Below are 115,343 nucleotides of genomic sequence, written 5' to 3' on the forward strand. Positions count from 1 at the left end.
TCTACATGTACCGCAGGAAGGTCAGGGCCCTGACCGGCGACGTCCACTGAGACCGGCGCCCGAGGGTCCGTGGGAGGGGCCGCCGTACCCGCGGGTGCGGCGGCCCTTCCTCGTCCCTCACGTGGAGGTGTCCTCCCGCGCCGAGGACAACCGCGCGGCCCGCGGCACCCCCGGATCCGTGTCCGGTGCGAACCACGGCAGGGCCGACGTCGTGGGCGAGGGGGACGGCGTACGGGGTTGTGCGTGGGCGGCGGTCGAGGGGCTCGGCCTGGGCACCCACGGCGGAAGTCCGGGCATCCGCCGCCCGCGTGCCCTTCGCCCGGGGGCCTCGCGCCCCGGCCGCACCCGGTCCACCACCGCCATGCCGATCCGGAACAGCGCGGCGGGTACGACGAGGCTGAGCATCAGCCAGAAGAGGGTGACGCCCCAGGGGCGGCCGACGCTCCACGGCTGTTCGGTGAGAACCCTGCCGCCGTACTCGAGGGAGACGGTGTAGTCGCCGTGGGCCCCGGCCGCGAGGTCGACGGGCAGGGTGATGCGGGCCTCGCGGCCCGGCTGGATCGTGCCGCGCCACCGCTGTTCCTCCCACTGCGGCGCGAACACCCCGTGGGAGGTGCCGACCTGGAAGAGGGGGTCCTTGACCGGGAAGGTGCCGACGTTGCCGACGGTGAGGACCAGCTCACGTGCGGGCGGCGCCCCGAACCAGGTCAACAGCCCGCTGGAGCCCGTCAGTCGGCTGTCCGTCAGGAGCGACAGCCGTCCGCCGGACGCCTCCCGCGGCAACGGCTCGACCGAGTGCCCGGCGACCTGGAAAGCCGCGTCCGCCGCCGCCTTCGGCCCCGTGATGGTGGAGACGTGCACGACGCACGGACACGGCACCGGCGGCTCGGCCACCGGCAACTCCCGGCGGAAGTCGCCCTTGTCGTCGGCGGTCACGGCCCGCCCGTCGCCGTTGGCACAGGTGTCGGTGCCGCCGGGCACACCCCGCGACGGCACGGACTGACCGCAGATCAGCACCATCAGGATCGCCTTCGGCCGCCAGCCGTCCCCGGTCACGGTGACCGAACCACCGTTCCCCGCCTGCGACTTGGACAGCTTCACGGTCGGCTTGTCCGCGGCCTGCGCGACCCCGCCGGCGAAGGGCGCCACGAGCACCACGACGAGGGCGAACACCACCGCGAGCACCCGCGCCGAGGCCCAGGTCGGGTACGAGTACAAGGTCGAAGTCGAGTGCGAGGTCGAGGTCGAGTGCGAGGTCGAGGTCGGGGTCGAGTGCGAGGTCGAGGTCGGGGTCGAGTGCGAGGTCGAGTACGACGCCGGGATCCGCCGCCTTCTGATCACGTTCGGCTCCCGTCAGCGACGTACCGCCTGGTTCCTGCGTGTCACCCAGAGCACCCCCGCCGTCCCCGCGAGCAGCACCGTGCCACCGAGCGTGCCGAGGGCGACCGCCGAGTCGAGGGGCCCGGTCTGCGGCAACTCGCCGCCCGAACCGCCCGTACCACCCGAACCGCCGGTGTCGGACCCGCCCCCCGACCCGCCCGAGGCGCTCCCGCCCGCGGCGGTGACGTCGAGAGTCAGCGACGGGCCGGGGTCGTTGCCCGGCGTGCAGGTGGTCACCGTGCCGAGGGCCTTGATGGTGAGCACACCCGCGGTGAAGTCGACCTTGCCGGTCTTCTTCGGGGTGTACGTACCGCTCAGGTCATTGATCTTGATCGGCGTGTTGGCCGGAAGCGCCTCCTGGTTCGCCGGCCCCGTCACCGTGAGCGTCCCGTTGTCGGCCCCGCCCAACTCGATCGTGGCGCTCGGCGTCATCGCGCCCTTGCCCAGTTCGACCGGGCTGGACGACACGCCCTTCTGCCACGACATCGTGATCTTGTAGCCGTCGCCGCTCTCGACACCCTTGATGTCGATCGGCGACACCGCGGACTTGTCCCCGATCGGCGTCTTGCAGTTGTACTCGACGTCCACGACCTCGGCATGGGCCACCGGGGCGGCCATCAGCACCGCCGAGCCGGCCAGGGCCACGAGGGACGCGAGCGCGGCGGTTCGTTTCTGGTACGTCCGGTACGACACCTCGGCACCCCACATTCTGACGGAACATCAGATCGGCCGCTCAAGCTACGCCGGGGCTCGTGGAGAAGGAAGACACACGTAAGTGTCGGATGTGTGTCGATGGCCCGGACCGGCCCGCCGGGCGTTCAGCGCGCCCGGGAAACCACAAGGGCCCGGGAAACCACGAGGGCGCGGGGAACCACGGAGGCGCGGGGGACCGCGCGATCGACCACGACGAACCCGCGGCCGCCGGCGCACGACGGCGCCATGGCACTCAGGCCGGTGCCCCCAACTCCGCCCACACGGTCTTCCCGGCCGCCCCGGGAGCCCGTACGACCCCCCAGTCCAGACACAGCCGCTGCACGATGAACATCCCGTGCCCACCCGGCCGCCCGGCCCGATGCGGTGTCCGCGGCGCCGGATTCCCCGCCCCCCGGTCGGACACCTCGATCCGCAGCACCTTGTTGTCGCACCCGATCCGCAACTCGGCCGGGCCCCCCGCATGGAGACACGCGTTGGTGACCAGCTCGGACACCACCAGCAGCACGTCCTCCGCCGCGGCCCGCTGATCCGCGGTCGCGGCCGGCAACCACCCCCACGCGTGCAGCGCCTGGCGGGTGAAGTCACGGGCGAGCGGCACCACCCCGCTCTCACCCTCGAAACTGAGCCGACGGGACTGACTGCCCGCGGCGGGGGCCGCGGGCGGGTCCCCGCCGGACACCCCGGAAGCGCCGCCGGCACCCGGTTCCGGGCCGCGGTCGCCCGGCGAGAAAGGCCGGGTGGTGCTCATCAGCGCTTCACCTCACCGATTCACCAGTGCACGATTCAGGACTCATCAAGGGTGCGGGACCGAGGCCCGCGGTACGTGCCGTTTTCTGCTGTCATCCGTTGCGCCATCCGTACTTCCGTCGCACTTCGTCGTACTGCACCGAGCCGTCGCCGGGCCGGCGCCGAACCTCTGGCGTACACGCCGCCGCCCGTCCACGCCCCGTCGCCGAGCCGCTTCCGGGCCGCCGCCGACTCGTCCGCCGACCCGTTCAGGATGTCTCCTGCCCGAGCGAACCGTCAGAACACCCATGTTTTCGGCACACAACCTGTGACGCGAATAACCCGCCGGCCGGGAGGTGACACCTGGGGGTCGGTACCGAGGGCGGGTGGCCGGTCGCGGACGCCGACCGGCCCGGCCGACGGCGTCCATGACGGAGGTCACGGCCGACCGACCGGAGCCCTAGTCGCCCAGGGCCGCATCAAGGGTGTCGTGGACGGTGAACACCGCGTCCGCCCCGGTGATCTCGAAGACCCGCGCCACCGCCGGGAGCATTCCCGCCAGATGGACACCGCCACCCCCCGACTCCGCCCTGAGCCGGGCGCCCAGCAGGACGTTGAGCCCGGTGGAGTCACAGAACTCCAGGCGCGAGCAGTCCACCACCAGGCGCGTGAATCCTTTGTCCAGGCAGCTCTCGAGTGGCTCACGCAACAGGTCGGCGGTGTGGTGATCGAGCTCACCCGCCGGGGTCACGACGGCACTGGGGCCCTCTTCCCGCACCTCGACCCGTAGCCGGCCCGACTGTGCGCTGCCGACCGTCCCACGGTCCATGCCGTCTCTCTCCCGACCGTCGTGACTGTTGACTCGCCCTCGAACACTACGCCTTCTCCACACTCCCCGACACCCGAACAATCGCCCGCAAAGGGACATTTCGCCACAGGAGGCACTTGCGACGACGTCGGGAAACCGGGTAGGGCTAGTAGTGACACCAATCGACACGGCCGGCTTTGGAGGCGCCGCACACCGCAGTGCACGTATTGGCATCGGCGGCCATATGCCGAGAACGATGGAGGACATCATGTCACCCCGGCTCGACGAATCGCATACCCAGAGGGCGACGTCGGCATCCGCCCCGGAAGAGACGCAGGCCGACCTCGCCCATGATCCGGGCGACGCGCTCGCCGACCTTCCGGAGATCCCCCCGTACGACGAGGTGGGGCCGGTGGACGCACGGGCCCTGTCCAAGACCCTCTTCGAGCGGCTGGAGTCCCTCGAGGAAGGCACGTACGAATACTCGTACGTTCGCAACACCCTGGTCGAACTCAACCTGGCTCTGGTGAAGTTCGCCGCCTCCCGGTTCCGCTCGCGCAGCGAACCGATGGAGGACATCATCCAGGTCGGCACGATCGGCCTGATCAAGGCCATCGACCGCTTCGAACTGAGCCGGGGCGTCGAGTTCCCCACCTTCGCGATGCCAACCATCGTCGGCGAGATCAAGCGTTTCTTCCGCGACACGAGCTGGTCCGTACGCGTGCCGCGCAGACTTCAGGAACTCCGGCTCGACCTGGCCAAGGCCGGCGACGAACTGGCCCAGAAGCTCGATCGCGCTCCGACGGTGGGAGAGTTGGCGGAGCGCCTCGGCCTCACGAAGGACGAGGTCGTCGAGGGCATGGCCGCGTCGAACGCGTACACCGCCTCGTCGCTGGACGCCCAGCCCGAGGAGGACGACTCCGAGGGCGCGCTGGCGGACCGGATCGGCTACGAGGACCACGGGCTCGAAGGCATCGAGTACGTCGAGTCCCTGAAGCCGCTGATCGCCGAACTGCCGCCGCGCGACCGGCAGATCCTTTCCCTGCGGTTCGTGGCCAACATGACGCAGTCCGAGATCGGGGACGAACTGGGCATCTCCCAGATGCACGTGTCCCGGCTGCTCTCCCGCACGCTGGTGCGGCTGCGCAAGGGGCTGACGCTGGAGGAGTGAGCGCGTGCCGACGCCGACGACATCGGCGCGGCGGCGTGGACGGAGACATGGGTCGGCCGGGTGCGGCAGGAGTTGCGACACTCCTGACGTACCCGGCCGAACTGTTTCCGGGTCACCCCACAACTCACCCCCTTACCGCAAGAAACCCCTTCCCCTCGGTTCACCTTCCGCCACTATGGTCACGCGCCAGACTGTTCGGTATGCCAGAAGCCGACTGGCGGACACGGGGGTGCGAGGAGGCACGAGGATGACTCGGGCTCGGGACGAGCGCCCCGGCGGCGACGACGGCCATGGGCACCAGCAGGACACCGGCACGCCGGGCGCACGCCCCGACGAGGTGTCCGAGCACCGGCACGCGAAGGCGTCCGACGCGCGGCTCACCGCGCTGTTACGCGCCGACTCGCCGACCGCGTACCAGGCCCTGCGCGAGCTGCGTGAGCGTCACCACCCGGCCGTCCTCGCCTATGCCCGGCTGTGCGCCGCGAGCGAGTCCTCGGCACGGGAGCTGGCGACACAGGCGTTCACGGTCGCCACCCGGGAGACGGCGCGCGGCATCGAGCCGACCGTCCCCTGGCGCCACCGGCTGCTCCTGCTGACCGCCCGGGTCGCCGCCGGCTGGGCCGGGGACGGAGGCGCGACCGGTCTCGACCCCGCCCTGCGCCTCGTGCTGGACACCACGGGCCCCGACGGCCCCGTCCCGCCCCTGCTCGCGGCGTTCGAACTCCTGCCGCCCCGCCCGCAGGGCCTCATCTGGTACGGCGTCGTGGAGCGCGAACCGGACGACCGTACGGCCGTACTCCTCGGCCTCACCCCCGACGACGTGACGTACAAGCGGGACTCCGCGTTCCTCGCCCTGCGCCAGGCCTGTCTCAGAGTGCGCCTCGCCGCCTCCGACGACCCCCGCTGCCAGGACTTCCGCCGGCTGATCGAGGAGTCCGTACGACCGGACACCCCCCGCCACAGCACGGATCTGCACACCCATATGGAGCATTGCGCGTACTGCTCCGGTGCGTACGAGGAGCTGTGCGCCCTGCGCGACAGCCCGCGCGCGACCCTCGCGGAGGGGCTGCTGCCCTGGGGCGGTACGGCGTATGCGCGGGGTGGGGTGGGGGCGCGGGACAGTGTGGGGGCGCGGGACGATGCGGGTGCGCGGGACGGAACCGGCGCGTGGGACGGCGGCCGTTCGGACGCCGGAGCGGAGGCCGCGGGGGGCTTCGGGGAACCGGAGACCGGGGCCGGGGCCGGGCCTTGGGCCGGGGCGGGGACGGGGCCTCGGGCCGGGGCCGGGACAGGGACAGGCTCCGGAGCAGGGGATTGGGCAGGGGCGGAGGCGGCGGCCGCGGCTGCCGCCGTGGCAGCGGCATGGGCGGCGTCCGGCTTCGGCTCCGACGCCGGCCCCGACGTCGGCCCCGCCTCCGGGAGCCCCTCCGGCTTCGGCGTCGGTTCCGACTCCGGGAGCTCCTCCGGCTTCGGCGTCGGTTCCGACTCCGGCGGCAGGGATCGTGCGGCGGACGGGGTGGGGGCGGAGCCCCGGGGCGGTGCGCTGGCCGGGGCGGAGGCGTGGGAAGGTCCCGCCGTCGAAGGCGGCACCGGTGCTCGGGCCGACGCGGCGGCGGGCACCGCGACGGCCGCCGGCCGTGCGGCGGGCGCGGCCGGGAGCAGGGCCGGTGCCGGGACAGCGGCCGGGGCCCACGACGGCGGGGCCGGGGCGTCAAGCCGGGCCGGCACCGGGGCCGTTGCCGAGGCCGGGGTGCCGGGGGCCGGGTGGTCGCCGTCCCGGCGGTTCGTGCTGACGTCGGTGGCCCTGGGGGTGGCGCTGGCGCCGCTGCTGGCGTTCCTGGTGTTCTCGGGCTCGGTCGGCTCGTCGTCCGACGGCGCGGCGGATTCCGTCGGTACGCCCGCGACGCCGCCGTCGCGCCCGGTGACCCCGACGGTCCCGCAGAGCCCGACGCCGTCCCCGACCCCTTCGGACACCGGGAGCCCCTCGAAGCCCCCGGCGAAGGAGAAGCCGACGCGGAGCCCGAGTCCGAGTCCGTCGAGGACGGGCCTCCCTACGCCGTCGCTGCCGTACGGGCCGCCGCTGAACGGCGCCTACGCCCAGGTGGTGAACATCGCCTCGGGCCTGTGCCTGGACATCCGGGGCGAGTTGGAGAAGGGCACCGACGTCGTCACCGCCACCTGCTCCGCGCGCGCCACCCAGCGCTGGCGCCTCGACTCCCACCGGAACGCCCTCCAGTCGTTCGCCGATCCCGACCTGTGCCTCGACAGCCGGGGGGCGACCGACGACGGCGTGGGCATCTGGGAGTGCGACTCGCTGGAGGGGGACAACGGCGAGAACCTGAGGTTCGAGGTCGACTCCCGGGGAGTGATCCGCCCGGCGATCGCGCCGGGGCACGCCGTGACCCCGGACGCGCTCGGCTCCGTCACCTTCGACGAGGTGTCGGGGCGCGACGGGCAGCGGTGGCGGGCGGGCGCCGGGCCCGTCCACGCCTGAGCCCCCGGGCCCGAGGGCTCGAGGGCTCGACGCCTTGCGGACACCCCGCCTGAGGCCCGGTCAGACGACGCGTACGCCCCTGCGCCATACGTCCGTGACCAGGGGGACTCCCGGCCGGTAGGCGAGGTGGACGTGGCTGGGCGCGTCCAGCAGCGCGAGGTCGGCGTACGCGCCCGGCGTGACGCGGCCGACGTCGTCGCGGCGGAGCGCCCGCGCGCCCCCCGCCGTGGCCGACCAGACCGCCTCGTCCGGCGTCATCCCCATGTCCCGCACCGCGAGCGCGACGCAGAAGGGGACGGACGAGGTGAAGGACGATCCCGGGTTGCAGTCCGTGGAGAGGGCCACGGTGACGCCCGCGTCGAGGAGGCGGCGGGCGTCCGGCCACTCGGCGCGGGTGGAGAACTCGGCGCCGGGGAGGAGCGTGGCGACCGTCCGGCTGTGGGCGAGGGCGTCCACGTCGGCGTCGGTGAGGTGGGTGCAGTGGTCCGCGCTCGCCGCGTCGAGTTCCACGGCGAGCTGGACGCCGGGGCCGTACGACAGCTGGTTGGCGTGGATGCGCGGGTGCAGGCCCCTGGCCCTGCCCGCCGTGAGGATCGCCCGGGCCTGGTCGCCGTCGAAGGCGCCCTTCTCGCAGAAGACGTCGATCCAACGGGCGTACGGGGCACAGGCGTCGAGCATCTCGCCGGTGACGAGCGCGACGTAGGCGGCGGGGTCCTCGGCGTGGTCGGGGGACACGATGTGGGCGCCGAGGTACGTCACCTCGTCCGTGTGCCGCGCGGCGATGCGCAGCGCCCGCGCCTCGTCCTCGACGGTCAGGCCGTAGCCGGACTTCGTCTCGAAGGTGGTGGTGCCCTGACGGAGGGCCTCACGGAGGTAGCGGGTGAGGTTGGCCTCCAGTTCCTCGTCGGTGGCGGCGCGGGTGGCGGCGACGGTCGTCCGGATGCCGCCCGCGCTGTAGGCCCGGCCGGACATGCGGGCGTTGAACTCGGCGGTCCGGTCGCCCGCGAAGACGAGGTGGGAGTGGGAGTCCACGAAGCCGGGGATCACCGCCCGCCCACCGGCGTCGACCCGATTGTCAGTGGCGGGTGCTTTGCTTTGATCACCGGTCCACGCGATGCGTTCACCGTCGATGACGACGGCCGCGCCCTGGATCAGTCCGAGGGGGGAACCGTCGCCGAGGGAGGGGTCGTTGGTGACCAGGGCAGCGATGTTGGTGATGAGCGTGCTCGCGGTGCTCGCTGAGTGGGCGGGGCTGACGTTCGTCGGGCTGCTCATGGCGTCCTTGGTGGCCTGGTCGGCGGTGGGGTCGGGTGCGGGGGCCGGCTCGGGGGCCGGTCGCGTGGGCGGGCGGCCGGGGGTCATCCGCGCAGTGCTTCGACGGCGTCCGCGAGAGCTCCCGGCACATCCGGTACGAGCGCGTGCGCCCCGTCCCGTACGACGTGCCGACCTCCCACGACCGTGTGCGACACGTCCGCTGCCGACGCGGCGAATACCGCCGTCTCCGCACCGAGCCGTGGAAGCGGCCCCGCTGTCCTGACGGAATCGAGCGCGATCGTCGTGAAGTCGGCGAGCGCGCCCGTCTCCAGGGCACCGGCGTCGTCCCAGCCGATCGCCGCGTGACCGTCGGCCGAGGCCGCCCGCAGGAGGGCCGCCGCCGTCCAGTGACCGCGTGTACGGGTGCGCAGCCGCTCGTTCAGTTCCATCGCGCGCGCCTCTTCGAGCAGGTCGACGACGGCGTGGCTGTCGGAGCCGAGGGAGAGCGGGGAGCCCGCCCGTTGCAGGGCGACGGCCGGTCCGATGCCGTCCGCGAGGTCCCGTTCGGTCGTGGGGCACATGCAGGTGCCGGTGCCGCTGTCGCCGATGAGGGCGATGTCCTCGTCGGTGAGGTGGGTGTTGTGGACGCCGGTGGTGCGGGGGCCCAGGACACCGTGGTCGGCGAGGAGTTGGGCGGGGGTGCGGCCGTGCGCCTCGTGGCAGGCGTCGTTCTCCGCCGTCTGCTCCGACAGGTGCACATGCAGCGGGGCCCGCCGCTCCTCGGCCCATCGCGCCACCGTCGCCAGCTGCCCGGCCGGCACGGCCCGTACGGAGTGCACGGCCGCCCCGATCCGCGCGTGATCCCGGTCCTTGAGAACTGAACAGCGTTCCGCCCAGGCCTCCGCGGTGCCGTCGGAGAAGCGGAGCTGATGGTGGTCGGGCGCCTTTCCGAAGCCGGCGGAGAGGTAGGCCGTGTCGAGGAGGGTGATCCGGATGCCCGCCTCGGCCGCGGCCTCGATGAGCGCCTCGCCCATGGCGTTCGGGTCGGCGTACGGGGTGCCGCCGGGGGCGTGGTGCACGTAGTGGAACTCGCCCACGGCCGTGATCCCGGCCAGCGCCATCTCCGCGTACACGGCCCGCGCGAGGGCGTGGTACGTGTCCGGGGTCAGCCGGTCCGCCACCCGGTACATGACCTCGCGCCAGGTCCAGAAGGTGCCCGAGCCGACCTGGACGGTTCCGCGCAGGGCGCGGTGGAAGGCGTGGCTGTGGGCGTTGGCGAGGCCGGGCAGGGTGAGCCCGCGCAGGACGACCGCGCCCGGGGGCGGGGTGGGCGTCTCGCCGCGCACGGCGGTGATGCGGCCGGCCCGGGGGGTGCCCTCTCCGGCCACGGTCAGGGTCACGCCGGGCTCGACATGGGTGCCGAGCCAGGCGTGTTCGAGCCAGTAGGTCGTCTCCGTCACCTGCGGGCCAGCCCTTCCAGTACGTCGGCGAGCGCGGTCACCCCGGCCAGGCAGTCGTCCTCGGCGGCGTGCTCGGCCGGGGAGTGCGAGACGCCTGTCGGGTTGCGCACGAACAGCATGGCGGTCGGGACGGTCCCGGAGAGGATCCCGGCGTCGTGTCCGGCGCCGGTCCCGAGCACCGGCACCTTGAGGTCGGCCGCGTCCCGGCCCAGGATGCGGGCGATCTCGTCCCGCAGCGCGTGCTCGAACTCGACGACGGGAGTGAAGGACTCCCGGACGACATCGAGCTCGATCCCGTGTTCCTGGGCGTAGTCCCGGGCGGCCTCTTCGATCGCGCCGACGACCGTGTCCAGGGTCTTCTGGTCCTCGGCGCGGGAGTCGAGCCAGCCGCGCACGAGGGAGGGAATGGCGTTGACCCCGTTCGGCTCGACGGAGATCTTGCCGAACGTGGCGACGGCACCGGCGAGCCGTGCCTCCCGGCGGGCCGCGAGAACGGTCTCCGCGTACGACAGCATGGGGTCCCGGCGGTCGACGAGCCGCGTCGTTCCGGCGTGGTTCGCCTCGCCCCGGAAGTCGAACCGCCAGCGTCCGTGCGGCCAGATGGCACTGGCGATCCCGACGGCGTCCCCGGACAGGTCCAGGGCCCGCCCCTGCTCGACGTGCAGCTCGACGAACGCCCCGATCCGCGCGAGCCGCTCCGGATCCGGCCCGATTGCCTCCGGGTCGTACCCGGCGGCCTCCATCGCCCGCGGCAGGGTGACCCCGTCCCCGTCGGTCAGCCGCCCCGCCTGCTCGACGGTGAGCCGCCCTGCGGCCAGCCGCGACCCCACACAGGCCAGGCCGAACCGCGCGCCCTCCTCGTCGCCGAAGTTGACGATCCCGAACGGCTTGTCGAACCGCGCACCCCGGGCCCGCAGTTCATCGAGCGCGGCGAAGGACGACACGACACCGAGGGGGCCGTCGAAAGCCCCGCCGTCGGGCACGGAGTCGAGATGCGACCCGGTGACGACGGCGTCACCCTGCTCCGGGTCCCCGAGCCAGGCCCACTGGTTGCCGTTCCGGTCGACCTCGTAGGCCAGCCCCCGGTCCCGGGCCCGCTCCTCGAACCAGGCCCGGCATTCGGCATCGGCGGCAGTCCACGCGAACCGCCGGTATCCGCCTGAGTCGGGGTGCCGGCCGATGGGCTCGAGCTCCCGCCACATCTCGTGGAAGGAGGCACCGCCTCCGTCGGTCGATCCAGGCTGTGGGCGGTCGTTCCGCGGGGCGATGGAGGTCCCCCCGCTCGGGCGAAGCCGAGAGTGGGGGAGGGTGGGCACGGCCGGACCCGCGGCCGGCGACGGGACCTCGGCCGCCACCGACGGGTCCTGGCCACGCTCCTCTTCGCTCCGGGTCACGCGTCGCCGCCCTCGCGCATCGGCACCCGTACGCCCCGGTCGTCGGCGACGGACTCCGCGATGTCGTAGCCCGCGTCGACGTGCCGGATCACACCCATCCCGGGGTCGTTGGTCAGTACACGCCGGAGCTTCTCCCCGCCGAGCTTCGTGCCGTCCGCCACGGTCACCTGACCGGCGTGGATCGACCGGCCCATGCCCACGCCACCACCGTGGTGCAGGGACACCCAGGACGCCCCGGACGCCACGTTGACCATCGCGTTCAGCAGCGGCCAGTCGGCGATGGCGTCGGAGCCGTCGAGCATGGCCTCGGTCTCGCGGTAGGGGGAGGCGACGGAGCCGGCGTCGAGGTGGTCGCGGCCGATCGCGAGCGGCGCGGCCAGCTCCCCGGAGGCGACCATGTCGTTGAACCGCTCACCGGCCCGGTCCCGCTCGCCGTAGCCGAGCCAGCAGATGCGCGCGGGCAGGCCCTGGAAGTGCACGCGCTCGCCGGCCATCCTGATCCAGCGGTGGAGGGACTCGTTCTCGGGGAAGAGGTCGAGGATCGCCCGGTCGGTCTTGGCGATGTCGGCGGGGTCGCCGGAGAGGGCCGCCCACCGGAAGGGGCCCTTGCCCTCGCAGAACAGCGGCCGGATGTAGGCGGGGACGAAGCCGGGAAAGGCGAACGCCCGCTCGTACCCGGCGAGTTGGGCCTCGCCGCGGATGGAGTTGCCGTAGTCGAAGACCTCGGCACCGGCGTCCAGGAAGCCGACCATGGCCTCGACGTGCCGGGCCATCGACTCACGTGCGCGGGTGGTGAACCCGGCCGGGTCCTTCGCCGCGTACGACGCCATGTCGTCGAGGTCCACGCCCACCGGGAGGTAGGCCAGCGGATCGTGGGCCGAGGTCTGGTCGGTGACGATGTCGATGGGGGCGCCCATGGCGAGGAGCTGGGGGACGAGGTCGGCGGCGTTGCCGAGGACGCCGATGGAGAGGGGGCGGCGGGCGTCCCGGGCCTCGACGGCCAGTTGGAGGGCGTGGTCGAGGGAGTCGGCCTTCACGTCGAGGTAGCGGTGCTCGATGCGGCGCTCGATGGCGCGGGGGTCGCAGTCGATGCAGATCGCGACGCCGTCGTTCATGGTCACGGCGAGGGGCTGGGCGCCGCCCATGCCGCCGAGGCCGGCGGTGAGGGTGATCGTCCCGGCGAGGGTGCCGTCGAACTTCTTGGCGGCGACGGCGGAGAAGGTCTCGTAGGTGCCCTGGAGGATGCCCTGGGTGCCGATGTAGATCCAGGAGCCGGCGGTCATCTGGCCGTACATGGTCAGCCCGAGCTGTTCCAGTCGGCGGAACTCCTCCCAGTTGGCCCAGTCGCCGACGAGGTTGGAGTTGGCGATGAGGACGCGGGGCGCCCACTCGTGGGTCTGCATGACGCCGACGGGACGGCCGGACTGGACGAGCATGGTCTCGTCCTGCTTGAGGGTCTTGAGGGTGCGGACCATGGCGTCGAAGGAGCGCCAGTCGCGGGCGGCCTTGCCCGTGCCGCCGTAGACGACGAGCTTGTCGGGGTGCTCGGCGACCTCGGGGTCGAGGTTGTTCTGCAGCATCCGCAGGGCGGCTTCCTGCTGCCAGCCCAGGGTGCTGAGTTCCGTACCGCGTGGCGCTCGAACGGGGCGGGGTCCTGACACGGTCTGCCTCCTCGCTATACAGCAACTATTCACATCCTGACTTGATGAATAGAGCTAGTCAATACAGCCGTAGGGCCAGCGACGGCCCGCCGCGGATGTTTGGCTGGACACACGGGCCGTACGGGCTCGGACGACGACACGACAGCGGGGGACCGGATGGGAGACGTGACGAACGGGACCGGTGGGGAGAGGCCCGCCGCCCGCCAGGAGGGGGCGGCCGGGGACCGCGCCCGCCTGCGGATCGGAGCGAGGGGGGAACACACGCACGGGCTGGACGAGGGGGACGCCGAGCGCACGCTGCGGCTGTTCGACACCGAGGGCGAGCGGGTCGCCCGGCGGGACGAGGCGGTGCGGGCGGCGGTGGAGCAGGGGCTGCTCGGTCCCGGCAACCCGGTCGTCGCGCTCCTCGACGTCACCGGGATCCGGGCCTCGGCGGCGGCACTGCGGAGGGCGTTCGACGCGGTGACGGCGCCCGGGACACCCGTGCTGCACGCGTTCGCGGTGAAGGCGACACCGCTCGTGCCCGTGCTGCGGCTGCTGCGCGAAGCGGGGATCGGCGCGGAGGTGGCGAGTGCCGGGGAGCTGGCCCTGGCGCGGGCGGCCGGGGTGCCGCCGAAGCGGACCGTGCTCGACTCCCCCGCCAAGACCCCGGCCGAGCTGCGCGAGGCGCTGGCGCTGGGTATCGCGGTCAACGCGGACAATCCGCAGGAGCTGGACCGTATCGACGCGCTCGTCCGCTCCGCCACCACCCGCTCCCCCCTCGGCATCCGGGTGAACCCACAGGTCGGCGGCGGCACGATCGACGCGCTGTCCACGGCGACGGCCACGTCGAAGTTCGGGGTGGCGCTGCGGGACGAGGGCGCCCGGGAGTGGGTCGTCCAGGCGTATCTGGACCGCCCCTGGCTGAGCCGGCTGCACGCGCACACCGGGTCGCAGGGGATGCCCCTGTCGCTGATGACACGGGGGATCACCGAGACGTACGAGCTGGCGGAGGAGATCAACCGGCGGATCGGGCGGCGGCAGATCGACACGATCGACATCGGCGGCGGACTGCCGGTGAACTTCGCGTCGGATGCGGCGACACCGACGTACGAGCAGTACGCGCGGCTGCTGGCGGAGGCGGTGCCGGGGCTGTTCGACGGGCGGTACGGCCTGGTGACGGAGTTCGGGAGGTCGCTGCTCGCGAAGCACGGGACGATCCTCGCCCGCGTGGAGTACACCAAGAGGGCGGGCGGCCGGGCCATCGCGGTCACCCACGCCGGGGTGCAGGTGGCGACCCGGACGGTGTACGCACCGGGGTCCTGGCCGCTGCGAGTCGCCGCGTACGACGCGAAGGGGTGTGTGAAGGAGGGGCCCGCGGTGGTGCAGGACGTGGCGGGGCCCGCCTGTTTCGCGGGGGACCTGCTGGCGGAGGGCCGTGCGCTGCCACTGTTCGAGCCGGGGGATCATGCGGCCGCGCTGGACACCGGCGCGTATTACTTCGCGCACCACTACGCGTACAACTCTCTGCCCCGGCCCGGGATCTACGGGTACGCCCCCGGGGAGGGGGAGATGCGGTTCGCGGTGGTGCGGCGGCCGCAGACCGTGGAGGAGATCGTGGCCGAGGCGGGGGGAGCCGAGAGGGCGGGCCTGCTGGGGCTTTGAGGCGCCCGGTAGCTCGGGGGGAACTGTCGCGTGGCGGATGTTCGCCCGGTAGCTCGCGGGGGGGGGTGTCGTGTGGCGGCTGCGGGTTGTCCGTGGCCGAGCGCGCAGTTCCCCGCGCCCCTGGCTTGCCCGGGGGCGCCCGGTAGGGGCAAGTGCCCCCATTCGTACGCCCCTCAAGCCCCCCAGAATGATTGACGCCCGGCGCCTCCTCCGCGCCCGGCATGCGGGGCGGCCGCATAGGCCCACCTCAGGGCACGGATGCGCCTCCCGGTCCCCAACAGCGGTGAAAACCAGGCAAGTCGACCCACCTTAGTCACCTGTCCGCATGTTCCGCTGGAAAATGCCAGATCCCTCACCCCTCGCGCACACGTTGCGTAGCGTCTGCGTCACTCAGCCGAACCGCAGGCAGGAGGGGAGCCACGGTGCCCGGAATCGACGAGTGTCTGGTGGAGGCCATGAGGCTGCCCGGTGCCCTGGGCGCCGCGGTGGTCGACTGGACCAGCGGACTGGCGCTGGGCACGGTCGGGGAAGCACCCGGCGGTGACCACGAGACGACGGCGGCGGAGGCGGCGGAACTGGCACGGCTCGCGGCGGAGCACCGGGCGTTCGCGCCGGAGGAGGGTTCCGACTGGTCCGGGGCGGATCTGCCGGTCGAGGACCTGATCGTCAGCAACCGGGACACGTACCACGTGCTGCGGTTCGTGCGGACGACGTTCGACAGCAGTGTGTTCCTGCATCTGTGGCTGGCCCGTTCGGACGGCAACCTCGCGCTGGCCCGGATCCGGCTCGGCGAGATGGCGGGACGGCTGGTGCTGGCATGAGCGTGATCACCACACCAGCACCCCCGTTGCCGGTGCGGGGCGAGCACTTCCGCCAGGCCGTCTCCCCGATGCTGAGCCGGCTCGCCGCCGAGCGGGCCACCGGTGTGCTGCTGCGCGAGAGCGGTTCGCTGTATCTGTCCGAGGGGGAGGTCGTGCACGCCGAGAGCCCCCGGTCCCCGGGCCTCGACGTGCTGCTCACCACCGGCGGCATGCTGGACACCGACGGCTGGCGGGAGGCGGTCGACACGGCCGGGGCCGGCCTGCGGGTCGGGCGGTTCCTCGTGGACAGCGGCCGGGTCGCCCGGGGCGCGCTGGAGCTGTGCCACGCGGGGGCGCTGTTCGACGCGGCGTACTTCGTCCTCGGTCCGAGCAGCGCGCCGGCCAGCTTCCGTTACGGGGCCGCGCACTGGCTGGGACCGATCCGCCCGGTGCCGGTGGCCGCCGTGGAGCGCGAGGCCCGGCGCCGCCGCGACCTCCTGCACCGCATCTGGCCCGACCCGGCGACGGACGACGCCCCGCTGATCAGGGCGGCCGGCCTCGACAGACCGCCGGTTCCGGCCCGCCAGGGAGCCGTGCTCGGCCAGGTGAACGGTTTCCGCACGGCCGCCGAGATCTCCCTGACCCTGGGGCGCCCCGCCTTCCACACCCTCGTGGACGTACGGCGGCTGGCGGCCGCGGGCCTCATCTCCTCCACCCGGCACAGCCCGGCAGGAACACCACCGATCCCGACCGGCCCGGACCACGCATCACCCGCCACCCACCAGGAACACGCCCCCGTCACCCATCCGGGCCACGCCCCGCCGCCCGGCCCGGGCCGCGACCCCGCCGCCGAACCGGGGGTGGTGGGCGGCGGGGCACCGACCCCCGTCCCACCTTGGCCGCTCACCACCACAGACCCCGACGTGGCTCTACTGCAAAGGCTCAGGGATGCGCTGGAGGCCCTTTGAGCGGCAGCGGGAGCGTCCCGCCGAGAGGAGACTGCTCATGGCCGCGGAGGCCGAAGTCCTCGACGAACTGCACCGGTTGAGGGCCCGTGTACCCCAGCTGACCGGCGCGCTCGCGGCCAGCGTGGACGGGCTGGTCCTCGCCCACGACACCCCCGGCGTGGAACCGGAGGGCCTCGCGGCCCTCACCGCGGCCGCGCTCGGCGTCGCCGTACGGATGACGGACGCCGCCGGCCGGGGCGAGCTCCGCGAACTGCTGCTGCGCGGCGACCACGGCTATGTGGCGACGTACGCGGCGGGCTCCTCCGCCGTGCTGACGCTGCTGGCCCAGGACCGGGTCAACGTGGGCCGGCTGCACCTGGAGGGCCGCCGCGCCGGCGGCCGGATCGGTGAGCTGATGGACGCCCTGCCCCGGCCGGACGACCCGGCCACGGCCCATGCCAAGGCGGTCGCCACCAACCCGGCCCGGTCGGTGGCGAGGACCGCGAGCACGGCCGCGGTCTCGCCCCAGACACCGGCCAAGGCCACGGTCAGGTCGACCATGCCCCGCCGGACTCCCCGCCCCGCCACCCCACGACCCACCCCCCGAACCACTCCCAACGCACCTACCACCACTGAGAGTTGAAAGGACACCGCACACCATGGCCAACACGGAGACCGCGTTGAAAGAGGCCCTCGCGTCCATCGAGGGCGCGACCGGCGCCGCCCTGGTCGACTACACCAGCGGCATGGCACTGGGCACGATCGGCGGCAGCAAGGGGTTCGACCTCACCGTCGCAGCCGCCGGGAACACCGACGTCGTCCGCGCAAAGCTGCGCACCATGGAACACCTCGGCCTCAAGGGCGAGATCGAGGACATCCTGATCACCCTGTCCGACGCGTACCACCTGATCCGCCTGCTCACCGGCCGCGGCGGCAACGGCCTCTTCCTGTACCTGGTCCTCGACGCCAAGCGGGCCAACCTGGCCATGGCCAGGCACCAGTTGAAGCGGATCGAGGCGGAGCTGGAGGTCTGACCCACCCGACACCGGAGCTCCGGCGGCGCACCCACCCGGGGAGCGCCGCCGAGCGCGTTCCCCGGCAGGAACCCGGGCCCGACCCCAGCACCGCACGCCCGTGCGAACACCGCCGCTGCTCCTCCGCTACCGTGTCCGCCCTGAACCGGGAGAAGAGGGTGGCTGTGGGAAGAGCGGTACGGGGGACGGTGCTGGCGCAGGTGGCGTTGCTGGCGCAGGTGGCGTTGCTGGCCGGGGTGCTGACGGGGTGCTCGGAGTCGGCGGAGGACGGCGACGCGAAGCCGTCCGCGAGCGCCGCCGAGTCGGCGACAGCTGACGCGAAGGACGCCGTGAAGAGCGGCGGCAGCGTCGGAGCGGCCGGTTCCGCCTGCGAACTGCCGGTCACCTTCGACACGGCCGAGAAGTGGCAGCCGGAGGCCATCGAGACGGAGGCCCCCGGCGGCGGGAGCGGTTCCGAGGAGGACGAGCTCGCGGCCGAGTTGGCCGAGGGGCTGCTGCACCAGGGCCCGTTCACCGCCGCGTGCGAGATCGACGCCAAGCCCGCCGGGAACATCGGCTTCATCCGTGTCTGGACCGGCGAGGCGGGTGCGAAGGTCGGGGAGGCGCAGGCGCTGCTCAAGGAGTTCGTGGCGGCCGAGGGAAACACCGGCAAGGCCGAGTACAGCGAGTTCTCCTCGGATTCCGGCGTCCTGGGCACCGAGGTCGCGTACCTCTACACCAGCGAGGCCCTGGAGGAGACCAAGAAGGAGCGGGCCTTCGTCACGGTCACCCCGGACGGGCCCGTCGTCGTCCATCTCGGCGGCCTCGACACCCGGGAACACGAGGACATGCTCCCGGCGTACGAGCTCGCCAAGCGGACCTTGAGCACCGCCTGAACGTCACCGGACCCCCACGCGCCCCAGGGTGCCCGGGGCGCGTCCCGCGAGCCGTGGCCCCGCCGTCGAACCTCTCGTGAAGCTCTGGGAATCGGTTGCGAACGCATCCATGGCCCGCGACCGGGCAGGTCTCCCCCGGACGGATCACCGTCGGACAACCGTCGGCTCACCGATCGGGGGGTTCTGATGTCCCATGCAGAAAGCACCGCCGGAGCGCCCGCGCCCGCCGAGGAGGGCGGCCTCAAACGGGTGCTCGGACCCAAGCTGCTGATCCTCTTCGTGATCGGCGACATCCTCGGCACGGGCATCTACGCGACGACGGGCAAGGTCGCCGGGAAGGTCGGCGGGGCCCTCTGGCTGCCCTTCGTGATCGGCTTCGTGGTGGCGGTCCTGACGGCGGCCTCGTACGTCGAACTGGTCGGCAAGTACCCGAAGGCGGCCGGGGCGGCCCTCTACACCCAGAAGGCGTTCAAGCTGCCCTTCCTGACGTTCATCGTCGCCTTCATGGTGATGTGCTCGGGCCTGTCGTCCGCGAGCGCCGCAGCGCGCGCCTTCAGCGGCGACTACCTGGACGAGCTGACGAACGGCGCCCTGCCGCCCACCCTCGTCGCCATCACCTTCATCGTCCTGCTGGCCGCCCTGAACCTGCGGGGCGTCTCCGAGTCCGTGAAGACGAACGTGGTACTGACGCTGGTCGAGCTGACCGGTCTGGTGATCGTCCTCGCGATCGGGGCCTGGGCGGTTCTCTCGGGCGACGGCGAGCCGTCGCGCCTGACCGAGTTCGAGTCGAGCGGCACGGGATACGCCCTGCTCACCAGCGTCCTCGGCGCCACGGCCCTCGGCTTCTTCGCCTTCGTCGGCTTCGAGGACTCGGTGAACATGGCGGAGGAGACGAAGAACCCGACCAGGACCTTCCCCCGGGCGATCTTCATCGGGGTGGCCGTCACGGGCACGATCTACGTCCTGGTGGCCCTGGCCTCGTCGCTCCTCGTCGACGCCGAGACCCTGGAGGGCTCCAGCGGCCCGCTCCTCGAAGTGGTGAAGGCCGGCGGCGTCGACTTCCCGCACAAGCTGTTCGCCCTGATCGCCCTCTTCGCGGTCACCAACTCGGCCCTGATCAACATCATGATGGCCTCCCGCCTCTGCTACGGCATGGCCAACGAACGCATCCTCCCGCGCGGTATGGCCCGCGTCCTGCCCCGGCGTCGCACCCCCGTCGTGGGCATCGTCTTCGTCACCCTCCTGGCGATCGGCCTCGTCTCCACCGGCGAGATCGAGGGCCTCGGCGACACCACCGCCTTCCTGCTCCTGTGTGTCTTCGCCGTCGTCAACATCGCGGTGCTCGTCCTGCGCCGCGACCGCGTCGACCACGCCCACTTCCGCACGCCGACGGCGCTCCCGGTCCTCGGCGCCCTGACGGCCCTGATCCTGGCCAGTCCGCTGGCCGACCGCCCGGCCGACGTCTACATCCGCGCGGGTGTGCTCCTGGCCATCGGCATCGGGTTGTGGGCGGTGAACAAGCTGGTCCTGCGGACGCGCGGCGAGTGACGCCCACCGCGACGCACCGTCCCGGGCCCACCGCGGCGAACCATCCCGGGCCCGGCGCGACGAACCGTCCCGGGCCGAGGCCGCCGAGCGGCGGGCGTAGGACCGCCGAGCGGCGGCCCTACCTCCGCCGACCGCCCCCGGGCGCCGCGTCGCCCGCGCCGATGCCGGTGACCCGGTATCCGGCCACCCTGCTGCCCGTCGGCCGGCCGCCCCGCCCGGACAGCCAGTCGACGCGGACCCAGAAGAGCTGCCCCGTGCCGAGTTCGCGGCGGCCGAGCCAGCCCGCCTTGAGGCGGAGCCCGGTACCGAGGCCGGCGAGGAGCATGCCGCCCGCCGCGGGGAGCGCGAAGGACGAGCCGAGCGCGGCCGCGAAGCCGAGCAGCAGCCACCAGCGGTGGCCCCGGCGCCAGTTGCGGAGGGTCACGGCCCGGTCCTGGAGGACGTCGTGCTTACCGGCGCGCACGGCTCCGCGCGCCGGTGCGAGATACCGGCCGCGCCGCGCCCACGCCACCGCGCCGGCCGCGACGATGAACAGTACGGCCCCGGCCAGCACCCCGATCCGCCGCCCGGTCAGCCCGGATGGCACTGCGCCGACCCCCGCCGCGACCACTCCCAGCCACCACAGCGGCGCCGCCCCGGCCCGCACCACGACGGCCACCCGAGCAAGCCCCTGCCCTCCGCGCGCCACGCTCCCGCCTCCCGTCAATCCCAAAATCCCAAGGCCGTACAACAGTCGCGGGCACGATAACCAGCGAACGTGAAACGTGCCTGAGAATCACGCGAACCCACTGCCGAACGGCGGGCTACTCCACGAACAGCCCCCGCGTCGCCGCCTTCGCGTCGAACTCCTCCAGCCGGGCCTGGGCCTCCGGCAGGTCGTCGCACATGGCCTCCAGGAGCACCCGGCCCAGCAGCATCGGGGCGCAGGCGGTGTCGAAGGCGAGCCCGGTGCCGACGGCGGCGGGCAGGAGCAGGTCGGAGACCTTGGCGACGGGCGCGAAGGCGGAGTCGGCGACCGTGACGACGAAGAGCCCCGCCTCCTTCGCGTAGGCCAGGGTCTCGACGACCTCGCGCGGATGCCGGGGCAGCGCGAAGCAGAGCAGGGCGGTCGCGCCGGCCCGTACGGCCGCGTCGATGCGGTCGTGGAGCATGCTGCCGCCCTCGTGCAGCAGCCGCACGTCGGGGTGGACCTTGGCGGCGAAGTAGGCGAAGCCGTACGCCTGGGAGGCCGCGGCCCGCAGTCCGAGCACCGGCAGCGGGCGGGACGCGGCCAGCAGCCGCCCGGCCCGCGCCACCGGCCCGGGGTCGGCGAGCACCTCGGCCAGATGCCGCAGATTCTCGATCTCGGCCTCGACGGCCTGCTGGTACTCGTTGTACGCGGTGGTGTCCGGGGCCGGCTCGGCGGGCGCGACGTCCCGCAGATGCCGGCGCAGCGCCGGGTAGCCGTCGAAGCCCAGCGCCACCGCGAAGCGTGTCACGGACGGCTGGCTGACCCCGGCCAGCTCCGCCAGCTCCACGCTCGACAGGAACGGCACGTCGGCGGCCCGCCGCACCATGCTGTGGGCGATGCGCCGCTGGGTGGGCGTCAGCCGGTGCCCCTCGAAGAGTGTCTGCAGCCGCGCGGCGGGACTGTCCGTCACACCCGTGCCCTTGTCCGCGCTCATGACGCGCTCCCCCTCCGCGGATCCTCCTGGACGTCCGTCCAGATCTCGGTGAACCGATCGAGCAGTACGGCCGCCGCGCCCACGTCCGCCGTCAGCGGCCGGTCGGCCGGGTCCGCGTCGAGCACGGTCTCGGCCAGCTCCAGCGCCCGCCCGACGGGCAGTTCCGGATCCGGCCGCAGATCCCGCTGGCGCAACGCCCGCACCGCGGCGACCAGTTCGCAGCCGACGACGAGCCGGTACGCGCCGCACGCCCGCAGCGTCTGCCGTGCGGCGAGCGAGGCGAAGCTGGCCTGTTCCTCGACGCCCCGGGAGAGTACAGCGTGGCCGAGCGACGCGGGGGCGGAGAAGGCCCGCAGGTCACCGAGGGCGGCCCCGGCGGCGTACTCCAGGATCATCACGCCCGACGAGGCGGCCTCGTGATCGGCGAGGAAGGGGCGCAGCCGGGTGTACGCGGGCTCGTTGAGCGAGGAGAGCCGGGACGTCGACAGCCGGGCCACCTGCGTCACGGCGAGTCTGAAGTGGTCCAGGGCGAGGGCGAGTTGGGCCTGGTAGAAGCCGCCGTGGTGGTAGGCCGCCATGTCCTCGGCACAGATCAGCGGGTTCTCCGCCGCCGCGTTGATCTCCACCTCCAGGACGCCCTCGAGCGCGTCCGCCGCGTCCAGCGCGGGCCCGTGGATCTGCGGCACGCACCGGAAGCCGTACGGGTCCTGGATCCGCCCCAGCGGCGGGGTCGGCCGGTCGGCGGCCCCGATCAACTCCCGCATGCGCCGGGCCACCTCGCGCGACCCCCGGTGGGCGCGCGCGACGTGCACGGGCGCCGCGTACGCCTCGTGCGAGCCGTCCACGGCGAGCAGCGACAGCGCGGCGACGACCTGCGTGGCGGCGATCAGCCCCCGCAACTCGTGGAGCGCGAGCGCGGCCTGTCCGAGCGTGAGCGCGTTGCTGCTGATCAGCGCGAGCGCGTCGTTGTTGTCGAGCGGTTGCGCCTCGGGGGCACCGGCACCGGACGCGCACCGCTCCCCGGGAACGCCCGTCCCGGACGCGAACCGCGCCCCGGCCTCCGCCTCGGCCGTCCGCACCGGCGCCCGCCACGGGTGCTCCCCCGCCAATGCCAGCCCCATCTGGGCCAGCGCCGCGATGTCGCCCGTCCCGACCGACCCGAACTCGTTGACCACGGGGTGGGCCCCGCTCTCCAGTGCCTCGCAGAGCGCCGTGACCACGGTCGGCCGGAGCCCGGCGCCGCCCGCGAGCAGCTGGTTGGCGCGTACGGCGAGCATGGCCCGCACCTGCCGGGCGGGCAGCTCCTCCCCGATGGCCCCCGCGTGGCTGCGCAGCAGCCGCAGACCGTGCTCGGTGGCGGCCTCGGTGGGCACGTCCTCGGTGCGGTTGGCACCGACGCCGGTGGAGCGGCCGTACACGCGTCCGGTCGCCGCGATCTGCCGGGCCGCGTCCCAGGACTCCTCGACCCGCCGCATGGCCGCGTCGTCGGGCACGGGCCGCACGGCCCCGTCGGCGAGCCGTACGACGTCGGCGACACCCAGCGCGCGCCCGTCCAGGACGAGGGACCCGGCCGGTGCCACCGCCACGGCGGCGGTGGGGGCGTCCGTCGCGCCCACGATCCGAGAGGACATCACCCGCAGCCTCCTCAGCCCCCAGCAGACACCACATATTCAGACACCGAGAACTCTGCATGAGGCTATGCAGGCCGAGCAAGGGATACGGGGCACGAGATACCGGGTGAGTACCGGGTGAGGCCGGACGCCGCAGAGGAAAGTGACGGGCGGGCGAAGTCACGAACGCTGAAGACGTAGGGCGAGCACCCCTTCAACCGGAAACGCCGCCCGCCAAAGGCAACGGCGCGCACCCGGCGGGACGCCATCGCCTCCCAAGTGGCGCCGCTTCCCGGGCCGAGAGCGCGGATTCGGTTCCCGTCATCCGCTGCACGATGAAAGCCCAGGCCGGCGACCTGGGGTTTGTTCGCTTTCCAGGCCCGCCAACGCCTCGGCGGCGCCGGAAGATCCCCGGCAGGACGATCCGGAGGTTCGGCTCGGGCCGGGGGTAGCCCGGGCGCCGGCGCCCTGCCCCGCGCGGACCCTCGCTCACATCTTGCCGACGGGAATCTGGATAGAGCTATCCGATTGAAGTAGTCTCAAGTGGACCGACCGACCCACTTATGGCGGGGAGTCGTCGTTCACCCATGCCCCCACCGCCCCCGCCTGAGCGCTCCGCGGCCCTTGCCGGCCAGGTCCACTGCGGAGCGGAGCACCGGAGCGGAGCGGAGCGCACCGAGCGGAAGTGACCTGGTCCCCCCATCACAGCCGGGCCCGGGGTCCGGCCTCAAGGAAGTCGAGTCATGGCGCACACGGCACACTCTCCCGACAGAACACCGGTCGGCCGCAGCCTGGCGGTACTGGGCCTGGCGTCGCTGTCCTACGCGCTGGCGCAGACATCCATCGCACCGGCCCTGCCCGACATCGCCACCTCACTCCGCAGCAGCACCCAGGGCGTGACCTGGGCGTTCACCGGCTTCCTGGTGTCGGCCGCGGTACTGACGCCGGTGATCGGCCGGTTGGGCGACATGTTCGGCAGGCGGCGAATGCTCGTGGTCGCGCTGACCCTGTTCGCCGTGGGCGGGGCCATGGCCGCGCCGGCCGACAGTCTGGGCCTCGTGGTCGCCGGGCGGGTGGTGATGGGCGCGGGCGGCGGCATCCTCCCGCTGTGCTTCGGCATCATCCGCGACATCGTGCCCGAGGAGCGACGAGCCGGCGCCCTGGGACTCGTGTCGGCCGTCGTGGGCGTCGGCGGGGGCATCGGGCTCCTGATGGGCGGCTTGCTGGTCGATCACGCCTCGTACCGCTGGATCTTCTGGACCGGTACCGTGCTGGCGCTGCTGTCGGCCGTCGCCGTGTACACGCTGCTCCCCCGGTCGGTGAACCACACCCCGGGCCGGGTCGACCTGCCGGGCACCGTACTGCTGGCCGTCGGCATCAGCGCCCCGCTGATCGCCATCAGCCGAGCCGACGAGTGGGGCTGGAGCAGCGGCCCGGCCCTCGGACTGATCGCCGCCGGCCCGGTCGTCCTGGTCCTGCTGGTACTGGTGGAGCGCCGCACGGCCGAGCCGCTGATCGACATGGGTGTCCTGGGGCGAGGGCCGGTGCTGATGACCAACCTGGCGAGCCTGCTGGTCGGCTTCGGGCAGTTCGGAGTGTTCCTGCTGGTGCCCCAGCTGATCCAGGCGCCGACGGCGACCGGATACGGCTTCGGGGGCGACGCGACCCTGGCCGGACTGGTCATGCTGCCCGGCTCCCTGACGATGCTGGCCGCCGGCCCGCTCTCCGGCCTCCTCAGCGCCCGCCTCGGCGGCAGAACCTCCCTCGCCCTGGGCAGCCTGATCACCGGCACCGGTCTGCTTCTGCTCGCCGCGCATCATGACTCCCAGCACGCCGTACTGGGATTCACCACGCTCGCCTTCACCGGCGTCGGCATGTCGTTCGTCGCCATGCCGAACCTCATCGTCGACGCGGTCGAGCCCACGAGGACCGGAGAGGCGACCGGCATCAACGTCCTGGTGCGTGCGGTCGGTGCCTCGCTCGGCACGCAGGTCATCGCCGGTGTCCTCGCCGGCGGTTCCGGTGCCACCGGCGCCCAGCCGACAGCCCACGCCTACACCCTGTCCTTCGGCATCGCCGCCGCCGGCGCGCTGATCGCCGCCGCCGTGGCCCTCGTCATACCGCGGCCCCGCAACGGCCACCGGACGCCGGGCCGGCAGAAGGAGACCGGCCCTCCGGGCCACACCGAGGACGCACCCTCGACACCCCGGCCCGCGCCGGGGAAGGACTCGCGGAGTCCTTCCCCGGCCGACTGAGCACGCCGCGCCGTGGAACCCCGGGCGGCAGCGCGCGCCGTGACCCCCTGGTGTGACCCTCTTCGGATATCCGGTCCTCTATCCGGTCCGCTATCCGGTCCGCTATCCGGTCCGCTATCCGGTCCTCGCCGTCCGGGCGGCTGCCTGCCCACCGACGCCGGGCGTGGCCCGGCAGGCCGGTTTCACGCTCGGACGCATTCCCGGGGTCCGGTCCCTCGCCCTTTCCCCGCACCCCCGACTCGGAGAACACCATGCCTGCACCCACCCCGGTCGACCTGACCGAACTCAGCACGTCTCTCGGCGGTTCCCGTCGACTGCGCGGCCATCTCGCCCGCCCGGAGGGCATCGGCCCCTGGCCCGGTGTCGTCGTCGTCCACGAGGCCCTGGGGGTGGACGACGTCATGCTGCGGCAGACCGAGCGCCTCGCGCGGGCCGGATACCTGGCGCTGATGCCGGATCTGTTCGCCGACGGCGGCGCGCGCCGCTGCCTGGTACCGACGATGCGCGCCGCGACGTCGGGTCGTGGCCGCGCCTGGGCAGACCTGGAAGCCGCCCGGCAGACACTGGCCGAACACCCCGACTGCACCGGACGGGTCGGTGTCATCGGCTTCTGTATGGGCGGCAGCTTCGCCCTGGTCGCCGCAGGACGTGGCGCCTTCGACGCGGCCTCCGTCAACTACGGTCTGCTGCCCGAGGACGCCGAGCGCGCCCTCGCCGAGTCCTGCCCGGTGGTGGCCAGTTACGGCGGCCGTGACCGCATGCTCAAGGGAGCAGCGGCCAGGTTGGAGTCCGTCCTGGAAGGGGCCGGCGTACCGCACGACGTGAAGGAGTACCCGGGCGCCGGGCACTCCTTCCTCAACGACGCCGAGAACGCCCCGCGCCTGCTGCGCCCCCTCACCCGGATCGCAGGGATCGGGCCCGAACCGGAATCCGCCGCCGACGCCTGGCGCCGGATCGAGGAGTTCTTCGCCGAGCACCTGGCCGGCTCGTGACCACCTCGCGCGGAGGGCTGCCCCGGAGGCCCACACACCCCGTGGCCTGCAAGCCCTCGGGCAGGACGCCCGAGGGTGCGGTCCAGGACCGGCGCGGACAGCCGCCACGGCAGCCTGCCTGGTGTCCGAGCGCCGACGAGGACTGCGGTCAGCCGCGAGCCCGAACGCCTTCGGCGTGATCTCCGCCGTACCGCATCGCTCTGCCACGCCACGCCAGACGCCGTGCCCTGCTGACGCGTACGCCGCCGCTGGCCTGCGACGCTCAGACGGCTGACGTCACCGGGCGGGGCGCAGCACGTAGTCGTTGGTCATCGTGTAATAGGGCGCGTCCAGGCCGCGGGCCTTGAAGTCGTTCGGGTCGTCATGCAGTTCGGTCCGGAACACGGAGCCCTCGGGTGTCGAGCGGGGTTCCAGGGTGTGATGGACATTCGGGTCGCCGGAGAAGTGGGACTGTGTCGTCAGCGTGTGGAACCCGGCGGCGGTGACGATCGTATGGATGTGCAGCGGGCGGACGTCGACCCGCTCCAGCTTCCGGGCGAACCGCTGCAGCGGCCCGTCCTGGGGCAGGCCGAGGGTCTCGATGCCGGGCATGACCGTCCGGTACTCGAAGCGTCCCTCGTCGTCCGTGAGGATCTTGCCGCGCAGGTTGAACGGGGGCAGGCTCTCATCGAGCTCCAGGACCAGCGGCAGGAGCATCTCCGGGGTCAGGCCCGAGTAGTCGCCGGCGTTGTTGGTCATCCAGAGGTCGAGTTCGGCACCCGGGACCGGCTCGCCGCTCGTGGAGCGCACCTGTCCCGAGACGAGGAGCACCTCGCCGGGCTCGTCGGGACGCATGGGCAGCTCGTAGGGGCGCTCCAGGACCGGCGCGCCTGGCACATAAGCCGGCCCGACGGGAACCCACGGCGTCGCACCGTCCCTCTCCGGATTCGCGTACGTGCCGCCCTCTTTGGACGCCATCACGCCATACGCGAAGAAGTGGAAGATCGCGAGCGACAACTCGTCGGCGTCGGCGAACTCCTTGATCAACGCGAGGGCCTGCTGGAACTCCTCCTCAGTCACTCCATGCTTGACGATCAGGTCCGCCACCGTCGACTGGAAGTCGTCGAAGACGACCCGGAGCCTGGCGTTCTCCCATGTGCTCATCGGAGTCCTTCCTTGTGGGGGGGGTGGACAGCGGCCCGCAACGCTCCGCCATCCATAAATGGGTAGGGCGTTTCACTTGATGCTACATCAAGTGGTTCGACCGTTCCAGATATGGATCCGGCTGGGGGAGGGGCCTGGCCCTACATCGCGGACGGCGAACTCACGGGGGCGTGGTGGGCCCACCGACAGGCTTGGAGCGCCGCGCCGTTGACGCGCCGACACGCTGACCCGTACCGGCGCGGCGGCAGTTACAGTTCGGCGCGGATCTGGGGGAGCACTTTCGTGCCGAGGAGTTCGATGGCGCGCAGGAAGTCGCGCTGCGGCATACCGCCGACGTCCATCTGCAGGATCTGGCGGGTGTGACCGAGCAGCCCGTGCAGGTGGAGGATGCGGTCGGCGATCTCGTCGGGGCTGCCGACGAACACCATGCCGTCGGAGCCGTAGTTCGCGGCGCGGTCAGCTCGGGATGGGGACGGGCGGCCCAGTTCGGCGCTGCCTTCGGCCATCATGCGGTGCTCGTGTTCCAGGTACGTGGACCAGGCCTGGGCGGCGGACTCTGCGACGAATCCGTGTACGGCGACCGCGATGTCGGCCCGCTCGGCGGGGTGGCCGGCCTGGGCCCAGGCGGCGCGGTAGGCGTGCCCGTAGTGCGCCCAGTGCTCGGGGGTGCCGCCGAGGATGCCGAGGAACATCGGCAGCCCCGACTCGACGGCGCGGTGCACCGAGTCCGGGCTGCCGCCGGTGCCCAGCCAGATCTTCAGCGGCCCCTCGGGGCGGGGGAAGGCGGTGACACCCTCCAACGGCCGTGTGCGGTGGGGGCCGTTCCAGGTGACGTTCTCGCCGGCGTTGACCGCCGTCAGCAGGGCGAGTTTGGAGGCGTACAGCATGTCGTAGTCGTGCTCGTCGTGGTCGAACAGCGGGAACGTGATCGTGGATGATCCGCGTCCGGCGACGGCTTCGACGCGTCCGGGGGCGAGGGACGCGGCGGTCGCGAGCTGCTGGAACACCCGGATCGGGTCGTCGGTCGACAGGACGGTGACCGTGGTGCCGAGCTTGATCCGGTGGGTGGAGGCCGCGGCGGCGTTGATCACGGAGGTGGGCGAGGACAGGGGCATCGCCCGCGTGTGGTGTTCGCCCACCCCGAAGAAGTCCAGTCCCACCTCGTCGGCGAGCTTGATGGCCTCCAGCACGTCGCGGATGGCCTGGGCGGTGGGGCCGCGGCTGCCGTCCGCGAGGCGTGGGGTGTTGCCGAAGGAGTAGACGCCGAGTTCGAAGGTCATGGCGGATCGGTCCTGGGTCAGTTGCTGATGGCGGGCATGGCCCGCCGATAGCGGGTGTCGGTGAGCTGGGAGACGAGGAACGCGGCGATGTCGGCGCGGCTCATGGCGGAGCCGACCTTGTCGTGGCCGAGGAAGCCGGAGCGGATGCGGCCCGTGGCGGGCTTGTCCGTCGGGTTGGTGATGCGGGCGATCGTGTAGTCGAGGCCGGAGGAGGTGACGGCCTCGGTCATGCCCTTCAGCTCGGCCAGCGCGTTGGGGAACATCAGCCCGGCCGTGACGGGCAGCACCTTGTGCTTCCAGTGCGGCTTGTCCTTCGGGTCGGCGAGCGAGGGTGTGGCCAGGCCGATGAAGCGGGTCACCTTCTGCGCCTGCATGATCTGCACGACGGTGCGGGTTCCGTCGGTCACCTGGGTGCCGGTGGTGGACCGCTTCAGGGACGGGCCGAGCGCGCTGATGACCGCGTCGGCGCCGCCGACGGCCTGCTCGACGGCGTCGCAGTCGGACAACTGCCCGGTGACGAGCGCGAGTTGGGAGTGGGTGAGGGTGAGTTTCGCGGGGGTGCGGACCAGGGCGGTGACCTGGTGGCCGTCGTCCAGGAGCCGCTGGACGACGAGGCGGCCGATGGCACCGGTCGCGCCGAGGACGGTGACACGCATCAGGGGGATCCTTCGCGGTGGGGGCCAGAAGCCGTAAGGGGCGGCGGGAAGTCAGGAGCTGTAGGGGGCGGCGGGGAGTCAGAAGGCGCAGGGGGCGGCGGGGAGTCAGAGGCTGCAGGGGGCGGCGGGAAGTCAGGAGCTGCAGGGGGCGGCGGGAGTCAGAAGGCGCAGGGGGCGGCGGGGAGTCAGAAGCTGCAGGGGGCGGCGGGAAGTCAGAAGCTGTAGGGGCCGAAGCGTCCCCAGGCCACCAGGGCGGCCAGGATCAACAGGGCGGCGTTGAAGGCGATCGCGCCGGGTTCCTTGCGGCGGGCGTGGGTGATCGCGGCCAGCACCATCACCACGACCAGGCCGGTCGCGGCCAGCGGGGTCAGTACGGGGGCTATGCCGGTGGCCGCGGGCAGGATCAGCCCGAGGGCGGCGGCGAACTCCACGATGCCGATGAGGCGGACGGTGCCCTGGGAGAGGTCGGCCGCCCAGGGCAGCTTCTCGGCCAGCTTGTCCTTGGGCTGGGTGGACTTCATGACGCCCGCCATGGCGAACATGGCGGCGAGCAGGGCCTGCACGATCCACAGGAAGACGTTCACGTACGGATTCCTTACGGGGAGGGGGACCGGGTGGGGACGGGGACCGGGCGGGGAGGGGGACCGGGCGGGAACGGGGACCGGGCGGGAACGGGGACCGGGCGGGAACGGGGACCGGGCGGGGAGGGAGCGGATGCCCTGGCCCAGGAGCGGGGTGGACCGGCCGGTCAGGCGTTGAAGACGGCCTCGGGGCGGTCGCGGTGTTCGTACAGGTCCCAGTACAGGGGGCAATCCGCTCGGGCGTGGCGGTCGGGAAGCCCTCCGGGCCGCCCCCGCCGATCCACACGTTGATCGCCACGTGCGCGGCGTGCACACCGCTGCCGGCCAGCTCCTTGTTCAGGTTGATGACCCAGTTGCGCAGAGCGGCCCCGGCGGCGTTGACGTTGCCGAGCATGGGAAGGGGATCCACCGAACCGCCGCCAGTCGTGAACAGCAGGGTGCCGGCGCCGGCCTCGCGCATCGTGGGCAGCACCGCGTGGGTCGCGGCGACGGCGCCGTAGAAGACGTACTCGATCTGCGGCTGCAGGTCATCCACCGTGGCCTCCGACGGGGCGGCCAGGGTGAGGCCGGGCACCGGGGAGTGCGGGGCCGGCGAGTACTCCAGTACGTCGATGCCGCCGAAGCGGGCCTTCACTGCGTCCAGGGCGGCGGTCAGGGAGGGCCTGTCCAGGACGTCGGCGGTGAACGCGGCGGCGGTGATGCCTTCCTGGCGCAGCTGGTCGACGAGTGTCCGGAGCTTGTCCTTGGTGCGGGCGATCAGGGCGACGTCGAAGCCGCGGCTGCCGAAGGTGCGGGCGATGGCCAGGCCCATACCGGGGCCGGCGCCGACGATGGCAAGGGTGGGCACGGTCGTTCCTCTTCCGTTGGGCGTGGGTCAGGAGCAGGAGATGGCGATCTCGCCCGGGGTGCCGGTGCCGAAGGCGGCCGGTACCCGCAGCGCGCCGGAGGCGACCTGCTCGGCCAGGGAGGCCAGGATCCGGGCGTCTGGGTCTGGGTCTGGGTCTGGGTCTGGGTCTGGGTCTGGGTCGGCCATGATGGTGTGGCCGGTGACGTCCTGGCCCTTGTCGTCGTCCTGAGGCAGGCCGGCGGAAGACCCCTCCATAAGTGGTACGACCTTCCCGGTTCATCCGTTGCCCAGCGTACAACAGAATCGGGCCGCCCGGCCCACTTAGATAGAATGGGTGAATGACCTCCGCACCGTCCGACCAGACCTCGGACCAGCAGCCCGACACGAGACTGCGCGCCGACGCCGAACGCAACCGCGACCTCATCCTGGCCGCCGCCCGCCGCCTCTACGCCACCGAAGGGCTGGGGGTCTCCATGGCCTCCGTCGCCCGCGAGGCCGGAGTCGGCAAAGCCACGCTCGGCCGGCGCTTCGCCACCCGGGAGGAGCTCATCAACGCGGTCTTCGCCGACCGCATGGACGCCTACGCCGACGCTGTCGCCGAGGCACTCGCCGACCCCGACCCCTGGCACGGCTTCACCGGCTACATCCACGCCGTCTGCGCCATGCAGGCCGCCGACCGCGGCTTCGCCGACGTCCTGACCATGACCTTCCCCACCGCAAAAGCGCTGGAGGCCCGCCGCTCCGAGTCGTACAACGGGTTCCTCGAACTCATCGCCCGCGCCCGCGGCACCGGACACCTCCGCGAGGACTTCGTCCCGGAAGACCTCGTCATCCTGCAAATGGCCAACGCCGGCGTCATCGCCGCCACGGGCGACGCCGCCCCCGACACCTGGCATCGTCTCGTCGGCCACATGATCCGCTCCTACGCCACCTCCGGGGCACCGATCCCCCCGCTGCCCGAAGCCCCGGCGCCCACCACCCTCTACCGCGCCATGGTCCGCCTCGCCCGAACGGGCCCGGGTGCCGCGGCCAACGCCATCGAACCCGACGCCCACTGACGCCGCCGGACCAGCCCTCGTGGACCGCGCCCACCACGACAGGCGCCGCCCCGCACCACGAGTGCGCCGACGCATCCCGGCTCTGGAACGGGACGGCGCCCAAGTCGGTGGACGCGGGACCGCGGTGTTGCTGCCGCCTGGCTGTGGACCGCGGCCTCTCGGGAGGATCGGGCAGAGGAGCCCGCAGACGTCGAGAACGCGGCACCGCTCGTCGACCCGGTGACAGACCACGCCGGGACTGATGGCGTTGACCCGGATGCGTCGCTCGCGCAGCTCGTTGGCCCAGGTACGGGCCATGGACTGCTGGGCGGCCTTCATGGCGGCGTAGGCCCCGAGACCGGGGCTGCCCCGCTCCCCCTCGATGGAGCTCACCAGGACGATCGATCCGCCCTCCGGCATCAACGGCAACGCCTTCTGAACGGTGAACGCCACGCCTCGCAGGTTGAGGGCGTAGGACGCGTCGAGCTCTTCGCCCGTGTAGCTGTCGATGGTGCCGAATGACGGTGCGCCCGCGTTGGCGACCACCACGTCCACCTGTCCGTCGCGCTCGGCGAGCGTGGCGTAGAGCCGGTCGAGATCGTCGTTGACGGTCACGTCGGCGCGGACCGCGACCGCGGCAGGACCCAGCCGGGCGACCGCGGCGTCGAGCTCGGGCTGCCGGCGGCCGACCAGGTAGACGGTGGCGCCCTCGGCGACGAAACGTTCGGCGGCGCCGAGTCCCAGGCCGGTGGCGCCCCCGGTGACGACCACCGTGCGCCCCTCGAATCGCTTCTTCGCGACCGGGCTCGTCTCACTCATGGTCGGGGACCAGGACGATCCGGCCGCGGAGCCCGCCCTCGGCGAGTGCCTGGTGGGCCTGCGCGATCTGCTCCAGCGGATAGGTTCTGGCCACCCGCAGGCTGATCAGGCCGGCGCCCGCGTAGGCCGCCAGTTTGGCCAGGCGCTCCGCGTCGGTGTGCCACGCCATGTTGGTCATGCGCACCTGGCGACGCGCCATGGGCGCGGAGTTGAGCAGCGACACGAACGCACCGCCGTGCCGCACGGCGTCCGCCGCCCCGGCGGCCAGGTTGGCCGCGTCGACCGCGCCGTCCACACCGCCGGGCACCAGTCGGCGCACCGTGGGCACCAGGTCGTCGTCGCGCGAGACGAAAAGCTGCGCTCCGGCCTCCAGGACGAGCTTCTCGTCGGCCGGTCCGGCCTGGGCGATCACGCGCAGGCCGCGCAGCCGCGCGAGTTCCACCGTGAAGAGTCCCACCCCGCCGGCGGCGCCCGACACCAGCAGCCACTGACCCGGCTCCAGGGCCAGCGCGTCCAGCGCCTGGTCGGCGGTGGTGGCGTTCAGCCCGACCGTGGCCAGGTGCACCAGGTCTGTTCCACTCGGCGCGGGGGCGAGTTCCCCGTCTTCCAGTACGACGTACTGGGCCTGCGTGCCCAACGGGCGGTCCAGTCGCTCCTGAGTACCAAGGACGGCGTCCCCGACGGCGAACCTGGTGACACCCTCGCCGAGCGCGGCGACCGTGCCGGCCACATCCGTGCCGAGGCCGAACTGCGCGCGCCGCGGTCGCGCCGTACTGGACGTTGAGCCCCATGCGCACCATGACGTCGGCGAAGTTGACCGTGGCGCCGGCCACCTTGACCAGGACCTCTCCGGGCCCCGGTTCGGGTGTCGCCACGTCGATGATCTCGATCGCCTCGGGGCCGCCGGCCTCTCGAACTACTGCTGCACGTATCTGTCCTGTCTTCCTCTCCACGCCTCCCCGATGGAAGTCGCAGGTCCGACGGTGGCCTGCCGGTGAGGTTCGAGGAAGGTCCGCTCCTACCTGGGTCCAGCAGGGCCAGGCAGGGCTGCCGTGACCGGCGTAGCGTCGATCGGGTGGAGACGACCATCGGTGGGTTCCTGCGCACCCGACGCGAGCGCATCACGCCCGAACAGGCGGGGCTGCCCCCCACTCTCACCCGGCGGCGGGTACCGGGGCTGCGACGCGAGGAGGTCGCCCTGCTCGCCGGCATCAGCCCCGACTACTACCAACGCCTGGAGCAGGGGCGTACCGCACACGTCTCCGACCAGGTACTCCATGCCGTCGCGCAGGCACTCTCCCTCTCCGACGTCGAGACCGAACACCTGCGCAACCTGGTTCGCTCCAGCCGAGCCGGCGCCGGGGCGAGAGCCACGCAACGGGTATCGGGAGCCGTACCCGACGAGCCGCTGGTGCGGCTGCTGGAAGCCATGGGGGACACGCCCGCCGTGCTCCTCGGCGCCCGCCTCGACATCGTGGCGGCCAACGCCGCGGCCGAGGCCGTGTTCGCGGTGAGCCGCATGCCCCAGCCCCGCAACGCGGCACGCGAGCTCTTCCTGCACCCCGAGGCCCGAGCCCGGTACTCGAACTGGGAGGCCATCGCCACCGAGACCGTGGCCCAGCTGCGCCTGCTCACCGGGCGCCGCCCCGACGACGCCAAGCTGGCCGCGCTGGTCGGTGAGCTTGCCATCCGCAGCGAGCCGTTTCGGCGGCTGTGGGCGACCGGTGACGTACGGGAGAAGCGGCTGGGCGTCGCCCGTATCGTGCACCCGCTCGTCGGCGCGCTCGAGTTCGACTACCACGTGCTGACCGTGCCCGCACGTCCCGACCGCTCACTGCTCACCTACCTGCCGCGGCCCGGCTCACCGACGGCCGAGGCCCTCGGGATGCTGCTGAGCTGGGTCGCCGAGGGACCCGACACGGCCGGTCAGGAGGTTCCCGCCGCAACACCGGAGTCCGACGGATCGGAGGCTGACGGGGAGGCGAGCTCGGCAACCGCCTCTGCGTCCTTGTAATAGACGTCGATGTGGTGGATGCGTCCGTCGTCGGCAAAGCGATAGAGCTCGACGTCACCGCTGATCGACCACTGCCCGGTCGTTCGCAACCGGGCGAGCGCAACGGCCGGGACGACCGGGCGGGCACCGCGGCCGGGGGAAGCCGGTGCGCGAACAGGGGGGCTAACCCCAGTGCCAGGCGGCCACCGGCTCCCTACCGTGAACAGCATGACCGGTATGGATGCCCGTGACGCACAGCTCGGGGACACGGAGCTGAAGAAGGAACTCGCCGCCACCCTGCACGCCCGCAGAGAGCTGGGCGAGGACTACGAGTCCGCGCTCGTCGACTCCTTCCTGGAGAAGGTCGACCAGCGCATCGACGGCGCGGTGGACCGGCGGGTCCGGCGTCAGGTCGCCGAGCAGCAGATGGTGGTGGCCCGGGGCAGCCGCTCCCCCGACAAGTCCACGGACACCTGGGGCGAACGCTACGGCTTCGGCGTCGTCTCCCTCGTCGTCGCCATCCCGCTCTCCGGCATCGGCGGAGGTGTGGCCGAGCTCCCCGGCCTGTTCGTGACCTGGGCGGGCATCGTGGGCGTGAACGTGGCGTGGGCCCTGCGGGGTTCACCGACCCTGGGGCGACGCCGGGGCAAGGGCGGGGACTCGGACTGGACAGAGTGACCCCGGCGAGGTTCCCGGAAGAAGCAGAGGAAATATGCGCGGGGACCGCCGCACCCCCGTGTGACGGGGGGCGGGACGACGGCGGTCCCCGCGAGGGACGCGGGCCGGGTCAGGACCGGGCTTACGCGTCCTTGGCGTCCATGGAGGTCCGGGAGCCGCTCCGGAGGTCCTTGGCGCCGTTTTGGTTGTCGGCCGGGGCGGGGAGCCGCTCCCGCCCTGCCGACACCCACTAATGTGCCGGACCCGTGTTAAGCGGGTGCTGCGCGGACGTGACGCGCTCGTACCACTTCTGCGAAGTCAAACCCCCGAGCCGGGCAAATCTTCGACGCGAAGGGCCCTTTGCGGCTCTTTTGTCACCGAAGCGGGCGCTTTACTGCCCGGCACCGCCCTTGGCGAGGAACGCGAGCAGGTCCTGCCGGCTGACGACACCCGTCGGCTTGCCCTCGACGAGCACGATCGCCGCGTCCGCCCTGCCGAGCACGGACATCAGGTCACCGACCGGCTCACCGGAGCCGACCTGCGGCAGCGGCGCCGACATGTGCTTCTCCAGCGGGTCGTCGAGCGAGGCGCGCTGGGTGAACAGGGCGTCCAGCAGCTCCCGTTCGACGACGGAGCCGACGACCTCGGCGGCCATGACGTCCGGGTGTCCGGCGCCCGGCTTCACGATCGGCATCTGCGAGACGCCGTACTCGCGGAGCACCTCGATCGCCTGACCGACCGTCTCGTCCGGGTGCATGTGGACGAGGGAGGGGATGGCGCCGTGCACCTTGTGGCTGAGGACGTCGCCGACGCGCGCGCTGGGCCCCTCGTCCTCCAGGAAGCCGTAGTCGGCCATCCACTCGTCGTTGAAGATCTTGCTGAGGTAGCCGCGCCCGCTGTCGGGCAGCAGTACGACGACCACGTCGTCCGGGCCGAGCCGCTCGGCGACCTTCAGCGCGGCGACCACGGCCATCCCGCAGGAGCCGCCGACCAGCAGGCCCTCCTCCTTGGCCAGCCGACGGGTCATCTGGAAGGAGTCCTTGTCGGACACGGCGACGATCTCGTCGGCGACGGTCCGGTCGTAGGCGGTCGGCCAGAAGTCCTCGCCGACGCCCTCGACGAGGTACGGCCGCCCGGAGCCGCCGGAGTACACGGACCCCTCGGGGTCGGCACCGATGACCTGGACGCGACCGTCACTGGCGTCCTTCAGGTAGCGGCCGGTGCCGGAGATGGTCCCGCCGGTCCCCACGCCGGCCACGAAGTGCGTGATCCGCCCGTCCGTCTGCTCCCACAGCTCAGGGCCGGTCGAGTGGTAGTGGGAGAGCGGGTTGTTGGGGTTGGAGTACTGGTCCGGCTTCCAGGCGCCGGGCGTCTCGCGGACCAGCCGGTCGGACACGTTGTAGTACGAGTCCGGGTGCTCGGGGTCGACGGCCGTCGGGCAGACGACGACCTCGGCCCCGTAGGCCCGAAGCACGTTGATCTTGTCGGTGCTCACCTTGTCGGGGCACACGAAGATGCACTTGTACCCCTTCTGCTGGGCCACGATGGCCAGCCCCACGCCCGTGTTTCCGCTGGTGGGCTCGACGATCGTGCCGCCGGGCAGCAGCTCGCCGCTCTTCTCCGCCGCCTCGATCATGCGCAGGGCGATGCGGTCCTTCACGGAGCCGCCGGGATTGAAGTATTCGACCTTGGCCAGGACGGTCGCCTGGATGCCCTCGGTCACGCTGTTGAGCCTCAGTAGCGGGGTGTTGCCGACGAGGCTGATCATCGAGTCGTGGAATCGCACCGTTGTCTCCGGAGCCGCAAAAAAAGGGATGTCGTGATGTTCCGCCAGCCTAAGCCCCGCCCTCACTCTTCCTCTCCCTGTTCACCTGCCGTCGGGATTGGCCGAGGGCCGGTACGGGGCAATGAGTGGGTGTACGGGTACGAGGAGGTGGCGGCGACGGATGTCGAGCATGTCTAGGGCGAGGGTGGCCCGGCGCATCGCGGCGGGTGCGGCGTACGGCGGTGGTGGCATCGGGCTGGTCGGTGCGGCTGCCATGGGTGTGCTGCTGGCCGAGGTACGGATGGCCAAGCGGGTCGTGGGCAACGGGCACAGCCCGCATCCGCCGAGCGCCGAGGGCCTGTACGGACGCGCGTACGGCAGCCGGTACGGCCGCCCGTACAGCTCGTACGGCAACGCGTACGACGCCCCCGACGATCCCCCGCTCCGGCTCGTCATGCTCGGCGACTCCACGGCCGCCGGTCAGGGTGTCACCCGGTCCCGGCAGACCCCGGGCGCCCTCATCGCCGCGGGGCTCGCGGCGGTGGCCGAGCGCCCGGTGCGGCTGCGCAACGTCGCGCTGCCGGGCGCCCAGTCGGACGACCTCGACCGGCAGGTGGCCCTGGTCCTGGAGGACCCGGCCCAGGTCCCCGACGTCTGCGTGATCATGATCGGCGCGAACGACGTGACCCACCGGATGCCTCCGACCCGCTCGGTCCGTCACCTCTCCGCGGCCGTGCGGCGGCTGCGGACCGCCGGGGCCGAGGTGGTGGTGGGCACCTGTCCCGACCTCGGCACGATCGAGCCCGTGCAACAACCGTTGCGCTGGCTCGCCCGCCGGGCCTCACGGCAACTGGCGGCCGCCCAGACGATCGGAACCGTCGAACAGGGCGGCCGCACCGTGTCGCTGGGCGACCTCCTCGGCCCCGAGTTCGAGCAGAACCCCCGCGAGCTGTTCGGCCCCGACAACTACCACCCCTCCGCGGAGGGGTACGCGACAGCGGCGATGGCCGTCCTGCCGACGGTGTGCGCGGCGCTGGGCCTGTGGCCGGCGGAGGAGGAGCGGCCGGACGTCAGCCGCCGCGAGGGGTTCCTGCCGGTGGCCCGCGCCGCCGCCGAGGCCGCGTCCGAGGCCGGCACCGAGGTGACGGCCGCGATGCCTACGGGGCCGCGTGGGCCTTGGGCTCTGCTGAAGAGGCGGCGTCGGCGTCGGGTGCCGGTGCCGGACCCGGCCCCCAGCGCCGCCGCGGAGGCGCAGCCGGGCGCCTAGTGACTCGGGAGTACCTGTGCGTTGGCGACCGCGGGCCCGGTGGGGGCTGGTCGCGCAGTTCCCCGCGCCCCTGAAAGACCAGGCCCCTACGGGCCTGGAAGACGACGGACCGGTAGGTCTGGCAGACGACGGCCGCGAGGCCTGGCAGACGACGGGCCGGTAGGTCTGGCAACGTCGGCCAGAGGCCTGGAAGGCGACGGGCCGGGAGGCCTGGCAGACGACGGACCGGTGGGCCTGCAAGCCGACGGCCGGGAGGCCTGGCAGACGACGGACCGGTGGGCCGAAAAGCATGGGGCGCAGCCCCTGCTTTTCAGGGGCGCGGGGAACTGCGCGACCAGCCCCCACCGGCCCCGCACCCGCCACACCACCCGCACCCCCGAGTCATGAGGCGCTCCCACCAAAAAGCAAGCGCTTAGAAAAGTGCGGCCGGAGTCACACCCGCCATACCGTGACCCTGACCATACGTACGGGTAACTTCCCCCACAGCCCTGCTTTCCGTCGCATGCCAATGGAGCCGTGATGCCCGAAGCCGTGATCGTCTCAGCCGCCCGCTCCCCCATCGGCCGCGCTTTCAAGGGCTCGCTGAAGGACCTGCGCCCCGACGACCTGACCGCCACGATCGTCGGGGCCGCCCTCGCGAAGGTCCCCGAGCTGGACCCGAGGGACATCGACGACCTGATGCTCGGCTGCGGCCTCCCCGGCGGCGAGCAGGGCCACAACCTGGGCCGTATCGTCGCCGTCCAGCTGGGCATGGACCACCTGCCGGGCTGCACGGTCACCCGTTACTGTTCCTCCTCGCTGCAGACGTCCCGCATGGCCCTGCACGCCATCAAGGCCGGCGAGGGCGATGTCTTCATCTCGGCCGGTGTGGAGGTCGTCAGCAGCACCGCGCGCGGCACGAGCGACATCCCCACCGCCCGCAACCCCCTCTTCGCCGACGCCGAGGCCCGCACGGAGGCCGTCTCCAAGTCGGTGGGCGCCTCCTGGCACGACCCGCGCGAGGACGGCCTGCTCCCCGACCCCTACATCGCGATGGGGCAGACCGCCGAGAACCTGGCCCGCCAGTGGGGCGTGACCCGGCAGGACATGGACGAGTTCGGTGTCCGCTCGCAGAACCTCGCCGAGGAAGCCATCAAGAAGGGCTTCTGGGAGCGCGAGATCACCCCCGTGACGCTGCCCGACGGCACGGTCGTCGCCAAGGACGACGGTCCGCGCGCGGGCGTCACCCTGGAGGCCGTGCAGGGCCTGAAGCCGGTCTTCCGCGAGGACGGCCTGGTCACCGCCGGCAACTGCTGCCCGCTGAACGACGGCGCCGCCGCCCTCGTGATCATGTCCGACACGAAGGCCCGCGAGCTGGGTCTGACCCCGCTCGCCCGGATCGTCTCGACGGGCGTCTCCGGCCTCTCCCCCGAGATCATGGGCTACGGCCCCGTCGAGGCGTCGAAGCAGGCCCTGTCCCGCGCGGGCCTCACCGTCGACGACATCGACCTGTTCGAGATCAACGAGGCCTTCGCCGCCCAGGTGATCCCCTCATACCGCGACCTGGACATCCCGCTGGACAAGCTGAACGTGAACGGCGGCGCCATCGCCGTCGGCCACCCCTTCGGCATGACCGGCGCCCGCATCACCGGCACGCTCATCAATTCCCTCCAGTTCCACGACAAGCAGTTCGGCCTGGAGACGATGTGCGTCGGCGGCGGCCAGGGCATGGCGATGGTCATCGAGCGCCTCAGCTGACCGAGCACACCCGCGCGGAGCCGTGACCGTACGGACGCGCACCGTGATGCTGTGGCCCGGAGTCCCGGATTCTGCGGGGCTCCGGGCCGTTTTGTGATCCAATCTCCCCCAGGATGTGACCTATCTCCCGCCGGAGAGCGATTTACGCAGCTCAGAGCCGTTTCACCACCAAACATCGGGACCAGATTCCTGCCCGTTTCGTGACGTTACGCACTGACAGCTGGTTAGTCCGCCCTTCAAGCTGATGTAGGAAGTCGGGGGTCGACTTTGAACCGGGAGTACGTCAGTGAGCGCCATGCCGATCGCCTTGCTGCTCGCCACGGCCGCCACCGCCGCCGTGGGCGTCGCCGTCCTGCGCACCCTCTCGGGGCTGCGCCGACAGGTCGCCGCCTTGCGCACCGAGCTGGCCGAGAGCCGGGCCGCCGGGCCGCGCGCCCTGGTACCGGCCGCCCGTCCGGCCTCCGACACGGAGGAGATACGCGCCGCCGTCGCCGAGGCGCTCGCCGAGGAGCGGGAGCGTGAGCTGGCCGAGGCGCGGGCGTTCTGGGCCGCCCAGGAGTCCCGTGACGTCTCGGACACGCCGTCCCTGCTGGGACTGCCCGACAGTGAGCTGTTCCTGCCCCGGCAGTCCGATTTCGCGGGTCTGGAGCACCTGGAGCCGGTGATCGAGCCGAGCCTGGAGGGCGACGAGTTCGCCGGGGAGTCCGCGGAGCTGGCAGCGGCCCGCCGCCGTCACCCCTCGCACCCCGATTTCGTGCCGGTGCAGTCACCTGTCACCAACGACCACGAGCGCACGGTCGCCTGCCTGGAGGACCTCGCCGCGTCCCGCACCGAGCTGACCGACGTCCGCCCGGGCCCCCTCGGCACCCTCGACGTCTACGTCTTCGCCGACGGCACCACCCTGTGCATGACCCCCGGCCACCGCGAAACCGCCGAACGCCTCGCCGGCGCCCTCCACGCCGGCGACACCCCCGTCCTCCTCGGCGGCTCGGGCATCTCCGGCGCCTACACCCTCACGTTCCAGTGCGGCGACGACATGGTCTACATCCTGGCGGACAGGGTGATCGCGTCACTGTAGGGCCGTGAGCCGCAGGCCGTGTGCCGCAGGGCCATGTGCCGCAGGCCGTTCTCGACTGCCGATGAAGGGCAGCCGCGCCCTTCGGGGGCGCGGGGAATCGCCCGATCAGCCGCCACGCACCCGCAGCCGCCCGATCACCACGCTCCCCGAGCTCATGGGCACCCGATCTCAGACCGCGGCCCTCCGCTGAGCCTCCTCCACCAGCCCCACAGCCTCCGCCAGCTCCCCCTCGTCGCCCAGAACCAGCGCGAGATCGTTTCCGGCGACCGTAACCTGATCAGCCGCCGCGAACATCCCCACGTCCGGCATCTCGTGCAGAGGCCCTTCCGGGGACTCCAGCCGCTGGGCACGCAGTGCCAACTCCCTGGCCAGGGCCAGCGCCTCCGCGGCGGCGCCCCGCTGCAGCCGGCTCTGTGGAGCCGCCCGCAACCGGTCGGCGAAATGGTCCACGGCACGGGTCAACGGCGTCGTATCAAGCACGCCGCGAGCGTACGCGCCCCTACCGGACTGTTGCCAACAGGCCGCCACTCAGGCAACGTGACCTGAAGGACCGGCTTACATTCCCTTTCGTCCGGAGGCGCCGATGTCCCAAGTCTTCTCTGAGGAGACCCATCGCAACCTGCTCGCCCGCATCCCCCATTGCACCGGTCGTGAAGTCTCCGACTGGATCCGCAAAGTCGACGAAGGCCCCGCTCTCTTCAACTTCGAGGAGAAGGTCAGCTGGCTCCGGCACGAGTACGACCTCGCGTACGGCCACGCCAAAGCGATCATTCACGAGTACGACCTGAGGAGGGCCGCGCGGAAGCTCCGCTGAAGCCGCCGGAAACTACGAAGGGCCCCCGAACCTCGCGGTTCGGGGGCCCTTCAACGGTTGGGCGGTCAAGCCCCCGCTTCTAGTCGTCGCCGCTGAAGATGGCGACCAGGCGGAGCATCTCGACGTAGATCCACACGAGGGTCATGGTCAGGCCGAACGCGGCCAGCCAGGCCTCCTCGCGCGGGGCGCCGTAGGCGATGCCGTCCTGGATCTGCTTGAAGTCGAGGGTCAGGAAGAACGCGCCGAGCAGGATCGCGAGGATGCCGACGACCGCGCCGAGCGGGCCCATGCTGCGCAGTCCGCCGTCGGGGGCGAGCCCGAAGACGACGAGGAGCAGGTTGACCGCCATCACGAGGATGAAGGCGATCGCGATGGTCATGCCGATGCGGGCGTACCGCGCGGTGACCCGGATCCAGCCGGCCTTGTAGACCAGGAGGGTGGCGCCGGAGACGGCCATGGTGCCGAGCACCGCCTGGAAGGGCGCGCCGCTCCACTGCGTGTTGAACATCTCGCTGAGCACGCCGAGGAAGACACCCTCGAAGGCCGCGTACGTCAGGATCAGCGCGGGCGAGGCCTTGCGCTTGAAGGACTGCACCATCGCCAGGACGAACGCGATGAGCGCGGCGCCGATGGCCAGGCCGTAGCTCGTGGGCGACACCGGCAGAAGGGCCCAGGCGAGGACCGCGCCGACGACGACCGTGCCGAGCGTCATGGCCGAGCGCATGACGACGTCGTCCATGGTCATGGCGCCCGTGCGGGCCGGGGCCTGCGGCGGGACGCCCTGCTGCACGTCCTGTTGGGCGTACGGGTTCGTCGCGTACGGGTTGCCACCCTGCTGGGCGTAGGGGTTGCCCTGGGTGCCGACAGCTGCTCCCCCGGCCTGCGGCGCGGTGTTGAAGCCCGCGTGGCCGTTGTCGCGGCTGAACCCCCGTCGCGAGAAGACCGGGTTGCTGCTCCTCATTTCACTCCTCCATGGCCACCCATCGTGGCCTTGGCTCAAGAGTAATAGGTAGGCAAAGGATTGACTCTACTGCTTGGGGAGGATCTTTCCCTGCCTTGTCATCGAACACGCTACGCGTCTCCGTGATTCCCCCGCCCCACACCCCTCAACCCATGACCAACCCGGTACAAGCCCGCGATCCCCCGGAGATCAACCACCACCCTCACCCCGTCAGCCGATCCCGCTCCCAGGGGTCAGGAGGTGGCGTCTCCGCCCTGCGGACCGTCGCTCCGATACCGGCCGGGCTCGATGTCCTGCCCGACGATGAAGGTGCCGTCGCCGGGGAACTCGTCGGCCGTGGGTTTCTTCGCGGCCCCGGCACGGGTGCCACTCGGCGTGGAAGCCGCCTCGGGCACCGTCGCGCCCGTCGGCGTCGCGGTGACCGTCGCCGTCGGCCGGGCGGCGCCACCGCCCTTCGAGTCTTCTCCGACGGCGAGACCGATCGCCGCGCCGATCACGATCCCGAGCGAGGCCGCGCCGCCGTGAGTCAGGAGTCTTCTCCATGGCGACGGGGGCCGGCCGGACGGCGTGGTGGACGAAGAGGCCCACTGCGGCCCGCGGGGCTGCCTCAGTGGGCCTCCCGGGGGTCCCGAAGGAGTGCCGGGGGGTCATGGAGACAGCGTGCGCTCGGGGAGTGCGGGGCGCATGTCGCACTGGGCGGTCTGTAGGGGGGTGGGGGGAAATGTTCAGGGTTGATCGGAGGTGCCCGGAACCGGACTTGAACCGGTACGCCCGCGAGGGGCAGCGAGGTTTAAGCTCGCCGTGTCTGCATTCCACCATCCGGGCAGGCCATGGGCTCCGCGCTGAGCTTTAGAGCCTATCGGGACGCTTCCCCCGAACAGTCGACGAGCGGACCGATGTTGTCTTATTTTATTGACGTCTGAGGGTGCATCAGCCCACGGAACACGCCATCCGCACTTGCCAATAGCCTTTCGGACGCCTCGCCCGGGCGTATGCGGAATGACGGAATTTCACCGCCCGAACGAGCGGCCGCACCGAGTACGCACGTGGTGACGCGGTGACTCGTGTCGGTCATGGCGTCCCGCAGAGCCCTCGCGGCTCGCCCCCCGTCATACCCAGGTATGACGCGACGCCCGTCCGTCCGTCAGAAGTCTGCCCCCGGAACCAGAACAGCGGCTGACTACACGGCGCCCCTCGGTCGCGACGATGGAGGCATCCACGAAACGAACGACCTCCGGCATGCCCCTCGCCACGTCCGGGCGCGCCTCCGGCCGTTCCTCGAACACCCCAAACGCCGTCGTCCCGACAGGAGTTCCCACCCGTGACCACCACTCCCCTCGCCGACCGGGCCACCACCGTGGCCGCCCGCGCCACGGAACTCTCGAAGGTCTACGGACAGGGCGAGACCCGGGTGGTCGCGCTGGACCAGGTCTCCGTCGACTTCCGGCAGGCCCAGTTCACCGCGATCATGGGCCCCTCGGGGTCCGGGAAGTCCACGCTGATGCACTGCGTCGCGGGCCTGGACACCTTCTCGGCCGGCTCCGTCCGCATCGGCGAGACCGAGTTGGGCTCCCTGAAGGACAAGCAGCTCACCAAGCTCCGCCGGGACAAGATCGGCTTCATCTTCCAGGCGTTCAACCTGCTGCCGACGCTGACGGCGCTGGAGAACATCACCCTCCCGATGGACATCGCGGGCCGCAGGCCGGACAAGCAGTGGCTGGACACCGTGATCCGGATGGTGGGCCTGGCCGACCGGCTGAGCCACCGGCCCGCCCAGCTCTCCGGCGGCCAGCAGCAGCGCGTGGCCGTGGCGCGGGCGCTCGCCTCGCGGCCGGACATCATCTTCGGGGACGAGCCGACCGGAAACCTCGACTCGCGTTCGGGCGCCGAGGTGCTGGGCTTCCTGCGCAACTCCGTACGGGAGTTGGGGCAGACCGTGGTGATGGTGACGCACGACCCGGTGGCCGCGGCGTACGCGGACCGGGTCGTCTTCCTCGCCGACGGACGCATCGTGGACGAGATCCACGAGCCCACGGCCGACTCCGTCCTGGACCGCATGAAGAGGTTCGACACCAAGGGCCGTACGAGTTAGGGGAGTTCGCGGAGTTCGCTGCGGAGTTCGCCCGGCAGACAGCGCTCGACCACCCACCACCGCCACCCCTCCGACCCCTGACAGGGACCCCACACATGTTCCGTACCGCCCTGCGCAACGTGCTCTCGCACAAGGCCAGGCTTCTCATGACCGTGCTCGCGGTGATGCTCGGCGTCGCCTTCGTGTCGGGCACGCTGGTCTTCACGAACACCGTCTCGGACGCGCTCCAGAAGAGCTCGGCCAAGGGCTTCGACCACGTGGACGTCGCGATCGGGGCGGGGTACCGCCCGGACGAGGGCGACAGCGTCGCGGAGCAGCCGAAGCTGACGCCGGAACTGCTCAAGAAGGTCGAGCGGGCGCCCGGCGCCGAGTCGGCGATCGGTGTGGTGAGCGGGTTCACCGCCCTCGCCGACAAGGACGGCAAGCTCATCGGCGGCGGCTTCCAGTCGCAGGGCGGGAACCTCTGGGGCACGGACGACCCGCGGTACCCGATCCAGGACGGCGGCCGGGCGCCCAAGGGCGCGAACGAGATCGCCATCGACTCGCAGACCGCCGAGCGCGCCGGGTACGAGGTGGGCGACACCATCCGTCTCTCCGTCGACGGGCCGGTCCTCACACCCACCATCAGCGGGATCTTCACGACGGACGACGGCAACGTCGCGGCGGGCGGCAGCCTCGCCCTCTTCGACACGCCGACCGCGCAGAAGCTCTTCCACAGGGAGGGCGAGTACGACGAGATCGACGTGACCGCGGCGGCCGGGACCAGCCAGGCCCAGCTCCAGACGGCCATCGACAAGCTCCTCCCCGAGGACACCGCCTACACCACCACCGGCCAGGAGCTCGCCGACGACCAGGCCACGCAGATCGCCGCGGAGATGAGCGGCCTGAAGAACGCGCTGCTGGTCTTCGCCGGGATCGCCCTGTTCGTGGGCACGTTCATCATCACCAACACCTTCACGATGCTGGTCGCCCAGCGCACCAAGGAACTGGCCCTGCTGCGCGCGGTCGGTGCCTCCCGCCGCCAGGTGACCCGGTCCGTGCTGATCGAGGCGTTCGTCGTGGGTGCGGTCGCCGCGGTCACCGGTCTCGCCGCCGGTGTCGGCATCGGCGCCGGGATGCGGGCCCTGATCAGCACCCTCGGTGAGACGGTCCCCGACGGCCCGCTGGTGGTCTCCCCCGGCACGGTCGCCACCGCCCTGCTCGTCGGCGTACTCATCACCATGGTGGCCGCCTGGCTGCCGGGCCGCCGCGCGGCGAGGATCCCGCCGGTCGCCGCGATGAGCAGCGTCCACGCGAAGGCGACGACCAAGTCGCTCGTCGTACGGAACACGATCGGCGGGCTGTTCGCCGGCACGGGCGTCGCCACCGTCCTGTACGCCACCACGATGGACGGCTCGGACGGCCAGGCCCCGATGGGTATCGGCGCCGTGCTGCTGATCATCGGCGTCTTCGTCCTCACCCCCCTCCTCTCCCGCCCCCTGATCGCGGGCGCCGCCCCGCTCATGCGCGTCTTCGGGATCTCCGGCAAGCTCGCCCGGCAGAACTCCGTCCGCAACCCGCGCCGCACCGCCGCGACCGCCTCGGCGCTGATGATCGGCCTGACGCTGATCACCGGTATGACGGTGATGGCGGGCAGCCTGCAGCAGTCCATCGCCAGGATGGCCGCCGACGCGATCAAGGCGGACTACGTCGTCTCGATGGCCAACGGCAACTTCCTCTCCCCCGACGTGGAGAAGAAGCTCTCCACCACCGAGGGCGTCACCGCCGTCTCGCCGCTGCGCAACGCCGAGTCCCGCATCGGGGGCGAGACCGAGTACCTCACCGGGGTCAACGGCTCGGCGATCGGAAAGCTGACCGACCTCCCCGTCGACAACGGGACGTTCAAGGTGAGCGGCTCGGACGTCGTCGTGGACGCGGACACCGCCGAGCGGCGCGGCTGGAAGGCCGGTTCGGAGTTCACGGCCGGGTTCCGGGGCGGTGAGAAGGAGAAGCTGACGGTCGCCGGGGTCTACGAGAGCAACGAGCTGATCCGGGGCATCCTCCTGGACAACGCGACGCTCACCGAGCGGCTGCCGGCCGCCGCCGACCCGGCCGACATGATGGTCATGGTCAAGACCTCGGCCGGCGCCTCCGACGCCACCAAGGACCGGCTGGAGAAGACGCTCGGCGAGAACCCGGCGATCAAGGTGCAGAGCGGGCAGGACCTCTCCGACGACATCGCGAAGATGTTCACGCTGATGCTGAACATGCTCTACGGCCTGCTGGCCATGGCCGTGATCGTCGCCGTCCTCGGGGTCATCAACACCCTCGCCATGTCGGTCTTCGAGCGCTCGCAGGAGATCGGCATGCTCCGCGCGATCGGACTGGACCGGCGGGGCATCAAGCGGATGGTCCGTCTGGAGTCCCTCGTCATCTCCCTCTTCGGCGGTGTCCTCGGCATCGGCCTCGGCGTCTTCTTCGGCTGGGCCGCCGGCGAACTGATCGCCAGCAGGATGCCCACGTACGAACTGGTCATTCCCTGGGCCCGGATGGCCGTCTTCCTCCTGCTGGCCGCCACGGTCGGCATCCTGGCCGCGCTGTGGCCGGCCCGCCGCGCGGCGAAGCTGAACATGCTGGCGGCGATCAAGTCGGAGTAGCCGCGCGGGAGGCGTGACAGCAGACGGGCGGGCCCCCGTTCCGCAAGGGAACGGGGGCCCGCCCACGTCCGTGTGCACGGTGCCGCACGAGAGCCCCTCACGCCCGCGTGCGGCCCCGGTCCACGCGCCCGTACAGGGCCGCTCACACCCCGTACGGGCGGTCAGGTTCCCCAGGTCCGGGCCCTGAGCGGGAGCCCCGATGCACCCTCTTCCGGGGGCCGTACGGCCAGTACCTGGTTGACGCCGAGGTGGTTGCGTTCGAAGCCGAGGGCCGAGGCGGCCATGTAGAGGCGCCAGACGCGGGCGCGGCCGGGGCCGACGAGGGCGACCGCGTGGGCCCAGCCGGCTTCGAGGTGGGTGACCCAGGCGCGCAGGGTGAGGGCGTAGTGCTCGCGCAGGGACTCCACGTCGCGGACCTCGAACCCGGCGCGTTCGAGCTGGGTGACGGTGGTGCCGATCGGGGCGAGTTCGCCGTCCGGGAAGACGTACGCGTCGATGAAGCCGTCGACGGAGTAGGTGCTCTCGTCGCGCTGCGGCCGCCGGGAGATCTGGTGGTTGAGCAGCCGTCCGCCGGGGGCCAGGAGCCGGTACAGGTCCTCGGCGTACGCCAGGTACTTGTCCACGCCGACGTGTTCGGCCATGCCGACGGACGAGATCGCGTCGTAGGGGCCGTCGGTGACGTCGCGGTAGTCCTGGACGCGGATCTCGACGCGGTCGGTGAGGCCCTCGTCGGCGACGCGTTTACGGGCGTACGCGGCCTGCTCCTGGGAGAGCGTGACGCCGACGACGCGCACGCCGTACTCGCGGGCGGCGTGCACGGCCATGGAGCCCCAGCCGCAGCCGACGTCGAGGAGCCGCGCGCCCGGGGTCAGGCCGAGTTTGCGGCAGATGAGGTCGAGCTTGTCGTACTGGGCGGCTTCGAGGGTGGCGGTGCCGTCGGCGGCCGGCCAGTAGGCGCAGGAGTACACCATCGACGGGCCGAGGACGATCTCGTAGAAGTCGTTGCCCACGTCGTAGTGGTGGCTGACGGCCCGTCTGTCGGTGTGCCTGGTGTGCCGGTGGCGGGCGCGGACCTCCTCGCGCGGCGGTTCGGGCGGGAGGAGGACGGCCGGGCCGGCCAGCTTCAGCAGGCCCTTGACGGCCGCCCGGACCTCCGGGTCGCGCAGGGCGTCGGTGAGGCTCCGGGCGTCCTCGTCCCGCTCCCACACGTGTCCGGCGATCAGGTCCAGTACGGCGTACAGGTCGCCGTCGACGCCGAGGTCACCGGCGACCCAGGCGCGGGCCAGACCCAGTTCGCCCGGCTTCCACAGCAGCCGGCGCAGGGCCCTGCGGTTCCGTACCACCAGTGCGGGGGCCTCCGGGGGGCCGGCCTCCGAACCGTCCCATGCCCGCAGCCGGACCGGGAGCGGGGCCCCCAGCACCTGCTCGAACAGGGCCTTCAGCCGCGACGCGGCGTCCTGCATGGCGCACACCTCCGTGACGAGAGATCCCGGAATGTCCAACGCCACGGTAAACACGGGTGGGGGTCTGCCGTAGTCCCGCTGTGAGGTGTGTTGTCCGGCCGCGGGTCCGGTGGGGCTCCTCGCGCAGTTCCCCGCGCCCCTGAAAGATCAGGCCCTGCGGGCTGAAAAGCACGGGGCGCAGCCCCTGCTTTTCAGGGGCGCGGGGAACTGCGCGAGCAACCACGACGCACCCGCACCCGCCGACGCACCGCACCGCACCGCACCGCACCGCACCGAGCTCTCCCGCGTCACGGACCCAAGAGTCTCGGGAACGCCGAAGGACCCCCCGCACCACGGATGGCGGGAGGTCCTTCGGGTCGGGCGGAGGGTGACCGGGAGGGGTCAGGAGGCCTTGGCCTTCTCCTCGGTCTTGGTCTTGGCCGGAGCCGCAGCGACCGGCGCCGGCTTGGCGGCCTCGTAGAACTCCTCGCGGGGAGTCTCGATGGCACCGAGGGAGACGACCTCGCGCTTGAGGAACATCGCGAGGGTCCAGTCGGCGAAGACACGGATCTTGCGGTTCCAGGTCGGCATGGCCAGACCGTGGTAGCCACGGTGCATGTACCAGGCGAGACGGCCCTTGAGCTTGATCTTCATCTTGCCCATGACGATCATCGCGACACCCTTGTGGAGGCCGAGGCCCGCCACCGCACCCTTGTTGGAGTGCGCGTACTCCTTCTGCGGGAAGCCCCGCATGCCGGAGACCACGTTGTCGCCGAGGACCCGGGCCTGGCGCAGCGCGTGCTGCGCGTTCGGCGGGCACCAGGCGTTCTCGACGCCGGCCTTGCGGGCGGCGACATCCGGGACCTGGGCGTTGTCGCCCGCGGCCCAGATGTAGTCGGTGCCGGTGACCTGGAGGGTCGGCTGGGCGTCCACGTGGCCACGGGGGCCGAGCGGGAGGCCGTAGCGGGAGAGGACCGGGTTCGGCTTGACGCCGGCGGTCCAGACGATCGTGTTGGAGTCGACCTCCAGGCCGTTCTTCAGCACGACGTGACCGTCGACGCAGGAGTCCATGGAGGTGTTGAGGTAGACCTCGACCCCACGGCCCTCCAGGTGCTCCTTGCCGTAACTGCCGAGCTTCGGGCCGACCTCGGGGAGGATCTTGTCGGCGGCGTCGACGAGCACGAAGCGCATGTCCTCGCGGGACACGTTCTTGTAGTACTTCGCGGCGTCGCGCGCCATGTCCTCGACCTCGCCGATGGTCTCGGCGCCGGCGAAGCCACCACCCACGAAGACGAAGGTCAACGCCTTGCGGCGGACGTCCTCGTCGGTCGTGGAGTCGGCCTTGTCGAGCTGCTCAAGCACGTGGTTGCGCAGGCCGATGGCCTCCTCGATGCCCTTCATACCGATGCCCTGTTCGGCGAGGCCGGGGATCGGGAAGGTGCGGGAGACCGCGCCGAGCGCGATCACCAGGTAGTCGAAAGGCAGCTCGTACGCCTCGCCGACCAGCGGGGCGATCGTGGCGACCTTGCGGTCCTGGTCGATGGTGGTGACCCGACCGGTGAGGACCTCCGCCTTCGGCAGCACGCGTCGCAGCGGGACGACGACGTGCCGGGGGGAGATGCTGCCGGCGGCGGCTTCGGGGAGGAAGGGCTGGTAGGTCATGTACGACCGGGGGTCGACGACCGTGACGGTCGCCTCGCCGTAGCGCATCTTCTTGAGGATGCGCCGAGCTGCGTACAGGCCTACGTACCCACCGCCTACTACGAGGATCCTGGGACGCTCCGTGGTGCTCATGCCATCGAGTATGTACCCGCCATCCGGGGGTCGCTCGTGCGCCCCTTCACAAGCTTCCCCACGCCCTCTGCTACACTGCGCGGCCCCCGTGACCCAGGTCATGGCCCGAGGCGGGAACCCCCCTGTACGGCGCGTCGTTGTCAAGGCCGCGTGAACTGCCGTTCCGGCCTCACGGACCCCCTGTGGACACCCCGGACCGGCCCCCGTTTTCACACGGACGAGACCCCCGCGAAACGCCCTCGGCGACCCCCGGTTGACCCCTTCGGACCCCCGAAGGCTCTGCGGAGCCTCAAAACATCGCTCAACTGGGCCGATTCTCTTGTGAAGAACTTCACGAAGTTTCTCGGCGGGAGGTCGACGAGGGGTACCGGAGCACCCCTCGGACGCGCTCATACGTTATCCGAACAGCTCAAGCGAGGCTACCGGCGAGTAGTGAACACGTGCTCACAAGCGCCGCCGGGCGGCCGGGAGAGCCCCGAAACCCGCCCGGGACCGAGCCGGCCCTCAGGCCACGGACCAGGCGATTCCGTCCAGAATGTCGTGTTCGCTCACCACAACCTCCGGTGCGCCGATCCGCTCCATGATGGCGAGGAGGACCAGGGCGCCCGCGGCGATCACGTCCACGCGCCCGGGGTGCATCGACGGCACCGCCTCCCGCTCGGCGTGCTTCGACCGCAGCAGCCACTCGGTGATCTCGCGGACGCGGTCGTGGGAGATCCGGGAGTGGTGGATGGCGACCGAGTCGTAGGCGGGCAGATCCTGGGAGATCGCGGACAGGGTCGTCACCGAACCGGCGAGCCCGACGAGGGTGTGCGCCTCGCGCAGCGGGACGTCCCGCTCGGCGAGGTCCAGCGCGGCCTCGATGTCGGCCCGGATCGCGGCGATCTGCTCCGGCTCGGGCGGGTCGACGACCACGCCGTCCCGTACCAGGTGCCGCTCGGTCAGCCGTACACAGCCGATGTCCACGGAGCGGGCGCCGCGCACCCGGTCGTCGCCGACGACGAACTCGGTGGAGCCGCCGCCGATGTCCACGACCAGATACGGCCGGGCGAGGTCGGCGCGCCCCATCAGTTCCTTGGTCGCGCCGGTGAAGGAGAACTCGGCCTCCCGGTCGCCGGAGATCACCTCCGGCTCGACGCCGAGGATGTCGAACACCCCACGGACGAACTCGTCCCGGTTCTCGGCGTCACGGGAGGCGGAGGTGGCGACGAAGCGGACCCGCTCGGCGCCGAGCTCCTTGATGACCGCCGCGTACTCCCGGCAGGCCGCGAAGGTCCGCTCCAGCGCCTCGGGGGCCAGCCGGCCCGTGCGGTCGACGCCCTGGCCGAGCCGGACGATGATCATCCGCCGGTCCAGCTCGACGAGTTCACCGGTGGCGGGGTCGGCGTCGGCGACGAGGAGCCGGATGGAGTTCGTACCGCAGTCGACGGCGGCGACACGGGTCACTGGTCGTCCTCCTTCGACGCGTCGTCTTCCCTCGACTTGTCGGCATCCTTCGACTTGTCGGCATCCTTCGACTTGTCGGCATCCTTCGACTTGTCGGCATCCTTCGACTTGTCGGCATCCTTCGACTTGTCGGCATCCTTCGACTTGTCGGCATCCTTCGACTTGTCGGCATCCTTCGACTTGTCGGCATCCTTCGACTTGTCGGCATCCTTCGACTTGTCGGCATCCTTCGACTTGTCGGCATCCTTCGAGGGCTCGGACGCGGGCACCACGCACGGGCCCTTCGCCCACCACTCCGGCAGCATCTCGATGGCCTCGTCGCCCAGCGGGTTGACGCCGGGCCCGGCCGCCAGCGAGTGTCCGACGAGGACGTGCAGGCACTTCACGCGGTCCGGCATGCCGCCCGCGCTCGGGAAGCCCTGAAGGACCTCGATCTCGTCGCGGCGGGCGATGTAGTCCTCGTGCGCGGCCCGGTACGCGGCGGCCAGCTCGGGGTCCGTCGCCAGCCGCTCCGTCATCTCCTTCATCACGCCGTTCGCCTCCAGCGTGCCGATCGCGGAGGCCGCGCGCGGGCACGTCAGGTAGTACGTCGTGGGGAAGGGCGTTCCGTCCGGCAGGCGCGGCGCCGTCTCGACGACGTCCGGCTGCCCGCACGGGCAGCGGTGCGCGATCGCGCGCAGCCCGCGCGGCGGGCGGCCCAACTGCTGCTGGAAGGCCTCGACGTCGGCGTCGGTCGGCTCGGTACGCGGGGTGGGCGGCGGAGGGGTCTGCATAACCTGCTACTCAAGTCCTCGGTGTGGCTCATCGGTTCACGGTCACGGGGTGGCCGTTCAGCTGTCGGCGGCGTCGGCCTTGTCGACCCCGTCCCAGACATTGGTGTACCAGGGGCGGTCGGCCGCCCCCTGGGTCGTACGGGACTGCTTCGCCGCGTCCGGGTCGATCATGGTGTAGCCGGTCTCGCCCGGCATCACATAGTGCAGCCGCTCCCGGATGCGCTGCTCGGCGTACGCGTCGTCCTGCCAGCGCGCCTTGAGGTCGCGCAACTCCTCGACCCGCTCGCGCGCCTCCTGGCGCTGCCGCTGCATGTCGGCGATCTCGGCGCGCTGGGAGACGTACTGCCTTATGGGATAGGCGAGCGCCACGATCATCGAGCAGAGGACGAGGGCGAGCAGTGCGGCCCGGCCGGTCAGCCGGGAACGGCGGGCCTGGCGCTTGGTCTGGGAGCGGTAGACCCGGGCGGCCGTCTGCTCACCGAGCACCTTCAGCCGGGTCGCGGTGGAGAAACGGTCCCGGTCCCGGTCCTTCACGGCCATGTCCCGCTTCCCCTTCTTCAGTGCGTCCTGCGTGTCTCCCACGCGCGTACGTCCCCGCACACGGTACGGGACCGGTACGGGGACGTACGTACGACTGGCTCAGGCTTGGCCCTCAACGGCTCAGCCCTCGCTGTGCCCGTGGTCCGCGGAGCGGACGTGGGGGAAGGCTCAGCCCTTGAAGCGGGGGAAGGCGGAGCGGCCGGCGTACACCGCGGCGTCGTCGAGGATCTCCTCGATGCGCAGCAGCTGGTTGTACTTGGCGACGCGGTCCGAGCGGGCCGGGGCGCCGGTCTTGATCTGACCGCAGTTCACCGCGACGGCGAGGTCGGCGATGGTGACGTCCTCGGTCTCGCCGGAGCGGTGGGACATCATGCACTTGAAGCCGTTGCGCTGGGCCATCTCGACGGCGTCCAGGGTCTCGGTCAGCGAACCGATCTGGTTCACCTTGACGAGCAGGGCGTTCGCGGAGCCCTCCTCGATGCCACGGGCCAGGCGCTCGGGGTTGGTGACGAACAGGTCGTCACCGACGATCTGGACCTTGTCACCGATCTTCTCGGTGATGGTGTTCCAGCCGGCCCAGTCGTCCTCGTACAGCGGGTCCTCGATGGAGACGAGCGGGTACGCGGAGACGAGCTCCTCGTAGTACTCGGTCATCTCGGCGGCCGAGCGGGACTTGCCCTCGAACTCGTACTTGCCGTCCTTGTAGAACTCGGACGCGGCGACGTCGAGCGCGAGCGCGATCTGCTCGCCGGGTACGTAACCGGCCTGCTTGATGGCCTCGAGGATGAGGTCGAGCGCGGCGCGGTTGGACTCCAGGTTCGGGGCGAAGCCGCCCTCGTCGCCGAGGCCGGTGGACAGGCCCTTGGTCTTCAGCACCTTCTTGAGGGTGTGGTAGACCTCGGCGCCCCAGCGCAGGGCCTCGGAGAAGGACTCCGCGCCGATGGGGGCGATCATGAACTCCTGGATGTCCACGTTGGAGTCGGCGTGCGAGCCGCCGTTCAGGATGTTCATCATCGGAACGGGCAGCAGGTGCGCGTTCGGGCCGCCCAGGTAGCGGAAGAGCGGCAGGTCGCTGGCCTCGGAGGCGGCGTGGGCGACGGCGAGGGAGACGCCGAGGATGGCGTTGGCGCCGAGGGAGCCCTTGTTGTCGGTGGCGTCCAGGTCGAACATCGCCTGGTCGATCAGGCGCTGCTCGGTGGCGTCGTAGCCGACGAGCTCCGGGCCGATCTGCTCGATCACGGCGAGGACGGCCTTCTCGACACCCTTGCCGAGGTAGCGGTTGGGGTCGCCGTCACGGAGCTCGATGGCTTCGAAGGCACCCGTGGAGGCGCCGGACGGGACGGCGGCACGACCGGTGCTGCCGTCGTCGAGGCCGACCTCGACCTCGACGGTGGGGTTGCCTCGCGAGTCGAGGATTTCCCGGGCTACGACGACGTCGATGGACGGCACGAGCATCTCCTTCATGGGATGTGACGCTGGTTGTGCGGGGCCGCTTGGGCCTTGCGACTAGAGCCTAACCGCCCCCGGGCCGTCGGCAGCCGACCGACCGTCCCGTGGACAGACAGACCGTACCCATTGTTTCAGGTCGGAACAAAGGGGGGTGGGCGAGAAAGTGAACAGAAAGAGGGAGAGGCGAGGAAGAGGAGAGGGAGAGGAGAGAGGGAGTGGCGAGGAAGACGGGCATGAAAAAGCCCCGCCCCGGTGCGTACGGGGGAATGCGCACCGGGGCGGGGAGCCCGTGGGGACGGGGGGACGGCCCTCACGAGGTCTTCACTATGGAGGACACGGATGTGAGCGGGCTGTGGTTCAGCTGGAGAGCGGCTCGATTTTCGGCCCGGCCGAACCCGCCCCGCCCCGCCTGCCCGGCCGTGGGGGCGGCCGTGGGGATGGCAGGCGGTCGGCGGCCGTCGCGATCGCCGTGGGTCAGCTCAGGTGGAGCTGCTGGCCCGGGTAGATGAAGTCGGCGTCGTCGATGATGTCCTTGTTCAGCTCGAAGAGCTTCTCCCAGCCACCCTTGACGTTCTTCTTCTCGGCGATGGCGCTGAGGGTGTCGCCGCTGACGACCTTGTACTCGCCGTCGCCCTTCTCGACCTTCTTGCCGGTCGGGGTCTCGACGGTGGCACGCTCGGAGGAGCGGGAGGCGCGGGTCTCCTGGCTGCTCTTCTCGGTGCTCTTCTGGGTGCTCTCCTGCGAGGAGGAACCGGAGTCCGAGTTGCCGCTGGAGGCGGCGGCGCCGTCGTACGAGGCGCTGGACAGGCCGGTGCCGCAGACGGGCCAGGCACCCTTGCCCTGGCCCGCGAGGACCTTCTCGGCGATCGCGATCTGCTGGGCCTTGCTCGCCTGGTCGGCGGTGGAGGCGTACTGCGTACCGCCGTAGGCGGCCCAGGTGGAGGCGGAGAACTGCAGACCGCCGTAGTAGCCGTTACCGGTGTTGATGGACCAGTTCCCGCCGGACTCGCACTGGGCGACGGTGTCCCACTCGGAGGCGGTGGCGGCGGAGGCGCTGCCGGCGACCATCAGCGGAGCGGCGATGGCGGCGGCACCGGTGACACCGGCGACGGCGATGGCGCGAGCCGCCTTGGACGGACGGCGGTGCTTGCCCTTGCTGGAAAACAGCATGGAGTGATCCCCTCACCGACGCCTGCGAGGTGAGCTGTCGGGTTCGGGCCGGTTGAGTTGCCCGGCCGCGCCCGCTCGCCTTTCGGCTCACATGGCGCGGCTTCACCCCGAGCCGGTTCCGGACGTGCGCCCCCGAAGGGCCGCAACCACCGGACCCGGCACTTACCTTGGGTCCCCCGCTCCTGCCTACGGCGCTTGACGCGACGACTGTTCCATGCGGCCGTTGGCAGGATTCGGCGTACCGACCGCAGGGGCCCGCTGTGGCGAGCGGTCACGACCGTAGACACGTGATTCGCCGGATTTCAAAGACGATCAGGGGGTCTGTGATTCATCTCCCACGGAGATCAAAACGGGCATTCAGGGGCGAACCGTGACCTGAACTGCCGCTACTTTTCGCCCGTTTCGACACCGACTTCGAGGGTCTGACCGGGAAGGATAAGGTCCGGGTCAGTTCCGACCGTGGCCTCGTTCTCGGCGTACAGCTCCCGCCACCCGCCGCCCAGGCCGAGCGAGTTCACGATGCCCGTCAGGCTGTCGCCCGCCTGGACGGTGTACGCGCCGTCGACGACCTCACGCGCCGCGTCGCCATCACGGGAGGCGTGACGGCCGGAGGACGCGGAGTCGGTGCGGGAGCCGTCGGCCGCGTCCGTGCCGGCCTCGGTGTCCGCGTCGACGTCCTCGTCGGCACTGGCGCCGCGATGACGGCCGGTGCCACCCTCACTGTCGTCCGCAGCCGAAGAGCTGTCGCTCTGACCCGACTTGTCCGAGTCTGCGCTGCCGGAGCCGGCGGAGTCGTCCGAGTCGGTGCCGGTTCTGGCCTTGGTGGAACCCTCGAAGACATCGGCGGACGATCCCGACGATTCGGACGATTCGCTCGGCCCGCGGGAGCCGCTGGAGCCGGTGGAGTCCGTCGGTCCGGTGGAGTCGGTCGAGTCGGCCGACTTGCCCGACTTGGCCGCGTCCGTCGAGGCGGACGAATCCGATGTATCGGATGAACCTGACGAACTGGACGAATCCTCAGAGTCCGAGGAGTCGTCCGCGACGCCCGTGTCCACGTCGGCGGAACCGGAGTCGCCTCCGAGGTTGTGGAGGAGTCCACAGGTGGCCCAGACGCCGACGCCCTGGCCGGCGAGCACCTTCTCGGCGACGGCTATCTGCTGCGAACGGCTGGCCTGGTCGGCGGTCGCCGCGTACTCCAGACCGCCGTACTTCTCCCAGTTCGCCTGGGTGAGCTGAAGGCCGCCGTAGCGTCCGTTCCCGGTGTCCGCGCTCCAGGAGCCACCGCTCTCGCACTCCGCCACCTGGTCCCAGGTGGTTCCGCCGGCCGCGCTCGCGCCGGTGGCGCCGAGGAGTGGAATCGCGATGGCCGAGCCGGTCACTCCCGCCGCGACGAGGAGGGCCGGAGCCTGACGGGGGCGACGGTGACGACCGTTCCCGGAGAGCATGCGGTTGCCTTTCACGCGACAGCAGTGGCCTGTGCGACGGGCGTGGTGACCTCTTCGCACTGACGTGTGAACGTAGCCGCAGTCGATCAGTTGTCACAAGTTAATGCAGCGTAGATCACGTGAAGATCACAGACTTGAGGGAGTGTCATCTTCTGACACGGAATGGGGTATGGCTACGGCCCGCCCGGGTACGACTACGGGTTGCTCACCAACCCGGTCACCGGCCGCTCCCGCGGGGTGAATTCGACCGGAAGCGTGCGCAATCCGCGCATGATGAGCCCTCCTCGCCACCTCAAATCGGCAGAATCCCCCGCCAGTCGCAGGTCGGGGAGGCGGGTGAGGAGCGTGGCCAGCGCCGTCTGCCCTTCGAGGCGGGCGAGGGGGGCGCCGAGGCAGTAGTGGATGCCGTGGCCGTAGCCGAGGTGCTGGTTGTCCCGGCGGGAGAGATCGAGGGTGTCGGGGTCGTCGAAGCGGGCCGGGTCGCGGTCGGCCGCCGCGAGGACGACGAGGACGGGGTCGCCGGGGGCGATGTCCTGCCCGCCGAGGGTGAGGGGTTGGGTCGCGAAGCGCCAGGTGGCGAGTTCGACGGGGCCGTCGTAGCGGAGGAGTTCCTCGACGCCGGTTTCGAGCAGCGCGGTCTCCCGCGCGGCGAGGGAGTCCTGGAGGCGGGTGCGCTGGTCGGGATGGGTGAGGAGGGCGTACATGCCGTTCCCGATGAGGTTGACGGTCGTCTCGAACCCGGCGAACAGCAGGATGAACGCCATCGCCGCGGCCTCGTTCTCGGTGAGGTGCTCACCGTGGTCGGAGGAGCGGATGAGCCCGGAGATGAGGTCCTCGCCGGGGGCGGGGTGCTCGGTGAGGGCCTCCCGCTTGCGGTGGATGAGGTCGGCGAGATAGCCGCGCATCTTCTTGACCGACCGGGCCACCCCTCCCCTCGGCCCACCGCCGTGCCGGATCATCATCCCCGCCCAGTCCCTGAAGTCGTCCTGGTCCTCCCGGGGGACGCCGAGCAGGTCGCAGATCGCGTAGATGGGGAGGGGGAACGCGAACTCGTGGATGAGGTCGGCTTCGCCCTTGTCCGCGAACCGGTCGATGAGCTGATCGGTCAGCTCCTGGACCCGGGGGGCGAATTCGGCGACCCGGCGGGGCGTGAAGGCCTTGGAGACGAGGCGGCGGAGCCGGGTGTGGTCCGGCGGATCGATGTTGAGGAGATGCGTCATCAACTCGGCCTTGCGCTCCCCGGGAATGCCGGTCTTCCCCCTGGCGTGCGCGGGCTCGTCGTGATGCGCCGGGTTCTTGGACAGACGCCCGTCGGCGAGAGCCTGCTTCGCGTCGGCGTAACGGGTGACCAGCCAGGCCTCCACACCACTGGGCAGACGCGTCCGGTGAACGGGGGCGTGGTCTCGGAGCCAGGCGTACGCCGGGTAGGGGTTGGTGGCGAACTCCCAGGTGAAGAGGGCGGGAGCGGCGCCGGTCCCCTGGGGGGTGCCGGTGGGGGTGGGTGCGGGCTGGTTGGTCACTCGTCGACGGTAGCGGGCGGGTCCGATGGGGGTGACGGCAGTTCACCCAGCTGCATCTTGGCGTCGTAATGACCTTGCTGTGCGGCTCTGCGGAACCACACCGTGGCTTCGTCTCCTGCACCGGCCTGCAGGAAGAAGGCACCCAGCAGGAACGCGGCCTCGCCGCTGCCTCGCAGGGCGGCCTGGGTGAGGACGGCCTCCGCCTCCTCATGGGATCCGGATCTGTGGAGGAAGCTGCCCAGTGCCTGGGGCGCCACGGAGTAGCCCTCCGCCAGTAATCTGCGCAGGAGCTGCTCCACTTCCTCGTCATGGTTCGTCCAATGATCCAGAAGGATCGCAAGGTTGAACACCGCCAGCGGGTCCCCCAGGGCGGCACCGCGACGGAGCCAGAACTCGGCGTCCTGAGGTCGGTTCCAGTTCATCATCAGCGTGCCGAGGCTGGCGGCCACCGCCTCATGACCGGCATCGAACGCCTTGACGTACCAGCGAAGAGCCTCGATCGTGCCTCCGCTGCCGACCAGCAGCTTGCCCAACTCGTGTGCCGCCCTGCCGTCACCGCTCTCGGCCGCGACACGCAACCATCGCTCGGCATGGGCCCGGTGAAGCCGACCGACCTCGCGCGCCGCCGTGACGCTGCCGCTCTCCGCCGCGGCGTGCAGGTACCGAAGCGCGGTCATCTCGTCCCCGGTGTCCAGCAGCCGCGCCGCCCAGTCCTCGGCCGCGCGGGCGTGGCCCGCGTCGGCCGCTCCGCGCAACAGGGTCTCGTGCTCCTCGCCACCGACGCGGTCGGCGAAGGCGAACATCAGCTCCGCGTCCCCCGCCTCGAACCGCCGGTGCAACGCCGCGCGGGCCGCGTCGAGCACGGCGGCGCGGTCGATCGGCGCTCCGTCCTCCGTCGCGTCGAGCAGCAGCCACCACACGCCGTCCGGGACCGTGTCCAGGTCCTCCGACCTCAGCGCCTCCGCGACCAGTGCCCCGTACGCCCGCCAGGTGTCGGTCTCCTCCCCCGCCACGAGCAGCCCCGCGACCCCGAACATCGACGTCGTCGCCCAGGCGAGGGCGTCCTCGAACGACTCACGCTCCTCGTCCCCGTACTGCTCCTGGACCCGTCGCAGCAGCTCGACCGGTACGGCACCCGTGACTCCGCACCGCGCCAGGTCCACCGCCGCCCGGACCAGCAACTGCCCGCGCGGGTGGCTCGTCCGTGTCCCCTCACGCCGCCACTCGTCGAACAGCAGGTGCCCGACCGCGAAGTACGACGCCGCGCCCTCCTCGCCGCTCCACATGTACGCCGGGTAGGCGCGCGGGTCGTCGTGGGCCGCCAGGCGCTCCAGCTCGGCCTCGCTCCACCGGCGGGGCAGGTCCACCGTGCGGGCCATGGCTATGGCGCGGTCGCCGGGGGTGTCGCCGGAGCGGCGGCGGTAGTACTCGTCGGGACTCATCGTGCCGAGCAGGACCGCGCCCAGGCCGGTGAGCCGCGCCAACATCCTCGGGTCCAGGCCGTCTTCGCCGAGGTGGTCGGTCAACTCGTCGAGCCAGACGATGTACTGGCCGGGCTCGCCCTTCAGCGCGGCGAGCAACCCGCGCAGGTCCTCGCCGGGGTCCGGCGCGTACAGCCGGTGGCCCGCCAGACCCCGCACCCCGTGCCACGCGGTGTACGACTTGCCCGTGTACGGCTCCCCCAGGATCAGTACGAGACCACGGTGTGCGAGCTTGGCGCGCAGTTCCTCGTCACAGTCGCGGGGGACGTACGGCGGTACGTCGGGCTGGCCGGGTACGTGCTGGGTGAGCCGTACGCCGAACTCCAGCGGTTCGGCGTCGGTCACCGGCCGCCAGTCCGCGGGGGCGGGGATGTGGGCGTAGTAGTGGTGCTCCGCGGCGGTGACCCGGTCGTTGAACGTGGCGTCACGGAAGTCGACGTGGTCACCGGTGTACTGAGATCCCGTCAGGGTGTCGCCGCTGGTGCGGGCCTGGATGACGGGTGCGGTGAAGGTCCCGCCCGTGATCGCGTTGGTGATGTCGCCGCCGGCGGCGACGGAGCCGCTTCCGCCGGCCTCCACGGAGCGCTCGCCCCCGGTCCTGTCGTCCGACTCCCGTCCCACACAAGCCCCCACGCGTCGCGACCACCCGTAAGGACAACGGTACTAAGCGTGCAGCCCCTCAGCAGCCCGTACCGCGTCCCGGTACACCCGGGCCGCGGCGCGCAGCGCCGCCTCGGGGTCGACTCCGGCCGCCTCGGCTCGCACTGCCATCGCCAGCAGTTCGTAGCCGGGGCCCTCGCCGGCCGGGAGGGGAACGTCCAGGTTCGTCGCGCGCACCCGTGACGCCAGCTTCGAGGCGAGGGCGAGGCCGGGCTGGCCCAGGGGGATGCCGTCGGTCACCGACTCGCGTTGTTTCTCCACGGCCTTCGTGCGGAGCCAGTGTGCCTTGACCTCTTCCGGGGTCGTGGCCGTCGCGTCGCCGAAGACGTGGGGGTGGCGGTGGATGAGTTTGGTGATGATGCCGGCGGCCACGTCGTCGATGGAGAAGGGGGTGTCGGGGTCGTCCTCGGCGATGCGGGCGTGGAAGACGACCTGGAGGAGGACGTCGCCCAGCTCCTCTCGGAGTTCGTCGCGGTCGCCCTCCTCGATGGCTTCGACGAGTTCGTACGCTTCCTCGATGCCGTACTTGGCGAGGCCCTTGTGGGTCTGCTGGGAGGACCAGGGGCATTCGGCGCGGATGCGGTCCATGACCTGGACGAGGTCGAGGAGGCGGGCGCCGGGGAGGTCATAGGAGGCGGGGAGGAGCTCCAGGGACGGCATCCGGACCCGGCCGGAGCCGGCGAGGCGGGCGAGGCCGTCGGTGAGGTGGGGTTCGCCCTCGGCGGTGGCCACCACGACCACCGTGCGGTCGTCGGCGCAGGCGTCGACCAGTTCCTCCGCCGTCGGCGTCGCCCGCTCGACCGTGATGCCGGCCTCGCGGAGGTAGGGAAGCTGGGGGTGCGCCTCGTCCGCGCAGAGGACGCGGTCCGCCCCGTGCAGCGCCTGCCAGGCCGGCCAGGAGAGCAGGCCGGGGGCGACGCGGTGGCTGGTGGTGAGCAGGACGACTCGGCCGGGGCCGGTCTCGGGGGCCGGGGTGGCGGGGGCGCCGTCGGGGCGGTGTGCGTTCACCCCACGAACGTAACGCACGTCACGGACGACCCCCGAAGTTATCCACAGGCTGTGCCCTGCCGCACCCTGCCCTGCCGCACCCTTCTCTGCCGCGGCCCTGCTCTGCCGCGCCCTGCCGTGGGCCGGTGCCCCGAGTACCGGATCAGCGCACCGGCCCGCCGGCTACGCCGACTCCCGTGTCCCCGCCGCGGTGACGTCCTTCAGCCACGGTGTCTTGGCGTCCAGCAGGCCGACCCGGCCGGACGTCGGGTCGACGCCCCAGCTGCCGTAGCGCGGATTGAGGTCCACGTCGAGTTTCTTGGAGGCCTCGGAGAGGGCCTGCCAGAAGACCGTGCCGCCCTCCTGGGTGTTGAGGTCGGCGCCGAGGGCGGTGGAGAGTTTCTGGACCTCGACGTCGCTGCTGAGGCTCTCCTCCAGCTGTTCGGGGGCGACGCTGTAGCGCTGGAGGTAGGCCGCCTCCAGGGCCTCGGCGCCACCGGCCTCCTTTTCCAGGTCGGAACGGTACTGCTGGACTTCCTTGCGGGTGACGGTCACGCCGGCGTCGTCGAGCGCCTGGTCGAGGACCTTCTCCAGGACCATGCCGTTCAGGGTGTTGCGGGTCAGGGCGCCGCTCTGGGCGACGACCTGCTGGTACTGGTCCGCGTCCGTGATGGCGGCGCGCTGGGCGGCGCGCACTTCGTTCACCCGGTTCTCCAGTTGCGCGACCGTGATCCGGTCGGCCCCGACGACGGCCGCCGCGCCGGGATGCGCGTCACTTCCGCAGGCGGTGAGGAGCGGGGCCGCGGCGGTGATCGCGGCGGAGAGGAGGAGCGCGGTGCGACGGCGGCGGTGCAAGTGGGCCTCCCGAGGAGATTGTGCGGCGGTGCACAAAGTCTTGCGGTGATCGATGGTAGGCAGTGGCCCTGCTCTCGGCCAGCCATTCGACCAACGATTCACGCCGACTTCGGGCACCGTCGTACCGGGACCGAGCCACCACCGGCCCACGCGCGGCGCCGGGCGGCGACCGTCGCACCTTTTGTCCCACCATGGCCAGGATCGGCCGCCCGTGTCAGCCGCGCACCTGCCCCAGCCACTGCAGCGTGCGCCGGACCTCGCCCGCCAGCGGATGGCCCGGCCCCCGCAGCCGTTCCACATCGAGCAGCAGGCGGCCGAGGGTCTCGTGGGCGGCGCCGCGGTCGCCGAGGGCGAGGAGCAGGTGGCCTATGCGGCGGCGGACGTCGAGGGAGAGTTCGGGGTCGCCGCCGACGTACTGGTTCTCGTAGTACGGCAGCAGCGAGCGGTACTCGGCGAGGGCCGCGGCCGGTTCGCCGAGTTGTTCGAGGCACTGGGCGGAGTCGTAGCGGAAGCGCAGCGCCTGGGTGTCGGCCTGGCCGGCCTCGGTGGCGCGCTCGTCGGCGAGGCGGCGCAGCTCGGGCAGGGCGCGGCGGTACTGGCCGTCGTCCATGAGGGTGGCCGCGTACTGCTTGCGCAGGGTGCGGACGACCGGTGAGTGCTCACCGTGCTGGGCGGCGGCGGCCGGGAGGATCGCGCCGAGGATGTCGACGGCCTGGGTGATGCGGCCCTCGCCGAGGAGCCGCTTGACCTCGTCCACGGCGCCGGCCACGTCGGGCTTGTCGGCCGCGGGCGCGGGGTCGGGCGCGGCCGACGGCTGCGGCGCGGGTATGCGGGCCCGGTCCGGCCAGGGGGCGTGCGGACGCAGGAAGGGGCGCGTGGGGTCGAGCGGGGAGCCGGTGGGCATACCGCGCGCGGGGAGGAGCGGGAGGAGCTGCTCGTACGTCTCCTGCGCGGAGGACGGGCGGTGCTGCGGGTCCTTGGAGAGCAGCCGGAGGACCAGGGCCTCCAGGTTCTCGGGCACCTCGGGGCGCAGTCGGCGGACGGGGACCGGCGGCTCGTAGAGGTGGCGGTGCAGGACGCCGAGGGCCGTGGAGCCCGTGAACGGGACGTTCCCGCTGAGCAGTTCGTGGATCAGCACACCGAGGGCGTACAGGTCGGTGTACGGGCCGACCGCGCCGCCCATGGCCTGTTCGGGGGCCATGTAGGCGGGGCTGCCGATGGGCGAACCGGTGTGGGTCAGGCGGGTGGTGTCGGTGTCCATGACGGAGGCGACGCCGAGGTCGAGGACGGTGACGGTGCCGTCCTGCTTGACCATGACGTTCCGCGGCTTGAGGTCGCGGTGGATGATCGGTACCGCGTGCACGGCGGACAGCACGGCGCACAGCTGGGCGGCGACCGAGACGGTCCACTGCCACGGGTACGGGTCGTGCTCGGCGAGGTGGTCGGCGAGGTCGGCCCCGTCGACGTACTGCATGACGAGGAACAGCTCCTCGCCCTCGCTGCCGGCGTCGTGCACGGTCACCAGGCCGGGGTGGTCGACCTGGGCCGTGACGCGGCACTCGCGCACGAAGCGGCGGCGCAGCTCGTCGGCCTCCTGGCCCGCGACCTTGTCCGGGCGCAGCAGCTTGACCGCCACGCGCCGGTCGAGGCGCTGGTCGTACGCCGTCCACACCTGTCCCATGCCGCCCTGGCCGATGAGCGTGGACAGTTCGTAGCGGCCGGTGATCAGGCGTCCGGTCCCCTGCCCCTGGATCACCGGTCTCCTTCGTGGTTGCGCAGATAGTCACTGAGCTCGTCGAGCTCGGCGCGCACCTGGTCTATGCGGGCGGGCCCGGGGCGCTGCGGCTCCGGCCCGGGCTGCGGCTGCGCATGCTGCGGGGGCTGCGGGGGCTGGTGCTGAACGGGCGGCTGCGGGAGCGGCGGGGCCGGGGTGTAGGGCTGCGGGACCTGGACCGGCGGGTAGCTGTACCCGGTCTGCTGCGCGTACCCCGTGGTCTGGGCGTACGGCGACGGCGGGGCCGTCCGGGAGCGGCTGGAGTGGCGTATGTCCGCGGCCAGGTAGTACGCGACGATCGCGATCAGGCCGCCGAACAGCATCGACATGCCGACGTCGCCGCGCCAGGTGGTGAACTCTTCCTCGCCCGGGTCGGTGCCGATGATGTACAGCGTCGCGACGATGTGGACGACCGCGAGGGCGAACAGCCACCAGTCCAGGGTCCTGCGGGTCACCGAGGCGAGCCGCAGCAGGCACGCCCAGGCGAGCAGGCCACAGCTCATGACCGCGACCACCACGAAGATCACACGGAGTGTGACCTGGCCCCCTTGATCGGGGCCGGGGGGCGGTGTCGGCGCGTAGCCGTGGCCGTGCATGGCTGCTCCTGAGGGCCTGGTGAGAGCGAGTTGCGATGTCGTCCCGAGGGTATCGGTCGATCACGACATGACGTCCAGGGTTGTGGACAACCGTTGTAGTACCGCAGTGCTGGTCACGCCGCCCGAGGCGGAGCGGTTCCGTCCGGTAGACGGGATCGTGGAGGGAGTTGGCGGTGCCGGGCCGCCCTGACCACGAGGTCCGCCGCCTCAGTCCGGGGCGACCGTACCGTCCGTCAGTCCGTCGTACATGCCGCGCACCAGGCGTTCGCCGAGGCGGCCCGCCTGGCGGAGGGCGGCCTCGAAGGCGGCCAGGGCGCGGAACCGTTCGCCGTAGCGGCGTTGCTGGTCCAGGGGAAGCCGGGGCAACTGGAGGCGGCGTACGTCGAGGCGGGTCGCGGTGGAGGCGTAGCTGCTGGCCTGGCGACTGTTGGCGGTGCCGCGCAGGAAGCCGGCGACGAACCACGCGTCGAGCGCGGCCGGGTCGGGGCGCAGCAGCGTGAGGTTGCGGCCGAGGGCTGCGCCGGCGGTCTCCTCGTCGATCACCCGGGCGACCCCGCCGCCGCCCAGGACGGGGACGACGACGTCGCCGGGCTCCACGAGCACGGGGTCCTCACCGGTCTCCGGCAGGGTTCCCGAGGGGGCCGTGCCGGCCAGGACGTCGTGATCGGTGAGCACGCGCGCGTGGGGGCCGCTCCCGCCCGTGCGCAGCACGAGGGCTCCCCCGCGCGCGAGTTCGCCGACCGTCGTGAGGGGCCAGCGCGCGGTCTCCACCCCGTCGGCGACCGGGGGCGCGAGGTCGGCGGTCAGCCGCAGGGTCTCGCCGAGGCGTTCGCGTACGGCGGTCAGCTCCTCGGCGCCGCCGCCCGCGGCCGGGGGCGGCAGATGCCGGGCGGGGGCCAGGTCCACGTCGTCGTCGAGCAGGTCGATGACCGGCACCGAACGGCTGAGCCCCGGCTGTTCCGTCACCTCGCCCGCCCGGTCGAAGGGCCGCCAGGCGTCGAGCACGGCGGTGCGCACCGCCGTCCAGTCCACCCCGCTCCGTCCCTCGGGCACGAGCCGCCCGGTGTCGACGAGCAGCAACTCCGGTGGCACGGGCGCCTTACCGGGCCTGCGCAGCACCCACAGGTGCAGCGGGATGTTGTACGGCGGTGCCGCGCCCACCGGCAGCGCGATCACGGCGCGCAGGGCGCCCCGGCGCAGCAGGTCGGCGCGGATACGGCGCCCCGAGCGGCGGCTCGCGACGGCCGGCGGCATCAGCAGCACGGCGGTGCCGCCGTCCTCCAGGCGGGCCAGCGCGTGCTGCACCCAGGCGAGTTCGGATTCCGTACGGGCCGGGAAGCCGTACTCCCAGCGCGGGTCGTAGGCGAGTTCGTCGTGGCCCCAGTTGCGCTCGTTGAACGGCGGGTGGCACAGGACGGCCTCGGCCCTGAGGTGCTCGTACGCGTCCGCGCGGAGGCTGTCGCCCGGGGCGGTGCGGATGGTGCTCTTGCCGCGCAGGGCGAGGCGGAGCGCGGTGAGGGCGGCCAGGTCGCTGGAGCTGTCCTGGCCGTACAGCTCCTGGCCGGACCGCGGGGCGACGGCGCGCAGGAGGGCGCCGGTGCCGCAGGCCGGGTCGAGCACCGAGCGCGCGGGCCCGGCGAGTTCGGCCATCAGCTCGGCGAGCTCGCCCGGAGTGAGCGTGTACTGGCGCGGGTTGGCGTCGAGGTGCCGGGCGAGCAGGAACTCGAAGGTCTGGCGCGCGCCCAGGTCGGCCGCGAGCTCGGTGGCGCCGCGCAGCAGCGGGATCGAGGGCAGGAACTCGGCGGGGGTCGGGTGCGGCACGGCCGGCTCACGGACCAGGCCGAAGCGCGGGGTGAGGACGTGCCAGAGCGGCTCGGGCAGAATCCGGGCGAGTTGCCCGTCGTCGGGGCAGGCACTCAACTCCAGCCAGGCCAGGGGCCGGTCGTGGAGGTAGAGCAGCGCGCAGCCCGCGTGCACCAGGGCGGTCACGGGGCCCTCCGGGTGGCCGGTGACCTGCTGCCAGACGCGTTCCTTCAGGGGCACCTCGGCGAGCTTGCCCTGGTTGCGCAGCCACTCCTCGACCTCGGCGAGCGAAAAGGCCGGGCTGGTCTCGGTGCCGCCGACCGGTTTGGGGAAGTCGGCGTGCCGTCGCCGCCAGTTGCTGACGGCGGCGCGACCCACCCCGGCGAGCCGCGCGATGTCCGCGGCCGTGACCTCTGTCCCGTTCCCCTGCACGCGCCCGGCTCCCCTCGTACCTGGTGGTGTGACGTCGAGCATACCGACGCACGCAAGATCTACCCATACACGCCGTGTACACGCTCGACTTTGTGAACTGTGTTGACTCGGTTCACAAGCTCTGCTGTCATTGACCCATCGAACGACGGACCGCCCGATCCGGGTGGTCACACGTCGGCTGCGCTGTCACACACCGGGGGAGGAACACGGCCATGGGGATGAAAACCCAGCTCGCGCCGAACGCGGCGGCGGTCGGTCTGCTCCACCGGAAGCACGGCGCGCGTGACAGCGGCACGGTTCACGACTCCTGGGGCGACGTACTCGCCACCCGCGCGTACTGACGCCACAGCTCACCAACCACCCGACGACACCGCTCACTTCTCGCTTCACCACCGATTCCCAGGGGGGAACTCCCATGCGTCGCACCGCACTCGCCGCTCTCTGCATCGCCGCCGCGGCCACCTTCTCGCTCACCGGCTGCCTGCCCGGGGACAAGGACGAGCCGAAGGGCCCGTTCGCCGGGCTGACCGGCGGCGAGATCGCCAACAAGGCCGTGAAGGCCACCTCGGACGCCGAATCGCTCCGGATGAAGGGCGAGGGCGAGGACAGCTCCGGGGAAACGGTCCAGATGGACATAGCGATGAACAAGAAAGGCGACTGCGCCGGCACGCTGAGCATGAACGGCGAGGGCGAGGCCGAGCTGGTCAAGGTCGACGACACCATCTACATGAAGTACGACGAGGCGTTCGTGCGGGCCCAGTCGAAGGACTCGTCCAAGGAGGAGGCCGACATGCTCGTCGACATGCTGGCCGGCAAGTGGACCAAGACGTCCGCGACCGCCGAGGACTCCAAGGACATCGCGAGCTTCTGCGACCTCGACACCGTGCTCGCCGACTTCAAGGACGTCAACTCCGACGCCACGCGCGGCAAGGCCGCCAAGGTCGACGGCACCCCCGCGATCGTCCTCAACGAGAAGGACGGCAAGGACCGTTACACCCTGTACGTGGCCACCGACGGCAAGCCGTACCTCCTGCGGGTCGTCAGCAAGTCCGCCGACGAGCCGAGCGACCTCACCTTGACCGACTACAACAAGCCCGTCCCGGCCGAGGCCCCCAAGGGCAAGATCATCGACCTGGACAAGGACTTCGGCTGACGCACCCTCCCGCCGGGCGGCACCGCGACCACCTCAGTCCGCGTGGAAGCGGGCCGGGGCCTTGGTCGGGTTGCCGCCCGTGGGCAGTTTCTGGTCGGGGCAGGTGGTCAGGACGCGCTTCATGGCGGACTGTTCGGCGGAGGTGACCCAGAGGTCGTACTTCGTCTTCACGGCGACCTGGGCGGCCACATAGGTGCAGCGGTACGCCTTGTTGGGCGGGAGCCAGGTGGCCGTGTCACCGTCGCCCTTGCCGCGGTTGGTGCCGGAGTCGACCGCCAGGAGGTTGAGCGGGTCGTTGGCCAGGGCTATGCGCTTGCTGTCGTCCCACTGCTGGGCGCCTTTCTGCCACGCGTCGGAGAGGGCCACGATGTGGTCCACGTCGACCTTGCTGCGGCCCCGGACGTACGGCACGTCACCGCCGGTGTACGGGTCCGGGTCGAGCACCCCGGAGACCACCGTGCAGTCGTCGGCCCGGAACTTCACGTCGTCCAGGTCGCGCTTGAGTATGTCGTCGCGGGTGCCGCAGCTGTTGGAGTCCGTGTCGGCCCAGGGGCTGCCGAACTCGCCGCGGTCGTAATCGGTCTTGGGCGCCCGCCCCTTGACGGTCAGCGCCTCCGCGGCGGCGAACGCGGCGCCGCCACCCCCGCCGGGGCTCTCCCGCGGTCCGGCCGAGCCCTCCGTGTTGTCGAATTCGCAGCCGGTCGCGGCGACCAGCACCAGAGCGACGACGGCGACCCCACCCCTCAGACGCACCACGCGACACCCCTTTCCTCTGTTCTGTGCACGCACGCGGTCCTGCGTGGGGTTCCCCGTCTCCCCTGCTCAACACCGTAGCCCCCAGGTGCGGGAGATGGTCGGTCAGCGTACGTCGGGAGACCTGACGGCGATCGTGGTCGCCCGGGACCCGGAGGAGATCTCCCGCACGGCCACCCAGTCGCCGGTCCCCCGGCGTGACGGCCGACTCACGGATCGCCGGCCGGGACCCGCTCACCCCAGGGGATGCCGGACGCGAGGCCGAAACGCGAAGCCGGGGAGCCGAAACTTCGAACAGAAATCGACTCGACCAAACATCCCGCGAACCGGACCTCCGTGAGTATTCGACCCGTCGCACAGCCTCAGGTCGACCTACTTGCCAGTTCAGGCAGGATAATTCAGGACTTTGCGGCGCCCGGATGACATCCGCGCGATTCAACACGTTCACACTCTTGACACGCATCTGTCGCAAGCATTCTCATGCTGCACGTTGGTTTCAGCCAGGTTTTGGTTGTTCTCGTGCTGTCCTGTCGTGAATGGAACCCCCGATGCGTCGTGTCTGGCTCTTCCTGCTTGCCGTGCTGATAGGTCTCCTCCCGCAAACCCTTCTGATGGGCACCGCGCACGCGGCCACCGTCACCATCCCCAACGCCACCCAGTTCACGGACACCACAGGTGCCGTCGTGCACGCGCACGGCGGGGGCGTCATCAAGGTCGGCTCGTACTACTACTGGTTCGGAGAGAACCGCAACGAGGACAACTCATTCCGGTATGTGTCCGCGTACCGCTCGACCGATCTGAAGACCTGGGAGTTCCGACGCCACGTCCTGACCCAGGCCAGCGACCCGGAGCTCGCCTCGGCCAACATCGAGCGCCCCAAGGTCATGTACAACGCGTCCACCGGCAAGTTCGTCATGTGGATGCACAAGGAGCTGGCCACCGACTACACCCAGGCCCGCGCCGCCGTCGCCGTCTCCGACACCGTCGACGGCGACTACACCTGGCAGGGCAGCTTCCGCCCGCTGGGCCACATGTCCCGCGACATCACCGTCTACACGGACGACGACGGCACCGGCTACATGATCTCGGCCGCGCGCGAGAACCGCGACCTGCACATCTACCGCCTCAGCCCCGACTACCTCACCGTCGAAACCCGTGTGCAGCTGCTCTGGCCCGGCCAACTGCGCGAGGCTCCCGCCCTGTTCAAGCGCAACGGCGTCTACTTCCTGCTCACCTCCGGCGCCACCGGCTGGCGGCCCAACCAGCAGATGTACGCGACCGCCTCCAGCATCACCGGCACCTGGGGCGCCCTGCAGAACGTCGGAGACGCCACCGCGTACGGCTCGCAGACCACGTTCGTCCTTCCCGTGCAGGGCAGCTCGGGCACCGAGTACCTCTACATGGGTGACCGCTGGGGCAACTCCTTCAACCAGAACGTGAACGCGTCCAAGTACGTGTGGCTGCCGCTGGAGTTCCCGACCGACACCACGATGACCATGGACTGGTTCGCGCAGATCAACGTCGACACCGCGGCCGGGAAGGTCGACGGCGTCGGCGGACCCTGGGAGACGATCACCGCCCGCCACAGCAACAAGTGCCTCGACGTGCCCAGCAGGTCCCTGGACGACGGCACCCAGATCACCCAGTACACCTGCAACGGCGGCATGAACCAGGCATGGTGGTTCAAGGACATGGGCAGCGGATACGTCCAGGTCGTCGCCCGGCACAGCGGCAAGTGCCTCGACGTGGCCAACAACTCCACCGCCGACGGCAACCCGATCATCCAGTGGACCTGCGGCACCGGCAGCAACCAGCAGTGGCAGCTCCAGGACGCCGGTGACGGCTGGCTCCGCCTCGTCTCACGCCGCAGCGGCAAGTGCCTCGACGTGTTGGACAAGTCCACCACCGACGGCGCCAAGCTCATCCAGTGGGGCTGTGGCAGCGGCACCAACCAGCAGTTCAAGCGCGGCGCCTGATCACGCGCGCGGCCCTGACGTTCGGCCCGCGGCTGCCCCGACCGGACTTCTCCGGCCGGGGCCGCGGTACGGATGCCGGGTCGTTCCGCAAGCGATCGACAGCGATCGACAGCGATGGACGGCGGGCGCCCGCGATGGACGGCGGGCGCCGTCGACCGGCGAACGTCCCCTACGCCCTCACGAGCCCAGAATCGAAGCCAGGAACTCCCCGGTCCACCCCAGCAGATCCCGTCCGACCAGCGGCTTCCCGCCCACCTTCGCCGTCTTCGGGCGGGGCACCAGCACCTGGTGGGCGGCCGGCTTGATGACCGTGCCCGGGTACAGGCGCTTGAGGCGGAGCTCCTGGGACTCCCGCAGTTCCACCGGGGCGAAGCGGATGTTGGCGCCCTGGAGGACGATCTCGCCGACACCGCAGGCGCGGGCGAGCATGCGCAGACCGGCGACCAGCAGCAGGTTCTCCACCGGCTCGGGGAGCTTGCCGTAGCGGTCGACGAGTTCCTCGCGTACCGCGGCGATGTCGGCCTCGGTGTTGACGGAGGCGATCGCCCGGTACGCCTGCAACCTCAGCCGCTCCCCCGGCGCGTAGTCGTGCGGGACGTGCGCGTCGACCGGCAGCTCGATCTTGACCTCGAGCGGCGGCTCCTCCTCGATCCCCCCGGTCTCCAGCTGGCGGCGGTAGTCCGCGACGGCTTCGCCCACCATGCGGACGTAGAGGTCGAAGCCGACGCCCGCGATGTGGCCGGACTGTTCGCCGCCCAGCAGATTGCCCGCGCCCCGGATCTCCAGGTCCTTCATCGCCACGTACATGCCCGCGCCCATCTCCGTGTGCTGGGCGATGGTCGCGAGGCGCTCGTGCGCGGTCTCCGTCAGGGGCTTCTCCGGCGGGTACAGGAAGTACGAGTAGCCCCGCTCCCGGCCTCGGCCGACACGCCCCCTCAACTGGTGCAGCTGCGACAGGCCGAAGGTGTCTCCCCGCTCCACGATCAGCGTGTTCGCGTTGGAGATGTCGATGCCCGACTCCACGATCGTCGTCGAGACGAGGACGTCGAACTTCTTCTCCCAGAAGTCGACGACGACCTGCTCCAGGGCCTGTTCCGACATCTGGCCGTGGGCCGTCGCGATGCGTGCCTCGGGGACGATCTCGCGCAGCCGGGAAGCCGCGCGGTCGATGGACTCCACCCGGTTGTGGATGTAGAAGACCTGGCCCTCGCGCAGCAGTTCGCGGCGGATGGCCGCGCCGATCTGCTTCTCCTCGTACGGGCCGACGAAGGTCAGGACCGGGTGCCGTTCCTCCGGAGGCGTCGTGATCGTCGACATCTCCCTGATGCCCGTGACCGCCATCTCCAGGGTGCGCGGGATCGGCGTCGCGGACATCGTCAGGACGTCCACGTTCGCGCGCAGCTTCTTCAGCTGCTCCTTGTGCTCGACGCCGAACCGCTGCTCCTCGTCCACGATGACGAGGCCGAGATCCTTGAACTTGGTCTCGGAGGAGAAGAGGCGGTGGGTGCCGATGACGATGTCGACCGCGCCCTCGCGCAGCCCCTCCAGCGTGCCCTTGGCCTCGGTGTCCGTCTGGAAGCGGGACAGGGCCCGGACGTTCACCGGGAACTGCGAGTACCGCTCGCTGAACGTGCCGAAGTGCTGCTGCACCAGGAGGGTGGTCGGGACGAGGACGGCGACCTGCTTGCCGTCCTGGACGGCCTTGAAGGCGGCCCGGACCGCGATCTCCGTCTTGCCGTAGCCGACGTCGCCGCAGATCAGGCGGTCCATCGGGACCGTCTTCTCCATGTCCTCCTTGACCTCGGCGATCGTCGTCAGCTGGTCGGGCGTCTCGGCGTACGGGAAGGCGTCCTCCAGCTCCCGCTGCCAGGGCGTGTCCGCACCGAACGCGTGACCGGGCGCCGCCATCCGCGCGCTGTACAGCTTGATGAGGTCGGCGGCGATCTCCTTGACCGCCTTCTTCGCGCGCGCCTTGGTCTTCGTCCAGTCGGCGCCGCCCAGGCGGTGCAGCGTGGGTGCCTCGCCACCGACGTACTTCGTGATCTGTTCCAGCTGGTCGGTCGGGATGTAGAGGCGGTCGCCGGGCTGGCCGCGCTTGGCGGGGGCGTACTCCACGACCAGGTACTCACGGGTCGCGGCCTGCACGGTCCGCTGGACCATCTCGATGTAGCGGCCGACGCCGTGCTGCTCGTGGACGATGTAGTCGCCCGCTTCGAGGGTGAGCGGGTCGATGGTCTTGCGGCGGCGGGCGGGCATCCGGGCGCCGTCCTTGCCGGCGGCCTTCTGTCCGGACAGGTCGGTCTCGGTGAGGACCGCCAGCTTCAGGGACGGGTCGATGAAGCCGTAGTCGATCGAGCCGCACGCCACGTGCACGACGGACGGGGCGACCTCCTTCAGGTCGGCCGCCAGCCGGGCGGCGATGCCCTCGCCGCCGAGCACCTCGACCGTGCGGGCGGCCGGGCCGTGGGCCTCCGTCACGAACACCGTGCGCCAGCCGTCGGCGAGCCAGCCCTTGGTGTCGGCGAGGGCCTTGGCCGTGTCGCCGCGGTAGGTCTCGGGGGCGTGCATGCCCAGCTTGAGGGTGTCCGCCTCAAGCTCCTCGTCGGCCGCGAACGGCGACACCGACCACCACATCATGTCCAGCTCACGGGCCCGGTCGCGGACGTCCGCGATGGACCGGAGGGAGGCCGCGCCGACGTCGATGGGTGCCTCGCCGCCTCCGGCGGTCGCCGCCCACGACGCCTGCAGGAACTCCTGCGAGGTGGTCACCAGGTCCGCGGCCCGCGTCCGCACCCGCTCCGGGTCGCACACGATCGTCATGGCGCCCTTCGGCAGGACGTCGATCAGCAGTTCCATGTCGTCGACGAGGACCGGAGCGAGGGATTCCATCCCTTCGACGGCGATGCCCTCGGCGATCTTGTCGAGGAGTTCGCCCAGTTCCGGGTGGCGTTCGGCGAGGGCACGCGCGCGGGCGCGTACGTCGTCGGTGAGGAGGAGTTCACGGCAGGGCGGCGCCCACAGGCCGTGCGCGGCGACCTCCAGCGATCTCTGGTCGGCGACCTTGAAGTACCGGATCTCCTCGACGTCGTCGCCCCAGAACTCCACCCGGAGGGGGTGCTCCTCGGTCGGCGGGAAGACGTCCAGGATGCCGCCGCGTACGGCGAACTCGCCGCGCTTCTCGACGAGTTCGACGCGGGAGTACGCGGCTGCCGCCAGCGCCTCGACCGTACGGTTCAGGTCGGCCGTCTCGCCCGTGCGCAGGGCGACCGGTTCCAGGTCGCCGAGACCCTTGACCTGGGGCTGGAGGACCGAACGGACCGGGGCGACGACCACCGAGACCGGGCCGGTCTCCGGGTCGTCGGGGCGCGGGTGGGTCAGGCGGCGCAGGACGGCGAGACGGCGGCCGACGGTGTCGCTGCGCGGGCTGAGGCGCTCGTGCGGGAGCGTCTCCCACGCCGGGTACTCCACGACGCCGTCCGGGGGGAGCAGGGAGCGCAGGGCCGCCGCCAGGTCCTCGGCCTCGCGGCCCGTCGCCGTCACGGCGAGTACGGGGCGGCCGGCGTCCCGGGCGAGGGCGGCCACCGCGAAGGGGCGGGCCGCCGGGGGGCCGACCAGGTCGATGTGGGTGCGGTGGCCGTCGGACGCCGCCCTGATCGCTTCCGCGAGGGGGGCGTCCTTGACTACGGCGTCTAGCAGACCGTGGAGGCTCATTGAGGGCGTTTCCCGTCCGGGTGGGCAAGGTGTGGGGCTCAAGGGTGGGGCTACTGGCTCGTGGGGCTGCTGGGGCAACACGAACGCCCGGACTCGTGTGACGGGCCGGGGGTGTCCAGGGTACGACGAGCGGTGTGGGGGGTGTGGACGACTTCTGTCTCGCCCCCGCCGCCCCTACCCGTCCCCGTCACCAGGGGCTGCGCCCCTTCGACCCCCGGGTCCCTGTGCGTTTCCCTGTGCGTTTGTTCGTACGTGCGGGAGCGTCGTGGTCGATCGCGCAGTTCCCCGCGCCCCTTGAGAGCAGGGGCTGCGCCCCTGCGAACACAGGCCGCCTAGTCTCTTGAGGCACCCCTTGTCCCCCGCCCCCAGCCGAACGTGAGCACCCATGGTCCCGAGCGCCCCGTCCACGAAGCCGTCGGCGCCGTCGCTCATACCGGGGCCGTTCGCGGCCTCGGCCCCGCCCCGTGACCGGCGATTCCCCCTTGCGGGCCGTGAGCCGTACCTGCTGGCGGTCGGGCTGTTCGTGGCGTACGCCACGGTGTCGGTCGGGCGGTACCTGCGGATGGGGACCCGTTCGTACGACCTGGGGATCTTCGAACAGACGGTGCGGGCGTACGCGCACTTCCAGGCACCGGTCGTGGAGCTGAAGGGGCCGGGGTACAACGTTCTCGGGGATCACTTCAGCCCGGTCACCGTGCTGCTCGCGCCGTTCTACCGGGTGTTTCCGTCCCCCGTGACGCTGCTCGTCGCGCAGGCGGCGCTGTTCGCGCTGTCGGCGATACCGGTGACCCGGGCGGCGACGCGCGTGCTGGGGCGGGCCCGGGGGCTCGCGCTGGGGGTGGCGTACGGGCTGTCGTGGGGACTGCAGAACGCCGTGGACTTCGACTTCCACGAGATCTGTTTCGCGGTTCCGCTGATCGCGTTCTCCCTGGAGGCGCTGCTGCTGCGGCGGTGGCGGGCGGCGCTGCTCTGGGCGCTCCCGTTGGTGCTGGTCAAGGAGGACCAGGGGCTGACACTGGCGGCCATCGCGGTCGTCGTCGCGCTACGGGCCCGGCGGCACGGCTCACCCCGGGTGGTGCCGTACGCCATCGCGGTCGCGGCGTTCGGCGCGGCGGCCACGCTGCTCACCTTCACCGTGGTCATCCCGGCCTTCAACACCGCCGGTGCCTCCGACTACCTCGCCAAGGTCGGCGGCTCCGGCCCCCTCGACGGCGTGGACGTCAAGATCCGCACCCTCCTCTGGCTGCTGGTCCCGACCAGCGGACTGCTCGCCCTGCGCTCACCGATCCTCCTCGCCCTCCTTCCCACCCTGGGCTGGCGGTTCGTCTCCTCCGACCAGCACTACTGGGGCACGAGCTGGCACTACAGCGCCGTACTGATGCCGATCGTCACCCTCGCGCTCGTCGACGCGCTCCCGGCCGCCCGCCGCAGCTCCCGCCCGTGGCTGCGCTCGTACTCCCTCCATCTGCCCGCCGCCGTCCTCGCGGCCGCGCTCGCCCTGACGACCGCGCTGCCGCTGGGCGGCCTCACCAAGGCCGACGCCTATCGTGTCCCGGCCGGTGTCAGGGCCGTGGAGAAGCTGCTGGACACCATCCCGGACGGGGCCACCGTCGAGTCCAACATCGGCCCCATCAGCCGGCTGACCTCCCGCTGCCGCGTCTTCTGGATCGGCCGCGCCAAGGGGATCGCGCCCGACTACATCGCCTTCAACAACTCCTCCGGCTGGGTGAAGGACGTCCCCGCGTTCGCCCGTCAGCTGCATCCGCGGGACGCGTACGTGCTGCGAGGCGTCATCCAGGGATACGTGCTGCTGAAACGTACGTCCCCCGCGAGCACGTCCCCCGAGAGCACGTCCCCCTGATCACGTCCTCCTGCTGATCACCTCGTCCTGCTGATCACGCCCCCCGGAGACGGGTGGAGCCCGGCGCCCGGAAGCCTCCGCTTCCCGACGCCGGGCTCTCCCCCGGTTCCCCGGTTCCCCCGTTCCCCGTTCCCCGTTCCCCCGTTCCCCCGTTCCCCCGTGCTCAGTGGCCGGTGGCCGGTGGCCGGTGGCCGATGGCCGCTCGGTGGCTACTCCGTCGCGATCGCGTTCAGTACGTTCATGCGGCCCGCCCGGAACGCCGGCACCAGCGCGGCGAACAGGCCCACGAAGGCCGAGCCGATGAAGACCCCGATGATCGTCGGCCACGGGATGTCGAGGACCTTCAGGCCCTCCAGGGCGAGGAGCTGCTGGGCGGTGGCGCCCCAGCCCATGCCCAGGCCCAGGCCGAGCAGCGCGCCGAAGAGGGCGATGACAACCGACTCCAGGCGGATCATGCGGCGCAGCTGGCGGCGGGAGAGACCGATCGCTCGCATCAGACCGATCTCGCGCGTCCGCTCGACGACCGACAGGGCCAGCGTGTTCACGACTCCCAGGATCGCGACGATGATCGCGAGGGCGAGCAGGCCGTAGATCATGTTCAGGAGCTGGTCGATCTGGCCCTTCAGCGCTTCCTTGTAGTCGGTCTGGTCGCGGACCTCGTACTGCGGGTAGTCGTGCAGCGCGTCCTTGAGGGACTTGTACGCGGCCGCGTCCTGCCCCTCCTTCGCCGAGGCGAAGAGCAGCTGGTCGAGGGGCATCCTGTCGGCGGGGACGTACGTGGCCATCGTGTCGATGGAGGTGTACATCGCCCCGGCGTCGATGACGACGTCGCTGCTGGTGATCGCGCGGACGGTCAGGTCGGCCGTGCGGCCGTCCTTGAAGGCGACGGCGATCTTCGAGCCGAGCTCGACGTCGTGGTCCTTGGCGAACTTCTCGTGCACGGACATCGAGTCGGGCTTGTAGGCGTCCGCCAGCCTGCCCGCGACGACCTCGGTGGCGAGGTCGGTGGCGTAGCTCGGGTCGGCGGCGGTGATCGCCGTCTTCTTGAGTGTCTTGCCGTCGGGGGTGGTGAAGTCGGCCTGGGTGTACTTGTACTCGGTGACGCTCTTGATGCCCTCGGCGGACTTCGCCGCCTCGACGGCCTGCGGGGTGATCAGCTGGCCGGTGTCGGACTGGATGATGAAGTCCGTGCCGACCGTCTTGTCGAGCTGATCCGTGGCCGAGGCGACCATGGAGGAGCCGACGACCGACAGACAGGCGACCAGGGCGAGACCGATCATCAGGGCGGCGCCCGTGGCCCCCGTACGGCGGGGGTTGCGCAGCGCGTTGCGCTCGGCCATCCGGCCGACGGGTCCGAAGGCCCGCAGGACGACCGCGCCCAGCACCCGCACCACGGCACCGGCGAGCAGCGGGCCGATGACGACGAAGCCGATGAGGGACAGGACGACCCCGCCGCCCAGCCACATCGAGCCCTCGCTCGCCTTGGCGGCGGCGGACGCCAGGTACAGGCAGTAGCCGCCGGCGCCGGTCAGGAGCAGGCCGATCGCGGCCCGTACGACTCCGGCCTTGGCGTCCAGCGGGGCGCCGGCGTCGCGCAGGGCGGCCATCGGGGAGACCTTGCCGGCGCGCCGGGCCGGCACGTACGCGGCGAGGACGGTGACGACGATGCCGAGGAGCAGGCCGACCGCCGGGGTGGTCCAGGCGACGGTGAGGTCGTCGGTGGACAGGTTCATGCCGGTGGCGCTCATCAGCTTCATCAGGCCGATGGCGAGTCCGACACCGCCGGCGACGCCGAGGATCGAGCCGAAGACACCCAGGAGCAGCGCCTCGACGAGGACCGACCGGTTGACCTGGCCGCGGCTGGAGCCGATGGCCCGCATGAGGCCGATCTCGCGGGTCCGCTGGGCGACCAGCATCGAGAAGGTGTTGATGATCAGGAAGATGCCGACGAGGAAGGCGATCCCGGCGAAGCCGAGCATCGCGTACTTCATCACGCCCATGAACTCGCCGACGTCCTTGGCGTTGGCGTCCGCGATCTCCTTGGCGGTCTGCACCTTGTAGGCGGCGCCGAGTTCGGCGGAGACGTTCTTCTTCACCTGCGCGTCGGTGAAGCCGGTGTCCGCGGTGATGTTGACGTTGGTGTACACGCCCGTCTCGCCGACGAGGGCCTTCTGGGCGGTCGCGGTGTCGAGGTAGAAGATCGCCGCGCCCGGGTTGGTGACCTGGAAGTCTGCGATGCCGGAGACCTTCGCCTCGTGCGTGCCGACGGCGCTGATCACACCGATCGCGTCGCCGAGCTTCAGGTCGTGCTTGTCGGCGGTGTCCGCGTCGACCACGATCTGGTCGGGGCCGCGCGGGGCGTTGCCGGACGAGATCTTCATGGTGCGGGCGTCGTTGGCGTTCCAGTTGCCGACGATGGTCGGGGCGCCGCTGGTGGGCGAGAGGCTGTCCTTGTCGGCGTCGACGACGGTGACCGAGGTCGAGAAGACGGTCCCCTCGGCCGCCTTCACGCCGTCCGCGCCACCGACCTTGTCGACGACCGATGCCGGCATGACCGGCGGCTTGCCGTTGTCGGACTGCGTCTCACCGCTGTCCGAGGCGCCCTTGGCGCTGACCGTGACGTCGGAGGCGGTGGCCGCGAACAGCTTGTCGAACGTCGTGCCCATCGTGTCGGTGAAGACCAGGGTCCCCGTCACGAACGCCACCGAGAGCATGACCGCGATGGCCGACAGCGCCATCCGTCCCTTGTGCGCGAAGAAGTTGCGCATCGAGGTCTTCATGACACTCATGACGTACGCCCCCGGGCGTCGAAGTCCTTCATGCGGTCCAGCACGGCTTCGGCGGTCGGCTTGTACATCTCGTCGACGATGCGGCCGTCGGCCAGGTACAGCACACGGTCCGCGTACGAGGCGGCCACCGGGTCGTGCGTGACCATGACGATGGTCTGGCCGAGCTCGTCGACCGACGTGCGCAGGAAGCCCAGCACCTCGGCGCCGGCCCGCGAGTCCAGGTTGCCGGTCGGCTCGTCACCGAAGATGATCTCCGGCCGCGCGGCCAGTGCCCGGGCCACGGCGACGCGCTGCTGCTGGCCGCCGGAGAGCTGGGTGGGCCGGTGCTTGAGCCGGTCGCTCAGGCCGACGGTGTCGACGACCCGCCCCAGCCACTCCTTGTTCGGCTTGCGCCCGGCGATGTCCATCGGGAGCGTGATGTTCTCTATCGCGTTCAGCGTCGGCAGCAGGTTGAACGCCTGGAAGATGAACCCGATCCGGTCCCGGCGCAGCCGCGTGAGCTTCTTGTCCTTGAGTCCGGTGATCTCGGTGTCGTCGAGGTGGATCTGACCCGACGTCACGGTGTCGAGTCCGGCGAGGCAGTGCATGAGGGTGGACTTGCCGGACCCCGAGGGGCCCATGATCGCGGTGAACTGTCCCCGCGCGATGTCCACGTCCACATGGTCGAGGGCGACGACGCGGGTCTCACCGGACCCGTACGCCTTCACGACCTGCCGCGCCCGCGCGGCAACGGCCGTAGTCCCTCCAGTACCCCCGTGCCTGGTGATGGTCACAGCCGATGTCACGGTATGTCTCCTAAGTCGGTCGGCAGGTGATGCCGATGCTGCGTTCGAGGTTCCGAGGTTCCGGGGTTTCGAGGTTTCGAAGTTCCGAAGTGGTACGTCGATGAGTCTGGTCCTCGAGGGGGTTCGGCGCGCTGGTGCCCAGCGCAGTCTTCTGCTGGGGAAAACCCCACCCCCACCGCTCCGGTGCACCGCCCCCCAGCGGCGTAAAGCCAGGTTAAGGACGGGAGGCCTGCCGTCTCGTCCTCCGGCGGTACGAACCCGCCCCCGGCCGTAGTACGGAGGTACCCCTAGGGGATCTCGCCCGCCGGGAGGAGACGGCCTCGGGGTTCGACTCCTCCCTCCGTCTCCCTCCGGCGCGACCAGGCTGCACCCTGCCGTGGCGTCAGGGTCAATGGCATGGTGGTCGGCGGCAGATAGGTGCAAGGGGAAGGCATCTGGTGGACGACAGCCCGGTGGACGGCGATCCGGTGGACGGCGATCCGGTGGACGGCGATCCGGTGGACGGCGATCCGGTGGGCGAGACACGACCCGCGCCAGGCGACTCGGCACGGCACACCGGAACCGGCCGCCGAAGAGCCGTCACCGCCGCGCTGATGCTGGCCATGGGCCTGGCCGCGCTGGACGCCACGATCGTCTCGATCGCCGTACCGCAGATCGTCGCCGACCTCGGTGGCTTCTCCGTCTTCTCCTGGCTCTTCTCCGGCTATCTGCTCGCCGCCACCGTCACCCTCCCCGTCTACGGCAGGCTCTCCGACACCTTCGGCCGCAAACCGGTCCTCGTCGTGGGCGCCGCCCTGTTCCTGCTGGGCTCGCTGCTGTGCGCGCTGGCCTGGAACATGGCCGCCCTGATCGCCTTCCGGATCGTCCAGGGCCTGGGCGGCGGCGCCCTCGCGGGCACGGTGCAGACGCTGGCGGCGGATCTGTATCCGCTCGAAGAACGGCCCAGGATCCAGTCCAGACTGTCCACGGTGTGGGCGGTGTCGGCGGTGGCGGGCCCCGGAGTGGGCGGTGTCCTGGCCGCGTACGCGGACTGGCGCTGGATCTTCCTCATCAACCTGCCGCTCGGGGCGGCGGCGTTGTGGCTGCTGGCCCGTCATCTGCACGAGCCGCCGAGGGAGTCGACCAGCCGGCCCCGGATCGACTGGGCGGGCGCCCTGACGATCCTCGCCTGCGGAGGGGCCCTGCTGACAGCGCTGGTGCAGGGCGGGGTGGCCTGGTCCTGGCTCTCCTGGCCCTCACTCACCCTGCTGGGCACGGGAGTCGCCCTGATCGCCGTGCTGGTGCTGATCGAACGCCGGGCCGCCGAGCCGATCATCCCGGGCTGGGTGTGGCGCAGGCGCACGATCGCGTCGGTGAACCTGGCGCTCGGCGCACTCGGGCTGTTGATGGTCGCGCCCACGGTGTTCCTCGCGACGTACGCCCAGTCGGTGCTGGGCCTGGCGCCGGTGGCCGCCGGTTTCGTCGTCTCCGTCTGGACTCTGACCTGGCCGTTGTCGGCGGCCCTCAGCCAGCACGTCTACCGCCGCGTCGGCTTCCGGAACACGTCGATCCTCGGCATCACGGCGGCAGCGCTCGTCCTCTTCTCGTTCGCCTTCCTCCCCTACCCCGGCGAACCCTGGCAGCCGACGCTGCTGATGCTCCTGCTGGGCGCCGCGCTGGGGCTCTTCCAGCTCCCCCTGATCATCGGCGTCCAGTCGTCGGTGGAGTGGGAGGAGCGGGGCACCGCCACCGCTTCCATCCTCTTCTGCCGCCAGACCGGGCAGACCCTGGGCGCGGCGGCCTTCGGGGCGGTCGCGAACGGGGTGCTGGCCTCCCGGCTGGGCGGCTCGGGAAACCTCGACGCCATCGCCCACGACCTCGGCTCCGGCCCGGCGTCCGAGCCGGTCCGCCGAGCGGTCGCGGACGCGGTCCACGCGGTGTACCTGGGGGCGGGGTGCGCGGCGGTGGCGGCGCTGCTGGTGCTGCTGGTGGTGGCGCCTCGGAGGTTTCCGGTGCTGAAGGGCTGAGCAGCCCCGGAAAGGGAGTTGCCCCGCCGGACGAATCCGCCGACGGGGCAACTGGTTCATCGAGTCGTCACTTCGCCCAATAGATCATCCGACCGTACGAACCGAGCATGGTCGGATCCGGGTGCCCCACGTGGATGCGGCTCTCGATGAGGGGGTGCTCCTCGGAGAACAGGGCGTCCAGCTCGAAGACGGCCTGGTCCACGTCCTCTTCGATCTCGGGAGTGCGGCCGCGGACCCAGAACGTCAGTTCCACACGATGCGCCTCGACGAGGACCGCCACGGCGATCACATCCGAGGAGATCAGGCCCAACAGCGCCTGGACAGCGTCCAGGACGATGCCGTTCTCGCGCCGCAGCGCGTCCGGGCCGGTCACGGCGCACTCGCGCTGGGATTCATCGGCACCACACTCGGACTCTTCGTTCCCTTGATCATGAAGATGTTCGTGGCCACGCCCAGTCGGCCTGCTCGCGGGTTGTTGTCGTACCCCGTGACGCTGGAGACCCTGATCTGGATGTGTCCGTTCTTGGTCACGCCCATGACCTGTGCCTGACCTCCGTGGTAGGCGTCGAGCACCTTCTGGGCATCGGCGTGCGAATTGAAGTAGCCACCGCCTCGATATCCGTTTCCATTGAGAATGTGACGATCCTGCTTCTGCTTGCTGATCGTCTTCTGGACCTGCGGGAGTTCGACGACATTACCGGCCTTGTCGACGATGAACCTGGGGCAGCTCGAGTTGTGGACCAGAACCGGAGTCTCGCCCGCCAGCACGTAGTACGTGTGCAGGTCCGCGACCGTGAAGTTGTACGTGCGGGCGTGCCGCTCGAAGGCGCGGTTGCCGGTGATGACGACCGTGTCGCCCTCGTCGGTGCGCAGGGTCATGCCCGGCCGGAGGTCGCGTGCCTCGATCCAGTCCCGCTCGGACGGCGACCAGAAGGGGTGCTCATGGGTCGCCGTGAGCTTCTCGACGCCGTCCTCGGTGGCGATGGACAGCTCGTTGAAGTGCTTGTCGTCCTCCGTGACGATGAGGTGGGTGACCTTGCGGGCACCCGTCTCGCCGGTCTCCGGATCCGTGGCGAGGACCTCGTCACCAACCTCGACGTCCTCGATGTCCTTGGTGGAACCGTCGGCCATCCGCACGTCGGTGCCCGCCAGGAAGCACTGGGTGCAGCCGGGGTTCGGCGCGTCCGCTTCCTTGGCCGCCTTCTGGCTGGTCTCCTTCACCAGTTTCTTGGAGAGGAGTTTGAGCCACCCGCTGATGTTGAGCATCCCCGCGACGCCGACGACGTCCTCGCCGGCGTCGTACGCCTGAGAGTCCTCGTCGACGCCCTTGCCTTCGACGAAGTCGTCGTAGGCGTCCGTGGGAGCACCGCAGTCCTGGAACCAGCAGGCCGGGGTGAGCTCGGCCAGGCCCTCCCAGCCCTCGAGGAACGCATGACCGGCCGACGCCGCGAAGTCCTTGAAGGACCCCTCCGCCCGTGGATCCTCAGGCTCCACGTTCGTGTTGCAGCCCGGCTTGTACGCCGGATACGTGGCCGAGCAGTCGGTGCCCGTGCCACCGCTGCCGTAGTTGGCGCTGCCCATCGTGGACATGCCTCCGGAGCCGTTGGAGCCGGAGGACTTGTTGCTGACGTAGTTGTAGTACGCCACGACCAGCGGGACGACGGCCATGATCAGCGCGACCAGGGCGAAGAAGAACTTGCCGTCCGGGTCCGCGAAGGTGACCGGGTTGTTGTTGCTGTAGGCGTAGCCGTTGATCTGCTGCGGATCCTTGAGGTCCGCGACGGGGTCGACGCTGATGAATCGTCCGGTGGTCGGGTCGTACTCGCGGGCGCCGAGGTGGGTGAGACCGGTCGGGTCCTTGATGCCGCCGACGAAGCCCCGTTCACCGACCCACGCGGTGGCGGCCGTGCCCCGGTCCTCGCCGAACGGCTTCATCTGCCGCCGGGTGACCCGCTGGGTGGCCGCGTCGACCTGGACGTTCGCCGTGCCGTTGTGGTCGCCGGCCATCCAGGACAGGCCCGCCGACGTACGCACGGCGACCATGTCGCTGCCGTGGACGTAGTAACGGGTCGCCGAGACCTTGCCCGCCTTGTCGAGCCGCAGCTCGGTCTCGCCCAGGTAGAGGGTGGTGCCGGTGGCGTCACGGCGGATGAGCCGGTTGCCGGCCGCGTCGTTGAGGTACTCGGTGGTCGACTTGTCCGCCTCGGTGACCTTCTCCAGGCTGCCCTCGGTGTTGAAGTCGAGGTCCTGGGTCTTGCCGCCGACGGTCCTGAGGTCGGTGTTGCCCGCCTTGTCGTAGGTGTAGCCGGTGGTGGCGGTGACCGCGCCGTCCTTCTTGGTCTCGGTGGAGGCCAGGGCGTGCGGGCGGGGCTGGTCGGCCGTCTTGTAGACGTACGAGGTGGTCGCGCCGGACAGGTGGTCGGTGGCCGTCTTGCGGTTGCCGGCGCTGTCGTACGAGAACGACTGCCAGTACTTGCCGGGGCCGCCCACGTTGCCCGTGGCGGGCGCGGTGGCGCAGTCGGCCGTGGTCGTCCAGGCGGACTTCATCCGGCGGTGGCCGTCATAGGTGAAGCACTGGCGGTCGGTGGGGCTGGTGGCCTTGTCCTCGATCTCGACCGGGTTGCCGGCGAGGTCGTAGCGGTAGTACACGTCCGCGTCGGTGCCGGTGTGGGTCTCGGAGACCACGTTCTGGCGGGCCAGCCGCTTGGTTCCGGTCTCGTAGGACCGGTTGACCTCCGTCCAGTCCGCCGTGGAGGAGACGCCCAGCGTGGTGCGGATCTGCTCGCCGGCCGGCAGGTAGTCGGTGTTCTGGACGATGCCGGTGAGGCCGTCCAGGGTGTCCGGCATCCGCTGCTCTGTGTAGCCGTACTTCAGGACCTCCTGGTCGAAGCCGCCCATCGCGGGGATGGTGCGCTTCTGGAGGGTGCCGTCGAGGTTGTAGGCGTTGGCGATGGTCCAGGTGCCGTTGGTGCCGGCCAGGGCCCCTTCGGTCTTGCTGATCGTGTACTGCTCGTTCAGGACCCGGTAGACCTTGTCGTACTTGGCGTTGGTGAGCGCGTACACGCTGCCGGTCTTGCCGCCGACGTACCGGATGGCCGAAGTGAGCTGGCCCTTGGCGATCGAGTCGTACGTCCAGCGCGCAAGGTATTTGGCGTCCTCGGGCGCGGGCGCGCCGTTCACCACCGGGACCTTGCCGTCGAGCTTGCCGGTGGTCCGGCCGAGCAGGTCGTAGGTGAATCCGACGCTCTTCTGCCGGGCGTCGGTGGTCGCCACGACCTGGTCGAGGTCGTTGAACTCGGACGTGCTGGCTCCCGCGTCCGGGTCGGAGGTGCTGGTCTGCCGGCCCAGGAGGTCGAAGCCGTACGACCAGGCGTTGCCGTCGTCGTCCTTGACGGAGGTCAGCCGGTCGGCGTGGTCGTAGCCGTAGGCGAGGCGGTTGAAGGAGCCGGTGGCCTTGTTGCCGTCGTACTCCAGCTTCTCCAACAGCCGGCCGCGGGCGTCGACCTTCTCGCGCACGGCGGGCGCACCGGTCGGCGGCTCCACCGTGGTGGTGTCACCGGTGTAGGTGTGGGTGGTGCGGGAGAACTCCTTCTCGTTGGTGAGGACCTTCTCGATCACCGGCCGGCCGGCGCCGTCGTACACCGTCTCCGTACCGGCCGGGGCCGCCGTCAGCAGATTGGCGAGCTTGCCCGAGGGCGCGGTGGTGTCGATGTAGTCCGCCGACGACGACACGGCCAGGCCGCGTGTGTCGTACTTCGTCTCGGTGATGACGCGACCCGTGCCGGACGCGGCGGGCGTCTGGGTCTGGCGCGGCCGCAGCAGCGCGTCGTAGATGGCGTACTCGGTGCGGTACGAGGTGCCGTCCTGGTTCAGCGACTTGGTGGCGATCCAGGACGCGTCGGTGTTCTGGACCTTGTACTCGAACTTGTGCGTGGGCGCCTGGTCGGCGCCCCGGTCACGGTCGGCGAGCCATACGCCGGTGAGCCGGCCGAAGCTGTCGTACGCCAGCTCCGTGCGGCCGCCGTTCGGGTCGACGGTCGCGGTCCGCACTCCCCAGTCGGGCGCGTACTCGGTGGTGGTGGCGTGGTCGAGGGCATTGGTCTCGGTGATCTTGGTCAGCGGGCCGCCCGCGGCCGGGGTGTACTCGGCGTGGTTGGTCCGGGTGCCCTTGGTGTCCCAGCTGTCGGTGAGCCGGCCCAGCGCGTCGTACTTGGCGGTGGTGACGGTCTGGAGCTGAGCGGTGCCGTCGGTGCCGTAGCCGGTGACGCGCTCCTGACGGGTCGCGTCGCCCTTCGTCGGCGCCTTGCCGTACGCCTGGTCGTCGTACGACACCCGGACGTCCGAGATCACATCGGTCGTCTTCGGGTCGTTCGTCCTCTTCGGTGTGGCGTCGCAGCCGGTGGAGACCTTCTCCACCCGCTTGGGCAGGGACAGGATCCACGCCGACTCGTTGACGGCGTACTCGGTGACGACGCAGTCCTTCTCACCGGCCGCGTCCGTCTCCTCCTTCAGGGCGAGACCGCTCGTCGGGTCGTACGTCGTCGACTTGGTGGAGGTCAGCGTGGTGCCGCCGGCCACCGGGGTGCGGGTGACGGTGGAGGCGGTGCGGACCAGGTACGCGTTGACCGTGCCGTAGGAGTGTTTGTCCGTGGCGGTCGTACGGGACCAGGGCGTGTTGACGGTGCCGCTGGTCTCGGCGCCGTCGACGCCGTTGTACGTGATCTGCTCGCGGACCTGGCCGGCGAACTGCTCGGAGTCCGTCACCGCCTTGCCCGTGGAGTCGGTGACCGTCTCCTTGCGGGTGGTGTCGCCGGACTGCTTGTCGCCGTCCATGCCCCGGTAGTAGAGGGTCGTCGACTTCGAGCGGGTGCCGGAGGGCTCGCCGGTGGTCGTGGTGACCTTCTGGTAGCCGCGCCAGATGCCCCAGGTGCGGTACTTGGCCTGGGTGATGGGCGACTCGTCGTCGTACGCCCACGCGCCGCCGCCGCTGTAGGTGTAGTCCGTCTGCTTCAGCGGGGCGCCGCCGTAGGGGTCGGACTCGGTGACCTGGGTGACGACGTACTTGTGGAAGAAGTCGGTGCGCGGCTTGGGGTCGGTGCCCGGCGTCGGGTTGGACGGCGGGATCCACTTGACCGGGTAGCAGCGTCGGGTGTTGGAGTCCAGGTCGGACGGGACGTCCGTACCGGCGACGCAGTCCTCCTTGGAGTAGTTGACGGTGAGCTTGGAGCCGGTCTCCGAAAGGACCGAGCGGACCCGCCACTTGATGAAGGGGGCGACGTCGTCGCCGGTGCGGTCGACGCGGTTGTGCAGCTGGATGCCGCTGAACGTCACCGCCGGCAGGGAGGCGTCGCCGCCTACCTTGCCGGTGCGCTTGATGGAGTCCAGCCACAGGCCGGCGTCGGAGCCGTCGCCCGGGTCGGGGAAGGTCTGGCCCAGGTGCCATGCGTTGACCGCGCGATAGTCCGTGTCGGCGCTGCCGGAGCCGTCGTACACCTGGGTGGTGACGTCGGTCAGGCGCTTGCGGGTGAAGAACGACGGGCTGGGCTGGTCGGTGCAGGGCTTGTCGGCGGCGCAGATCTGGTCGAACGGGACGTCCGGCCAGGCGTTGCGGTTGGACGAGGTCAGCGAGCCGCAGCTCTCGCCGCCGGAGACCGGCAGGCAGCGCTCGGCGACCGTGAACTTGACCCGGGCCGCGGCCGGTTGGGTGGTGGAGAAGATCGTGTCGGTGCGCTGGCCGTAGTCGATGCGCTTGAGCCAGCCGCTCCGGACGTACTCGGTGCCGTTGCCGGTGGTGCCGTTCTTGGCGTAGTGGTTGAGTTCCTTGTCGTACCAGTACGTCATGACGTTGCCGTGCGGGTCCACGACGTAGTCGAGGTTCCACCGCCAGGCCTGGGTCTTGGCGCGGCCGGAGAAGGAGTCGCCGGAGGAGTACCCGGGCTCGCCGGAGTCGTCGCCGAAGACGGGGAGCGTCCACACCGAGTTGGTCTCGGCCTTGCCCGAACTCCAGCCGGGCAGCCGGTTCTTGCCGAAGACGTACTGGGTGCCGTCGGTCGAGGTGACCGTCCAGAACTCACCCTTGTCGCCGTTCTCCCCGGTGTCACCGTCGTCGCCGTTGACGGCGCCGGTGTCGTGGACGACCCGCTCGCCGTCGTCGCTCTTGGGCCGCCACTTGCCGCCCTCCTTCACCAGGGGCGTCGACTTGCCGTTGAGGACGAGGGAGGCGTTGTCCTCCTTCCAGCACTGGTCGTACTTCTTGTCCTGGCCGTCGTCCTCACAACTGCCGTACGCCCGCTCGACGTACGAGGTCGACAGGTCGAAGCCCTCGCCGACCCAGGACGGCTGCGCGCTGGTGGAGGAGGTGCGGCCGTCCACGCTCTGCGCGGAGTAGCCGATGGACAGGTTGGGCGCCGGGCCCGCCGGGGCCGGCGGGGTCTCCAGCGGGTAGTTCCAGGTGAAGTCGCCGTTGGAGCCGCCGGCCGACCAGGTGGAGGAGGCCGCCAGCGGGGTGGCCTCGTAGGTGCCCTGGTCGGAGCCGGCCGCGGCGGACAGGGCCATGACCATGGCGGCGGGCCCGGCCTTGGCCGTCTTGGCCTTGGGCGGGGTGACCCGGGCGGTCACGGTCTCCGCCTCGGCGTCGTTCTCGGACGCCACCGGGGTGGTCCTGCGGCACTCCGCCTTCTCCGGCGTGGTCAGGGCGCACGCGGGGAGCTGGACGAGACGCAGCCGGGAGGACCAGTTGCCGCTGTAGGCGTCGGCGAAGGAGCTGTAGTCGACGGTGGTGGCGGTCTTGGCACCATCACTACCGGAGACGGTGAACACCAGTCCGTCGATGCCGAGTTCGCCGGTGGCCTTGCGGCCGAGGACGCGCACCTTCGGCGCCTCGGCCTCGGCTTCGCCTGCGGCGGCCTTGGCCGTCCGGCCCGCCTTCGACGGCCGGACCTTCACAACCGACGCGCCCGGCCAGGTCACCTTCGCGCGGGCCTTGGCGAGCGACTCGCGCGCGGCGGCCACGGTCGGGTCCTTGACCTTGGCGGCCTTCGGGTCGAAGGGCTCCGCCTTGCCGTACTTGGCCTTCGGCAGGGCGCTGTGGTCGCGGTTCTCGTCGGCCGCGAGCGCCGGGGCGGCGCTCAGCAGAGTGGCGACGACCGCCGTGGACACGGGCAGGACGACGGACGCCAGCCGGCGTCGGCCCGCTCTGCTCCATGCCCAGCTTTTGGGCAGCAGTGAGCTGTTCCTGGACAACACGTGAGGGGTTCTCCTGGATGAAGAGGTGAGAAAGAGGGAGGGGCGTGCCGGGCCGACGGCCCGGCACGCCGTGAGAAGGGAGCAGGGTGCGCGGCTACTCGATCGGCACCGGCGGCTCGTCCACCGTCGCCAGCTGCGTGATCTCCGCGTCGGAGAGCACGCCCGCGTAGACGCGCAGGTCGTCAAGCTGGCCGGCCAGCGGGTTGCCCCATTCGCCGGTGTCGTGGCGGCGTGAACCGCCGACCATCAGGGGTCCGGTGGGCTGGTAGGCGTCGTCGCTGAGGACACCGTCCTCGTCGCCCTGCCGCTGCCCCGAGACATACAGCTTGATGGAGCTGTTCACCGAGTCGAAGACGGCGACGACATGCACCCAGCCGCCGGGTGAGTTGACCTCGTCGGAGACGACCCCGGCGGCCGGTCCGTTGAGGACGTCCGTCTCGTAGCGCCCGAAGTTCCAGTCACCGACGGTCTGGCCGGCCTCCTGCCGGTACCAGAGGCGGAAGGAGTTCCGTTCGGCGCCCGGGTGCGAGAAGACGGTCGCCGAGTGCGGCAAGGTGGTGTTCTCCAGCCTCGACACGTCCAGGTTGACCCAGCCCGCCAGGCTGTAGCTGCCGGACTCGTCCAGCTCCACCGCCGAGGTGGCCCGGCCCAGCTTCGCGGCGTCGAGTTCCAGCACGTCGCCGTGGGCCGGGTCGTCGGTCGCGGCGAAGGACGCGCCCGTGTCCAGCCGGAGCACGTTGCCCCTGCCGGAGCCGTCCAGGGCGGTGTGGCCGACGGGCACGTTGAACGCCCAACTGGCGAGCAGGGCTGCCTCGTTGTGGCCGGTGGCCGGGTTCTCGGCGTTGACGATCGCTTCCAGTTCGTTGTCGAAGACCACCCGGTTCCACACCTGGACCTGGTCGATCTCCCCCTCGAACCAGGACGAGTACTTCCCCAGCGACTTCATCCGGCCGACCTCGAAGGTGCCCTTGGCCGCCCACGGTGTGGTGAACTCCGTGGCCGCCTGGAGCTGTCCGTTGACGTACAGCCGGATCTGTTTCCTGTTGTGGTCGTACACACCCATCAGATGCGTCCACGCACCCGCGACCGGCGGCTTCTTGGACAGCGCGCGGACGATCGTCGGCGAGTCGACGTCGGTCCCGTACCGGTTGAAGATCCAACGGTCGAACGACTCCGAGTAGTACAGCTGGAAGGCGCCGCCGCTGGTGCCGCTCTGGGTGGCCACGGTGGCGACGTGGTCCTTCGAGGTCAGCCTCGCCCACGCGGAGACGGTGAAGCTGTTGGTGGTGTCCAGCACCGAGGTGGCGGTGGAGGCCGAGCTGGTGGCGCCGTCGGTGCGCAGACCGCCACCGAGCCGCGCCTTGTCGGTCCAGGTCGTGGCGGCCAGCGTCAGCGGCCGGTTCTTGCCGGAGGAGTCCGCGGCGGTCGTACCGCTGCCCTCGTCGAACTTCCAGCTCGCCACCGGGTCGGAGCCCTTGGCCACCCGGAACTGGTAGTCGGCGTGGGGACTGGCGTTGCCCGCCCCGTCGTACGTCTGCACCCGCAGGGTGTTGGTCAGCCGCTTGTCGGGCGCGGCCTCGATCTCGTAGGCGGGCGTGTTGGCGGTGAAGGTCTTGCTGCCGAGCTTCGCGCCGTTGAGCCACCAGTCGTAGCGGCGTACGTCGCCGGCGCCGCCCTCGACCTTGAAGCCGGCGGTCATACCGACGCTGCCCTGCTCCGGGTCGGCGGGGTCACAGCTGGTGCCCGCGCACTCCTTGTAGACGGTCGAGGAGACCTTCGGCAGCAGCGGGCCCTTGGAGTCCACCTTGAAGTAGCAGTAGCCCGACCACGGTCCGTACAGCGAGTGGGTGGCCCCCTGCCAGGTGTACTTGTACTCGGTGCGCGCCCGGAACCTGTACGCGGCGTTCTCCTCCAGGGTCGCCGTGACGGAGGTTCCGGCCGTGCCGCTGTCCGTCCAGGTGGACGGCTTCAGCGAGGTCGCCGTGGTGGCGGTGCCCTTGTACAGCTCGAAGTGGGGTCGCAGCGAGGCGTTGGAGGCGTCGCTCGACGTCGGCGTCGCGGTCAGCCGGGGCGTGGCGTCCCGGATCTGCGCGGGCGCCGAGGACGCCGAGCAGGAGACCTTCGGGTCGGACATCTTCACCGACGACGGCTTGCTGTCCGGCGGGGTGACGTACGTGATCGACAGCCGGGGCTTGCGCGCGGACGTGGCCTCCGGGTCCAGCGGCGACATGAACTGCTTCCACGCGATCGGGTCGCCCTCGTCGGCCCGCAGGCCGAGCGTGGTCAGTGTGTCCTTGGCCTTCGCGGTGTGCGCGACGGCCGCCGTGGCGTCGAACTCGATGTCACCGTCCGGGCACTCGGAGGAGTGCCCCTTCGCGGCCGAGACCGTGTCCACCTTCGTGTACCACTTCAGCGACGTGGACTGCGAGTTCCAGGTGGTGGACGAGGAGATCGAGCTCGTGCGGTACAGGTCGACGTTCTGCTTCACACAGTTCGCCGACCAGATCGCGTACGGCGTGAAGGTGGCGTTGAGGATCTTCTTGCCGGCCACCCTGCGGGTGTCGAACTGGAACAGCGACCGCGACTTCTTGTTGTCGACGAACGCGTCGTAGCCCACGCCGAGCGCGTGCTTCGTCTTCCAGAAGCTGGTGCCGGGCGAGTTGGACCACAGCGCCGTCCACCCGGTGAGCGTCGCCTTGACCGCGGGCGGGTCGAGGACCACCGGGTACGTGGTGGCCTCGTCGGCGAGGAAGCCCTGGTCCGGGACGACGGTCAGGGTGTCGTCGGTGACCGCCGTGTCCATGACGGCCGTACGGGACTCGGCGTCGGCGCTCAGGGTCTCGGCGACGGCCTCGGCAGAAGAGGCGGAGGAGGAGGCGGAGGAGGCGGAAGAGGCGGAAGAGGCGGAGGCCGTGCTCGGCCCGGCCTTCTTCGCGGAGGCCGCCGAGGTCTTCGCCGGGGCCTTCGCGGCGGCCGTGCCGGCATCCGTGGCCGTGCCCGTTGCCCTGCCCGCGTCCCACATCAGCGCCGAGCCGCTGGAGACGACCGCGTACCCCGAGTCGTCCACGAACGAGGCCGCGCCGGAGTCGTCCGTGCGCACGGAGAGTCCCTCGGCCTCGACCGGGAAACTCACCTTCTCCAGGGCCGGGTTGGCGGCGGCCTCGCGACTGTGGACCACCAGGTGGTACGTGAACCCGTCCGGGTGGGCCTGCACGGCGAGGTCCACGTCGGGGAGCACCGACCGGTACACGGCCGACGAACCGTCGACCTCCGGCTTCGGCAGCGCCCAAGGGGACGACACCGCGTACTTCTTGCCGGCCGTCACCATCCGGGCCAGCGGCTCGTCGGTGCCGCCGCCGGAGAACCGGATGTCCTCGGCCGCGCGCGGCGCGAGGCCGCCGTCCGGCCGGGTGACGAGCGTGGTGTCGACGTCCGTCCACGCGCCGTCCTTGCGGACGCGTTCGGGCGACGTCGCCGTCTCGGCGGTGAACGTGCCGTCGGGATGGGCGACGACCCTGCTGGTCGACGACGTCAACTCGTCGACCTCGACGGGCTTCTTGGACGCGACGGCCCGCTCGGAGGCCCGAGCCTCGGCCGTGGCGGCCGGCAACTCGTCGTCCTCCCAGAAGTCCTTGCCCCGTGCCCCGTCGTCGGCCGTAAGGCCGGAACTCCCCGTATCCGTATCCGTGTCCGCCGCCCGCACCGGCGTGGCTTGTAGGCCACCGGCCAGCACGAGCACCGCGGCGGCGATGGTCGTCGCCCCGCGCATGGCTCGACTGCGACTGTGTGGTCGCACTCTTCCCCCCGCTTTTTATTTTTTGGTTATTCGTTGGTCGAAGGGAGGGTAACCAGTGTCTTTTTGTTGACCAAGTGGCGATCCGTGAGGCGCATCTCACACTCTGCGCACAGCATGCGCACAGACCCCTCCTGACCCTCGTTCAAAAACCTGAGTTAATCCGGGTAACACCCGAGGTCAGCGCCGGATCCGCCGGGTAAGCGCATACCGACCGATCAGTTTGCCGAAACCCTCGCGCACCGCCGCACCCACGGGTAGCGTTCACGCCCGCCCCCCTCCCTGCGGTCCGCACCGGACCCGAGCCGCGCAAGGAGACAAAGGGATGACCGACCCGTTCTCGTCACCCCCGCACCCACCGCACAGTTCAGCTCGCTCGTACCCACCGCACACCTCGTCCCCCTCGTACGACACCTACCCCTGGATGCCCCAGGACCAGGACCCGGCCCCGGACCCGGCCCGGGATCAGCCCTCTCGCGGCCCCCGCCACTCCGCCCTCGGCCACCACAGCGATCTGCGGGTGCTGCGGAGCGCGTACCGCTGGCAGCGGCGGGTGGCGACACTGACGGCGCTCGGTTACTTCGTGCTGTTCCTCCTGCTGTCGGCGTTCGCCCCGTCGTTCATGACGAGCGAGGTCAGCGGCGGACTGTCCACGGGCCTGCTGCTCGGTCTGCTCCAGGTACCGGTGACGTGCCTGGCCATCTGGCTGTACGAGCACACCGCGCGCCACCGCGTCGACCCGCTGGCCGACCGGATGCGCGACCTGGCGGCGGTGGACGCGAGGCGGGACGCACGGCAGGACGCGGGGCGGAGGGCCACGCGATGACACCCGTCCTCTCCTTCACGGCCTCCGCCCCCTCCTCGCCGTCGCCCACCGCCCCCTCGACGACAGCCGTGGGCGGCCTCGCCGAGTTCAGCGGGTCGGCCCAGGCCATGTCGCTCGTCGGGTTCACGGCGGTCGCCACGATCACCCTGCTGCTGTGCGTGATGACGGGCCCGGACCGGGACGACCTCGACGAGTTCTACACCGGCTACAGCTCGCTCTCCCCCATGCGCAACGGCCTCGCCATCGCGGGCGACTACATCTCGGCGGCGACCGTGCTGGGCACCGGCGGAGTGATCGCCCTCTTCGGCTACGACGGCGTGGTCCTCGCCCTCAGCACGGCCCTGTCCCTGATGCTGCTGATGTTCCTGCTGGCCGAACCCCTGCGCAACGCGGGCCGGTTCACGATGGGCGACGCGCTGGCGCGGCGGATGCCCGGCCGGTCCGTCCGCATCATCGCCTGCGTCGTCACGATCGCCGCGCTGATGCCGATGATGCTCGTCCAACTGGCGGGCACAGGCGACCTGTTGGCGTTCGTCCTCGGTTTCTCCAGCGACAGCCTGAAGACCGGTGTCGTGGTGATCGTCGGCGCGCTGATGATCGGCTACGCGGCGATCGGCGGCATGAAGGGCACCGCCCTCATCCAGATCCTCAAGATCGTGATGCTGCTCGGTTCGGGCGCCCTGGTCGCCGTACTGATCCTGCACAAGTTCGACTGGAACCCCGGCCTGCTGCTCGGCGCGGCGGCCGACAAGAGCGGCATCGGCACCGGCTACCTCCACTCGGGGCTCCAGTTCTCGGGCGGCCCGCACCCCGAACTCGACATGATCAGCGCCCAGTTGACAGTCGTCCTCGGCGGCGCCTGCCTCCCCCACGTCACCATGCGCATGTACACGGCGAACAACGCCCGTCAGGTCCGCCGCTCACTGTCCTGGGCGGTCCCCTCGGTCGCCCTCTTCGTCCTGATCATCTCGGTGATCGGCTTCGGCGCGACGGCCCTGATCGGCCGCGAGGTGATCGCGGCGGCCGACCCGCAGGGCAACACGGCCTATCTGCTGGGCTCGATGGCGGCGTTCGGCACGGACGTGTCCACGGCGGAGACGCTGCTCTTCACCACGGTCACGACGGCGGTCTTCCTGACCCTCCTCGCCTCCGTGGCCGGCATGATCCTCGCCTGCGCCAACTCCCTCGCCCACGACGTCTTCGCGGCCCGCGCCACCCAGCCCCTCACCCCCCGCCGCGAGATGACGATCGCCAGGCTGTCGGCGTGCGCCGTCGGCATCACCGCGATCGTCCTCGCCACGATGGTCCAGCACCGCAACCTCCAGCCCCTGGTCACCCTCTCCTTCTGCCTCGGCGCCTCCGCCCTCGCCCCCGCCCTCGTCTACGGCCTCTTCTGGCGCCGCTACACCCGTACGGGCCTCATGTACACCCTCATCGGCGGCACCCTCTCCGTCCTCGTCCTCATGACCGGCACCAACCTCGTCTCCGGCTCCCCGGGCTCCGCCTTCCCCCGCGCCGACTTCAACTGGTTCCCCTTCACCACAACCGGCCTCGTCTCCATCCCCCTGGGCTTCGCCTTCGGCTGGCTCGGCACGGTCCTCTCCGGCCGCGCCACGGCGGACGAACAGCGCAAGCAGTACGAGGCGGTGGAGGGCTGGATCCTGGCGGGCGCGACGAGAAGGGGGGACTGAGGAGAAGGGGCTGAGGAGAAGAGGGCCGAGGAGAAGAGGGCCGAGGAGAAGGGGGCCGAGGAGAAGGGGGGACCGACCCGGCATCGCGCCCTAGTCGGTCAGCGCCGACAGACTGTCCCGGATGCAGTCCATATGCGCCCGGACGTCGTCCCACCTCTCCCCGTGCTCCCGCAACACCCTCTCGGTCTCCCGAGCCACCCACTCCTCCCGCCGCCGAGCCTCCGTCAACGACTCGGCGGCACGCTCCTCCGCCTCCTCCTGCATCCGCGCCGCGTCGGCCTCCGCGTCCGCGAGCCCCTGCTCGGCCTCGGCGAGGGCGGCCTCCGCACGCGCGACCCGTTCGGCCTGCCCGGCATCGAACGCGGCCTCCCGTTCGGCGACCTCCCGCTCGATGGCGGCCACCCGCTCGCCGTACTCCTTCTCGAGTTCCGCGAGCATCCCCTCGGTCCGCTCCCGCATCTCCCGCAGCGCGGCCAACGCCTCGCCCCGCCCCTCCTTCACCCCGCGCCGGGCCTCTTTGCGCAGATCGTCGGCCTCGGCCTGGGCGGCCAGCAACAGGTGCCGGGCCCGCTCCTCGGCCTCCCCGCGCACCTCGTCGGCGTACGCCTGCGCGGCCCCCCGCAGCAGCAGCCCCGCCTCCTCCGCCTCGGCGACCATCCGCCGGGCGTCGTGGCGCCCGCCCTCGCGGACGGCCGTGGCCTCCTCGACGCCGAGTTCGTACAGTTCCCTGGCGCGCCCGCCGAGCGCCTCGTACGTCTGCGGGGTCAGCCCGGCCACCGTCTCGCGCAGCCGGTCGAGTTCCGTGCCCATCTCCCGGGCCAGCACGGTCAGCCGGGCCGCCCGCTCCCACGCCGCGTCCCGGTCCCGCGAGAGGTCCACCGCGTGGGCGTCGACCTGCTCCGGGCGGTAGCCGCGCCGCACGAGGTCGAACTCGAAGCCATGGGGTGCCGTCGGTGCGCTGCTCATGCTGGGCCCTCTCCGCCGGACGCACACGCAATGATGATTGCGCGCACATCTTGATGTATCGGGCAGAAGTGTTCATAACGCGACACTCCGTAGGAGGTCACGGGAGCGTGGGCGAGCAGAGGGAACGGGCACACGGATCGGGCGTAAGGAGCGGGCGTAGGGAACGGGCACACGGAGCGGACGTACGGAGCGGACGTACGGCGCGGGCACACGGAAGGGCCCGGCCCGGTCGTACGAGACCGGGCCGGGCCCTTGCGACGTGCGTGCGGTGCGGCGGCCGTCAGCCGCGACGGATCACAGCAGTCCGTCCCACATCTGCTCCAGCAGCACCGACCACCAGCTCTCCGGCGAGGCGAGCGCCGCCGGGTCGAGGGCGGCGAGCTGTGCCTGGAAGTCGACGGTCCAGCGGCCCGCCTGCTCCTGGTTGAGGCCGAACCGCAGCCGCCACATCCGGCCGAGAAGGGCGAGGCAGCGCGCGAACTCCGGCAGACCGGTGTTCACGAACTGCGGCGGTACGGGCGCACCGCCCGGCCCCGCCTCCACCGGCACCGCCACGATGTTCGCCGTGCCGTACTGCACACACAGCGCCTTGCCGAAGTCGCTGCCCATCACCAGGTACGAGCCCGCGTCCGCCGCCGGCTGCACACCCCGCTCCTGCGCCAGCTCCGCCAGCGTCGGCACCGGACGGCCAGGCTGGGCCTGCGCCCAGAAGAACGGCCCCATGTCCACCGGCAGCCCGGCCACGACCAGCGTGTGCGCCACGATCGGCGGAACACCCTGCCGCGACACCGCCTGCTGGTCGAACCGGAACACCCCCGGCCCGAACGCCGCCGCCAGCTCCTGCCCGATCGCCTCCGGCGGGATCGGCGGCGCCGGCTGCACCGGCGGCAACGGCGCCCGCACCGGCGCGAGCCGTGCCGGACCGTCCGCGACCTGGTGCAACTCCCCCTGGTGCGCGATGAGCTGGGCCATGCCCTGCTGCCGGCTCGCATGGTCCTTGCCGTACGGGGCGATGGACGTGATGCGCGCGTTCGGCCACTGCTCACGGATCATCCGCGCGCAGTACGCCCCCGGCAGCTCGCACGACTCCAGCTCCGTGTGGAGTTCGAGGACCGCCTCCGGGGGGATGTTCAGCCCGCGCAGCTCGTGGAAGATCTGCCACTCCGGGTGCGGCGTGCCCGGCGCCGAACGCCGGATCACCTGCTGCTCGGATCCGTCCGGCGCCCGGAACCGCAGGACGGCCTGGTAGCCGGGGCCGACGGTCGGCTGCCCGGTGGGCTGCTGCGGATAGCCGTACGCGGGCGGAGCGCCCATCGGCTGCCCCGGCGGCCCGGGAACCGGCCCGGACTGACCCGGATGTCCGGGCATCGACTGTCCGGGCATCCCCTGGTGAGCCCCCGACGGCATCCCGGGCGGCCCGGGCGGCTGCGGGGCCCCGGGCGCACCGGGACCACCGGGCGGCGGCCCGGCCAGCATCGTCTCGGCGTGGTGCACGGGACCGGGAGCGGCCGGCGGCTGACCCGGAGCACCGGGCGCACCGGGCGCGACAGGGCCGCCCACGGCAGGCCCGGCCAGCATCGTCGCCGCATGGTGCACACCACCGGCGGGCGTACCCCCGGGCGGCTGCGGCGCACCGGGAGCACCGGGACCACCCGGCTGCCCAGGAGCCCCAGGAGGTCCCGGCGGCTGCGGCGCGCCCGGACCGCCCACCGCCGGCCCGGCCAGCATCGTCGCCGCGTGGTGCATGCCACCCGGAGGTGTGCTCCCGGGCGGATGCGGCACGCCAGGAGCACCGGGGGCACCAGGAGCACCGGGGGCACCGGGAGCACCGGGCCGACCCGGAGCGCCGAGGCCCTCCGGCCCGTCCGGGCCGAGGGAGGAGACCAGCTGGGTCGGCACGTACCCGCCCGCCGGGGTGCCCGGAGCACCGGGCCCGGACTGCGGCGCGGGCGTGCCACCCGGACGGGCGCCCGGTGTCCCCGGGGCGCCGGGCGGAGCCGGAGGCGGCGGCGCACCGGGCCCACCGCCCCGGCGCGGAGGCGGCGCGGCCTTGCTCGTGGCGGCGTCGGCGATGTCACCGGCGTGGGGCGCCAGCGGCCGGCCCGGCCCAGTGCCCGGACCCTGCGGACCACCGGCCCCCTGCGGATAGCCGTACGACGGCGCACCGGGCGGCGGGGTCCCCGGCCCCTGCGGGCCACCGGGTCCCTGCGGATAGCCGTAGGACTGCGCACCCGGCGGCGGAGTGCCCGGACCCGACGGCGGTTGCTGGTGCGGCTGCGAAGGGGCGCCCGGCATGCCCGCGTCGGGGCCGGGGCCGCCCACGGCCGGCGACACCGCCGTACGCGGAAGCCGGCTGCCGCCGGAGATCAGCGCGGTCTTGGCGTCCGGCAGCGCGCTGGGCGGCGGGGTGTCGTCCGCGTCGCCCACCTCGGACAGCTGCGGCGCGAACACCGTCTCCGGCAGCGGCACCGAACGGTCGTCCTCGGCCTCGGCGTTGGTGTCCGTCCCGGCCCACGGGGTCGCCCCCGCGGGCACCGCGTCCTGCGGCTCGATGTCCCTCGGCGGCACCGCGTCCCGCACCTCGTCGTCCACCGACGCGGCGGCCGGCCACGGCGTGGCGTCGGCCGGCGCGGCGGGCACCCCACGGCCGTCCGACGGCGACGTTCCCCCCGGCCCCGCCAGCGTCTCGGGCATCGAACCGCCGACCCCGGACACGCCGTTGGCGCCCACGGAGCCGGAACCGCCCGTGTCGGCGGCGACCGGCCGGGACCCGGCACCGTCGGACACCCCGGAACCAGAACCAGAACCAGAACCGGCACCGGCACCGGCACCGGCACCGGCACCGGCACCCGAGCGGTGGTCCGGAATCCCCATCCTGTCCGCCGCGTCCTGCAACCACTCAGGCGGAGTCAACAGGAACGACGTCTGGTTCAGGTCCACCCGCGCCGGAGGCGCCGGCGCGGCCGGAGCCCCCTCCGCACGGCCGTACTCCTCCTCGAAGCGGCGGATCACCTCACCCACCGGCAACGACGGCCACAGCGTGGCCTCCCCGCTGTCCCGGGCGATGACCAGCCGCTGCGCGCCACCGTCGGAACGCGGGCCGTCCGTCCGGTCCTCGGCCCACACCACGAACCCCAGCTCGAACTCCCGCACCCGCACCTCACGGTGCTGATAGCCCGGCAGGTCGCCGTTGATCCACTCCTCGGCGCGCTCCTGCGCCTGAGCGAACGTCACCATCGAAAACTCACTCCCCCACCGAAGACGCGGCGGCGCCCGCGGCGACCGGCACAGCCGTCGCGAAGCCACCGTCCACCATCAGGTTGGCCACCGTCTCCAATTCCGGCGGATTGCCCGCCAGCCGGGACAGGAACGCGTCGAAGTCCTCACCGGCGGGGAGCAGCAACCGCTCCACCCGCTCGGCGGGCGACCACGACGGATCGACGTCACGGGCATCGTCGTACGCGCAGAACCAGACCGACCCGATCCGGTCACCCTTCACCTTCACCGCGAGAATCCCGCCCTGCGCGAACGAGACCGCCAGGTAGTCCTTGGTGAGATGGTCCCGCAGACACTTGTTGACGTACACCAGGTCGTTGACCGCGGCCTCGTCCCGCACCGTGAAGAACGGCTGGTCCACCAGCAGCCCCAACTCCGCGTCGAGCGCCGCCCCCACCGGAGCACAACCGCCCGCCGCCTTCAGGAACGACCGGTACGCGCCCGGCAGCCGGTACCCGAGGTCCTCCTCGACCCCCTGCACCTGCGTCTCGGTCACCGCCACCGCCGACGACTTCGGCAGCCCGAAGTGCGCCGGCCGGGTCTCCTGCAACGGCCGCGTGCCCCGCTTGTGCTGGTCCACGCGCGCCGTCGCGATGCCACCGTGATGCCGCAACAGCGCCTTCACCTCGACCGGCACCAACTCCAGCCGCCGGCCACCCGGCGCGTGATGCCACGTCCAGCCGTGCGGCGTCGCCACCGGCGGGATCGTGTCCCACAGCTCGTGCCCCGTCGCCGCCAGCGCCGCGTTCGCGGACACGTAGTCCGTCAACCGCAGCTCGTCCACCCCGAACCCCTCCGGAGGATCGGCGATCTCCGCCGCCGCACGCGCGTACGGCGAGAAGTCCGGAAAGCCGTGCGCGTCAACACGGACACCCCTCGGATGACGCGCGGCCCGGACCGGATCCGGAAACTGCACGACCTGCCCGGCGTAGGCCGCGTTCGGCGGCGCGGCTTGCTGCCCGAGCCGACCTGTCGTCATGGCGGTAGCCCCCTGCGGCGTTCTGTGTGACCTGTTCTGGCTGCGTTGTCGCTGTGTCGCACTGCTCTCCGACAGCAGAGAAGGCACCGTTATGGCCTGCTCTGTCCGCCCTCGATCGCAAGACCGAACGGATCGCGGTTGTCGACAGCCTATGCGGTACGGCGACACCGGTCATCGGGCCTCCGCTTCCGTGACCAGCCGTCACACCACCCTCACGCAACGCCGAAGAACGGGCGTGTCGTACCGTCCCAGCTTCCGCACCGGCCACGCCGTTTGGCACTCTGTGTCCGCCGACGGGGGATGCAATAGGAGGGGACCACGATCATGAGTGCGACGCAGGCGGGACCTTCGGGCGACCCCCGCATCGGCTGGAGCAGCGCGGAACAGCCGCATGTCCCCGCCCTCCTCCACCGCCGCGACGGCATCCTGCCGACCGTGGCCGCCGCCCTCTCCGTGCGCGGCGAGACCCTCACCGGCACCGCCGCCCGCGGCGACCAGGCCCCGCCCCTGCACCCCCTGGTCCAGGAGTTCCTCGACTCCCTCGCCACCGCACAGCGCGACCGCTTCACCGGCCGCTGCGCCGAGGCCATCCTCATCTCCCGCCACATCGCCGGCGCCGACGCCACGCGCAGCAGGCGCGCCGCCCGCAGACCCATGTCCAACGGCGAAGCCCGCAAGGTCCTCAAGCAGGCCAAACTCACCACCCGCCACATCCGCGAGGACGGCGACCCCCTCCACGGCGCCTTCGCCACCCCCTGCCGCTCCTGCACGGCCCTCAGCGCCCACTTCGGCGTCCGCATCGTGGACCCGACACAGGCGAGCTGAACCGAGCCGGGACCCGGGAAACCGCCCGGCCCAGAAACCCGTCTCCCGAAGACCGCGACAGAAAACACGAAACCCGAAACCGTTCCGGGAACGCGGGCCATCCTGATACGCCGAAGTCCCGGCCGAAGTCCCCACCAGCTCCCCACCCGCTCCCCGCCCCCGCCCCCGCCCCCACCACAATTCACCACCGCCGACGAACCCCCGACGAACAAAGGGCAGATGCACACCGACCGCACCTCCACGCGCTTCTCCGTCCCCGTCGACGCCGCCCTGCGCGCCGCCGGATGGCAGCCGGGCCGCTGGGACATAAAGCAGGCCGAGATCTGGGCCGACACCCTGCGCGAGCACGCCTCGCCGGCCGGCCACCGCCACGCCGTCTTCCCGGCCGCGGTCGAGGCCTGGGCCGAATTCGGCGGCCTCCGCCTCACCGCCCAGGGCCCCGGCCGGCAGCTCGCCCCCGCCGACCTCCACCTCGACCCGCTGCACGGCCTCCACATGGCCCGCACCCTCGGCGACCTCGGCCGCGCCCTCGACACCGAGGTCTGCCCCCTCGGCCACGAAACCGCCACCCGCTCCCTCATCGCCATCGACACCGAGGGCCGCGCCTACGCCCTCGACCACACCGGCGACTGGTACCTCGGCCCCAACATCGACACGGCCCTCACCACCCTGCTCGCAGGCATCGAACCAACCCGCCTGACAGCGACCTGAACGGGCCCGACGGCCTCCTGAACGGGCCCGACGGCCTCCTGGAGGAGCCCGGCGCAGTCCTGCCGCAAGGCAGCGCGGGTGGGCGCGGTGGTGCCGCACGGGTGGGCGCAGTGGTGCCGCGCGAGCGCCGCTGAGCGAGGTGCCGCACGGGTGGGCGCAGTGGACGCCGCGCGAGCGCCGGTGAGCGAGACCCACCCCGCGCCCAGCCGAAGCCGCCGGGCACCCGCGCGCACAGGTCCGGCCCCGCCCCTACGCCGCCGGAATCACCGCGGACACCCGAAACCCCCCGGCCTCAGTGGGCCCGGACACGAAAACACCCCCGAGCTCGGCCACCCGCTCCTTCATCCCGAGCAACCCGTTCCCCCCACTCGGCAACCGCGCGGCCCCCGCCGCCCCCGGCTCCGGCGGCGCCCCGTTCTCCACCTGCATCGCGATCTCCGCCACCCGATGCGCCAACCGCACATGCGTCTTCGCCCCCGCCGCATGCTTGTGCACGTTCGTCAACGCCTCCTGCACCACCCGGTACGCCGTCTGCTCCACCTCGGCCGCATACACCCGCACCTCCCCCTCCACCGACAACTCCACGACCATCCCCGCAGCCGCCGACTGCCCCACCAACACCTCCAGCTCAGCCAGACAAGGCCCCTCACCGGCCTCGTCCTCGGCCCGCGAAGCCGCCGCCGCGGCCGCCACCCCCACCGCCGCCAGAGGCACCGGCGCCGGCGCCGGCTCCACCCGCGCCATCGAGGAGAACCCCTCCCCCGACCGCAACACCCCGAGCATCTCCCGCAACTCGGTCAACGCCTGCCGCCCCATGTCCCCCACGAGCGCCGCGTTCCGCACGGCCTTCTCCGGGTCCTTCCGCGCCACGGCCTGCAACGCGGCCGCGTGCACGACCATCAACGACACCCGGTGCGCGACGACGTCATGCATCTCCCGGGCGATCCGGGTCCGCTCCTCCCCCCGAGCCCACTCCGCCCGCTCCTCCGCCCGCTCCGCGAGCAACTGCAGCTCCCGCTCCAGCGAATCCGCCCGCTCCCGCAGACTCTCCATCAAGCGCCGCCGCGCCCCCACATACAGCCCCAGCAGCACGGGCGGCGCGGTCAGCCCGATCGCCATCGTCAACGCCAGGAACGGCGCGAACACGTCCCCGCCACCGACCGCCCCGTCCCCCTGCATATCGCTCTGCGTCGCCTGCACGAACCACACGATGAACACACCGGCGAACGCCATCCCCGACAACGCCCCGATGATCCGCCGCGGCGCCTCCGACGCCGCCAGCGTGTACAGCCCGACCAGCCCCATCAGATACCCCATCTGAGCGGGCGCGACGGCGATGAAGACGAGCACCACGGCGACGGGCCACATCCGCCGCACCAGCAGGACGGAACCCGCGAGCGCCCCGAACGCCACCCCCACGGCCTCCGGCAGCGCTGCGTTCCGGGCGAACTCGACACCCTCCACCGCGCACTCGACCGCCGACACCAACGCCAGCCCACCGTCGAGCAACAACCCCCGCCACCGCTCCCACCACCACGGCCCGGCCCCATCCCCCGTCCCGGCCGCGGTGTGGTCTTCCCCCGTCGTGGTCATAACCCAAGCCTACGTTCGAGCGCCCCCGCTTTTCCGGCGAGTTTCCCGTACTGGCCTACACCACGCGCCACATTCGAACAGAAGCGAAACCGCCCACTATCGCTCGAACTGCTGAATCGCCTGCCGTTCGACCCCGGAACCCACCATTCCACCCGGACGTTATGCCCATGGCACACGCACACGGCAAGTACGCCGACTTCGAGGGCCTGCGCGAGCGGGCGGTCGCCTTGCGGCGAGCCGGCCTCAGCCTCCGGCAGATCAGAGAGGAGCTGGGCGTCCACAACGGCGAAACCCTGCAGCGACTCGTCAAAGGTGAACCACCTCCGGAATGGACGAAGCGCCCCAGGGCGAAGGACGACCTCCGCGAGAAGGCGCGAGAGCTCCGGCGACAGGGCTGGACGTACAACCAGATCCAGGCAGAGCTGGGCTGCTCGAAAAGCTCGGTGTCACTCTGGGTGCGCGACCTGCCGACACCGGAGCCGCGCCGCACACCCGAGGAGCAGCAGGCACGGATGAACGCCGGGCTCACACGGCTGCGCGCGGAACAGGACCGCGCGCGCCAGACCGTCAAGCAGGCTGCGGCAGCAGCGATCGGCGAGCTCTCGGATCGTGAACTGTTCCTCGTGGGCGTCGGCCTGTACTGGGCGGAAGGCTCCAAGGACAAGCCCTACCGCCGCACCGAGGTCCTGCAATTCATCAACAGCGATCCGAACATGATCAGGCTTTTCCTGAGCTGGCTGACGCTCCTCGGGGTAACACGAGACCGCTTGACCCTCCGAGTCAGCATTCATGAGTCCGCAGACGTAGAGGCCGCCGAGAGGTATTGGGCCGATGTCGTCGGCGTCGACGTGTCCGCGTTCAGCAGGGCCACGCTCAAGAGGCACAACCCGCGCACGATCCGGAAGAACACGGGCGAGACCTACCACGGCTGCCTCGTCATCTACGTCCGGCAGAGCGCCGATCTATACCGTCGCATGGAAGGCGCCTGGTACGGCATAGTAGGAGGCGCCACTCGACGGCCTGACTAGATGTCCGGTTTGGTCGAATTCAATCCCCCGTGGTGTAATTGGCAGCACTGTGGCTTTTGGTGCCATCTGTCCGGGTTCGAGTCCTGGCGGGGGAGCTTTACCAAGTTCGGGTCCTCACCCACGTAGCAGGGTCAGGACCCGCTCACATTTCCCCCTCACAACGCCCCGGTATCCTGCGGATGTCCACACCTCACCCATCCACAGCCGAAGGGCATCCCCGTGAGCGCAACCCGCCCGGCAGCCGTCGTCGTACTCGCAGCGGGTGAGGGCACCCGTATGAAGTCGGCCACACCGAAGGTTCTGCACAGCATTTGTGGCCGTTCGCTGGTCGGCCATGTACTCGCCGCCGCGCGCGCGTTGGACCCGGAGAACCTGGTCGTCGTGGTGGGACACGCCCGCGAGAAGGTCACCGCGCACCTCGCCGAGGTCGACCCCGGCGTACGTACGGCGGTCCAGGCGGAGCAGAACGGCACCGGGCACGCGGTGCGGATGGGGCTGGAGGAGCTGGGGGGAGTCGTCGACGGGACCGTCGTCGTCGTCTGCGGTGACACCCCGCTGCTCACCGGGGCCACGCTCCGGCAGCTCGCCGCCACGCACTCCGCCGACGGCAACGCCGTGACCGTGCTGACCGCCGAGGTGCCGGACGCCACCGGGTACGGCCGGATCGTCCGTGACGGCGCCTCCGGGGCCGTGACGGCCATCGTGGAGCACAAGGACGCGACCGAGTCGCAGCGCGCGATCCGTGAGATCAACTCCGGGGTGTTCGCGTTCGACGGCCAGCTGCTCGCCGACGCGCTCGGGAAGGTCAGGACCGACAACAGCCAGGGCGAGGAGTACCTCACCGACGTCCTCGGGATCCTGCGCGAGGCCGGGCACCGGGTCGGGGCCTCCGTAGCCGGTGATCATCGTGAGATCGCCGGTATCAACAACCGTGTGCAGCTCTCCGAGGCCCGCCGGATCCTCAACGACCGGTTGCTCACGGAGGCCATGCTCGCCGGTGTGACCGTCGTCGACCCCGCCACCACCTGGGTCGACGTCACCGTCACGTTCGAGCAGGACTCCCTGGTCCACCCGGGCACCCAGCTCCTCGGCGCCACGCATCTCGCGGAGGGCGCGGAGGTCGGGCCGAACTCCCGGCTGAAGGACACCAGGGTCGGGGCCGGCGCCCGTGTCGACCACACCGTCGCGGACGGCGCCGAGGTCGGGCCGCAGGCGACCGTGGGGCCGTACGCGTATCTCCGTCCCGGTACCCGGCTCGGGCTCAAGTCCAAGATCGGCACGTACGTCGAGACGAAGAACGCGAGTATCGGCGAGGGGACGAAGGTCCCGCATCTGTCCTACGTCGGTGACGCCACCATCGGTGACCACACGAACATCGGCGCGGCGAGTGTGTTCGTGAACTACGACGGCGAGCACAAGCACCACACGACCGTCGGCTCACACTGCAAGACGGGTTCGGACAACATGTTTGTGGCGCCTGTCACGGTCGGGGACGGTGCTTACACCGCCGCCGGGTCCGTGATCACGAAGGATGTGCCGCCCGGTTCGCTGGCCGTGGCCCGTGGCCAGCAACGGAATATCGAGGGTTGGGTGGCTCGTAAGCGTCCGGGGAGCGCGGCGGCGAAGGCCGCCGAGACGGCTTCCCGGGAGGCCGAAAGCGAAGGCTGACCGGAAACAGGTGCGCCAAGGACGTCGTACCGTGATAGGTGCACACCCGCACCCCAGCTGAGCCTGCGGCTTCCGCGTGCCCGGCTGAGAAACCTCTGAGGAGACAGTGCTGTGACCGGGATCAAGACGACCGGCGAGAAGAAGTTGATGTTCTTCTCCGGCCGCGCCCACCCCGAGCTTGCCGAGGCGGTCGCCCAGCAGTTGGGTGTCGGGGTGGTCCCGACCAAGGCCTTCGACTTCGCCAACGGTGAGATCTACGTCCGCTACGAGGAGTCGGCGCGAGGTGCGGACTGCTTCCTGATCCAGAGCCACACGGCTCCGATCAACAAGTGGGTCATGGAGCAGTTGATCATGATCGACGCGTTGAAGCGTGCGTCGGCTCGTTCGATCACCGTGATCGTGCCGTTCTACGGTTACGCGCGGCAGGACAAGAAGCACCGTGGGCGTGAACCGATCTCGGCGCGTCTGGTGGCGGATCTGATGAAGACCGCGGGCGCGGACCGGATTCTGGCCGTGGATCTGCACACGGACCAGATCCAGGGCTTCTTCGACGGTCCGGTGGATCATCTGTTCGCGTTGCCGCTGCTGGCGGACTACGTGGGCGCGAAGGTGGACCGGAACAAGCTCACGGTGGTCTCGCCGGACGCGGGCCGGGTGCGGGTGGCGGACCGTTGGTGCGACCGTCTGGGCGCGCCGCTGGCGATCGTGCACAAGCGGCGTGACAAGGACGTGGCGAACCAGGTGACCGTCCACGAGGTCGTGGGTGAGGTCGAGGGCCGGGTGTGTGTCCTGGTGGACGACATGATCGACACCGGTGGGACCATCTGTGCCGCGGCCGACGCCCTGTTCGCCCATGGTGCGGAGGACGTCATCGTGACGGCGACGCACGGTGTGTTGTCGGGTCCGGCCGCGGACCGTCTGAAGAACTCGAAGGTCAGTGAGTTCATCTTCACGGATTCCCTGCCGACGCCGGGTGAGCTGGAGGTGGACAAGATCACGGTGCTGTCGATCGCGCCCACGATCGCGAACGCGGTGCGTGAGGTGTTCGAGGACGGTTCGGTGACGAGCCTCTTCGACGAGCAGTGACGGTTCTCGTCTAGATCGATTTCGTGTACGGCCTTCCCGCTGCGTAAACTGTGCCAGTTGCTCGGCGAGGGAGGCCGTACACGTGTGTGTACGGCGGTCCGTTATCGACGCGCTCTTCGTAGCAGGCCGATTGTTTGGCCGGGTGACCACCTTTCCCCAGTACTACGAGGAGTGAACATGGCCGAGGTCAAGCTCGCAGCCGAGACCCGTACCGAGTTCGGCAAGGGTGCCGCCCGCCGTATTCGTCGTGCCAGCAAGGTTCCCGCGGTGGTCTACGGCCACGGTTCCGACCCGCTGCACATCACGCTGCCGGGTCACGCGCTGCAGCTCGCGCTGCGTACCCCGAACGTCCTGATCAGCCTGGACATCGAGGGCAAGACCCAGCTGGCGATCCCGAAGGCCGTGCAGCGTGACGCGATCAAGGGCTTCCTGGACCACGTCGACCTGCTTCTGGTGAAGCGTGGCGAGAAGGTCAACGTCGAGGTCTACGTCCACACCGAGGGTGACCTGGCTCCGGGTGCCTACCTGCTGGAGCACGTGCTGAGCACGCTGACGGTCGAGACCGAGGCCACGCACATCCCCGAGTCGGTCACCGTCTCCATCGAGGGCCTGGAGGCCGGCGCCGCCATCCTCGCCAAGGACATCCCGCTGCCCGAGGGCACCACGCTGGCGATCGACGAGGACGCCGTCGTCCTCCAGGTCCTGTCCGCCCAGGCGGAGGAGCCGTCGGACGAGTCCGCCGAGGGTGACGAGGCCGCCGAGGCCTGAGCCTCGGCTCTGTCATCGGTTCGTCAGCCGCCGCTTCCCTCACGGAAGCGGCGGCTGGCGCGTATCAAGGAGACATGCACGTGACGACCGATCCGAGCGCTCCGTGGCTCATCGTCGGCCTCGGTAATCCCGGGCCCGAGTATGCGGCGAACCGGCACAACGTGGGGTTCATGGTGGCCGATCTGCTGGCCGAGCGGATCGGGGGGAGGTTCAAGCGGGCCGGTAAGGCGCAGGCGCAGGTCGTGGAGGGGCGGATCGGGCCTCCGGGGCCGGGGAACCGTCGGGTGATCCTCGCCAAGCCGATGTCGTACATGAATGTCTCGGGCGGGCCGGTGACGGCGCTGCGGGACTTCTACAAGGTGCCGGTGGCGAACATCGTCGCGATCCATGACGAGCTGGACATCGACTACGGCACGCTGCGGCTGAAGCTCGGTGGGGGTGACAACGGTCACAACGGGCTGAAGTCGATGACGAAGGTGATGGGGCCGGACTATCACCGTGTGCGGTTCGGGATCGGTCGTCCGCCGGGCCGTATGCAGGTCGCGGACTTCGTGTTGAAGGACTTCTCCGCCGCGGAGCGCAAGGAGTTGGGCTACTTCGTGGACCGGGCGGCGGACGCGGTGGAGTGTCTGGTGATCGAGGGGCTGGAGCGGGCGCAGGGGACGTACAACTCCTGAGCTGATCCGGATAAGTCCTGATGTGCTCGTTCCCGGCGCTGGCCTGCGGGAGTTGACCGACCGCCGTGCCATGGCCAATGATCCCCGCCATGCCTGCCACCAAAGCCCCCGCTCACCGTTCGCGGCGTCGTCCGCGCCCGGCCGGCGGTGGTGCGTCGGCCGCGCTGCGGTACGGGCGGCTGGCGGCGATGGGTGTGATCGCGGTGGTGATCCTGATCGCCGGGGTGTGGGATTCCTGGGGCTGCGCCCAGCACGTGATGCTGAGCAAGGGGCGCGAGCAGGGGACGATGACGGTGTCCCGGTGCGACGGCGAGACCTGCTGGGGGCCGTACGAGCCGGTGTCGACGGGGTCGCGGGCCCGGGAGCGGGTCGACATCGAGCGGTCGGTGGCGGTGGAGACGGGTGAGACGTACACCGTCGTCGTGAAGCCGGGCAGCAGTGATGTCGTACGGACGGGGCCGGCGGGTCTGCTGCACGCGTGGGTGCCCCTCGGCGGCGCCCTGCTGCTCGCGTCGGTGGTCGTGGCCGGTGGTCTGCGGATGGTGCGGTCGGCGTGGGTGCTGGGCGGGCTGGGCATGGCGCTGATCACGGCGGCGTGGGTGGCGCTCTGAGGCGGGTTCGCGGCTGACGGTCCGGTGGGGGCTTCTCGCGCAGTTCCCCGCGCCCCTGAAAGCCCAGGCCCCTGCGGGCCTGGGCTGACGACGGCCGGGTCAGGGCCTCGCCGAGGTTCTGCGGGCGGTCTGAGGAGCAGGGGGCGCAGCCCCTGCTTTTCAGGGGCGCGGGGAACTGCGCGAGAAGCCCCACCGGGCCGTCAGCCGAAAGCGAACCCGAGATCAGCCCGTGTTGCGCAGCCCCGCCGCCACCCCGTTGACCGTGAGCAGCAACGCCCGCGCCAGCAGCGGATCCGCCTCCTCCCCCGCGGTGGCAGCGTCCCGCTGGCGCTTGAGGAGGGCGACCTGGAGGTAGGAGATCGGGTCGAGGTAGGCGTCGCGGATGGAGAAGGTCTGCTGGAGGACGGGGGTGGCGTCGAGCAGCTTGTCCTCGCCGGTGATGCGCAGGACCTCGCGGACGGTCAGCTCGTGTTCGGCCCGGATGGTGGCGAAGACGTGCTTGAGCTCGTCGGGGACGAGGGTGTCGACGTAGTGCTGGGCGATCCGCAGGTCCGTCTTGGCCAGCGTCATCTCGACGTTGGAGAGGAAGTTGCGGAAGAAGTGCCACTGCTCGTGCATCTCGTCGAGCACGGTGTCCAGGCCCGCGTCGCGCAGTGCCTTCAGGCCGGAGCCGACGCCGAACCAGCCGGGCACGATCTGCCGTGACTGGGTCCAGCCGAAGACCCACGGGATGGCGCGCAGGCCGTCGAGTCCGGCGCCGGAGTCGGGGCGGCGCGAGGGCCGGGATCCGAGGTGCAGGTCGGCGAGCTGGTCCACGGGTGTGGAGGCGAAGAAGTACGCGGGGAGGTCGGGGTCGTCGACCAGGCGGCGGTAGGCGGCCTCGGCGGCCTCGGACACCCGGTCCATGGCCGCGTCCCAGCGGGCCAGTGCGTCCTCCGACTGGCGGGGGGCGGTGTGCAGGGCGGAGGCCTGGAGGGTGGCGGCGACCGTCAGTTCCAGGTTCTCCCTGGCCAGGGAGGGGACGAGGTACTTGTCGGAGATGACCTCGCCCTGTTCGGTGACCTTGATCTCGCCCTCCAGGGTGCCCCAGGGCTGCGCGAGGATGGCGTCGTGGGAGGGGCCGCCGCCGCGGCCGACGGTGCCGCCGCGGCCGTGGAAGAGCCGGAGCCGGACGCCGTAGCGGTGGGCGACGTCGCGCAGGCGGCGCTGGGCGCGGTGGATCTCCCACTGTGAGGTGGTGATGCCGCCGAACTTGGAGGAGTCGGAGTAGCCGAGCATGACCTCCTGGACGTCGCCGCGCAGGGCGACGAGCCGCCGGTAGGAGGGGTCGGCGAGCATTTCCTCCAGGATGGTGTCGGCGGCCTTGAGCTCGTCGGTGGTCTCCAGCAGCGGGACGATGCCGATCTTGGCCCAGCCGGCGTGCAGGTCGATGAGGCCGGCCTCGCGGGCGAGGACGGTGGCGGCGAAGACGTCGTCGGCGCCCTGGCACATCGAGATGATGTAGGACTCGATGACCTCGGGGCCGAAGACGGCCAGCGCCTTCTTCACGGTCTCGAAGACGCCGAGGGTCTTGGCGGCGGCGGCGTCGAGTGGGGCGGGCGTCGGGGCCAGCGGGCGCCGGGAGCGCAGCTCGCGGGCGAGGAGCTTGTGGCGGTACTCGCGGGGCATGTCCTCGTAGCGCCAGGATTCCTCGCCGAGGCGGTCGAAGAGCTGGCCGAGGGCGTGGTGGTGAGCGTCGGCGTGTTCGCGGACGTCCATGGTGGCGAGCTGGAGGCCGAAGGCGGACAGCGTGCGGATGGTGCGGTCCATCCGGCCGTCGGCGAAGAGGCCGCCGCGGTGCTCGCGCAGCGAGCGCTGGATGAGGGTGAGGTCGCGGAGGAGTTCGGCGGTGCCGAGGTAGTCGCGGCCGTCCTCGTGCGGGATGCCCTTGGCCAGGCGCTGCTTGGTGTTCTCCAGCTTCTGCCGGATGCAGGTGGCCTTGAGGCGGTAGGGCTCCTCGGCGTTGAGGCGCTTGTAGCGGGGGCTGATCTCGGGCAGTGCCTCCAGGTCGGCCTGGAGTGACGTCAGCAGCTCTTCCGTGGCTCCCGTGTAGCGGATGGAGTTGGAGAGGAAGCCGCGCAGTTCGTCGATGAGTTCGAGGGCGTCGTTGATGCCGTGTTCGTGCTGGAGGATGAGGACGTCCCAGGTCACCTGGGGGGTGACGTTGGGGTTGCCGTCGCGGTCGCCGCCGATCCAGGTGCCGAAGGTGAGGGGGCGGGTGGCGTCGGGGAGCGTCACGCCGACGCGCTCCAGTTCGGCCGTGAGGTCCTCCAGGACGTCGCCGACGGCGCCGGCGTGCAGTTCGTCGAGGTAGTAGATGGCGTTGCGGGCCTCGTCGGCGGGCTCGGGGCGGACGACGCGGAGTTCGTCGGTCTGCCAGACGAGGTCGATGTTCTCGGCCAGTCGGGTGTCGTAGCGGCGGCGGTCGGACTCGATGACGGGGGTTTCCAGGAGCGCGGCGATGCGCCGGAGCTTGTTGAGTACCGACCGGCGTGCGGCCTCGGTGGGGTGGGCGGTGAAGACGGGGCGGACGTTGAGGTTCCGGACCGTCTCGCGCAGGTGTTCGGGGTCGGCGTCCTTGAGGCGATCGGCCGTACGGGCGAGAAGACCGCCCTCGGCGGCACGGCGTGCCCTGAGTTCCCTGCCTCGGTGCACCTGTTCGGTGACGTTGGCCAGGTGGAAGTAGGTGGAGAAGGCGCGGACGAGCTTGGCGGCGGTCTCCAGTTCGGTGCCGCGCAGCAGGTCGGCGGCGGCTTCGCCGTCCTCGCGGGTCAGGCGGCGGACGCGCTCGACCAGTTCCAGGAGTTCGGGGCCCTCCTGTCGTACGAGGGTCTCGCCCAGTAGATCGCCCAGGCGCCGGATGTCGGCGCGCAGCTCGCTGCTGACCGTCGTGGTCTGGTCGTCGGCACTGCTCACAGGTGCGGCTCCTTGCAGTGTTGAAGCTCGTCTGGAGGGGAACCCGGTGGGGGCCCGGCGGCAGCGGCCCCTGTGCGGGCCCTGGCGTCCGGGCAGGATTCAGAGCGGACCGCGCTGTCCGAACGAGTCCAGGATAGGCGTCCACCTGGGCGCCCCCGGTGACAGGTGCCACTTTTGCGGCACTGAGTGCCACCTGTCCACCAAGTCCACCCGCTACACCTGGACGCGCAGACCGGCGGGCTCTTGCCGCCCGGCACCGCACTGCCATACTTACGATGCCGTAGGTTACGGAACCGTAGGGAGTGCCGACAGGTGACCCCCGCACGCTGTTGCCGCAGGCACCTCCCCCTCTCACCACCTCAACCCCACAGGGGACGCCCCATGAGCTCAAGGTCCGATGTGATCGAAGACGCCTCGAACGCGACCGATTCCCCCGGCTCCGCAGTGACCGACTCCCCCGCTCCGTCGGCCACGCTGGGAGGCGAGCAGAAGCGTTCGATCGAGCAGATCACGCTGCTCCTGTTCATCACCGTCCCGTTCCTCGCGCTTCTCGCGGCGGTGCCGCTGGCCTGGGGCTGGGGCGTGAGCTGGCTGGACCTCGGCCTGCTGGTGTTCTTCTACTACCTGGGCTGCCACGGCATCACGATCGGCTACCACCGGCACTTCACCCACGGTTCGTTCAAGGCCAAGCGTCCGCTGAAGATCGCGTTGGCGATCGCCGGCTCGATGGCCGTCGAGGGCCCGCTGGTCCGCTGGGTGGCCGACCACCGCAAGCACCACAAGTTCTCCGACGCCGAGGGCGACCCGCACTCGCCATGGCGCTTCGGCGAGACGCTCCCCGCGCTGATGAAGGGCCTGTGGTGGGCCCACATCGGATGGATGTTCGACGAGGAGCAGACCTCGCAGGAGAAGTACGCGCCCGACCTGATCAAGGACCCGGCGCTCCGCGCGATCTCCCGCCAGTTCATCCTCTGGACGGGCCTCTCCCTCGCCCTGCCGCCCCTGATCGGCGGCCTGGTGACGATGTCCTGGTGGGGCGCGTTCACGGCGTTCTTCTGGGGCTCGCTCGTCAGGGTGGCGCTGCTGCACCACGTGACCTGGTCGATCAACTCGATCTGCCACGCGGTCGGCAAGCGCCCCTTCAAGTCCCGCGACCGCTCGGGCAACGTGTGGTGGCTGGCGGTCCTCTCCTGCGGCGAGTCCTGGCACAACCTCCACCACGCCGACCCCACCTCCGCCCGGCACGGTGTGGAGCGCGGTCAGCTGGACTCCTCCGCCCGGCTCATCCGCTGGTTCGAAGTGTTCGGCTGGGCGTCCGACGTCCGCTGGCCGTCACGCTCGCGTATCGATTCCAGGCGTAACACGGGTGAGGACGGCTCCCGGCAGCGGAAGGCGCCCGCCGAGGCGGCATGATTGACGCCGTGGCGACCGACTCCAGCAGCACCCCGAGCAACGACAAGCCGCGGCGTGTCCGCCGCACCCGGATGACGGGCGCCGAGCGCCGGGCGCAGTTGCTGGAGGTCGGCCGAGCCCTCTTCGCCGCCAAGGGCTTCGAGGCCACGTCGGTGGAGGAGATCGCGGCGAAGGCCGGGGTGTCCAAGCCGGTGGTGTACGAGCACTTCGGCGGCAAGGAGGGCCTGTACGCGGTGG

The 115,343-nt window shown here is 71.1% G+C and carries 85 protein-coding genes, 2 tRNA genes, 3 pseudogenes and 1 riboswitch (2 of these 91 running past the window's edge); of the genes and pseudogenes, 39 read left to right on the top strand and 51 right to left on the bottom strand.

What is annotated here, in order from left to right; genetic code table 11:
* Nucleotides 1–50: the 3' end of an oligopeptide:H+ symporter gene (locus OG272_RS19845; RefSeq protein WP_326582317.1), read on the top strand. 1,495 nt of this gene lie to the left of the window's left edge; the window shows 50 of its 1,545 coding nt (coding positions 1,496–1,545); the start codon falls outside the window, past its left edge; its stop codon occupies nt 48–50.
* Nucleotides 51–117: 67 nt separating this feature from the next.
* Here OG272_RS19845 and OG272_RS19850 read toward each other — a convergent pair whose 3' ends face one another.
* From OG272_RS19850 to OG272_RS19865, 4 genes are all read right to left on the bottom strand, one after another.
* Nucleotides 118–1,218, bottom strand: coding sequence for a hypothetical protein (locus OG272_RS19850; protein WP_327729397.1), 1,101 nt, complete (start codon nt 1,216–1,218; stop codon nt 118–120).
* A gap of 135 nt (nt 1,219–1,353) precedes the next feature.
* Nucleotides 1,354–2,088: an LPXTG cell wall anchor domain-containing protein gene (locus OG272_RS19855; protein ID WP_327729396.1), complete on the bottom strand. Its 735-nt coding sequence runs from the start codon at nt 2,086–2,088 to the stop codon at nt 1,354–1,356.
* 238 nt (nt 2,089–2,326) lie between these two features.
* Nucleotides 2,327–2,842 (bottom strand): ATP-binding protein, encoded by a 516-nt coding sequence (locus OG272_RS19860; RefSeq protein ID WP_326582315.1) that lies wholly within the window; start codon nt 2,840–2,842, stop codon nt 2,327–2,329.
* Between the two features lie 438 nt (nt 2,843–3,280).
* Nucleotides 3,281–3,649: an STAS domain-containing protein gene (locus OG272_RS19865; protein ID WP_326582314.1), complete on the bottom strand. Its 369-nt coding sequence runs from the start codon at nt 3,647–3,649 to the stop codon at nt 3,281–3,283.
* Between the two features lie 235 nt (nt 3,650–3,884).
* On the opposite strand from OG272_RS19865, the gene OG272_RS19870 reads away from it, so the two are divergent.
* Together OG272_RS19870 and OG272_RS19875 are read left to right on the top strand one after the other, a co-directional pair.
* The gene (locus OG272_RS19870) at nt 3,885–4,799 is read left to right on the top strand and encodes an RNA polymerase sigma factor SigF (RefSeq protein ID WP_326582313.1); all 915 of its coding nucleotides are present in this window, start codon (nt 3,885–3,887) and stop codon (nt 4,797–4,799) included.
* Between the two features lie 247 nt (nt 4,800–5,046).
* Nucleotides 5,047–7,293, top strand: coding sequence for a ricin-type beta-trefoil lectin domain protein (locus OG272_RS19875; protein ID WP_405894264.1), 2,247 nt, complete (start codon nt 5,047–5,049; stop codon nt 7,291–7,293).
* Nucleotides 7,294–7,353: 60 nt separating this feature from the next.
* Here OG272_RS19875 and hutI read toward each other — a convergent pair whose 3' ends face one another.
* The 4 genes from hutI to hutU form a co-directional block, all read right to left on the bottom strand.
* Entirely contained in the window at nt 7,354–8,655 is a 1,302-nt protein-coding gene (gene hutI / locus OG272_RS19880; protein ID WP_326582311.1) for an imidazolonepropionase, read from the bottom strand.
* Nucleotides 8,652–10,007, bottom strand: coding sequence for a formimidoylglutamate deiminase (locus OG272_RS19885; RefSeq protein ID WP_326582310.1), 1,356 nt, complete (start codon nt 10,005–10,007; stop codon nt 8,652–8,654). Before OG272_RS19885 ends, hutI begins: the two co-directional genes overlap by 4 nt.
* Nucleotides 10,004–11,209: an allantoate amidohydrolase gene (locus OG272_RS19890; protein ID WP_326582309.1), complete on the bottom strand. Its 1,206-nt coding sequence runs from the start codon at nt 11,207–11,209 to the stop codon at nt 10,004–10,006. Before OG272_RS19890 ends, OG272_RS19885 begins: the two co-directional genes overlap by 4 nt.
* Before the next feature lie 188 nt (nt 11,210–11,397).
* Nucleotides 11,398–13,062: a urocanate hydratase gene (gene hutU / locus OG272_RS19895; RefSeq protein WP_326582308.1), complete on the bottom strand. Its 1,665-nt coding sequence runs from the start codon at nt 13,060–13,062 to the stop codon at nt 11,398–11,400.
* Between the two features lie 156 nt (nt 13,063–13,218).
* Here hutU and OG272_RS19900 point away from each other — a divergent pair, with 156 nt between their 5' ends.
* From OG272_RS19900 to OG272_RS19930, 7 genes are all read left to right on the top strand, one after another.
* Nucleotides 13,219–14,706: a diaminopimelate decarboxylase gene (locus OG272_RS19900; RefSeq protein WP_326582307.1), complete on the top strand. Its 1,488-nt coding sequence runs from the start codon at nt 13,219–13,221 to the stop codon at nt 14,704–14,706.
* 422 nt (nt 14,707–15,128) lie between these two features.
* Nucleotides 15,129–15,527 carry a hypothetical protein gene (locus OG272_RS19905; RefSeq protein WP_037692967.1) on the top strand — a complete coding sequence of 133 codons (399 nt, stop codon included), beginning with the start codon at nt 15,129–15,131 and terminating at the stop codon, nt 15,525–15,527.
* On the top strand, nt 15,524–16,474 hold the full coding sequence (locus OG272_RS19910; RefSeq protein ID WP_328223234.1) for a hypothetical protein: 951 nt from the start codon (nt 15,524–15,526) through the stop codon (nt 16,472–16,474). The genes OG272_RS19905 and OG272_RS19910 overlap by 4 nt, the downstream gene beginning before the upstream one ends.
* A 37-nt stretch (nt 16,475–16,511) precedes the next feature.
* Nucleotides 16,512–17,096 (top strand): roadblock/LC7 domain-containing protein, encoded by a 585-nt coding sequence (locus OG272_RS19915; protein WP_326582305.1) that lies wholly within the window; start codon nt 16,512–16,514, stop codon nt 17,094–17,096.
* A 16-nt stretch (nt 17,097–17,112) separates the two neighbouring features.
* Nucleotides 17,113–17,487 carry a hypothetical protein gene (locus tag OG272_RS19920; protein WP_033524857.1) on the top strand — a complete coding sequence of 125 codons (375 nt, stop codon included), beginning with the start codon at nt 17,113–17,115 and terminating at the stop codon, nt 17,485–17,487.
* A 164-nt stretch (nt 17,488–17,651) separates the two neighbouring features.
* Nucleotides 17,652–18,362 carry a lipoprotein gene (locus OG272_RS19925; RefSeq protein ID WP_327732233.1) on the top strand — a complete coding sequence of 237 codons (711 nt, stop codon included), beginning with the start codon at nt 17,652–17,654 and terminating at the stop codon, nt 18,360–18,362.
* A 186-nt stretch (nt 18,363–18,548) separates the two neighbouring features.
* Nucleotides 18,549–19,910 (top strand): APC family permease, encoded by a 1,362-nt coding sequence (locus OG272_RS19930; protein WP_326582304.1) that lies wholly within the window; start codon nt 18,549–18,551, stop codon nt 19,908–19,910.
* A 118-nt stretch (nt 19,911–20,028) separates the two neighbouring features.
* Here the strand turns inward: OG272_RS19930 and OG272_RS19935 are convergent, their stop codons facing one another.
* The 3 genes from OG272_RS19935 to OG272_RS19945 form a co-directional block, all read right to left on the bottom strand.
* Entirely contained in the window at nt 20,029–20,598 is a 570-nt protein-coding gene (locus OG272_RS19935) for a hypothetical protein (RefSeq protein ID WP_327729391.1), read from the bottom strand.
* 115 nt (nt 20,599–20,713) lie between these two features.
* Complete coding sequence (locus OG272_RS19940) at nt 20,714–21,574, bottom strand: MurR/RpiR family transcriptional regulator (protein WP_327729390.1); 861 nt, start codon at nt 21,572–21,574, stop codon at nt 20,714–20,716.
* Entirely contained in the window at nt 21,571–23,205 is a 1,635-nt protein-coding gene (locus OG272_RS19945; protein WP_405894269.1) for an aromatic amino acid ammonia-lyase, read from the bottom strand. Before OG272_RS19945 ends, OG272_RS19940 begins: the two co-directional genes overlap by 4 nt.
* A gap of 722 nt (nt 23,206–23,927) precedes the next feature.
* Here OG272_RS19945 and OG272_RS19950 point away from each other — a divergent pair.
* Nucleotides 23,928–25,439, top strand: coding sequence for an MFS transporter (locus OG272_RS19950; RefSeq protein ID WP_405894271.1), 1,512 nt, complete (start codon nt 23,928–23,930; stop codon nt 25,437–25,439).
* Between the two features lie 251 nt (nt 25,440–25,690).
* Nucleotides 25,691–26,431, top strand: coding sequence for a dienelactone hydrolase family protein (locus OG272_RS19955; protein WP_328507019.1), 741 nt, complete (start codon nt 25,691–25,693; stop codon nt 26,429–26,431).
* A gap of 276 nt (nt 26,432–26,707) precedes the next feature.
* Here OG272_RS19955 and OG272_RS19960 read toward each other — a convergent pair whose 3' ends face one another.
* The 6 genes and pseudogenes from OG272_RS19960 to OG272_RS19985 form a co-directional block, all read right to left on the bottom strand.
* Complete coding sequence (locus OG272_RS19960; protein WP_326582300.1) at nt 26,708–27,574, bottom strand: catechol 1,2-dioxygenase; 867 nt, start codon at nt 27,572–27,574, stop codon at nt 26,708–26,710.
* A gap of 248 nt (nt 27,575–27,822) precedes the next feature.
* On the bottom strand, nt 27,823–28,854 hold the full coding sequence (locus OG272_RS19965) for an LLM class flavin-dependent oxidoreductase (protein ID WP_405894274.1): 1,032 nt from the start codon (nt 28,852–28,854) through the stop codon (nt 27,823–27,825).
* A gap of 17 nt (nt 28,855–28,871) precedes the next feature.
* Nucleotides 28,872–29,510: an NAD(P)H-binding protein gene (locus tag OG272_RS19970; protein WP_328507017.1), complete on the bottom strand. Its 639-nt coding sequence runs from the start codon at nt 29,508–29,510 to the stop codon at nt 28,872–28,874.
* Between the two features lie 212 nt (nt 29,511–29,722).
* Complete coding sequence (locus OG272_RS19975; RefSeq protein ID WP_326582297.1) at nt 29,723–30,094, bottom strand: DoxX family protein; 372 nt, start codon at nt 30,092–30,094, stop codon at nt 29,723–29,725.
* Nucleotides 30,095–30,443: 349 nt separating this feature from the next.
* Nucleotides 30,444–30,902: pseudogene (locus OG272_RS19980) on the bottom strand (SDR family NAD(P)-dependent oxidoreductase); the annotation flags it as partial.
* 63 nt (nt 30,903–30,965) lie between these two features.
* The gene (locus OG272_RS19985; RefSeq protein ID WP_405894276.1) at nt 30,966–31,193 is read right to left on the bottom strand and encodes a hypothetical protein; all 228 of its coding nucleotides are present in this window, start codon (nt 31,191–31,193) and stop codon (nt 30,966–30,968) included.
* Nucleotides 31,194–31,276: 83 nt separating this feature from the next.
* On the opposite strand from OG272_RS19985, the gene OG272_RS19990 reads away from it, so the two are divergent.
* On the top strand, nt 31,277–31,996 hold the full coding sequence (locus OG272_RS19990) for a TetR/AcrR family transcriptional regulator (RefSeq protein WP_405894278.1): 720 nt from the start codon (nt 31,277–31,279) through the stop codon (nt 31,994–31,996).
* A gap of 237 nt (nt 31,997–32,233) precedes the next feature.
* Here the strand turns inward: OG272_RS19990 and OG272_RS19995 are convergent.
* Together OG272_RS19995 and OG272_RS20000 are read right to left on the bottom strand one after the other, a co-directional pair.
* Nucleotides 32,234–32,794: pseudogene (locus tag OG272_RS19995) on the bottom strand (SDR family NAD(P)-dependent oxidoreductase); the annotation flags it as partial.
* Complete coding sequence (locus OG272_RS20000; RefSeq protein WP_327729380.1) at nt 32,787–33,524, bottom strand: NADP-dependent oxidoreductase; 738 nt, start codon at nt 33,522–33,524, stop codon at nt 32,787–32,789. The gene OG272_RS20000 and the pseudogene OG272_RS19995, both read right to left, overlap by 8 nt.
* 345 nt (nt 33,525–33,869) lie before the next feature.
* Between OG272_RS20000 and OG272_RS20005 the strand changes: the two genes are divergently transcribed.
* On the top strand, nt 33,870–34,808 hold the full coding sequence (locus OG272_RS20005) for a helix-turn-helix transcriptional regulator (protein ID WP_328223242.1): 939 nt from the start codon (nt 33,870–33,872) through the stop codon (nt 34,806–34,808).
* 207 nt (nt 34,809–35,015) lie between these two features.
* Complete coding sequence (locus OG272_RS20010; protein ID WP_326582293.1) at nt 35,016–35,465, top strand: hypothetical protein; 450 nt, start codon at nt 35,016–35,018, stop codon at nt 35,463–35,465.
* A 370-nt stretch (nt 35,466–35,835) separates the two neighbouring features.
* Here OG272_RS20010 and OG272_RS20015 read toward each other — a convergent pair whose 3' ends face one another.
* The gene (locus tag OG272_RS20015) at nt 35,836–37,230 is read right to left on the bottom strand and encodes a cystathionine beta-synthase (protein WP_326582292.1); all 1,395 of its coding nucleotides are present in this window, start codon (nt 37,228–37,230) and stop codon (nt 35,836–35,838) included.
* Between the two features lie 160 nt (nt 37,231–37,390).
* Between OG272_RS20015 and OG272_RS20020 the strand changes: the two genes are divergently transcribed.
* The 3 genes from OG272_RS20020 to OG272_RS20030 all read left to right on the top strand — a co-directional run bounded on the left by OG272_RS20020 (nt 37,391) and on the right by OG272_RS20030 (nt 41,291).
* Complete coding sequence (locus OG272_RS20020) at nt 37,391–38,476, top strand: SGNH/GDSL hydrolase family protein (RefSeq protein WP_327729377.1); 1,086 nt, start codon at nt 37,391–37,393, stop codon at nt 38,474–38,476.
* A 519-nt stretch (nt 38,477–38,995) separates the two neighbouring features.
* Complete coding sequence (locus OG272_RS20025) at nt 38,996–40,213, top strand: acetyl-CoA C-acetyltransferase (protein ID WP_326582290.1); 1,218 nt, start codon at nt 38,996–38,998, stop codon at nt 40,211–40,213.
* Between the two features lie 295 nt (nt 40,214–40,508).
* Nucleotides 40,509–41,291: a hypothetical protein gene (locus OG272_RS20030; RefSeq protein ID WP_405896042.1), complete on the top strand. Its 783-nt coding sequence runs from the start codon at nt 40,509–40,511 to the stop codon at nt 41,289–41,291.
* Between the two features lie 168 nt (nt 41,292–41,459).
* On the opposite strand, the gene OG272_RS20035 is transcribed toward OG272_RS20030, so the two are convergent.
* Nucleotides 41,460–41,771, bottom strand: a complete 312-nt coding sequence (locus tag OG272_RS20035; protein WP_326582289.1) for a hypothetical protein — start codon at nt 41,769–41,771, stop codon at nt 41,460–41,462.
* A 103-nt stretch (nt 41,772–41,874) separates the two neighbouring features.
* Here OG272_RS20035 and OG272_RS20040 point away from each other — a divergent pair, with 103 nt between their 5' ends.
* Nucleotides 41,875–42,105: a DUF4287 domain-containing protein gene (locus tag OG272_RS20040; protein ID WP_033524870.1), complete on the top strand. Its 231-nt coding sequence runs from the start codon at nt 41,875–41,877 to the stop codon at nt 42,103–42,105.
* A gap of 79 nt (nt 42,106–42,184) precedes the next feature.
* Here OG272_RS20040 and OG272_RS20045 read toward each other — a convergent pair whose 3' ends face one another.
* The 3 genes from OG272_RS20045 to OG272_RS20055 all read right to left on the bottom strand — a co-directional run bounded on the left by OG272_RS20045 (nt 42,185) and on the right by OG272_RS20055 (nt 43,891).
* Nucleotides 42,185–43,066, bottom strand: coding sequence for a Bax inhibitor-1/YccA family protein (locus OG272_RS20045; protein WP_326582288.1), 882 nt, complete (start codon nt 43,064–43,066; stop codon nt 42,185–42,187).
* A 233-nt stretch (nt 43,067–43,299) separates the two neighbouring features.
* Nucleotides 43,300–43,563 carry a hypothetical protein gene (locus tag OG272_RS20050; protein WP_405894283.1) on the bottom strand — a complete coding sequence of 88 codons (264 nt, stop codon included), beginning with the start codon at nt 43,561–43,563 and terminating at the stop codon, nt 43,300–43,302.
* Between the two features lie 245 nt (nt 43,564–43,808).
* Nucleotides 43,809–43,891 (bottom strand) — tRNA-Leu (locus tag OG272_RS20055).
* A gap of 496 nt (nt 43,892–44,387) precedes the next feature.
* On the opposite strand from OG272_RS20055, the gene OG272_RS20060 reads away from it, so the two are divergent.
* Nucleotides 44,388–45,158: an ABC transporter ATP-binding protein gene (locus OG272_RS20060; RefSeq protein ID WP_326582286.1), complete on the top strand. Its 771-nt coding sequence runs from the start codon at nt 44,388–44,390 to the stop codon at nt 45,156–45,158.
* A gap of 95 nt (nt 45,159–45,253) precedes the next feature.
* Nucleotides 45,254–47,794, top strand: coding sequence for an FtsX-like permease family protein (locus OG272_RS20065; RefSeq protein WP_326582285.1), 2,541 nt, complete (start codon nt 45,254–45,256; stop codon nt 47,792–47,794).
* Nucleotides 47,795–47,955: 161 nt separating this feature from the next.
* Here OG272_RS20065 and OG272_RS20070 read toward each other — a convergent pair whose 3' ends face one another.
* The 15 genes and pseudogenes from OG272_RS20070 to OG272_RS20140 all read right to left on the bottom strand — a co-directional run bounded on the left by OG272_RS20070 (nt 47,956) and on the right by OG272_RS20140 (nt 67,961).
* Nucleotides 47,956–49,257: a class I SAM-dependent methyltransferase gene (locus tag OG272_RS20070; protein WP_405894286.1), complete on the bottom strand. Its 1,302-nt coding sequence runs from the start codon at nt 49,255–49,257 to the stop codon at nt 47,956–47,958.
* Between the two features lie 381 nt (nt 49,258–49,638).
* Nucleotides 49,639–51,030, bottom strand: coding sequence for an NAD(P)/FAD-dependent oxidoreductase (locus OG272_RS20075; RefSeq protein ID WP_326582283.1), 1,392 nt, complete (start codon nt 51,028–51,030; stop codon nt 49,639–49,641).
* Nucleotides 51,031–51,534: 504 nt separating this feature from the next.
* Nucleotides 51,535–52,476, bottom strand: a complete 942-nt coding sequence (locus OG272_RS20080; protein ID WP_326582282.1) for a Ppx/GppA phosphatase family protein — start codon at nt 52,474–52,476, stop codon at nt 51,535–51,537.
* A gap of 251 nt (nt 52,477–52,727) precedes the next feature.
* A pseudogene (locus tag OG272_RS20085) lies at nt 52,728–53,249 on the bottom strand (DUF501 domain-containing protein); the annotation flags it as partial.
* A gap of 57 nt (nt 53,250–53,306) precedes the next feature.
* On the bottom strand, nt 53,307–53,789 hold the full coding sequence (locus tag OG272_RS20090) for a septum formation initiator family protein (RefSeq protein ID WP_326585792.1): 483 nt from the start codon (nt 53,787–53,789) through the stop codon (nt 53,307–53,309).
* Nucleotides 53,790–53,957: 168 nt separating this feature from the next.
* Nucleotides 53,958–55,238, bottom strand: a complete 1,281-nt coding sequence (eno, locus tag OG272_RS20095) for a phosphopyruvate hydratase (RefSeq protein ID WP_327732230.1) — start codon at nt 55,236–55,238, stop codon at nt 53,958–53,960.
* 474 nt (nt 55,239–55,712) lie between these two features.
* Nucleotides 55,713–56,408 carry a transglycosylase family protein gene (locus OG272_RS20100; protein WP_326582280.1) on the bottom strand — a complete coding sequence of 232 codons (696 nt, stop codon included), beginning with the start codon at nt 56,406–56,408 and terminating at the stop codon, nt 55,713–55,715.
* A gap of 4 nt (nt 56,409–56,412) precedes the next feature.
* Nucleotides 56,413–56,612: riboswitch (cyclic di-AMP (ydaO/yuaA leader) on the bottom strand.
* A 182-nt stretch (nt 56,613–56,794) separates the two neighbouring features.
* Nucleotides 56,795–57,853 carry a transglycosylase family protein gene (locus tag OG272_RS20105; protein WP_326582279.1) on the bottom strand — a complete coding sequence of 353 codons (1,059 nt, stop codon included), beginning with the start codon at nt 57,851–57,853 and terminating at the stop codon, nt 56,795–56,797.
* Nucleotides 57,854–58,047: 194 nt separating this feature from the next.
* Nucleotides 58,048–59,373, bottom strand: coding sequence for a cytochrome P450 (locus tag OG272_RS20110; RefSeq protein WP_405894288.1), 1,326 nt, complete (start codon nt 59,371–59,373; stop codon nt 58,048–58,050).
* Complete coding sequence (locus OG272_RS20115; RefSeq protein ID WP_405894290.1) at nt 59,370–61,475, bottom strand: tetratricopeptide repeat protein; 2,106 nt, start codon at nt 61,473–61,475, stop codon at nt 59,370–59,372. The genes OG272_RS20110 and OG272_RS20115 overlap by 4 nt, the downstream gene beginning before the upstream one ends.
* Nucleotides 61,476–61,517: 42 nt before the next feature.
* Complete coding sequence (locus tag OG272_RS20120; protein ID WP_328223248.1) at nt 61,518–62,522, bottom strand: nucleoside triphosphate pyrophosphohydrolase; 1,005 nt, start codon at nt 62,520–62,522, stop codon at nt 61,518–61,520.
* 162 nt (nt 62,523–62,684) lie between these two features.
* Entirely contained in the window at nt 62,685–63,356 is a 672-nt protein-coding gene (locus OG272_RS20125) for a SurA N-terminal domain-containing protein (RefSeq protein WP_327729366.1), read from the bottom strand.
* A gap of 214 nt (nt 63,357–63,570) precedes the next feature.
* Nucleotides 63,571–65,064, bottom strand: coding sequence for a protein kinase domain-containing protein (locus tag OG272_RS20130; RefSeq protein WP_326585790.1), 1,494 nt, complete (start codon nt 65,062–65,064; stop codon nt 63,571–63,573).
* A 44-nt stretch (nt 65,065–65,108) separates the two neighbouring features.
* The gene (locus OG272_RS20135; protein WP_327729365.1) at nt 65,109–65,726 is read right to left on the bottom strand and encodes a hypothetical protein; all 618 of its coding nucleotides are present in this window, start codon (nt 65,724–65,726) and stop codon (nt 65,109–65,111) included.
* A gap of 207 nt (nt 65,727–65,933) precedes the next feature.
* The gene (locus tag OG272_RS20140; RefSeq protein ID WP_405894292.1) at nt 65,934–67,961 is read right to left on the bottom strand and encodes an N-6 DNA methylase; all 2,028 of its coding nucleotides are present in this window, start codon (nt 67,959–67,961) and stop codon (nt 65,934–65,936) included.
* Nucleotides 67,962–68,173: 212 nt separating this feature from the next.
* On the opposite strand from OG272_RS20140, the gene OG272_RS20145 reads away from it, so the two are divergent.
* Nucleotides 68,174–68,302: a hypothetical protein gene (locus OG272_RS20145; RefSeq protein ID WP_326582272.1), complete on the top strand. Its 129-nt coding sequence runs from the start codon at nt 68,174–68,176 to the stop codon at nt 68,300–68,302.
* Between the two features lie 74 nt (nt 68,303–68,376).
* Complete coding sequence (locus OG272_RS20150) at nt 68,377–69,114, top strand: hypothetical protein (protein WP_327729363.1); 738 nt, start codon at nt 68,377–68,379, stop codon at nt 69,112–69,114.
* 33 nt (nt 69,115–69,147) lie between these two features.
* Here OG272_RS20150 and OG272_RS20155 read toward each other — a convergent pair whose 3' ends face one another.
* Nucleotides 69,148–69,870, bottom strand: a complete 723-nt coding sequence (locus OG272_RS20155) for an HNH endonuclease family protein (protein WP_326582270.1) — start codon at nt 69,868–69,870, stop codon at nt 69,148–69,150.
* 545 nt (nt 69,871–70,415) lie between these two features.
* On the opposite strand from OG272_RS20155, the gene OG272_RS20160 reads away from it, so the two are divergent.
* On the top strand, nt 70,416–71,843 hold the full coding sequence (locus OG272_RS20160; RefSeq protein WP_405894295.1) for an RICIN domain-containing protein: 1,428 nt from the start codon (nt 70,416–70,418) through the stop codon (nt 71,841–71,843).
* A 177-nt stretch (nt 71,844–72,020) separates the two neighbouring features.
* On the opposite strand, the gene mfd is transcribed toward OG272_RS20160, so the two are convergent.
* The gene (gene mfd / locus OG272_RS20165; RefSeq protein WP_405894296.1) at nt 72,021–75,554 is read right to left on the bottom strand and encodes a transcription-repair coupling factor; all 3,534 of its coding nucleotides are present in this window, start codon (nt 75,552–75,554) and stop codon (nt 72,021–72,023) included.
* A 385-nt stretch (nt 75,555–75,939) separates the two neighbouring features.
* Here mfd and OG272_RS20170 point away from each other — a divergent pair, with 385 nt between their 5' ends.
* The gene (locus OG272_RS20170) at nt 75,940–77,415 is read left to right on the top strand and encodes a DUF2079 domain-containing protein (RefSeq protein ID WP_405894297.1); all 1,476 of its coding nucleotides are present in this window, start codon (nt 75,940–75,942) and stop codon (nt 77,413–77,415) included.
* Nucleotides 77,416–77,624: 209 nt separating this feature from the next.
* On the opposite strand, the gene OG272_RS20175 is transcribed toward OG272_RS20170, so the two are convergent.
* Complete coding sequence (locus tag OG272_RS20175; protein ID WP_326582266.1) at nt 77,625–80,204, bottom strand: FtsX-like permease family protein; 2,580 nt, start codon at nt 80,202–80,204, stop codon at nt 77,625–77,627.
* Nucleotides 80,201–80,989 carry an ABC transporter ATP-binding protein gene (locus OG272_RS20180; RefSeq protein ID WP_326582265.1) on the bottom strand — a complete coding sequence of 263 codons (789 nt, stop codon included), beginning with the start codon at nt 80,987–80,989 and terminating at the stop codon, nt 80,201–80,203. The genes OG272_RS20175 and OG272_RS20180 overlap by 4 nt, the downstream gene beginning before the upstream one ends.
* Before the next feature lie 512 nt (nt 80,990–81,501).
* Between OG272_RS20180 and OG272_RS20185 the strand changes: the two genes are divergently transcribed.
* The gene (locus tag OG272_RS20185) at nt 81,502–82,995 is read left to right on the top strand and encodes an MFS transporter (RefSeq protein WP_327732229.1); all 1,494 of its coding nucleotides are present in this window, start codon (nt 81,502–81,504) and stop codon (nt 82,993–82,995) included.
* Between the two features lie 67 nt (nt 82,996–83,062).
* Here OG272_RS20185 and OG272_RS20190 read toward each other — a convergent pair whose 3' ends face one another.
* From OG272_RS20190 to OG272_RS20200, 3 genes are all read right to left on the bottom strand, one after another.
* A complete protein-coding gene (locus OG272_RS20190) occupies nt 83,063–83,368 on the bottom strand; it encodes a hypothetical protein (protein ID WP_326582264.1) in 306 nt (101 codons plus the stop codon).
* Nucleotides 83,365–90,240: a polymorphic toxin-type HINT domain-containing protein gene (locus OG272_RS20195; protein ID WP_405894300.1), complete on the bottom strand. Its 6,876-nt coding sequence runs from the start codon at nt 90,238–90,240 to the stop codon at nt 83,365–83,367. The genes OG272_RS20190 and OG272_RS20195 overlap by 4 nt, the downstream gene beginning before the upstream one ends.
* A 94-nt stretch (nt 90,241–90,334) precedes the next feature.
* Nucleotides 90,335–94,009 (bottom strand): LamG-like jellyroll fold domain-containing protein, encoded by a 3,675-nt coding sequence (locus tag OG272_RS20200; RefSeq protein WP_405894302.1) that lies wholly within the window; start codon nt 94,007–94,009, stop codon nt 90,335–90,337.
* 349 nt (nt 94,010–94,358) lie between these two features.
* Here OG272_RS20200 and OG272_RS20205 point away from each other — a divergent pair, with 349 nt between their 5' ends.
* Together OG272_RS20205 and OG272_RS20210 are read left to right on the top strand one after the other, a co-directional pair.
* Entirely contained in the window at nt 94,359–94,859 is a 501-nt protein-coding gene (locus tag OG272_RS20205; RefSeq protein ID WP_328223253.1) for a DUF485 domain-containing protein, read from the top strand.
* Nucleotides 94,860–94,966: 107 nt separating this feature from the next.
* Nucleotides 94,967–96,550 carry a cation acetate symporter gene (locus OG272_RS20210; protein WP_405896043.1) on the top strand — a complete coding sequence of 528 codons (1,584 nt, stop codon included), beginning with the start codon at nt 94,967–94,969 and terminating at the stop codon, nt 96,548–96,550.
* 90 nt (nt 96,551–96,640) lie between these two features.
* Here OG272_RS20210 and OG272_RS20215 read toward each other — a convergent pair whose 3' ends face one another.
* The 3 genes from OG272_RS20215 to OG272_RS20225 all read right to left on the bottom strand — a co-directional run bounded on the left by OG272_RS20215 (nt 96,641) and on the right by OG272_RS20225 (nt 101,771).
* Nucleotides 96,641–97,516 carry a cellulose-binding protein gene (locus OG272_RS20215; protein ID WP_327729356.1) on the bottom strand — a complete coding sequence of 292 codons (876 nt, stop codon included), beginning with the start codon at nt 97,514–97,516 and terminating at the stop codon, nt 96,641–96,643.
* Between the two features lie 294 nt (nt 97,517–97,810).
* Nucleotides 97,811–100,753, bottom strand: a complete 2,943-nt coding sequence (locus tag OG272_RS20220) for an SUKH-4 family immunity protein (RefSeq protein ID WP_405894305.1) — start codon at nt 100,751–100,753, stop codon at nt 97,811–97,813.
* Nucleotides 100,754–100,760: 7 nt separating this feature from the next.
* Nucleotides 100,761–101,771: an SMI1/KNR4 family protein gene (locus OG272_RS20225; protein ID WP_326582258.1), complete on the bottom strand. Its 1,011-nt coding sequence runs from the start codon at nt 101,769–101,771 to the stop codon at nt 100,761–100,763.
* Nucleotides 101,772–102,095: 324 nt separating this feature from the next.
* Here OG272_RS20225 and OG272_RS20230 point away from each other — a divergent pair, with 324 nt between their 5' ends.
* Complete coding sequence (locus OG272_RS20230; RefSeq protein ID WP_326582257.1) at nt 102,096–102,596, top strand: YwqJ-related putative deaminase; 501 nt, start codon at nt 102,096–102,098, stop codon at nt 102,594–102,596.
* Nucleotides 102,597–102,815: 219 nt separating this feature from the next.
* Complete coding sequence (locus OG272_RS20235; RefSeq protein ID WP_326582256.1) at nt 102,816–103,307, top strand: SUKH-3 domain-containing protein; 492 nt, start codon at nt 102,816–102,818, stop codon at nt 103,305–103,307.
* A gap of 249 nt (nt 103,308–103,556) precedes the next feature.
* On the opposite strand, the gene OG272_RS20240 is transcribed toward OG272_RS20235, so the two are convergent.
* Entirely contained in the window at nt 103,557–104,900 is a 1,344-nt protein-coding gene (locus OG272_RS20240; RefSeq protein ID WP_405894308.1) for a sensor histidine kinase, read from the bottom strand.
* Nucleotides 104,901–105,067: 167 nt separating this feature from the next.
* Here OG272_RS20240 and OG272_RS20245 point away from each other — a divergent pair, with 167 nt between their 5' ends.
* The 7 genes from OG272_RS20245 (at nt 105,068) to OG272_RS20275 (ending at nt 110,738) form a co-directional block, all read left to right on the top strand.
* Nucleotides 105,068–105,928, top strand: a complete 861-nt coding sequence (locus tag OG272_RS20245) for a hypothetical protein (protein WP_405894310.1) — start codon at nt 105,068–105,070, stop codon at nt 105,926–105,928.
* A 23-nt stretch (nt 105,929–105,951) separates the two neighbouring features.
* Nucleotides 105,952–106,023 (top strand) — tRNA-Gln (locus tag OG272_RS20250).
* 124 nt (nt 106,024–106,147) lie between these two features.
* Nucleotides 106,148–107,596 (top strand): bifunctional UDP-N-acetylglucosamine diphosphorylase/glucosamine-1-phosphate N-acetyltransferase GlmU, encoded by a 1,449-nt coding sequence (gene glmU, locus OG272_RS20255; RefSeq protein WP_328223257.1) that lies wholly within the window; start codon nt 106,148–106,150, stop codon nt 107,594–107,596.
* Between the two features lie 111 nt (nt 107,597–107,707).
* The gene (locus tag OG272_RS20260) at nt 107,708–108,682 is read left to right on the top strand and encodes a ribose-phosphate diphosphokinase (RefSeq protein WP_326582252.1); all 975 of its coding nucleotides are present in this window, start codon (nt 107,708–107,710) and stop codon (nt 108,680–108,682) included.
* 177 nt (nt 108,683–108,859) lie between these two features.
* Nucleotides 108,860–109,450, top strand: a complete 591-nt coding sequence (locus tag OG272_RS20265; RefSeq protein ID WP_326582251.1) for a 50S ribosomal protein L25/general stress protein Ctc — start codon at nt 108,860–108,862, stop codon at nt 109,448–109,450.
* A 74-nt stretch (nt 109,451–109,524) separates the two neighbouring features.
* Nucleotides 109,525–110,127, top strand: a complete 603-nt coding sequence (gene pth, locus OG272_RS20270; RefSeq protein ID WP_405894311.1) for an aminoacyl-tRNA hydrolase — start codon at nt 109,525–109,527, stop codon at nt 110,125–110,127.
* A 77-nt stretch (nt 110,128–110,204) separates the two neighbouring features.
* The gene (locus OG272_RS20275; RefSeq protein WP_405894312.1) at nt 110,205–110,738 is read left to right on the top strand and encodes a hypothetical protein; all 534 of its coding nucleotides are present in this window, start codon (nt 110,205–110,207) and stop codon (nt 110,736–110,738) included.
* 222 nt (nt 110,739–110,960) lie between these two features.
* Here OG272_RS20275 and ppc read toward each other — a convergent pair whose 3' ends face one another.
* Nucleotides 110,961–113,693, bottom strand: coding sequence for a phosphoenolpyruvate carboxylase (ppc, locus tag OG272_RS20280; RefSeq protein ID WP_326582248.1), 2,733 nt, complete (start codon nt 113,691–113,693; stop codon nt 110,961–110,963).
* Between the two features lie 381 nt (nt 113,694–114,074).
* On the opposite strand from ppc, the gene OG272_RS20285 reads away from it, so the two are divergent.
* Nucleotides 114,075–115,106 carry a fatty acid desaturase gene (locus tag OG272_RS20285; RefSeq protein ID WP_326582247.1) on the top strand — a complete coding sequence of 344 codons (1,032 nt, stop codon included), beginning with the start codon at nt 114,075–114,077 and terminating at the stop codon, nt 115,104–115,106.
* Nucleotides 115,103–115,343: the beginning of a TetR/AcrR family transcriptional regulator gene (locus OG272_RS20290; RefSeq protein WP_326582246.1), read on the top strand. The gene runs 437 nt beyond the window's last position; 241 of the gene's 678 nt are visible here — the first part of the coding sequence; its start codon is at nt 115,103–115,105; the stop codon falls past the right edge of the window. The genes OG272_RS20285 and OG272_RS20290 overlap by 4 nt, the downstream gene beginning before the upstream one ends.

This window comes from Streptomyces sp. NBC_00104, from assembly GCF_045160825.1.
Classification (GTDB): domain Bacteria; phylum Actinomycetota; class Actinomycetes; order Streptomycetales; family Streptomycetaceae; genus Streptomyces.

Excerpts from the sequence above, each read along its gene's own strand:
- OG272_RS19855 (WP_327729396.1), bottom strand. The coding sequence starts at position 2,088 with ATGTGGGGTGCCGAGGTGTCGTACCGGACGTACCAGAAACGAACCGCC.
- OG272_RS19860 (WP_326582315.1), bottom strand. The coding sequence starts at position 2,842 with ATGAGCACCACCCGGCCTTTCTCGCCGGGCGACCGCGGCCCGGAACCG.
- OG272_RS19865 (WP_326582314.1), bottom strand. The coding sequence starts at position 3,649 with ATGGACCGTGGGACGGTCGGCAGCGCACAGTCGGGCCGGCTACGGGTC.
- OG272_RS19870 (WP_326582313.1), top strand. The coding sequence starts at position 3,885 with ATGGAGGACATCATGTCACCCCGGCTCGACGAATCGCATACCCAGAGG.
- OG272_RS19875 (WP_405894264.1), top strand. The coding sequence starts at position 5,047 with ATGACTCGGGCTCGGGACGAGCGCCCCGGCGGCGACGACGGCCATGGG.
- hutI (WP_326582311.1), bottom strand. The coding sequence starts at position 8,655 with ATGACCCCCGGCCGCCCGCCCACGCGACCGGCCCCCGAGCCGGCCCCC.
- OG272_RS19890 (WP_326582309.1), bottom strand. The coding sequence starts at position 11,209 with ATGTGGCGGGAGCTCGAGCCCATCGGCCGGCACCCCGACTCAGGCGGA.
- OG272_RS19900 (WP_326582307.1), top strand. The coding sequence starts at position 13,219 with ATGGGAGACGTGACGAACGGGACCGGTGGGGAGAGGCCCGCCGCCCGC.
- OG272_RS19910 (WP_328223234.1), top strand. The coding sequence starts at position 15,524 with ATGAGCGTGATCACCACACCAGCACCCCCGTTGCCGGTGCGGGGCGAG.
- OG272_RS19915 (WP_326582305.1), top strand. The coding sequence starts at position 16,512 with ATGGCCGCGGAGGCCGAAGTCCTCGACGAACTGCACCGGTTGAGGGCC.
- OG272_RS19920 (WP_033524857.1), top strand. The coding sequence starts at position 17,113 with ATGGCCAACACGGAGACCGCGTTGAAAGAGGCCCTCGCGTCCATCGAG.
- OG272_RS19930 (WP_326582304.1), top strand. The coding sequence starts at position 18,549 with ATGTCCCATGCAGAAAGCACCGCCGGAGCGCCCGCGCCCGCCGAGGAG.
- OG272_RS19940 (WP_327729390.1), bottom strand. The coding sequence starts at position 21,574 with ATGAGCGCGGACAAGGGCACGGGTGTGACGGACAGTCCCGCCGCGCGG.
- OG272_RS19945 (WP_405894269.1), bottom strand. The coding sequence starts at position 23,205 with ATGTCCTCTCGGATCGTGGGCGCGACGGACGCCCCCACCGCCGCCGTG.
- OG272_RS19950 (WP_405894271.1), top strand. The coding sequence starts at position 23,928 with ATGGCGCACACGGCACACTCTCCCGACAGAACACCGGTCGGCCGCAGC.
- OG272_RS19955 (WP_328507019.1), top strand. The coding sequence starts at position 25,691 with ATGCCTGCACCCACCCCGGTCGACCTGACCGAACTCAGCACGTCTCTC.
- OG272_RS19960 (WP_326582300.1), bottom strand. The coding sequence starts at position 27,574 with ATGAGCACATGGGAGAACGCCAGGCTCCGGGTCGTCTTCGACGACTTC.
- OG272_RS19965 (WP_405894274.1), bottom strand. The coding sequence starts at position 28,854 with ATGACCTTCGAACTCGGCGTCTACTCCTTCGGCAACACCCCACGCCTC.
- OG272_RS19970 (WP_328507017.1), bottom strand. The coding sequence starts at position 29,510 with ATGCGTGTCACCGTCCTCGGCGCGACCGGTGCCATCGGCCGCCTCGTC.
- OG272_RS19985 (WP_405894276.1), bottom strand. The coding sequence starts at position 31,193 with ATGGAGGGGTCTTCCGCCGGCCTGCCTCAGGACGACGACAAGGGCCAG.
- OG272_RS19990 (WP_405894278.1), top strand. The coding sequence starts at position 31,277 with ATGACCTCCGCACCGTCCGACCAGACCTCGGACCAGCAGCCCGACACG.
- OG272_RS20010 (WP_326582293.1), top strand. The coding sequence starts at position 35,016 with ATGACCGGTATGGATGCCCGTGACGCACAGCTCGGGGACACGGAGCTG.
- OG272_RS20020 (WP_327729377.1), top strand. The coding sequence starts at position 37,391 with ATGTCGAGCATGTCTAGGGCGAGGGTGGCCCGGCGCATCGCGGCGGGT.
- OG272_RS20025 (WP_326582290.1), top strand. The coding sequence starts at position 38,996 with ATGCCCGAAGCCGTGATCGTCTCAGCCGCCCGCTCCCCCATCGGCCGC.
- OG272_RS20030 (WP_405896042.1), top strand. The coding sequence starts at position 40,509 with ATGCCGATCGCCTTGCTGCTCGCCACGGCCGCCACCGCCGCCGTGGGC.
- OG272_RS20040 (WP_033524870.1), top strand. The coding sequence starts at position 41,875 with ATGTCCCAAGTCTTCTCTGAGGAGACCCATCGCAACCTGCTCGCCCGC.
- OG272_RS20045 (WP_326582288.1), bottom strand. The coding sequence starts at position 43,066 with ATGAGGAGCAGCAACCCGGTCTTCTCGCGACGGGGGTTCAGCCGCGAC.
- OG272_RS20065 (WP_326582285.1), top strand. The coding sequence starts at position 45,254 with ATGTTCCGTACCGCCCTGCGCAACGTGCTCTCGCACAAGGCCAGGCTT.
- OG272_RS20070 (WP_405894286.1), bottom strand. The coding sequence starts at position 49,257 with ATGCAGGACGCCGCGTCGCGGCTGAAGGCCCTGTTCGAGCAGGTGCTG.
- OG272_RS20075 (WP_326582283.1), bottom strand. The coding sequence starts at position 51,030 with ATGAGCACCACGGAGCGTCCCAGGATCCTCGTAGTAGGCGGTGGGTAC.
- OG272_RS20090 (WP_326585792.1), bottom strand. The coding sequence starts at position 53,789 with ATGGCCGTGAAGGACCGGGACCGGGACCGTTTCTCCACCGCGACCCGG.
- OG272_RS20100 (WP_326582280.1), bottom strand. The coding sequence starts at position 56,408 with ATGCTGTTTTCCAGCAAGGGCAAGCACCGCCGTCCGTCCAAGGCGGCT.
- OG272_RS20105 (WP_326582279.1), bottom strand. The coding sequence starts at position 57,853 with ATGCTCTCCGGGAACGGTCGTCACCGTCGCCCCCGTCAGGCTCCGGCC.
- OG272_RS20135 (WP_327729365.1), bottom strand. The coding sequence starts at position 65,726 with ATGCACGGCCACGGCTACGCGCCGACACCGCCCCCCGGCCCCGATCAA.
- OG272_RS20145 (WP_326582272.1), top strand. The coding sequence starts at position 68,174 with ATGGGGATGAAAACCCAGCTCGCGCCGAACGCGGCGGCGGTCGGTCTG.
- OG272_RS20150 (WP_327729363.1), top strand. The coding sequence starts at position 68,377 with ATGCGTCGCACCGCACTCGCCGCTCTCTGCATCGCCGCCGCGGCCACC.
- OG272_RS20160 (WP_405894295.1), top strand. The coding sequence starts at position 70,416 with ATGCGTCGTGTCTGGCTCTTCCTGCTTGCCGTGCTGATAGGTCTCCTC.
- mfd (WP_405894296.1), bottom strand. The coding sequence starts at position 75,554 with ATGAGCCTCCACGGTCTGCTAGACGCCGTAGTCAAGGACGCCCCCCTC.
- OG272_RS20170 (WP_405894297.1), top strand. The coding sequence starts at position 75,940 with ATGGTCCCGAGCGCCCCGTCCACGAAGCCGTCGGCGCCGTCGCTCATA.
- OG272_RS20175 (WP_326582266.1), bottom strand. The coding sequence starts at position 80,204 with ATGAGTGTCATGAAGACCTCGATGCGCAACTTCTTCGCGCACAAGGGA.
- OG272_RS20200 (WP_405894302.1), bottom strand. The coding sequence starts at position 94,009 with ATGCGCGGGGCGACGACCATCGCCGCCGCGGTGCTCGTGCTGGCCGGT.
- OG272_RS20205 (WP_328223253.1), top strand. The coding sequence starts at position 94,359 with ATGACCGACCCGTTCTCGTCACCCCCGCACCCACCGCACAGTTCAGCT.
- OG272_RS20210 (WP_405896043.1), top strand. The coding sequence starts at position 94,967 with ATGTCGCTCGTCGGGTTCACGGCGGTCGCCACGATCACCCTGCTGCTG.
- OG272_RS20215 (WP_327729356.1), bottom strand. The coding sequence starts at position 97,516 with ATGAGCAGCGCACCGACGGCACCCCATGGCTTCGAGTTCGACCTCGTG.
- OG272_RS20220 (WP_405894305.1), bottom strand. The coding sequence starts at position 100,753 with ATGGTGACGTTCGCTCAGGCGCAGGAGCGCGCCGAGGAGTGGATCAAC.
- OG272_RS20225 (WP_326582258.1), bottom strand. The coding sequence starts at position 101,771 with ATGACGACAGGTCGGCTCGGGCAGCAAGCCGCGCCGCCGAACGCGGCC.
- OG272_RS20230 (WP_326582257.1), top strand. The coding sequence starts at position 102,096 with ATGAGTGCGACGCAGGCGGGACCTTCGGGCGACCCCCGCATCGGCTGG.
- OG272_RS20235 (WP_326582256.1), top strand. The coding sequence starts at position 102,816 with ATGCACACCGACCGCACCTCCACGCGCTTCTCCGTCCCCGTCGACGCC.
- OG272_RS20240 (WP_405894308.1), bottom strand. The coding sequence starts at position 104,900 with ATGACCACGACGGGGGAAGACCACACCGCGGCCGGGACGGGGGATGGG.
- OG272_RS20245 (WP_405894310.1), top strand. The coding sequence starts at position 105,068 with ATGGCACACGCACACGGCAAGTACGCCGACTTCGAGGGCCTGCGCGAG.
- OG272_RS20265 (WP_326582251.1), top strand. The coding sequence starts at position 108,860 with ATGGCCGAGGTCAAGCTCGCAGCCGAGACCCGTACCGAGTTCGGCAAG.
- pth (WP_405894311.1), top strand. The coding sequence starts at position 109,525 with ATGCACGTGACGACCGATCCGAGCGCTCCGTGGCTCATCGTCGGCCTC.
- OG272_RS20275 (WP_405894312.1), top strand. The coding sequence starts at position 110,205 with ATGATCCCCGCCATGCCTGCCACCAAAGCCCCCGCTCACCGTTCGCGG.
- OG272_RS20285 (WP_326582247.1), top strand. The coding sequence starts at position 114,075 with ATGAGCTCAAGGTCCGATGTGATCGAAGACGCCTCGAACGCGACCGAT.